Origin of the sequence: Flexivirga endophytica (assembly GCF_014640635.1) — a bacterium.
Lineage (GTDB): Bacteria > Actinomycetota > Actinomycetes > Actinomycetales > Dermatophilaceae > Flexivirga > Flexivirga endophytica.
In genome coordinates this window covers 171,368-286,710 of sequence record NZ_BMHI01000005.1, presented here as the reverse complement: position 1 = coordinate 286,710, position 115,343 = coordinate 171,368, and the positions used below count along the sequence as shown (strand labels likewise).

General features: G+C 68.0%; 106 protein-coding genes, 2 tRNA genes and 1 other RNA gene (2 of these 109 running past the window's edge). 47 read left to right on the top strand and 62 right to left on the bottom strand.

The annotated features are described in order from the left end of the window. Together IEX71_RS16625 and IEX71_RS16620 are read right to left on the bottom strand one after the other, a co-directional pair. Positions 1–244, bottom strand: partial view of an ATP-dependent DNA helicase RecG gene (locus IEX71_RS16625; RefSeq protein WP_229749809.1) — the 5' end (the start) only. 1,961 nt of this gene lie to the left of the window's left edge; the window shows 244 of its 2,205 coding nt (coding positions 1–244); it begins with the start codon at positions 242–244; its stop codon lies beyond the left edge, outside the window. Continuing rightward, on the bottom strand, positions 245–1,798 hold the full coding sequence (locus IEX71_RS16620; protein ID WP_188838159.1) for a DAK2 domain-containing protein: 1,554 nt from the start codon (positions 1,796–1,798) through the stop codon (positions 245–247). 151 nt (positions 1,799–1,949) lie between these two features. On the opposite strand from IEX71_RS16620, the gene rpmB reads away from it, so the two are divergent. Beyond that, the gene (gene rpmB, locus IEX71_RS16615) at positions 1,950–2,144 is read left to right on the top strand and encodes a 50S ribosomal protein L28 (RefSeq protein ID WP_166118878.1); all 195 of its coding nucleotides are present in this window, start codon (positions 1,950–1,952) and stop codon (positions 2,142–2,144) included. 210 nt (positions 2,145–2,354) lie between these two features. On the opposite strand, the gene IEX71_RS16610 is transcribed toward rpmB, so the two are convergent. The 3 genes from IEX71_RS16610 to thiL all read right to left on the bottom strand — a co-directional run bounded on the left by IEX71_RS16610 (position 2,355) and on the right by thiL (position 5,467). After that, a complete protein-coding gene (locus IEX71_RS16610) occupies positions 2,355–2,669 on the bottom strand; it encodes a hypothetical protein (RefSeq protein WP_188838158.1) in 315 nt (104 codons plus the stop codon). Between the two features lie 29 nt (positions 2,670–2,698). After that, positions 2,699–4,366 carry a sodium:solute symporter family protein gene (locus tag IEX71_RS16605; RefSeq protein ID WP_188838496.1) on the bottom strand — a complete coding sequence of 556 codons (1,668 nt, stop codon included), beginning with the start codon at positions 4,364–4,366 and terminating at the stop codon, positions 2,699–2,701. A gap of 126 nt (positions 4,367–4,492) precedes the next feature. Beyond that, positions 4,493–5,467 carry a thiamine-phosphate kinase gene (gene thiL / locus IEX71_RS16600; RefSeq protein ID WP_188838157.1) on the bottom strand — a complete coding sequence of 325 codons (975 nt, stop codon included), beginning with the start codon at positions 5,465–5,467 and terminating at the stop codon, positions 4,493–4,495. A gap of 125 nt (positions 5,468–5,592) precedes the next feature. On the opposite strand from thiL, the gene IEX71_RS16595 reads away from it, so the two are divergent. Continuing rightward, positions 5,593–5,826 (top strand): Lrp/AsnC family transcriptional regulator, encoded by a 234-nt coding sequence (locus tag IEX71_RS16595; RefSeq protein ID WP_188838156.1) that lies wholly within the window; start codon positions 5,593–5,595, stop codon positions 5,824–5,826. Positions 5,827–5,840: 14 nt separating this feature from the next. Next, entirely contained in the window at positions 5,841–6,272 is a 432-nt protein-coding gene (locus IEX71_RS16590; protein WP_229749808.1) for a DUF3515 family protein, read from the top strand. Between the two features lie 31 nt (positions 6,273–6,303). Here IEX71_RS16590 and IEX71_RS16585 read toward each other — a convergent pair whose 3' ends face one another. Then, positions 6,304–7,446 carry a D-alanine--D-alanine ligase family protein gene (locus IEX71_RS16585; protein ID WP_188838155.1) on the bottom strand — a complete coding sequence of 381 codons (1,143 nt, stop codon included), beginning with the start codon at positions 7,444–7,446 and terminating at the stop codon, positions 6,304–6,306. 70 nt (positions 7,447–7,516) lie between these two features. Between IEX71_RS16585 and IEX71_RS16580 the strand changes: the two genes are divergently transcribed. Beyond that, positions 7,517–8,584: a trans-sulfuration enzyme family protein gene (locus IEX71_RS16580; RefSeq protein ID WP_188838154.1), complete on the top strand. Its 1,068-nt coding sequence runs from the start codon at positions 7,517–7,519 to the stop codon at positions 8,582–8,584. Here the strand turns inward: IEX71_RS16580 and IEX71_RS16575 are convergent. Together IEX71_RS16575 and IEX71_RS16570 are read right to left on the bottom strand one after the other, a co-directional pair. Then, positions 8,577–9,578, bottom strand: a complete 1,002-nt coding sequence (locus IEX71_RS16575) for an NAD(P)H-dependent glycerol-3-phosphate dehydrogenase (protein WP_188838153.1) — start codon at positions 9,576–9,578, stop codon at positions 8,577–8,579. The genes IEX71_RS16580 and IEX71_RS16575 overlap by 8 nt on opposite strands. Continuing rightward, positions 9,575–10,360 carry a lysophospholipid acyltransferase family protein gene (locus IEX71_RS16570; RefSeq protein WP_229749807.1) on the bottom strand — a complete coding sequence of 262 codons (786 nt, stop codon included), beginning with the start codon at positions 10,358–10,360 and terminating at the stop codon, positions 9,575–9,577. Before IEX71_RS16570 ends, IEX71_RS16575 begins: the two co-directional genes overlap by 4 nt. 167 nt (positions 10,361–10,527) lie before the next feature. On the opposite strand from IEX71_RS16570, the gene cofC reads away from it, so the two are divergent. Continuing rightward, on the top strand, positions 10,528–11,157 hold the full coding sequence (gene cofC / locus IEX71_RS16565; RefSeq protein WP_188838152.1) for a 2-phospho-L-lactate guanylyltransferase: 630 nt from the start codon (positions 10,528–10,530) through the stop codon (positions 11,155–11,157). Between the two features lie 9 nt (positions 11,158–11,166). Then, positions 11,167–11,379 (top strand): hypothetical protein, encoded by a 213-nt coding sequence (locus IEX71_RS16560; RefSeq protein WP_188838151.1) that lies wholly within the window; start codon positions 11,167–11,169, stop codon positions 11,377–11,379. Positions 11,380–11,467: 88 nt separating this feature from the next. Here IEX71_RS16560 and IEX71_RS16555 read toward each other — a convergent pair whose 3' ends face one another. The 3 genes from IEX71_RS16555 to leuC all read right to left on the bottom strand — a co-directional run bounded on the left by IEX71_RS16555 (position 11,468) and on the right by leuC (position 14,416). After that, a complete protein-coding gene (locus IEX71_RS16555) occupies positions 11,468–12,079 on the bottom strand; it encodes an HU family DNA-binding protein (RefSeq protein ID WP_188838150.1) in 612 nt (203 codons plus the stop codon). Positions 12,080–12,395: 316 nt separating this feature from the next. After that, positions 12,396–12,989 (bottom strand): 3-isopropylmalate dehydratase small subunit, encoded by a 594-nt coding sequence (gene leuD / locus IEX71_RS16550; RefSeq protein ID WP_188838149.1) that lies wholly within the window; start codon positions 12,987–12,989, stop codon positions 12,396–12,398. A 23-nt stretch (positions 12,990–13,012) separates the two neighbouring features. Then, a complete protein-coding gene (leuC, locus tag IEX71_RS16545; RefSeq protein WP_188838148.1) occupies positions 13,013–14,416 on the bottom strand; it encodes a 3-isopropylmalate dehydratase large subunit in 1,404 nt (467 codons plus the stop codon). Positions 14,417–14,548: 132 nt separating this feature from the next. On the opposite strand from leuC, the gene IEX71_RS16540 reads away from it, so the two are divergent. Further along, positions 14,549–15,295: an IclR family transcriptional regulator gene (locus IEX71_RS16540; protein ID WP_188838147.1), complete on the top strand. Its 747-nt coding sequence runs from the start codon at positions 14,549–14,551 to the stop codon at positions 15,293–15,295. Positions 15,296–15,381: 86 nt separating this feature from the next. On the opposite strand, the gene IEX71_RS16535 is transcribed toward IEX71_RS16540, so the two are convergent. Genes IEX71_RS16535 through IEX71_RS16525 form a run of 3 tightly spaced genes read right to left on the bottom strand, consistent with a single transcriptional unit; the run spans position 15,382 to position 17,186 of the window. Next, positions 15,382–15,651: a hypothetical protein gene (locus tag IEX71_RS16535; protein ID WP_188838146.1), complete on the bottom strand. Its 270-nt coding sequence runs from the start codon at positions 15,649–15,651 to the stop codon at positions 15,382–15,384. Positions 15,652–15,672: 21 nt separating this feature from the next. After that, a complete protein-coding gene (locus IEX71_RS16530) occupies positions 15,673–16,254 on the bottom strand; it encodes a histone deacetylase (RefSeq protein WP_188838145.1) in 582 nt (193 codons plus the stop codon). A gap of 14 nt (positions 16,255–16,268) precedes the next feature. Continuing rightward, positions 16,269–17,186: a DMT family transporter gene (locus tag IEX71_RS16525; RefSeq protein ID WP_229749806.1), complete on the bottom strand. Its 918-nt coding sequence runs from the start codon at positions 17,184–17,186 to the stop codon at positions 16,269–16,271. A gap of 90 nt (positions 17,187–17,276) precedes the next feature. On the opposite strand from IEX71_RS16525, the gene IEX71_RS16520 reads away from it, so the two are divergent. Then, positions 17,277–18,119 carry a LysR family transcriptional regulator gene (locus IEX71_RS16520; RefSeq protein ID WP_188838143.1) on the top strand — a complete coding sequence of 281 codons (843 nt, stop codon included), beginning with the start codon at positions 17,277–17,279 and terminating at the stop codon, positions 18,117–18,119. A 62-nt stretch (positions 18,120–18,181) separates the two neighbouring features. On the opposite strand, the gene IEX71_RS16515 is transcribed toward IEX71_RS16520, so the two are convergent. The 6 genes from IEX71_RS16515 to clpS all read right to left on the bottom strand — a co-directional run bounded on the left by IEX71_RS16515 (position 18,182) and on the right by clpS (position 21,746). Further along, positions 18,182–18,254 (bottom strand) — tRNA-Glu (locus IEX71_RS16515). A 61-nt stretch (positions 18,255–18,315) separates the two neighbouring features. After that, positions 18,316–18,390, bottom strand: a tRNA-Gln gene (locus tag IEX71_RS16510). 60 nt (positions 18,391–18,450) lie between these two features. After that, a complete protein-coding gene (locus IEX71_RS16505) occupies positions 18,451–19,212 on the bottom strand; it encodes an HAD family hydrolase (RefSeq protein ID WP_188838142.1) in 762 nt (253 codons plus the stop codon). 27 nt (positions 19,213–19,239) lie between these two features. Beyond that, positions 19,240–20,772 carry a glutamate--tRNA ligase gene (gene gltX / locus IEX71_RS16500; RefSeq protein WP_188838141.1) on the bottom strand — a complete coding sequence of 511 codons (1,533 nt, stop codon included), beginning with the start codon at positions 20,770–20,772 and terminating at the stop codon, positions 19,240–19,242. A 90-nt stretch (positions 20,773–20,862) separates the two neighbouring features. After that, positions 20,863–21,444, bottom strand: a complete 582-nt coding sequence (locus tag IEX71_RS16495) for a DUF2017 domain-containing protein (RefSeq protein WP_188838140.1) — start codon at positions 21,442–21,444, stop codon at positions 20,863–20,865. After that, positions 21,444–21,746, bottom strand: a complete 303-nt coding sequence (gene clpS / locus IEX71_RS16490) for an ATP-dependent Clp protease adapter ClpS (RefSeq protein ID WP_188838139.1) — start codon at positions 21,744–21,746, stop codon at positions 21,444–21,446. Before clpS ends, IEX71_RS16495 begins: the two co-directional genes overlap by 1 nt. Positions 21,747–21,804: 58 nt before the next feature. Between clpS and IEX71_RS16485 the strand changes: the two genes are divergently transcribed. From IEX71_RS16485 to IEX71_RS16460, 6 genes are all read left to right on the top strand, one after another. Further along, entirely contained in the window at positions 21,805–23,109 is a 1,305-nt protein-coding gene (locus tag IEX71_RS16485) for a nicotinate phosphoribosyltransferase (protein WP_188838138.1), read from the top strand. A 19-nt stretch (positions 23,110–23,128) separates the two neighbouring features. Next, on the top strand, positions 23,129–23,659 hold the full coding sequence (locus IEX71_RS16480) for a GNAT family N-acetyltransferase (protein WP_188838137.1): 531 nt from the start codon (positions 23,129–23,131) through the stop codon (positions 23,657–23,659). Between the two features lie 19 nt (positions 23,660–23,678). Further along, positions 23,679–24,182, top strand: coding sequence for a GNAT family N-acetyltransferase (locus IEX71_RS16475; protein ID WP_188838136.1), 504 nt, complete (start codon positions 23,679–23,681; stop codon positions 24,180–24,182). A gap of 72 nt (positions 24,183–24,254) precedes the next feature. Continuing rightward, positions 24,255–24,860 carry a GNAT family N-acetyltransferase gene (locus IEX71_RS16470; protein ID WP_188838135.1) on the top strand — a complete coding sequence of 202 codons (606 nt, stop codon included), beginning with the start codon at positions 24,255–24,257 and terminating at the stop codon, positions 24,858–24,860. Between the two features lie 51 nt (positions 24,861–24,911). After that, the gene (locus IEX71_RS16465; RefSeq protein WP_188838134.1) at positions 24,912–25,478 is read left to right on the top strand and encodes an isochorismatase family protein; all 567 of its coding nucleotides are present in this window, start codon (positions 24,912–24,914) and stop codon (positions 25,476–25,478) included. A gap of 340 nt (positions 25,479–25,818) precedes the next feature. Next, on the top strand, positions 25,819–27,936 hold the full coding sequence (locus tag IEX71_RS16460; protein ID WP_229749805.1) for a HelD family protein: 2,118 nt from the start codon (positions 25,819–25,821) through the stop codon (positions 27,934–27,936). Here IEX71_RS16460 and IEX71_RS16455 read toward each other — a convergent pair. Then, on the bottom strand, positions 27,926–29,758 hold the full coding sequence (locus IEX71_RS16455; RefSeq protein WP_188838132.1) for a bifunctional metallophosphatase/5'-nucleotidase: 1,833 nt from the start codon (positions 29,756–29,758) through the stop codon (positions 27,926–27,928). The two genes, IEX71_RS16460 and IEX71_RS16455, sit on opposite strands and share 11 nt — an antisense overlap. 139 nt (positions 29,759–29,897) lie before the next feature. Then, positions 29,898–31,133 (bottom strand): homogentisate 1,2-dioxygenase, encoded by a 1,236-nt coding sequence (locus IEX71_RS16450; protein WP_188838131.1) that lies wholly within the window; start codon positions 31,131–31,133, stop codon positions 29,898–29,900. Positions 31,134–31,218: 85 nt separating this feature from the next. Between IEX71_RS16450 and IEX71_RS16445 the strand changes: the two genes are divergently transcribed. Continuing rightward, a complete protein-coding gene (locus IEX71_RS16445) occupies positions 31,219–32,016 on the top strand; it encodes a hypothetical protein (protein ID WP_188838130.1) in 798 nt (265 codons plus the stop codon). An 11-nt stretch (positions 32,017–32,027) separates the two neighbouring features. Further along, on the top strand, positions 32,028–33,221 hold the full coding sequence (fahA, locus tag IEX71_RS16440) for a fumarylacetoacetase (protein ID WP_188838129.1): 1,194 nt from the start codon (positions 32,028–32,030) through the stop codon (positions 33,219–33,221). A 40-nt stretch (positions 33,222–33,261) separates the two neighbouring features. Here the strand turns inward: fahA and IEX71_RS16435 are convergent, their stop codons facing one another. Then, positions 33,262–34,173, bottom strand: a complete 912-nt coding sequence (locus tag IEX71_RS16435) for an RDD family protein (protein ID WP_188838128.1) — start codon at positions 34,171–34,173, stop codon at positions 33,262–33,264. 115 nt (positions 34,174–34,288) lie between these two features. After that, complete coding sequence (locus IEX71_RS16430; RefSeq protein WP_188838127.1) at positions 34,289–35,992, bottom strand: APC family permease; 1,704 nt, start codon at positions 35,990–35,992, stop codon at positions 34,289–34,291. 191 nt (positions 35,993–36,183) lie between these two features. On the opposite strand from IEX71_RS16430, the gene IEX71_RS16425 reads away from it, so the two are divergent. The 3 genes from IEX71_RS16425 to IEX71_RS16415 all read left to right on the top strand — a co-directional run bounded on the left by IEX71_RS16425 (position 36,184) and on the right by IEX71_RS16415 (position 37,910). Further along, positions 36,184–36,657 (top strand): DUF2269 family protein, encoded by a 474-nt coding sequence (locus IEX71_RS16425; protein ID WP_188838126.1) that lies wholly within the window; start codon positions 36,184–36,186, stop codon positions 36,655–36,657. 6 nt (positions 36,658–36,663) lie between these two features. Then, the gene (locus IEX71_RS16420; protein ID WP_188838125.1) at positions 36,664–36,966 is read left to right on the top strand and encodes a hypothetical protein; all 303 of its coding nucleotides are present in this window, start codon (positions 36,664–36,666) and stop codon (positions 36,964–36,966) included. An 80-nt stretch (positions 36,967–37,046) separates the two neighbouring features. Beyond that, positions 37,047–37,910 carry a class I SAM-dependent methyltransferase gene (locus tag IEX71_RS16415; RefSeq protein WP_188838124.1) on the top strand — a complete coding sequence of 288 codons (864 nt, stop codon included), beginning with the start codon at positions 37,047–37,049 and terminating at the stop codon, positions 37,908–37,910. A gap of 132 nt (positions 37,911–38,042) precedes the next feature. Here IEX71_RS16415 and hppD read toward each other — a convergent pair whose 3' ends face one another. Further along, a complete protein-coding gene (hppD, locus tag IEX71_RS16410; protein ID WP_188838123.1) occupies positions 38,043–39,248 on the bottom strand; it encodes a 4-hydroxyphenylpyruvate dioxygenase in 1,206 nt (401 codons plus the stop codon). Positions 39,249–39,349: 101 nt separating this feature from the next. Between hppD and IEX71_RS16405 the strand changes: the two genes are divergently transcribed. Further along, positions 39,350–39,826 (top strand): Lrp/AsnC family transcriptional regulator, encoded by a 477-nt coding sequence (locus tag IEX71_RS16405; RefSeq protein ID WP_188838122.1) that lies wholly within the window; start codon positions 39,350–39,352, stop codon positions 39,824–39,826. Between the two features lie 28 nt (positions 39,827–39,854). On the opposite strand, the gene IEX71_RS16400 is transcribed toward IEX71_RS16405, so the two are convergent. From IEX71_RS16400 to IEX71_RS22750, 4 genes are read right to left on the bottom strand one after another with little or no spacing between them, the layout of a single operon-like run. Further along, positions 39,855–41,609, bottom strand: coding sequence for a DEAD/DEAH box helicase (locus IEX71_RS16400; protein ID WP_188838121.1), 1,755 nt, complete (start codon positions 41,607–41,609; stop codon positions 39,855–39,857). A 55-nt stretch (positions 41,610–41,664) separates the two neighbouring features. Beyond that, positions 41,665–41,988, bottom strand: coding sequence for a DUF3039 domain-containing protein (locus tag IEX71_RS16395; protein WP_188838120.1), 324 nt, complete (start codon positions 41,986–41,988; stop codon positions 41,665–41,667). Between the two features lie 22 nt (positions 41,989–42,010). Further along, positions 42,011–42,580, bottom strand: a complete 570-nt coding sequence (locus IEX71_RS16390) for a YqgE/AlgH family protein (RefSeq protein ID WP_188838119.1) — start codon at positions 42,578–42,580, stop codon at positions 42,011–42,013. 48 nt (positions 42,581–42,628) lie between these two features. Continuing rightward, entirely contained in the window at positions 42,629–43,987 is a 1,359-nt protein-coding gene (locus tag IEX71_RS22750) for a DEAD/DEAH box helicase (protein WP_308420993.1), read from the bottom strand. 42 nt (positions 43,988–44,029) lie between these two features. On the opposite strand from IEX71_RS22750, the gene IEX71_RS22745 reads away from it, so the two are divergent. Next, positions 44,030–44,944 carry a hypothetical protein gene (locus tag IEX71_RS22745; RefSeq protein WP_308420992.1) on the top strand — a complete coding sequence of 305 codons (915 nt, stop codon included), beginning with the start codon at positions 44,030–44,032 and terminating at the stop codon, positions 44,942–44,944. Positions 44,945–45,067: 123 nt separating this feature from the next. Here the strand turns inward: IEX71_RS22745 and IEX71_RS16380 are convergent, their stop codons facing one another. The 7 genes from IEX71_RS16380 to IEX71_RS16350 all read right to left on the bottom strand — a co-directional run bounded on the left by IEX71_RS16380 (position 45,068) and on the right by IEX71_RS16350 (position 54,442). Beyond that, positions 45,068–46,486 carry an NAD-dependent malic enzyme gene (locus IEX71_RS16380; protein ID WP_188838117.1) on the bottom strand — a complete coding sequence of 473 codons (1,419 nt, stop codon included), beginning with the start codon at positions 46,484–46,486 and terminating at the stop codon, positions 45,068–45,070. Positions 46,487–46,550: 64 nt separating this feature from the next. Then, entirely contained in the window at positions 46,551–47,975 is a 1,425-nt protein-coding gene (pntB, locus tag IEX71_RS16375; RefSeq protein ID WP_188838116.1) for a Re/Si-specific NAD(P)(+) transhydrogenase subunit beta, read from the bottom strand. Further along, entirely contained in the window at positions 47,972–49,498 is a 1,527-nt protein-coding gene (locus IEX71_RS16370) for a Re/Si-specific NAD(P)(+) transhydrogenase subunit alpha (RefSeq protein ID WP_188838115.1), read from the bottom strand. The genes pntB and IEX71_RS16370 overlap by 4 nt, the downstream gene beginning before the upstream one ends. A gap of 100 nt (positions 49,499–49,598) precedes the next feature. Beyond that, positions 49,599–50,984 carry an FAD-binding oxidoreductase gene (locus IEX71_RS16365; RefSeq protein ID WP_188838114.1) on the bottom strand — a complete coding sequence of 462 codons (1,386 nt, stop codon included), beginning with the start codon at positions 50,982–50,984 and terminating at the stop codon, positions 49,599–49,601. Positions 50,985–51,167: 183 nt separating this feature from the next. Next, positions 51,168–51,534, bottom strand: a transfer-messenger RNA (tmRNA) gene (gene ssrA, locus IEX71_RS16360). A gap of 239 nt (positions 51,535–51,773) precedes the next feature. After that, entirely contained in the window at positions 51,774–53,051 is a 1,278-nt protein-coding gene (locus IEX71_RS16355) for an SAM-dependent methyltransferase (RefSeq protein ID WP_229749804.1), read from the bottom strand. Further along, positions 53,048–54,442: an FAD-binding oxidoreductase gene (locus IEX71_RS16350; RefSeq protein WP_229749803.1), complete on the bottom strand. Its 1,395-nt coding sequence runs from the start codon at positions 54,440–54,442 to the stop codon at positions 53,048–53,050. Before IEX71_RS16350 ends, IEX71_RS16355 begins: the two co-directional genes overlap by 4 nt. A gap of 242 nt (positions 54,443–54,684) precedes the next feature. Here IEX71_RS16350 and IEX71_RS16345 point away from each other — a divergent pair, with 242 nt between their 5' ends. From IEX71_RS16345 to IEX71_RS16320, 6 genes are all read left to right on the top strand, one after another. Beyond that, positions 54,685–55,317 (top strand): TetR/AcrR family transcriptional regulator, encoded by a 633-nt coding sequence (locus IEX71_RS16345; RefSeq protein ID WP_188838113.1) that lies wholly within the window; start codon positions 54,685–54,687, stop codon positions 55,315–55,317. 175 nt (positions 55,318–55,492) lie between these two features. Next, on the top strand, positions 55,493–57,046 hold the full coding sequence (locus IEX71_RS16340) for a DHA2 family efflux MFS transporter permease subunit (RefSeq protein ID WP_188838112.1): 1,554 nt from the start codon (positions 55,493–55,495) through the stop codon (positions 57,044–57,046). 49 nt (positions 57,047–57,095) lie between these two features. Beyond that, the gene (locus IEX71_RS16335) at positions 57,096–57,380 is read left to right on the top strand and encodes a biotin/lipoyl-containing protein (RefSeq protein ID WP_188838111.1); all 285 of its coding nucleotides are present in this window, start codon (positions 57,096–57,098) and stop codon (positions 57,378–57,380) included. A gap of 110 nt (positions 57,381–57,490) precedes the next feature. Continuing rightward, positions 57,491–58,231: a hypothetical protein gene (locus tag IEX71_RS16330; RefSeq protein ID WP_188838110.1), complete on the top strand. Its 741-nt coding sequence runs from the start codon at positions 57,491–57,493 to the stop codon at positions 58,229–58,231. After that, entirely contained in the window at positions 58,228–59,049 is an 822-nt protein-coding gene (locus IEX71_RS16325; protein ID WP_188838109.1) for a hypothetical protein, read from the top strand. Before IEX71_RS16330 ends, IEX71_RS16325 begins: the two co-directional genes overlap by 4 nt. 14 nt (positions 59,050–59,063) lie before the next feature. After that, positions 59,064–59,807, top strand: a complete 744-nt coding sequence (locus IEX71_RS16320; protein ID WP_188838108.1) for a hypothetical protein — start codon at positions 59,064–59,066, stop codon at positions 59,805–59,807. Between the two features lies 1 nt (position 59,808). Here the strand turns inward: IEX71_RS16320 and IEX71_RS16315 are convergent, their stop codons facing one another. Next, the gene (locus IEX71_RS16315) at positions 59,809–60,210 is read right to left on the bottom strand and encodes a hypothetical protein (RefSeq protein WP_188838107.1); all 402 of its coding nucleotides are present in this window, start codon (positions 60,208–60,210) and stop codon (positions 59,809–59,811) included. A 314-nt stretch (positions 60,211–60,524) separates the two neighbouring features. Here IEX71_RS16315 and IEX71_RS16310 point away from each other — a divergent pair, with 314 nt between their 5' ends. Further along, positions 60,525–60,773, top strand: coding sequence for a WhiB family transcriptional regulator (locus IEX71_RS16310; RefSeq protein ID WP_123270792.1), 249 nt, complete (start codon positions 60,525–60,527; stop codon positions 60,771–60,773). A 2-nt stretch (positions 60,774–60,775) separates the two neighbouring features. Here IEX71_RS16310 and IEX71_RS16305 read toward each other — a convergent pair whose 3' ends face one another. Together IEX71_RS16305 and IEX71_RS16300 are read right to left on the bottom strand one after the other, a co-directional pair. Then, on the bottom strand, positions 60,776–62,245 hold the full coding sequence (locus IEX71_RS16305; RefSeq protein ID WP_229749852.1) for a sensor histidine kinase: 1,470 nt from the start codon (positions 62,243–62,245) through the stop codon (positions 60,776–60,778). Between the two features lie 84 nt (positions 62,246–62,329). After that, positions 62,330–67,156, bottom strand: a complete 4,827-nt coding sequence (locus IEX71_RS16300; protein WP_229749802.1) for an NAD-glutamate dehydrogenase — start codon at positions 67,154–67,156, stop codon at positions 62,330–62,332. Positions 67,157–67,354: 198 nt separating this feature from the next. On the opposite strand from IEX71_RS16300, the gene IEX71_RS16295 reads away from it, so the two are divergent. The 3 genes from IEX71_RS16295 to IEX71_RS16285 all read left to right on the top strand — a co-directional run bounded on the left by IEX71_RS16295 (position 67,355) and on the right by IEX71_RS16285 (position 69,083). Then, positions 67,355–67,927: a hypothetical protein gene (locus IEX71_RS16295; RefSeq protein ID WP_188838104.1), complete on the top strand. Its 573-nt coding sequence runs from the start codon at positions 67,355–67,357 to the stop codon at positions 67,925–67,927. Positions 67,928–68,210: 283 nt separating this feature from the next. Next, the gene (locus IEX71_RS16290) at positions 68,211–68,702 is read left to right on the top strand and encodes a DUF2505 domain-containing protein (RefSeq protein WP_188838103.1); all 492 of its coding nucleotides are present in this window, start codon (positions 68,211–68,213) and stop codon (positions 68,700–68,702) included. A gap of 153 nt (positions 68,703–68,855) precedes the next feature. After that, the gene (locus IEX71_RS16285; protein ID WP_188838102.1) at positions 68,856–69,083 is read left to right on the top strand and encodes a hypothetical protein; all 228 of its coding nucleotides are present in this window, start codon (positions 68,856–68,858) and stop codon (positions 69,081–69,083) included. Positions 69,084–70,050: 967 nt separating this feature from the next. On the opposite strand, the gene IEX71_RS16280 is transcribed toward IEX71_RS16285, so the two are convergent. From IEX71_RS16280 to IEX71_RS16260, 5 genes are all read right to left on the bottom strand, one after another. Further along, entirely contained in the window at positions 70,051–75,555 is a 5,505-nt protein-coding gene (locus IEX71_RS16280) for an ATP-binding protein (protein ID WP_268235969.1), read from the bottom strand. Between the two features lie 78 nt (positions 75,556–75,633). After that, a complete protein-coding gene (locus tag IEX71_RS16275; protein ID WP_188838101.1) occupies positions 75,634–76,071 on the bottom strand; it encodes a DUF6912 family protein in 438 nt (145 codons plus the stop codon). Then, positions 76,068–77,522, bottom strand: a complete 1,455-nt coding sequence (locus tag IEX71_RS16270) for a WS/DGAT/MGAT family O-acyltransferase (protein WP_188838100.1) — start codon at positions 77,520–77,522, stop codon at positions 76,068–76,070. Before IEX71_RS16270 ends, IEX71_RS16275 begins: the two co-directional genes overlap by 4 nt. A 12-nt stretch (positions 77,523–77,534) precedes the next feature. Continuing rightward, complete coding sequence (locus IEX71_RS16265; protein WP_188838099.1) at positions 77,535–78,896, bottom strand: CpaE/TadZ family protein; 1,362 nt, start codon at positions 78,894–78,896, stop codon at positions 77,535–77,537. After that, positions 78,896–79,582, bottom strand: coding sequence for a CpaB family protein (locus tag IEX71_RS16260; RefSeq protein ID WP_188838098.1), 687 nt, complete (start codon positions 79,580–79,582; stop codon positions 78,896–78,898). Before IEX71_RS16260 ends, IEX71_RS16265 begins: the two co-directional genes overlap by 1 nt. Positions 79,583–79,787: 205 nt before the next feature. Between IEX71_RS16260 and IEX71_RS16255 the strand changes: the two genes are divergently transcribed. Beyond that, entirely contained in the window at positions 79,788–80,009 is a 222-nt protein-coding gene (locus IEX71_RS16255) for a helix-turn-helix domain-containing protein (RefSeq protein WP_188838097.1), read from the top strand. 59 nt (positions 80,010–80,068) lie between these two features. On the opposite strand, the gene IEX71_RS16250 is transcribed toward IEX71_RS16255, so the two are convergent. Beyond that, complete coding sequence (locus tag IEX71_RS16250) at positions 80,069–80,611, bottom strand: hypothetical protein (protein ID WP_188838096.1); 543 nt, start codon at positions 80,609–80,611, stop codon at positions 80,069–80,071. A gap of 142 nt (positions 80,612–80,753) precedes the next feature. Here IEX71_RS16250 and IEX71_RS16245 point away from each other — a divergent pair, with 142 nt between their 5' ends. Next, a complete protein-coding gene (locus tag IEX71_RS16245) occupies positions 80,754–81,602 on the top strand; it encodes a LysM peptidoglycan-binding domain-containing protein (RefSeq protein ID WP_188838095.1) in 849 nt (282 codons plus the stop codon). Further along, entirely contained in the window at positions 81,599–82,138 is a 540-nt protein-coding gene (locus tag IEX71_RS16240) for an Rv3235 family protein (protein WP_188838094.1), read from the top strand. Before IEX71_RS16245 ends, IEX71_RS16240 begins: the two co-directional genes overlap by 4 nt. A gap of 73 nt (positions 82,139–82,211) precedes the next feature. Here IEX71_RS16240 and secA read toward each other — a convergent pair whose 3' ends face one another. Beyond that, a complete protein-coding gene (gene secA, locus IEX71_RS16235; protein ID WP_188838093.1) occupies positions 82,212–84,941 on the bottom strand; it encodes a preprotein translocase subunit SecA in 2,730 nt (909 codons plus the stop codon). Positions 84,942–85,125: 184 nt separating this feature from the next. Between secA and IEX71_RS16230 the strand changes: the two genes are divergently transcribed. Next, entirely contained in the window at positions 85,126–86,826 is a 1,701-nt protein-coding gene (locus tag IEX71_RS16230; protein ID WP_188838092.1) for a GNAT family N-acetyltransferase, read from the top strand. A 42-nt stretch (positions 86,827–86,868) separates the two neighbouring features. Beyond that, positions 86,869–89,133 carry a GNAT family N-acetyltransferase gene (locus IEX71_RS16225; RefSeq protein WP_188838091.1) on the top strand — a complete coding sequence of 755 codons (2,265 nt, stop codon included), beginning with the start codon at positions 86,869–86,871 and terminating at the stop codon, positions 89,131–89,133. 10 nt (positions 89,134–89,143) lie between these two features. Here the strand turns inward: IEX71_RS16225 and IEX71_RS16220 are convergent, their stop codons facing one another. The 6 genes from IEX71_RS16220 to mtrA form a co-directional block, all read right to left on the bottom strand. Next, positions 89,144–89,875: a response regulator gene (locus IEX71_RS16220; protein WP_188838090.1), complete on the bottom strand. Its 732-nt coding sequence runs from the start codon at positions 89,873–89,875 to the stop codon at positions 89,144–89,146. Between the two features lie 27 nt (positions 89,876–89,902). Beyond that, the gene (gene hpf / locus IEX71_RS16215) at positions 89,903–90,544 is read right to left on the bottom strand and encodes a ribosome hibernation-promoting factor, HPF/YfiA family (protein WP_188838089.1); all 642 of its coding nucleotides are present in this window, start codon (positions 90,542–90,544) and stop codon (positions 89,903–89,905) included. A gap of 203 nt (positions 90,545–90,747) precedes the next feature. After that, complete coding sequence (locus tag IEX71_RS16210) at positions 90,748–91,461, bottom strand: ComF family protein (RefSeq protein WP_188838088.1); 714 nt, start codon at positions 91,459–91,461, stop codon at positions 90,748–90,750. A 106-nt stretch (positions 91,462–91,567) separates the two neighbouring features. Next, the gene (locus IEX71_RS16205) at positions 91,568–93,379 is read right to left on the bottom strand and encodes an LpqB family beta-propeller domain-containing protein (RefSeq protein WP_188838087.1); all 1,812 of its coding nucleotides are present in this window, start codon (positions 93,377–93,379) and stop codon (positions 91,568–91,570) included. Beyond that, a complete protein-coding gene (gene mtrB / locus IEX71_RS16200) occupies positions 93,376–95,106 on the bottom strand; it encodes an MtrAB system histidine kinase MtrB (protein WP_229749801.1) in 1,731 nt (576 codons plus the stop codon). The genes IEX71_RS16205 and mtrB overlap by 4 nt, the downstream gene beginning before the upstream one ends. Positions 95,107–95,117: 11 nt before the next feature. Next, positions 95,118–95,798: an MtrAB system response regulator MtrA gene (gene mtrA, locus IEX71_RS16195; protein ID WP_268235967.1), complete on the bottom strand. Its 681-nt coding sequence runs from the start codon at positions 95,796–95,798 to the stop codon at positions 95,118–95,120. A gap of 164 nt (positions 95,799–95,962) precedes the next feature. On the opposite strand from mtrA, the gene IEX71_RS16190 reads away from it, so the two are divergent. Next, positions 95,963–96,328 (top strand): pyridoxamine 5'-phosphate oxidase, encoded by a 366-nt coding sequence (locus tag IEX71_RS16190; RefSeq protein ID WP_188838086.1) that lies wholly within the window; start codon positions 95,963–95,965, stop codon positions 96,326–96,328. A 4-nt stretch (positions 96,329–96,332) separates the two neighbouring features. Here IEX71_RS16190 and IEX71_RS16185 read toward each other — a convergent pair whose 3' ends face one another. Together IEX71_RS16185 and IEX71_RS16180 are read right to left on the bottom strand one after the other, a co-directional pair. Continuing rightward, positions 96,333–96,995, bottom strand: coding sequence for a response regulator (locus IEX71_RS16185; RefSeq protein ID WP_188838085.1), 663 nt, complete (start codon positions 96,993–96,995; stop codon positions 96,333–96,335). Continuing rightward, a complete protein-coding gene (locus tag IEX71_RS16180) occupies positions 96,992–97,768 on the bottom strand; it encodes a sensor histidine kinase (protein ID WP_188838084.1) in 777 nt (258 codons plus the stop codon). Before IEX71_RS16180 ends, IEX71_RS16185 begins: the two co-directional genes overlap by 4 nt. Before the next feature lie 215 nt (positions 97,769–97,983). Between IEX71_RS16180 and IEX71_RS16175 the strand changes: the two genes are divergently transcribed. Then, a complete protein-coding gene (locus IEX71_RS16175) occupies positions 97,984–99,342 on the top strand; it encodes an FAD-binding oxidoreductase (protein ID WP_188838083.1) in 1,359 nt (452 codons plus the stop codon). Positions 99,343–99,523: 181 nt separating this feature from the next. Here the strand turns inward: IEX71_RS16175 and ahcY are convergent, their stop codons facing one another. The 3 genes from ahcY to IEX71_RS16160 form a co-directional block, all read right to left on the bottom strand. Further along, positions 99,524–100,960, bottom strand: coding sequence for an adenosylhomocysteinase (gene ahcY / locus IEX71_RS16170; RefSeq protein WP_188838082.1), 1,437 nt, complete (start codon positions 100,958–100,960; stop codon positions 99,524–99,526). Between the two features lie 105 nt (positions 100,961–101,065). After that, positions 101,066–101,605 carry a DinB family protein gene (locus IEX71_RS16165; RefSeq protein WP_188838081.1) on the bottom strand — a complete coding sequence of 180 codons (540 nt, stop codon included), beginning with the start codon at positions 101,603–101,605 and terminating at the stop codon, positions 101,066–101,068. Further along, a complete protein-coding gene (locus IEX71_RS16160; RefSeq protein WP_188838080.1) occupies positions 101,595–102,149 on the bottom strand; it encodes a TetR family transcriptional regulator in 555 nt (184 codons plus the stop codon). The genes IEX71_RS16165 and IEX71_RS16160 overlap by 11 nt, the downstream gene beginning before the upstream one ends. 64 nt (positions 102,150–102,213) lie before the next feature. On the opposite strand from IEX71_RS16160, the gene bioB reads away from it, so the two are divergent. Genes bioB through bioD form a run of 4 tightly spaced genes read left to right on the top strand, consistent with a single transcriptional unit; the run spans position 102,214 to position 106,484 of the window. Beyond that, entirely contained in the window at positions 102,214–103,350 is a 1,137-nt protein-coding gene (bioB, locus tag IEX71_RS16155; RefSeq protein ID WP_188838488.1) for a biotin synthase BioB, read from the top strand. Next, positions 103,343–104,689, top strand: coding sequence for an adenosylmethionine--8-amino-7-oxononanoate transaminase (locus IEX71_RS16150; protein ID WP_188838079.1), 1,347 nt, complete (start codon positions 103,343–103,345; stop codon positions 104,687–104,689). The genes bioB and IEX71_RS16150 overlap by 8 nt, the downstream gene beginning before the upstream one ends. Beyond that, the gene (locus IEX71_RS16145; protein WP_188838078.1) at positions 104,686–105,819 is read left to right on the top strand and encodes an 8-amino-7-oxononanoate synthase; all 1,134 of its coding nucleotides are present in this window, start codon (positions 104,686–104,688) and stop codon (positions 105,817–105,819) included. Before IEX71_RS16150 ends, IEX71_RS16145 begins: the two co-directional genes overlap by 4 nt. Next, positions 105,816–106,484 (top strand): dethiobiotin synthase, encoded by a 669-nt coding sequence (gene bioD, locus IEX71_RS16140; protein WP_188838077.1) that lies wholly within the window; start codon positions 105,816–105,818, stop codon positions 106,482–106,484. The genes IEX71_RS16145 and bioD overlap by 4 nt, the downstream gene beginning before the upstream one ends. On the opposite strand, the gene IEX71_RS16135 is transcribed toward bioD, so the two are convergent. After that, positions 106,485–107,102, bottom strand: a complete 618-nt coding sequence (locus IEX71_RS16135; protein ID WP_268235964.1) for an alpha/beta hydrolase-fold protein — start codon at positions 107,100–107,102, stop codon at positions 106,485–106,487. Positions 107,103–107,395: 293 nt separating this feature from the next. On the opposite strand from IEX71_RS16135, the gene IEX71_RS16130 reads away from it, so the two are divergent. From IEX71_RS16130 to IEX71_RS16115, 4 genes are all read left to right on the top strand, one after another. Further along, on the top strand, positions 107,396–107,767 hold the full coding sequence (locus IEX71_RS16130; protein ID WP_188838076.1) for a nuclear transport factor 2 family protein: 372 nt from the start codon (positions 107,396–107,398) through the stop codon (positions 107,765–107,767). Between the two features lie 10 nt (positions 107,768–107,777). Then, positions 107,778–108,752, top strand: coding sequence for a phosphotransferase (locus tag IEX71_RS16125; protein WP_188838075.1), 975 nt, complete (start codon positions 107,778–107,780; stop codon positions 108,750–108,752). Between the two features lie 44 nt (positions 108,753–108,796). Continuing rightward, a complete protein-coding gene (locus tag IEX71_RS16120; RefSeq protein ID WP_188838074.1) occupies positions 108,797–109,246 on the top strand; it encodes a GNAT family N-acetyltransferase in 450 nt (149 codons plus the stop codon). 149 nt (positions 109,247–109,395) lie between these two features. Further along, complete coding sequence (locus IEX71_RS16115) at positions 109,396–110,295, top strand: NUDIX domain-containing protein (RefSeq protein WP_188838073.1); 900 nt, start codon at positions 109,396–109,398, stop codon at positions 110,293–110,295. Here the strand turns inward: IEX71_RS16115 and IEX71_RS16110 are convergent. Continuing rightward, positions 110,234–111,190 (bottom strand): DUF808 domain-containing protein, encoded by a 957-nt coding sequence (locus tag IEX71_RS16110; RefSeq protein WP_188838072.1) that lies wholly within the window; start codon positions 111,188–111,190, stop codon positions 110,234–110,236. The genes IEX71_RS16115 and IEX71_RS16110 overlap by 62 nt on opposite strands. Positions 111,191–111,242: 52 nt before the next feature. Further along, positions 111,243–112,613 carry a mycothione reductase gene (locus tag IEX71_RS16105; protein WP_188838071.1) on the bottom strand — a complete coding sequence of 457 codons (1,371 nt, stop codon included), beginning with the start codon at positions 112,611–112,613 and terminating at the stop codon, positions 111,243–111,245. 219 nt (positions 112,614–112,832) lie between these two features. Here IEX71_RS16105 and IEX71_RS16100 point away from each other — a divergent pair, with 219 nt between their 5' ends. Then, positions 112,833–114,068: an MFS transporter gene (locus IEX71_RS16100; protein ID WP_188838070.1), complete on the top strand. Its 1,236-nt coding sequence runs from the start codon at positions 112,833–112,835 to the stop codon at positions 114,066–114,068. Here IEX71_RS16100 and IEX71_RS16095 read toward each other — a convergent pair. After that, entirely contained in the window at positions 114,062–115,243 is a 1,182-nt protein-coding gene (locus IEX71_RS16095) for an SIS domain-containing protein (protein WP_188838069.1), read from the bottom strand. The two genes, IEX71_RS16100 and IEX71_RS16095, sit on opposite strands and share 7 nt — an antisense overlap. Before the next feature lie 13 nt (positions 115,244–115,256). Further along, positions 115,257–115,343 carry the end of a Trm112 family protein gene (locus IEX71_RS16090; RefSeq protein WP_188838068.1) on the bottom strand. 120 nt of this gene lie beyond the right edge of the window, so the window shows 87 of its 207 coding nt (coding positions 121–207); its start codon lies beyond the right edge, outside the window; its stop codon occupies positions 115,257–115,259.

Genomic DNA, 115,343 nt, shown 5'->3' with positions numbered 1-115,343 from the left:
CGGTCAGCATCTTGCCCCTGCGGCCACGCATCGGCCGGGTGCTCGCCGACACGATCGTCGCGACCAGCACAGCATCCTGACCCAGCTGGAAATCGGCCAGCCGGCCGCTCTTGCTGGCGTCGAGGTAGCGCCGCGGCAGGAAGTCGAGCAGATCGCCGACCCTGCGCAGGTCGCGCGCCTTCTCGAGCTTGGTGGCCGCCTTGCCGACGACCGGTTTGAGGGAACTGCTGCGGGTGATCGCCAACTACTCGACCCCGATCGTGAGCAGCGGCTCGCCGACCCCGCCGGCGACATGTGTCACGTCCAACGTCGGGTGCTCCGTGGCGACGGCGAGCAGCAGTGCGTCGATACGGTCGGCGGTCAGGCCGTCTCCGGTCACGAGCGTCATCAGCTCCGCTCCGCGCACGGCCTCGGCGGCACCTCGGATCTGCTGCATGAGGGCATCATCCCCCGGGTCACCGACAACCCGGACGCTGGCGACATCGGCGGCGGCCTCCCGCGCCGCCGCGCACATCTGGTCGAACCCCGCGTCGATGTCCAGCACCGCCGCGGCGGCGAGCGCCTGCGCGGCATCCCGGCCGACAGCCACCACCATGGCGTCCGTGGTCAGCCCCCGTGCCGCGTCAAACGTTTCGGGCGAGGTGCACAGCAACAGCGTTCCGACGCGGCCGAGTTGCGAGCGCAGCACCTCCTCGTCATACCAATCGGTCAGCGCCGTGAGTCCGACGCGCTTGAATTCGTGCGCGACGCCTTGCCCATGGGCGAGTGCCAGCACCACGAATTCCGGTGTCTGCACCGACGGCTGGTCCGCGAAGCGGGTGATCCGGAACCGATGCGCCCGGCCCGCGTCCACACCGGCGTTGACGGCTGCAGCCACATCGTCGACGTGCACGTGCACGGAGAAGCGGTCCGGACCACCGGCGACGACGAGCGAGTCACCCAGATCGTGCAACGTTGCCTTCAGCTCGCCCACCGCGTCATCGCTGGTCTTCTCCAGCAGGAACATCACTTCGTATGACGGGCCGTCGGCCGGCGCGTGATCACCACAGTCGACCGGCAGCTCAGCCACTCCGGATCCGGCGGCGTCCCGGCTGATCCGCAGCCATTCCGGCTCGGTGCCGCCGGTGACCGCGAGGCCTCCCTCGCCATGCACGACCCGTTGCAGAGCCTCGAGGACCAACAGGTAGCCGGCGCCGCCGGCATCGACGACCCCGGCACGGCAGAGCACGGGGTTGTCGATGCGGGTGCGCAACAGCGCCTCGCCGGCGCCGGCGACAGCGGCGTCGATGACACCGACCAGATCGGCGCCGGCCCCGTCGGCTCGCTCAGCGGTGGACGCAGCAGCAGCGGCGACGGTGAGGATAGTGCCGGGCACCGGCACCGAGACGCCGTCCTGGGCCAGTTGTGCCGCACGGGTCAGCACCCGCGCGAGTTGATGTGCGGCGAGCGTCTCGCCGCCGTCGGCCTCGACCACTTCACTCACGCCGCAGGACAGCTGGCTGAGGATGACCCCGGAGTTGCCGCGCGCCGCGGTGAGCGTGGCCTGCGCCATGTCCCGGGTCGCGCTGACGAGGGTCTCCGGTGCTCGCCGGTCGATCTCGTCAACCGCGTCGCTCATGGTCATCAGCAGGTTGCTCCCGGTGTCACCGTCGGGCACCGGGAAGACGTTGAGGCTGTTGAGCGCCTCGGCGTATGCCGCGAGGTCGGCGCGCGCCGTGATGACCCATCGGCGCAGCGCTGCCAGGTCGAGGTGGGCGAGCGGCATGAGACGCTTGGGGACCTTTCCGGGGGCCGGCACGGACACCCCGAGCCTAGCCTGGTCCACTCCCCCGTTTTGGAGACCGGGCACCGCCTCGGCTACGATCGTGCAGTTCCCGTACGCGACATGCCCCTGTGGTGTGCCCACGGAGCAACACGTTCTTCAAACCATTTATCCAAGGAGATTCACCGTGGCTGCCACCTGCGACGTCTGCGGCAAGGGACCCGGCTTCGGTCACAACATCTCGCACTCGCACCGCCGCACCAAGCGTCGTTGGAACCCCAACATCCAGCGCGTCAAGGCGCTCGTGGGCGAGGCCGGTGTGACCCCGAAGCGTCTGAACGTCTGCACTTCCTGCCTGAAGGCGGGCAAGGTCAAGCGTTAGTCGGCGTCCTACGTCACGAGCGGGCTGTCCCTTTCGGGACGGCCCGTTTTCGTATGCCGTCACGCAACCCCACCGAGCGAACACAAGCGCACCGGGGGTGACACATACACGTCCGAGTGGACACGCACGTCCGAGTGGACGCGAAAAAGCACCGGCGGAACACGCCGTTGCGTGTTCCGCCGGTGCTGTTCGTGTCCTGTCGGCGAAGGGTCAGTCGTCCTTCGGCAGGTTGGGGTTGCTCATCTCTGCGGCCGCCTTGTCACGCTCGAGCTCGACCTCGTCGACCACGATCGGCCGCAGGTAGCACCACAGCGCCATACACACGGCGAAGATGAACATCCCCAGGCCGCACCAGAGGTTGAGGTTGATGTCGTCGGCCCGGCGCTTGTCCTCCTCGGTGAAGTTGACCAGGCCCATGATGAACAGCACCACGCCGTAGATGCCCATCAACGCGGCGATGATGTTGCGCACGTCGAACAAGCCGGCGGTGTGCTTACGCGGAGTGGATGTCGTTTCAGCATTCATGGCTCTTCAGCTCCTTTCAGTGAGACCGGTCAGTGGAAGATGACGTTGAGGGCGATGACCAACACCAGCGACACCGACGCCAGCTTGACCGGTGACAGCCACCAGTGGGCGACGGCCGCCTCGGCGTGGTCCTCCTTGGGAGTCAGCGACTTGACCAGGCCGCGCAGCTCCGACTCCGGTTTCGAGACCGTGAACCCGGTGACGATCACGCTCACCAGTATGTCGACCACGAACGCCGCACCCGCACATACGAAGCTCGCGCCCTGACCGGACAAGCCCACCCAGCCCTGGGACAGTCCGCCGAGAGCGTCCTGGGACGCGATGCCGACGATGATCGCGCCGAGGGTTCCGGCGACCAGACCCGTCCAACCGGCGGCCGGAGTCATCTTCTTCCAGAACATGCCGAGGATGAAGGTCGCGAACAACGGTGCGTTGAAGAAGCCGAACAGGGTCTGCAGATACCCCATGACGTTGTTGTACTGACTGGCGAACGCCGAGGTGCCGATCGCGATGACCGTTGCGCCGACGGTCGCGATGCGACCGAAGTCCAGGTAGTACTTGTCGTCCCGGTTCTTCACGACGTACGTCTGCCAGATGTCGTAGGACATGACGGTGTTGAACGCCGAGATGTTGGCCGCCATACCGGCCATGAACGCGGCCAGCATTCCGGCGATCGCGACGCCGAGCAGGCCGTTGGGCAGCAGGTCGCGCATCAGGAAGAGCAACGCGTTGTTGTAGTCGTGCTTGCCCGAGCCGGAGAAGGCGCCGAGGCCGGCCGCCGCCATACCGGGGATGATGATGATGAAGGGGATGAACATCTTGGGGAAGGTGCCGATGATCGGCGCCCGGCGTGCCGAGTTCATGTCCTTGCTGACCATCGCACGCTGGACCTCGACGAAGTTCGTGGTCCAGTAGCCGAAGGACAACACGAAGCCCAGACCGAAGACGATGCCGATCACCGACAACGTCGCGCTGCCGAAACCGGTCAACCCCTGGCCGGGCCAGGACTGCATCGGGTCGTGGGCGAAGTTCTGCGCGCGCAACTTGTCCTGCAGGCCGCCCCAGCCACCGATCTTGTGCATCGCGATCAGCGTCAGCGGCAGCAGCGCGGCCACGATCACGAAGAACTGCAGCACCTCGTTGTAGATCGCTGCGGACAGGCCACCGAGCGTGATGTACGAGAGCACGATGATGGCGGCGATGATCGTGGAGATCCAGATGTTCCAGCCGAAGAGCGTGTTGACGATCGTCGCCAGCAGGTAGAGGTTGATGCCGGCGATCAGCACCTGCGCCACCGCGAAACTGATCGCGTTGACCAGGTGCGCCTCGGGTCCGAAGCGCCGCCGCATGAATTCCGGCACACTGCGCACGCCGGAGCCGTAGTAGAAGGGCATCATCACCACGGCGAGGAAGAGCATCGCCGGGATCGCGCCGATCCAGTAGTAGTGGAACGTCGCCATACCGATCTGCGCACCACTGGCCGACATACCCATGATCTCGGTGGCGCCGAGGTTCGCGGAGATGAACGCCAGGCCGGTGATCCACGCCGGCAGCGAGCGACCGGACAGGAAGAAGTCGACACTGCTGGAAACTTGGCGTCGTGCCACCAGGCCGATGCCGATGACGAAGACGAAGTAGAGCGCGATGAGGATGTAGTCGACCGGTCCGGCATCGAGTCTCAACGCGGACGAATCCATGGGCATGGGGTCACCTGCGACTTTCTGTGTGGCCACCGATTCGACTCGATGGGACGCAGCGATGTTGCGCGACTGCGCAGAGACTACTCCGTACCTGACACAATCCAACGTTCGGTGTTGAGCGTTTCAGTCGGTCTTTGCCGAACCGAAATGATCCCAGCCGACGCGAACGTGCTCCTGACCACCGACGGTGATCCCGGATCCAGCAGTGACCACGCCGATCACCCGCCAGCCCGACGGGAGTGTGCCACTCGGGAAGGTGGCGAGCAGGCTGTGTTCCTCTCCCCCGGTGAGCACACACGTCTCGGCGTCCGCCGCTCCGACAGCGGCGGTCAGTGCCTGTATGTCGCCGGCGAGCGCTGCCGGGTCGATGTCGAGCCGCACCCCGCTCGCGCGGGCAATTCGTCCGCCGTCGCGCAACAAACCGTCGGAGATGTCCAGCATCGCCGTCGCACCGGCGCGCGCGGCTGCCGGACCCTGCTCGTATGCCGTGCTCGGGCGGCGTTGTGCCTGCACGAGATTCGTGTTCGTCTCAACCGTGCCGCGTTGCAGAAGCAACAGACCAGCGGCAGCCCGTCCCAGCGTTCCGTGCACTGCGAGCACGTCACCCGGCCGCGCACCGGACCGCAGCACCGGCTCGACGTGGTCGAGTTCGCCGAAGGCGGTGATGCTGACCATGCGGGTGCCGGCGGGTGCCGAGGACAGGTCGCCGCCGACGACGACCGTTCCCGCATCGCGCGCAGCCGCTGCGACACCCGTCGTGAAGTCCGCGACCCACTGCAAGCGTGTTCCCTCATCGGCCACCAGTGTCACCAGCAGACCGGTGCAGCGCCCGCCCATGGCCGCGATGTCGGCGACGTTCTGGACCACGAGCTTGTGGCCGACGTCCGCGCCGTCGGACCACTCATCGAGCCAGTCGCGGCCCAGCACCATCGTGTCGGTCGTCGCGAGGGAGGCGCCGGACCGCACACGGAGCAGGGCGGTGTCGTCGCCGGGTCCGATCAGGACGTCGTCACTGGCCGCGAAGCGCGGCAGCACGGTGTCGAGGAGTTCCTGCTCGTCCACGTCGGCCAACGTGCGTGTGTCCGGTGCTTGCGTCATACCTGCTCTGTCCGCCCTTCGTCACCGCCCTGACCGCACAGCACGGTAGCGTTCCGTGAGCGCGGCGACTGTGCCCGCACCCCGTGTCCGCACGGGCTTCGCAACACCTTCTCGGGAGACTACGCATGGTTCAGGCCTACATCCTCATCCAGGCGGACCTCGGTCAGGCGACCGCGGTCGCGGCTGCGGTGCGCGAGATCCCCGGTGTGCTGTCCTCCGAGGACGTCACCGGACCGTATGACGTCATCGCTCGTGCCGAGGCCGAGACGCTCGACAAACTGGGCTCGCTGGTGGTCGCGAAGATCCAGGAGGCTCCCGGCATCATGCGCACGCTCACCTGCACCGTCGTTCACCCTTGAGGTCCGCGTTCCCGGTGACCGTCTGTGCACTGGCGCTGATGGCCACGCTCGCAGCGTGCGGCGACGACACTGTGAAGGCGACCCCAGCGGACAGCGCCGCTAATCCGTTGTGTGCCAAGGCATCCCGTCACTGGCCGTCGACCGTGTCCGGGCAGAAGTCACGCAAGGTCAGCACGGACTCGGCCACCGTGCACGCCTGGGGCGACCCGGCGATCATCGCCCGCTGCGGTGTGACGCCGCCCAAGCCCACTGCGAGCGGTTGCGTTTCGGTCGACGGCATCGACTGGGTCGGCAGCAAGCTGTCCGACGGCGACCGCTATGTCACCTACGGCCGCGTGCCCGCGATCGAGGTCCTGGTCCCGACGAAGTACAACGAACTGCCACCGCTCGGCGCGTTCACCGCGGCGGCCGACGAAATCCCGCAGGGTACGCACAAGTGCAGCTGAATCCTCGGGCGCGACTACTCGCGGCACGTCGTCACCGCAGGCCGGTACGCCGCTCCAGAGCGAGCTCGATCAGCTCAGTGATCAGCGACGGATAGTCCAATCCGGACTCCGCCCAGACCCGCGGGAACATCGACGACGGTGTGAAACCGGGCATGGTGTTGATCTCGTTGAGCGTCAGTCCGCGGCCTGGCTCGTAGAACCAGTCGACCCGCGAAAGCCCCTCACATCCGGCGGCATCGAACGCCTTGATCGATAGCCGGCGGATCTCGTCAGCCACTTCACCGGGTAGGTCCGCCGGGCAGCTGAGCTGCGCGTCGGTGTCGAGATACTTCGCCTCGAAGTCATAGAACGTATGGCGATCGCCCGTCACGGTGATCTCGCCGACCTGGCTCGCACGCGCCGGGTCCGCCCCGTGTCCTTCCAGCACCCCGCACTCGACCTCGCGGCCGGCGATCGCGGCCTCCACGAGCACCTTGGGGTCCGACTCGCGGGCGCTCTCGATCGCTGCTTCCAACCCGGCGGCGTCGTCCACCTTGACCACACCGACGCTGGATCCGGCACGCGCCGGTTTCACGAAGACCGGCAGACCGAGGCTGTGCACACTGTCAAGGCACGCGGCCCTGTCCCGCCGCCACTCCTTGTCGGTGATGACCGCGTGCGGGCCGACCGGCAGTCCTGCCGCGGCGAACACGACCTTCATCAGTGCCTTGTCCATCATCACCGCCGACGCGGAGACACCGGAACCGACGTAGCGCGTGTCGGACAGTTCGAGCAGTCCCTGCAGCGTGCCGTCCTCGCCGAACGGTCCGTGCAGCAGCGGCAGCACCACGTCGACCGTGGTCAACCGTCGGGGCGGCTCGTTCGGTGCGAAGACCATCAGCTCGCGCGCACCGGGGTCGGCCGACAGCAGCGCGGTCGTCTCACCCTGCACGCTCGGCGTGTGGGCGGCGGTGAGCTGCAACGGCTCCGGATCGTCGGCTACGAGGACCCACCGGCCGTCCTGCGCGATGCCGATCGGCACCACGTCGAATCGGTCGCGGTCGATCGCGCGCAGCACGCTCGCGGCCGTCGAGCACGACACAGCATGCTCGCTGGACCGGCCGCCGAAAACGATTGCGACGACGGGCTTTCGGTTGGTTTCGTCGGCGCCTGCGGCCGGGCTGTGCTCACTCATCGCCTTGAGCCTAACGCGAAGGACGCGGACGGCTGCGACGCGCGACGCCCCGGCGTGCCAAGGTGTGCCCATGTCTGAAGATGTCAGCTACTCCCCTGCCACCCGACTGGTCGGACTCGGACGTCCGGCCCGCACACCCGGGGCACCGGCAGGCCCTGGCATCGAGCTCAGCTCCACGTACGTCGCGGGCGACGGCCCGGCATACGGCCGCTTCACCAACCGCACGTGGGAGGCGCTCGAGGAGGTCCTCGGCGACCTCGAGGGCGGGTCGGCACTCGCCTTCGGCAGCGGTATGGCGGCCATCAGCGCGTGCCTCGAGCTGACTCCGCAGGGCGGCACGGTGGTGCTCCCTCAACACGTCTACAACGGCTGCAGTTCTCTGGTCGACGAGTTGGACCGGACGGATCGGCTGACCGCACGCCGCGTCGACCCGACCGACACCGCGGCCGTCGTCGCAGCGCTCGCCGACGCCGACCTGGTCTGGCTGGAGTCTCCGACGAACCCGATGCTCGAGGTCGCCGACCTGCCGGCGATCCTCGCCGCGGCCCGCGGGCGCGGCGTCCTCTCGGTGGTCGACAACACCTTCAACACACCATTGTTGGCCCGGCCACTGGAGCTGGGTGCCGACGTCGTGGTGCACTCGGTGACCAAGTTCCTGGCCGGTCACTCCGACGTGGTCCTCGGCGCGCTCGTGACACAGGACAGTGCGCTGCACGCGCGTCTGCACAGCCACCGGACGTTGCACGGCGCCATACCCGGACCTCACGAGGCGTGGCTGGCGTTGCGTGGCCTGCGGACGCTGCACCTGCGGCTGGAACGCGCGTGCGCGAACGCCGCGCAGCTCGCCGAGCGGCTGGCCGGCCACGACGCTGTTGCGCAGGTGCGCTACCCGGGGTTCGGCGCCATCATCTGCATCGAACCGGTCGGTGGACGCGCCACGGCGGAGCAGGTCGAACGCACGGTGCGGTTGTGGCTGCCCGCCACGAGCCTCGGTGGCGTCGAGTCGATGCTCGAGCGTCGGCGCAGGCATGCGGCCGAACCGGAGAGCGTCCCGGACGAGCTGCTGCGACTGTCGGTCGGGATCGAGGACGTCGAGGACCTGTGGCAGGACCTGGACACCGCCCTGAGAACTAGTTGACCTCGTGCTTGCGGGCGCGTGACATCAGGGCGCCGACGACGTCCTTCGGATCGCGGCCCTCGTGCACGACTGCCGCGACGTTCTCCACGATCGGCACGTCGACGTCGACACTCTGAGCCAGCTGCAGGATCGACTCGCACGACTTGACGCCCTCGGCGGTCTGCTTGGTGCTGTCAATGACCTCCTGCAGCGACATGCCCTGCCCGAGGCGGAAGCCGAACGTGCGGTTGCGGGACAGCGGCGATGCGCAGGTCGCGACCAGGTCGCCGACGCCGGCGAGCCCGAGGAACGTCTGCGGGTCGGCGCCCAATGCCGTTCCGAGCCGGGCGGTCTCGGCCAACCCGCGGGTCAGCAGACTCGCCATCGTGTTGTCGCCCATGCCCATACCGGACGCCATACCGACTGCGAGCGCGATGACGTTCTTGGTCGCGCCGGCGATCTCGGTGCCGACGACGTCGGTGCCCAGGTAGGGCCGGAAGTATGCCGTCGCGCTCGCCTCCGCGACCTTGGCGCGCACGCGCGGACTGGCTGCTGCCACGACGGCGGCAGCCGGCTGCCGGGCCGCGATCTCGGGGGCGAGGTTGGGGCCGGACACCACGACGATGCGGTCGGCGTCGACGCCACCGGCCTCCGCGATCACCTGGCTCATGCGTTCGCCGGTGCCGAGCTCGATCCCCTTCATCAGGGAGACGACCGGCGCGTCCGACGGCAGCAGGTCACGCCAGTCGGCGAGGTTGTCGCGCAGTGTCTGGGACGGCACCGCCACCACGACGATCTCCGCGTCGTCCAACGCCTCGGCATACGAGCTGGTCGCCGCGATCGTGTCCGGCAGAACCCGATCGGGCAGATAGCCGGAGTTGACGTGATCGGTGTTGATCTCGTCAACCACCTTCTGACGCCGCGCCCACAGACGCACGGTGCATCCTGCGTCCGCCATGATCGCGGCGTATGCCGTGCCCCAGTTGCCGCCGCCGAGCACTGCCACTCGAGTCATCGGTCGCCCTTCGTGTCCGACGGACCGGTATTGCCCGACCGCCTGTCACCGCCGCGCGCAGCCGGTTGCGTGCGCGGGTCGAATCGTTGCTCCGGTGCCTGCTCGTCGCGGATACCTTCGAGCAGCCGGGTGATCTCATCCATCAACCGCACGGTCGCGACCCGTAGTCGCTGTCCGTCGATCGGCCCGTCGCGCAGATCGTCGAGGTTGATCGGTGGACCGGCGGAGACGTGGATCAGCTTGCGCGGCAACAGCTTCGGCAGCTTGTCCCGGTAGGGCCACATCATTTCCCGGGTCCCCCAGATTGCCATCGGGACCAGGGGCACACCGCTCTCCAGGGCCAGCCGCGCAGCGCCGGACTTGCCCACCATCGGCCAGAAGTCCGGCTCGCGGGTGATCGTGCCCTCCGGGTAGACGCACACGCACGCGCCACGCTCCAGCGCAGTGGTGGCCGCCGACAACGCCGTGGTCGCACGCGAGGTGCCGCGGTAGACGGGTATTTGACCGGTCCCGTGCAGTATCTGACGCACGCCCGGGGGCTTGAACAGCGACGACTTGGCCAGATAGTGCGGCGCCCGACCGTTAGCGACCAAGAAGTGCGCCAGCGGGAAATGGTCCATGTTGGAGATGTGGTTGGCCGCCGCGACGAACCCGCCGTCACGCGGGATGTTCTCCATCCCGGTCCAGTCACGCAGCGTGATCCGCTGCAACACCGGGTAGAGCGTCGTGATCACCTTGGAGTACATCGGCTCGATGTTCTCGGTCATCGGGGGACGCGACACGAGTGCTGGCTCCTTTGCTTTCAGTCCGCTCACGCGAGCAACGCGGTGCTGCGCGCACCTCCTGCGCGACACTACCTGTGATCCTAAGTGCCCGGTCCCATCGTGTGGCCGCGTCGGAAGTGAACCGCCGCGACACGCATCCCGGGCCGTCTGAGAACATCGTGCACGTGAAGTCCGCAGTCACCTCGACCTGGCAGGTCATCGTTCCGGTGAAACACAGCGCTCGAGGCAAGTCTCGGCTGCGTCCACCGGACGGCGTGCACCGCCGGGACCTCGCCCTCGCGTTCGCGCTCGACACGCTGGACACCGTCCTCGAGGTGGTCCCCGCCGGGCAGGTCTTCGTGGTGACGGCCGACCCGGAGATCCGGTTGCAGCTACGCGGATCGGGTGCCGCCCTGGTGGACGATCCTGGCCGCGGTCTCAATGCCGCTGTCGCAGCAGGGATTGCGGCGGTCACCGCGGGGGCTCCGCACAGCCCGACCGCCGTCCTGCTCGGCGACCTGCCCGCACTCACAGCGGCCGAACTCACCGACGGCCTGGCGGCATGCGCGGCGACCGAAGCGGCCGTCGTTCCGGACCACGAGGGCACCGGCACCGTCCTCGTCACCCATCACGACGCCGGCAGGCTGGTGCCTCGGTTCGGGACTGGCTCAGCCGCCCGCCACGCACGGTCGGCCACGACGCTGCACCTCGACCTGCCACGGCTGCGCACCGACGTCGACAACGACGAATCGCTCGGACTCGCCCGCGAACTCGGCGTGGGGCCGTGGACCCGCCGGCTGCTGGAGCAGCCTTAGGCTGGAGCAATGCAAGCCACGATCCACACTTTCGACGAAGACGCCGGCGCCGGCACGGTCCTGACCGACAACGGCCGGGTCCTCGAGGTCGACCACGCGACGTTCGCGAAGTCCAGCTTGCGCCACCTGCGGGTGGGACAACGCGTCAGCATCGAGGTCGACGGCGACGGCGTGAGCCGCCTGTGGATCGAGGGCATCGGGCCGGGGCAGCGCATTCGCTGAACGAGCCCGTCCCACAACGCGATCGGCGGCCCTTCCCGTGATGCACGGGAAGGGCCGCCGATCTGTGCGAAGTCGTGCCGCGGTCGCCTCAGCGACGCGCTGCGCGCTTGGCAGTGCTCTTCTTGGCGGTGGTCTTCTTGGCCGCCGCCTTGGCCGGAGTGGCCTTCTTGGCGGTGGTCTTCTTCGCCGCCGCCTTGGCCGGATTGGCCTTCTTGGCGGTGGTCTTCTTCGCCGCTGCCTTGGCCGGAGTGGCCTTCTTGGCGGTGGTCTTCTTCGCCGCCGCCTTGGCCGGAGTGGCCTTCTTGGCGGTGGTCTTCTTGGCCGTAGTCGCCTTCTTCGCGGTGGACTTCTTGGCCGCGGTCTTGGCCGGTGCGGCGTCAGCGCTCGATGCACGACCACCGGCGTTGCCGGTCTTGGGCAGCGAGCGCGGGTTGGCCACGACCGTCTTGAAAGCGGTGCCGGGCTTGAACTTCGGCACGGCGGTCTTCTTGATGCGCACCGTTGTGCCGGTGCGCGGGTTACGGCCAGTCCGGGCCGCGCGCGAGATCTTCTCGAAGGTGCCGAAGCCGGTGATGCCGACCTTGTTGCCCTTGGCGACCTCGCGGATGATGGCATCCACCACAGCCTCCAGAGCGTCACTGGCTGCCTTCTTACTGCCGAGACGGGTTTCCAGGCTCTGGATGAGCTCTGCCTTGTTCATGGGTCGTATCCCCTTCGATGGTGCCGGCGTTCGACCGGGCGTCCTGTTGCAGTTCCTCAAGCTGACGCTCGATTGAGACAGACGGTATGCCCACCGCGTCAAGTCGGCAACCTGCAACGCCGCTCTATTTGCCTAGGGCACAACAGCTTTGGGCACTCCAGGACCGCTGCGGATGGTGCCTTCGAGAGGTGTGCGACGACGGTGCGGCGCCCTCGCTATACACCATCGACCCGTGTCAACTTCTTTTGTTGACAACGCAATTCGCGCGGGGCCCCCATGTGGGGACACCCGCGCGAAGTGGTATGACGAGGACCGGTCAGACCGGCTGGGCCGAGGGTTTCCAGCTCGGTCGAGCAGATTCGAAATTTGTGATCTGATCCGCGTGTCGCAACGTCAGACTGATGTCATCGAGGCCCTCGAGCAGGCGCCAGCGGATGTAGTCGTCGACCTCGAAACCGAAGACGTGCTCGCCCGCGACGACGGTCCGCTGCTCGAGGTCGACCGTCACCTGGGTCCCCGGCTCGTTCTCCAAGAGCTTCCAAAGCAATTCGATGTCCTCCTGGCGAAGCTGAGCAGCCAAGAGCCCTGCCTTGCCGGCATTGCCACGGAAGATGTCGGCGAAGCGCGACGACAGGACGACCCGGAAGCCGTAGTCCATCAATGCCCAGACCGCGTGCTCACGTGATGACCCCGTGCCGAAGTCCTGCCCTGCGACGAGCACCGAACCATCAGCGAACTGTGGGTTGTTCAGGACGAACGTCTCGTCACCCCGCCAGGCAGCGAAGAGACCGTCCTCGAAGCCGGTGCGGCTGACCCGCTTCAAGTAGACCGCGGGGATGATCTGGTCGGTGTCAACGTTGCTGCGCCGCAACGGAACTCCGACGCCGGTGTGCTGAGTGAATTTCTCCATGCTCTGTCGCTCCTCTTCGCGGCTCAGTTGCTCGTGACAAGATCGGACGGACTCGACAAGGTGCCGCGCACCGCGGTCGCGGCGGCGACCAACGGGCTGACCAAGTGCGTGCGACCGCCCTTGCCCTGGCGGCCTTCGAAGTTGCGGTTGGAGGTGGAGGCGCTGCGCTCCCCCACTGCGAGTTGATCGGGGTTCATACCCAGGCACATCGAGCACCCGGCCAGCCGCCACTCGGCGCCCGCATCGGAGAAGACCTTGTCCAGTCCCTCGCCTTCGGCCTGCAGTCGAACCTTCGCCGACCCCGGCACGACCAGCATCCGCACCCCGTCGGCGACCTTGCGGCCCTTGATGACGTCGGCAGCTGCCCGCAGGTCCTCGATGCGACCGTTGGTGCACGATCCGAGAAACACTGTGTCCACGTGGATTTCGCGCAGCGGCATACCCGGCGTCAGGCCCATGTAGTCAATGGCGCGCTGCGCGGCGGCCTTGTCGTTCTCGCCGGCGAAGCTCTCCGGATCGGGCACCACGGCCGAGAGCGGCAGCCCCTGCCCGGGGTTGGTGCCCCACGTGACGAAGGGTGTCAGGGCGCTGGCGTCGATGTTGATCTCGGCGTCGAAGACGGCGTCCTCGTCACTGACCAGTTGCGACCACGACTCGACGGCGGCGTCCCAGTCGGCACCCGTCGGAGCGTGATCGCGTCCCTTCAGGTAGGCGAAGGTCGTCTCGTCCGGCGCGACCATTCCGGCACGTGCGCCGGCCTCGATCGACATGTTGCACATGGTCATTCGGGCCTCCATGGACATCTCACGCACCGCCGAGCCGCGGTACTCGAGCACGTAGCCCTGCCCGCCGCCGGTCCCGATCTTGGCGATCACGGCCAGGATGATGTCCTTCGACGTGACGCCATCGGGCAGCGTGCCGTCGATGTTGATCGCCATGGTCCTGAAGGGATTCAGCGGCAGCGTCTGGGTGGCCAGTACATGCTCGACCTCGCTGGTGCCGATGCCGAACGACAGCGCGCCGAAGGCACCGTGGGTCGAGGTGTGGCTGTCGCCGCACACGATCGTCATACCCGGCTGGGTCAACCCGAGCTGTGGTCCGATGATGTGCACGATGCCCTGCTCCGCGTCACCCATCGGATAGAGCCGGACACCGAACTCCTTGCAGTTGGTGCGCAGCGTCTCGACCTGGGTCCTGCTCACCACATCGGTGATCGGGCCGGGGGTCGTGGGGACGTTGTGGTCCTCGGTCGCGACGGTGAGGTCCGGCCGGCGCACCTCCCGGCCGGCCAGTCGGAGTCCCTCGAACGCCTGCGGACTGGTCACCTCGTGGATGAGGTGGAGGTCGATGTAGAGCAGATCCGGCTCGCCGTCCGCCTGACGTACGACGTGCTGCTCCCAAACCTTTTCTGCCAACGTGTTTCCCACGTCGGACCCTCCTTCATCGAGCCTGATCCGTAGGCGGAAGTCGCCCAGGATTTGCGTGTTGCCGACCGAGCCTGACCGCGAAACTCACCCCAAGGACTTGCGTCTCGCGGACTGAGACGTCAGTATCAGTGCATGGACAACTCTAGCGGAGTCGGCGTTCTGGACAAGGCCGCCGTTGTGCTTTCTGCCCTCGAAGCCGGCCCGTCAACCCTCGCCCAACTGGTCGCACACACCGGACTCGCCCGCCCCACGGCCCATCGACTGGCCGTCGCGCTCGAGCACCACCGCCTGGTCGCTCGGGACGTACAGGGCCGGTTCATCCTCGGTCCGCGGCTGGCCGAACTCGCCTCCGCGGCCGGCGAGGACCGGCTGCTGGCTGCCGCCGGTCCGGTGCTCGGCGCCCTGCGCGATCACTGCGGAGAGAGTGCACAGCTCTACCGCCGCCAGGGCGACCAGCGCATCTGCGTCGCAGCCGCGGACCGCCCGATGGGGCTGCGCGACTCGATCCCGGTCGGCGCGACGCTGACCATGCAGGCCGGATCCGCCGCGCAGATCCTGCTCGCCTGGGAGGAGCCGGACCGGCTGCACCGCGGGCTGCACGGCGCGAAGTTCACCGCCACCATGTTGTCGGCCGTCCGGCGTCGCGGTTGGGCCCAGAGCGTCAGCGAGCGCGAGCAGGGCGTCGCATCCGTCTCGGCACCTGTGCGCGGACCCTCGGGTCGCGTCATCGCGGCTGTCTCCATCTCCGGCCCGATCGAGCGGGTCTCGCGTCAGCCCGGCCGCCTGCACGCGGGCACCGTCGTCGCTGGCGCGAACAAGCTCACCGAGGTGCTCGCGCGGGCGCATGCTGCCACCGCGCGGCGCGGCGAGTCCGCCTGATCACGACTCAGCACGAGACTGCGCGGCGCGTTCGGAAAAGTCCGAGCGTGCTGCGCAGCGCCGCATCCACCACGCGATCGCCGACGCTATCCGTGAATCCCCTTGTACCACTTGTCGACGGCCGCTCGGCTCGTCGCGAGGTCGGCACCCGTGCTGTCGCGGTAGAGCTTGATGGCGAGGACCTTCTTGCCCCTCACGATGGCGCCGCCGACCGCCACGCGCGCTTCGTGCGTCAACCGCAGGTCGGACTCCTCGATCTGTTCGGCCGTCACCTCGGTAGCACCGGCGCGCCGTGCACGTGCCAGCCAGACGACGACGGCCACCACGACCAGCAACAGCACAACCCAGATCCACACGCGCCGAGACTACCTACCGGCTCAGCCCGGCATCCGTCCACTCACCAGTCGGGCGATGTATGCCGCCGCCTCCTCACGCTCCAGCCCGTGCGTCGCGATGAGTCCGCGCTCGATGGTCGCGGCATACGCCGGTGATGGCGGTTGCTCCTGCACGTGCACGGTCGCCGGGAACGTGAAGGTCAGCACCGGTTCGTCCTCGATCGCGCCGGCGACCAGGACCCGGTCGTAGAGGTCCTCGCCGGCGACCCATTCACCGGCCCCGATCAACTCGGCCAGCGGCAGCTCGCCGCCGACGGGCAGGTGGCGTTCCTGGAACCACACGTCCGCGAACTGCTCCACCGTCAGGCGATACGCCGTGGCCAGCGACGGGCCCGCATCCTGCGGATCGTAGAAGGCCGTGCCACCGCCCCAGACACTCGACTCCCCGCCGAACAGAACTCGTCCGGGCAACGACGTCGGGCGGCAGCCGGTGGGCATCGCGGTGTCACGGCATCCTGTGTAGGTCCGCCGTGCGCCCTCGGGCCGGCCACCACTGACGTAGCAGTCGAACCGCTGCGGCGAGAGATTGGATCCGTACGACGCATACCAGACGTGTGTGGCCATGCTTCGATCATCACTCACCGCACCGATTCCAAACGGCCGGGGCACGGCCGCTCAGGAGCATGCGTCACCGGTCGCGTAGCGCCCCTGGCCCGGCCGAGCACACAGGCTGCAGCGCCGAGCACGAGACCGCCCAGCACGCCGGCATCCGGTCGGTCACCGACCAGCACCCAGCTGAGCACCGCCGACACCGATGGTATGACGGCGAAGAGCATCGCCACCTGACCGGCACCGCCGCGACGCAACGCTGCGAGATAGAACGTCATCCCCAGCAACGAGCTGAAGATGATCATCGCGGCCATCGACCACACGGCCTGCGCCGGTCGGTCGACCTGCATCGGACGGGTCGCTGCGAAGACGATCGCCGCCGGCACGGACGCGAGGATCCCGACCCCGGCGCTCATGATCGGATCGACCCCGCGCACATAGCGCTGCTGGTAGACCCCGCCGAGCGACAGCCCCAACACCGCGATCAGCACGCCGACCACGCCCACGCCGACGGACCCGGCCGACCCCAGCCGGCCGGCGAAGGCGACCAGGACGGCTGCGACGGCGAGGACGAGAGCCAGCACCCGCCGGCGATCCAGCTGCTCCCCCAGCATCGGCCGGGAAAGTGCCGCGGTGACAACGGGATTCATCGAGATGATCAATGCAACGAGCACCGGCGACATACCCAGGCTGAGAGCTTCGTAGCAGCCGATGAACTGCACCGCCTGGATGAGCAACCCGACGACCGCCACATGGCCCAACTGAGCACCACGCGGCCACGGCACCCCGCGCCGCGCGGCGAGCAACAGCAGGATCGGCGCCGACACCGCGAAGCGCACGAGCAGCACCAACCCCGGCGACATCGCCTGAACGGCGAGCGCTCCGACGGGATAGCCGAGGGCGTAGAGGACGACGACGACGGTCGACAGACGCAGTGAGAGCTTCACGTGTCCATCGTCGATCGCCAGGCACGCCCACGTCCAACAATGATCAGTGATCATTATCGATCAGCATTGCTGTTCAGTTATGGTGACTGCATGACGGCAACGCTCGACATCACCCCGCTGCGCTCCCTCGTGGCCATCGCCGGCGCCGGCGGCTTCCACCGGGCTGCCATGACCCTGCACCTGACGCAATCCGCGGTCAGCCAGCACGTGCGCAGGCTCGAGCAGGCGACCGGTCGGCAGCTGGTCGAACGCAGCGGGCGCCAGACCCGGTTCACGCCCGACGGCGACCAACTGCTCCGCAGCGCCCGGCGCATCCTGGCCGCGCACGACGACGCCGTACGGCTCTTCGAGAGCCCGGACTCGCGCACCCTCACGATCGGTGCCTCCGAGCACGCCGCCGAGATGCTGCTGCCGGAGATCTCCGGCGCCCTGCGTGAGGCACTCCCGAGCACCGGATTCCGCTTCCGGCTCGACCGCACCGCACACGTCGAGCGCGCCCTCGAGGACGGCGTCGCGGATCTGATCGTCCTCGCCGAGCTCGCGACCCCGGCGCCGGCCGAGCGCAGTCGCCTGCGGCTGCGTTGGTTCGCCGCGCAGGACTTCCGGGCACCGACCGACGGACCGCTCCCGGTGATCGCCTTCGACGAGCCGTGCATGCTGCGGCGACCGACATTCGACACGCTGTCAGCGGCCGGCAGGGAGCACGAACTCGTGGTGGAGGTGTCGAACCTCTCCGGCGGTTACTCGGCCGCTCGCGCCGGCCTCGGCGTCATCCTGCTCCCCCACATCGGCCGTGCACCCGAGGGTCTCGTCGAGCGCACCGAGTTGCCCCAGCCGCCCGAGGTTCGTATGTCGGTGCGCACCGCCCCAGCGACTCCTGCCTCAGCCGTCCGCGCGGTCACGAGGGCCGTACGGCAGGCGATGCAAGGCTGAGATACCGGTGGCAATTACGAAAGCGCCCGAGTCCTGGAGGACTCGGGCGCTTCGTCTCTACGTGACCCCAGCGGGATTCGAACCCGCGTTACCGCCGTGAGAGGGCGACGTACTAGGCCGCTATACGATGGGGCCGCGACCGGTGAAACCATACCCGCAACCGGGTGATTTCGCCGAATCGGCGATCTCTCGCCGATGGCTGGGGTACCAGGACTCGAACCTAGACTAACTGAACCAGAATCAGTCGTGCTGCCGATTACACCATACCCCATGGGGGTATCACTTCATCGTTGGCCTGACGCCGTCCGACGAGGTGAACCGAGGCGAAACACTACCCGGTGGAAGGCGTTGCGCCCAAATCGGGGACCTCGAGTCCGTCGACGACCGGCGACACCTCCGCCAGCGACGTGATGAACGGCACATCCAGCGGAGCCCCCGGCGTGTTGTCGCCGCGTCGTCGCAACCAGATCGGGTGCAGTCCGGCGTCCCTTGCGCCCACGATGTCCGCCTCCCACTCGTCACCGATGTATGCCGTCCGGCTCGGCTCGCTGCCCAGGCGCTCACAGGCCGCCCGGAAGACCCGCGCATCGGGCTTGCCGAAGCCGAGGGTGTCCCGCGTGACGAGCGCGCCGAAGCGATCAGCCAGGCAGGTTGCCTCGAGCTTCGGCAGCGTCGCGTCCTCCGACGAGTTGGTGAGTGCGCCGACCGCGATGCCGACTTCGTCGCACGCGCGCAGGAAGGGCAGCACGTCGTCATACCGGTGCTGACGCGCCAGGAAGGCGGGGCGGAACGCCTCCTCGTACATCTCGAGGGCACGCGACGGCACCGGCAGCCCGTGTGCCGCCCCGACCTCGGCCAGCCGGTGCGCACGCATCGTCTCGAAGTCGAGCTCGCCGGCGGTGTAACGACGGAAGAAGCCACCCGGGTCGGTCCGGAAACGCACCGAGGCGTGCTCGTGCCACTGCGGGTCCTGCTCGGGCCATACCGCCGCCATACCGACGACGCCCGCGCCGATCATGGCCGATGTGGTGTCGACCAGCGTGTCGTCGATGTCGAGCAGGACCGCCTTCGTCGGCAGCCGAAGAGGCTTCATTCGCAGTGCTTTCCGATCGGGAGCGGCTCAGACGGTCGCGCGCAACGCCTTCAGCCGGCGTAGCGTCGACTCCTTGCCCAGGATCTCCATGGACTCGAAGAGCGGCGGTGAGATGCGCTGCCCGGACACCGCGGTGCGGATCGGACCGAACGCCAGCCGCGGCTTGATACCGAGCCCGTCGACGATGGCGGCCCGCAACGCCTCCTCGAGGCGCGCAGCGGTCCACTCGCGTCCGCTGCCGTCCGGGTTGCCGATGGCGCCGCTGATCGGCTCCAGTGCGGCGATGGCCGCATCGAGCACCTCCGGGGCGCTCTCCTTCAGCTGCTTGCGCGCGTCCTCGGCGATCTCCAGCGCATCGTCGGCGACATAGAAGGGCGCGACCAGCGGGGTCGCCTCGGAGAGCAGATTGATGCGCGTCTGGATGAGCGGCACGATTTCGTTCAACCGACCGAGCTCCGGCAGGGACGCCGGCTGCGGCAGGGCGCCATCACGCTGCAGGAACGGCAGCAGCCGTTGCGCGAGGTCCTGCTCGGTCAACTCGCGCAGGTAGTGCCCGTTGAGCCACAGCAGCTTGTCGAGGTTGAAGACCGCGCCCGCGGGGTTGATCTTGCCCCAGGCGAAGTGCTCGCTGAACTCCTCGAAACTGAAGGTCTCGCGCTCGGTCCCATCCCCCTCGATGATCGGCGGATGCCCTTGCAGTGCAAGGAAGTTGACCAACGCCTCGGGCAGGTAACCCTGCTCCTGGAACCAGGTGAGCTTGGCCCACGGACTCTTGCGCTTGGAGATCTTCGCCTTCTTCTCGTCACGCAACAGCGGGATGTGCGCGAACTGCGGCGCCTCCCAGCCCAGCCACTGATAGAGCAGGATGTGCTTGGGCGTGGAGGAGATCCATTCCTGGCCGCGGACCACGTGGGTGATCTTCATCAGGTGGTCGTCGACCACGACCGCCAGGTGGTATGTCGGGAAGCCGTCCGCCTTAAGGATGACCTGGTCGTCCGGGCGTGGTGCCTTCGTCGGGCCCATGATCAGGTCGTCGAACTGCAGCGGCGCGTCGTCGGGGATGTGCATCCGCACGACCGGTGTCTCGTTGAAACCGGGCAGCTTCGCCCGCTCCTCCTTGGTCTTGCCCAGGCACATCCGGTCGTAACCGGTCGGCTGCTTGGTCTTCTGCTGGACCTCGCGCATCTCCTTCAACCGCTCGCTGGAGCACCAGCAGTGGTAGGCGTGGCCATCGGCGATGAGCTGCTCGACATACGGGCGGTAGGTGTCCAGGCGCTCCGACTGCTTGTACGGCGCGAAGGGGCCGCCCTTGTCCGGACCCTCGTCCCAGCCGAGCCCCAGCCAGTGCAGCGTGTCGTAGAGCTGCTGCTCGCTGTCCTCCTGGAAGCGTGCGCGGTCGGTGTCCTCGATGCGCAGGATGAAGCTGCCACCCTGCTGGCGCGCGAACGCGAGATCGAAGATCGAGACGTATGCCGTGCCGACGTGCGGGTCGCCGGTCGGTGACGGCGCGACGCGCAGGCGTGGCTTGCGGACGGATTCAGCTGCAGGCGAGGTGCTCATGATGCCCGAATCCTATTGCCTGGCGAGATCACGCCGGGCAAGGCGTCGGGGTCCCGGCTAGAGCGCAGGGGAGGAACTTCGTGGGGTGACCTACAGCAATACTCCGGCCAGCGACTCCTGCATCCAGGTGAGGAAGTCGTAGTAGAGGCCGATGGCCAGGCGTGGGTCCTCCGCGGCGTCCGCCCCCGCGTCGGACAGGTCGTCCTGCAGCCGTTCGCTGTCCTCGTCGGTGCGCAGCCGCAGCCGCTCGCCCAGGGCGAGCCGCACGTCCGCCAGCCCGACGAGCAGCGCCTGCGCCTGACCGAGATCGAGCTCCAGCTTGTCGCGTGCGCTCGGCTGGTCGAGCGCCTCGATCGCGGTGGTCAGTGTGGCGACCTTCCGCTGACGCAGGCTGTGCTCGGTCAGCGCGCGGAACTCCGCCGCCATCTCGGGGTCGTCACGGTGCCCGTCGGGCAGCAGTCTGGCCAGCGCCGGATCACGGCGCGCCAGTTCCTCCGGATCCGGTGCGGTGCCGAGACCGGCGAACATGTCCTCGACCGGGTCGCCGCTCAGGCCCCCGCTCGGTGTGAGCAACTCGCGGGTCTGGTCCAACAGTTCACGCACGATGGTGCGTTCGTTCTCGTCAAAGCGCGCGACGACCCGAGAACCCTTCCGCTTGAACGCGGTTGCCATCAGGAGTCCTTCTCGAAGGTGGCCCACAGGCCGTATCCCTGCATCGCCTCGGTGTCGGTCTCCATCCGCTCCCGTGGTCCGCTGGAGACCACCGCACGGCCTTCTCGGTGGACCGTCATCATCAGCTTCTCGGCCTTCGCCTGCGAGTACCCGAAGTAGTTCTGGAACACCCAGGAGACATAGGACATGAGGTTGACCGGATCGTTCCAGACGATCGTCACCCAGGGCTGATCGGTCTGCTCGATCGCCTCGACGTCGAGGTCGACGTCGGGCGAGGCATGCTCCGGGGGTGCAACAGACACGCTCCCAACGATAGGCAAGACCCGCACCAAGAACGAAGGCTGCCCTAGAGTGACGCAGGTGACCACACCCGCGGGCGCGTCCACCGCGCTGCTGACCGACCACTACGAGCTGACGATGCTGAGTGCGGCGCTGCGTGACGGAACCGCCGAACGCCGCAGTGTCTTCGAGGCTTTCGGGCGAAGACTGCCCGACGGACGACGGTATGGCGTGGTCGCCGGCACCGGTCGGCTCCTCGACGCGTTGCAGCAGTTCCGCTTCGCCGACGCCGAGCTGAACTTCCTGCGCGAGCACAAGGTCGTCGACGACCCGACGCTCGCCTGGCTCGCGTCATACGAGTTCACCGGCGACATCTGGGGCTACGCCGAGGGGGAGGTCTACTTCCCCGGCTCGCCAATGCTGGTCGTCGAGTCGACCTTCGCCGAGGCGGTCGTGCTGGAGACGCTGGTGCTGTCGATCCTCAATCACGACACCGCGATCGCGTCCGCCGCCAGCCGGATGACCGCTGCTGCCGAGGATCGCCCGTGCATCGAGATGGGTTCGCGCCGCACGCACGAGGAGGCCGCCGTCGCCGCGGCCCGAGCGGCATACATCGCCGGGTTCAGCACGACGTCCAACCTCGAGGCCGGCCGTCGGTATGGCGTCCCCACGACCGGCACGGCAGCGCACGCGTTCACCCTGCTGCACGATGACGAGCGCACGGCGTTCCAGTCGCAGGTGGACACCTTTGGGCCGAGCACCACGTTGCTGGTCGACACCTACGACGTGCCCAACGCCGTGAAGCTGGCCGTCGAGATCGCGGGCACCGAGCTCGGCGGGGTGCGCCTGGACTCCGGCGACCTCCTGCAGCAGGCCCGTGAGGTCCGCGAGCAACTGGACTCCCTGGGGGCTACCGCCACCAAGATCGTGGTCACTTCGGACCTGGATGAGTTCGCCATCGCTGCACTGCAGGCCGGACCGGTCGACGGATACGGCGTCGGGACTCAGTTGGTCACCGGATCCGGTGCTCCCACAGCGGGATTGGTCTACAAGCTCGTCTCGCGCGAGGACTCTGCCGGCGAGCTGCAGGGTGTCGCGAAGAAGAGTAAGGACAAGACGTCGATCGGCGGCCGCAAGTTCGCGCTGCGGCGACGCGACCCACAGGGCATCGCAGAGGCCGAGGTCATCGGCATCGGCACCCCACCGACCGACGACGGCGACGACCGGTCCCTGCTGGTCCCGCTGGTCGAGCACGGCGAGCGCGTCTTCACCGCGAGCCTGGATGATGCCCGCAAACACCACGGCACCTCTCGGGGAGAATTGCCGCCGACCGCCCGACAGATGTCAAGGGGCGAGCCGGTCATTCCGACGATCTATGAGCAATGACACGAACGAGAAGGAAGTCATGACCAGCATCGAGCTGATTGACGGCGAAGGCGCCGCTCCCTACGCCGATCGCATCTTCGCCCTGTACGACACGGTTTTCGGCCGGTTCCCCGACAAAGCCGTATGGCGCGAGCAGCTCTTCGACCGCGACCGGACGCGCGACGGCTACCGGCTGGCGCTGGCCCTCGACGGCGAAAAGGTGCTCGGCTTCGCGTGGGGCTACCGCGGCGAGCGTGGTCAGCACTGGCCGGACCTGGTGGCGCGCACATTGCCCGAGCTGCCGGCGGAGTGGGTACGCGACCACTTCGAGCTGGTCGAGCTCGCGGTCGATCCCGGTGCGCGTCGACAGGGCCTGGGTGTCGGTCTGCACGATGCGTTGCTCGACGGTCTCACCGGGCGTGCGCTACTGGGCACCACCCTCGCGGTCGACGACCCGGCGCTGCGCCTCTACAAGTCCCGCGGCTGGAGCACGTTGGGTCACCTGCAGGACAACCGCCAGGTCATGGGCGCATACCTACCCCTTCCTGTCCCGTCTCGAACTGCTGGTTGAGGCCTGCAGGAACCGAAGCATGACCCGCATCGACATCGTCGACGGCGAGGCCGCCACTGCGTATGCCGCACCCGTATTCGCCTTGTACGACACGGTTTTCGGCGACTTCCCCGACGAAGACGCGTGGCGGCAACAGATGTACGACCGGCACCGCGCGCGTGACGGCTACCGCCTCGCGGTCGCGCTCGACGACGACCAGTTGGTCGGTTGCGCCTGGGGCTATCACGGCGACCACGGGCAATTCTGGCCGAACCTGGTCGTCCGGACACTGCCGGACGTCGCAGCGGAGTGGATCGGCGGTCACTTCGAGTTCGTCGAGCTGGCCGTGGCCCCTGCGGCGCGGCGCCGCGGCGTCGGCCATCGCCTGCACGATGCGTTGCTCGAAGGGCTCACCGGCCGTGCGCTGCTGGGCACCAGCTCGGGCGACGACGACCCAGCCGTCCGGCTCTACCGTTCGCGAGGCTGGCGGACCCTCGGCCTGCTGGACGCCGAGCGTCAGGTGATGGGTCTCGTTCGGCCCTGATGCGTCCGCCCTGGGCCCTCACGTCGTCCAAAGGGCAGGACACCGGTCACGATCCGGTCCTACGGTGGGTCGGTGGGCACTGACACGACATTCGACGTCCGGCCTCTCACGCCCGAGACCTGGCCGCTGTTCGACGCGCTGGTGGAGCGACACAACGGGATCTTCAGCGGGTGCTGGTGCGTGAAGTTCCTTCCCGAGCGAGAGGGTCACGAGCCGGGCTACGACGGCAACCGGGCATACAAGAAGTGCGTGGTCGAGGAGGGCACCAACCACGCGGCGCTCGTCATACACGACGGCGGGGACGGGCCGGAGGCGATCGCTTGGGCGGAGTACGGCCCGCCGGCCGAGCTGCCCGATATACACCACCGCAAGCAGTACGACGCCGAGAAGGACGGCGACCCGGACTACCGGATCACCTGCGTATTCGTCGATCGGAGATTCCGCCGACGCGGGATCACCGAGATGGCGATCCGGGGTGCTCTGGACCTCATCGCGCAGGACGGTGGCGGCGTGGTGGAGTCCTATCCGCACGACCTGACGCATCAGACCAAGAAGGTGTCGTCGTCGTTCCTCTACAACGGCACCCGCCGGCTCTACGAGCGACTCGGTTTCACCTACGTCCGCCCGAAGGGCCTGAAGAACTGCGTGATGGCGCTCGAGGTGCCGGGTCGACCGTGACGATCGGCGACGCCGTGTTGCTGCGACAAGGACGGCCGTACGATGTGCCGTATGGCACGCGCGCTGGTGATGGTCGACGTCCAGAACGACTTCTGCGAGGGCGGGTCGCTCGCGGTGGACGGCGGGATCGCCGTCGCCGAGCGCATCGCGTCGTACGTCGACGAGCACGGCGACACCTACACGCAACTCGTTGCGACTGCAGACTGGCACATCGACCCGGGCAGTCACTGGTCGAAAACACCTGACTTCGTGGACAGTTGGCCGGTGCACTGCGAGGTCGGCACTCCCGGCGCGGACTTCCGGACCGAAGTACAGCCGGTCATCGCGCAGGTGGCGGCGATCTTCCGCAAGGGCCAGTACGAAGCGGCATACAGCGGCTTCGAGGGCGCGACTGAGCAAGGTGTCGGCCTGACCGGCTGGCTGCGCGAGCACGACATCGACGAGGTGGACGTCGTCGGCATCGCCACGGACCACTGCGTCCGGGCGACCGCCCTGGACGCCGCCAAGGGCGACTTCACGACGCGGGTCCTCATCGGACTCACCGCGGGAGTCGCGCCCGAGTCGACAGCGCGAGCGCTCGAGGAGTTCCACGCCGCGGGAATCACCGTCGTCGACTGAGCCGGCGATCCGGTCGACCATGAGCTCGATCAACTCGGTCGTCCCGGAAACGTATCCGTAGAGGGTCATGACCCCCCACGCCGATCTCCGCCGCCTGAGATCCCCCGCGCCCCCTTCGCCGAGAGGACAGCCGATCGTCGAAAGGACAGCCGATTCCGGGCACAATCCGTCCCAACGCCTGTCCTCCCGGTACAACGCCTGTCCTCTCGGTACAACACCTGTCCTCTCGGCGCAGTGGAAGGCCACGATTCGTGGCATCAGTCAAAGGTGCATTCACGGGAACATCCGTTCACGATCGGTAGTTGCGACAGGATCGCCGTACATGTACCGAGGGAGTGCTGTGCCCGGAACAACCACCCGACAAGCGGACGCGCTGCACCAGGAACAGGAGACTGTCGACGACGCCTACCTGCGCAGGGAGGAGCTGCTGCAGGAGGTGGAGCAGGATCTCGAGGCAGCCCCACGCGACGCGGTCGAGGCCGCCCGCATCACCAGTCTGCGGCGGCGCAGGTCCGACCTCCGGCATGCCGAGTCCGGTCTGGTCTTCGGTCGGCTCGACGCGACCGACGGCACCAGTCGGCACCTCGGCCGCGTGGGCCTGCCGCGCGCCGACGACGACTCCGAGCCGCTCGTGCTCGACTGGCGAGCGCCGGCAGCTCGCCCCTTCTACACGGCGACCCCTCTGGACCCGCAGGGTCAGCGGCGCCGCCGGCACATCCGCACCGAGGGCCGCCGAGTCGTCGGTGTTGACGACGAACCCCTCGACGCGGGCGGATCCGAGGGCGAGGAGTTGGTCGGCGAGGGCGCACTGCTCAACGCCCTCTCCGCACGCCGCACCGGCAAGATGGGCACCGCCGTCGCGACGCTGCAACGCGAGCAGGACGCGATCGTGCGCGCCGACAGCGACGGGCCGCTGGTCGTGCAGGGCGGCCCGGGCACCGGAAAGACGGTGGTCGCGCTGCACCGCGTCGCCTATCTGCTCTTCAGCAACCCGGACCTGGCGAGCCAGGGTGTGCTCGTCCTCGGGCCGTCCCGACGCTTCCTCGACTACATCGCCCAGGTGCTCCCCGCCCTCGGTGAGACCGCGGTGGTGCCCGCCACCTGCGACACCCTCGTGCCAGGGGTCGCCGTGGAGCGCGACGAGTCCCGCGCCCTCGCGGAGCTGAAGGGGCGAGTGTCCTGGCAGGACACGCTCACGGCATACGCCCACTCCCTCGTGCCCGCGCCGGAAGCACTGCACTTCCTCCTCGACGGTGAGCCACACACGTTGCCACTGCGGCAGATTCGTCGTGCGGTGGACGCGGCCGTCAGCGGGCGGGACCTGCATGCCGCACGGCGCTGGTTCGTCGAGAACGTGCACGATCTCCTCACCGATGCCGTGGTCGAGCACCACGACGAATTGCTCGCCCGCGTGGAGGAGGGACTCGAGGACATCCTCGAGCGGGTGGATGCCAGCCAGGCGAAGTCCGACGATCGTGGCGTCCACACCGGCGCCACCGGCGGGCACGTCGACGGGACGCTGAGCGATCACGACATCGAGCAGTTACGGATACGAATCGCGAACGACCGCAGTGTTGCCGGCGTGCTCGACGACTTCTGGCCGTTGTATGACGCCCGGCTGACCCTGCGGGATCTCCTCGGCGACGACGCGGCGCTCAGCGAGTTCGCCGACTGGCTCGACCCGGACCAGCGGGCACTGATCGCGGGCGAGCCAGCGCCCCTCGCGTCCAGCGACATCGCCCTGTTGGACGCGGTCTCGGAGCTGCTCGGCCCGATCGCGGAGATCGACGACCAGGGCGAGTTCCTGGCGGATCGCGCTGCGGCCAGAAGGGATTGGGCCTATGGCCACGTGGTCGTCGACGAAGCGCAGGAGCTGTCCGCGATGCAGTGGCAGATGATTGCGCGCCGTGTCCCATCCCGGTCGATCACTGCGGTGGGCGACATCGACCAGACGGAGGCGGCGCATCGGCACACCTCCTGGGAGGGGGCGATCGCACCCGTCTTCGGTGAGCGCTGGAGGCGCAGCGATCTGACAATCTGCTACCGGACACCGCGCGAAGTCATGGTCCTCACCGGCGCCGTGCTCGCGAAGGCCGGTAGCCACAACGAGCCGCCCCGCGCAGTCCGTGACTCCGGTTTCGAGCCGTGGACGGTGCAGGTGCGCGACGCCGAACTCGCAGCCACCGTAAGGGAGTCGGTGGACGCGATGGCCGCCCGCTGGCAGGGCGGCAGCGTGGGCGTGGTCGCGCCGCAGGCACGGGTCACAGCGCTGCGCGAGCAGCTGCCGGATGTCGTCGTGCTCGCGGCCACCGAAGCCAAGGGGCTGGAGTGGGATGCCGCCCTGGTCGTCGACCCGGACGGCATCACCACTGAACCCCGCGGCTGGAACGGCCTGTATGTCGCCCTGACCCGCTGCACGCAGGAGCTGGGCCAGGTCGTTTTGCCGGCTAGGAGATGACGATCGGCGTGCTGCCCGAGACCAGCCGCCAGTCGACGGTGTGGAACGACGACGGGTCGATGGTCTTGTTGGCCGTCACCCAGTCGATGATCAACTGCCGAATCTCGTTCTGCCGGTTGTAAACAACCTCGGCGGTGGTCACGCCCGGGAAGCCGCCGCCACCGGACTGCCGGTAGTTGTTGATCGCGATCACGTAGCTGTCACCGTCGGCCACTGGCTTGCCGTCATACGCCAGGTTGCGGATGCGGTTGCCGGCCGGGACGCTCAGGTCGATGTCGTAGGTCAGCGCGGCGTCCAGACCGCCCATGACGTCGTAGTTGTAGTCCGGCGTGCCGTTGGGCGCAGTCGGGGTGACGGCGTTGGTCACGTCGTCCATGGCGAACGGGCCGGTGCCGCTGATCTGCTTGAAGTAGGTCACAGACGTCTCGAGATAGGCCTTGACCTGCTTGCCGGTGAACTTGATGCCCAACAGCGTGTTGTCGTAGATGTAGAGGCCGGCGACGTCGCGGACGGTCACGTCTCCCTCGGGAATGACCGCGGTCCGGCTGAACGGTGCCGCGATCGAGAGCACCGGGGTGTTCTCGTCGGCGGTGCCGGCCAGGCCTGCCTTGACCGCCTGCGCCTGCACGAGATTGATGAAGTCGACCGCCGCTGCGTCCTCGACGCAGGCCCGCGCACCGCTCATCGTCTCCGCGCAGGTGCCGATCACGCCGTTGACGTAGGTGCGCACCTTCTCGTGCGGGGTGCGCAGGATCTTGGCGATCGTGGGGTCCTCCGGCGCGGTGTTGGAGTTCAGCAGCGTGGCCGCCGAGCTGGCGACCTCCCACTGGCCGCGGTTCTTGCGCAGGTTGAGGTCCATCACCGTCACGCGCTCGCCGAAGCACAGCGGCTCGGACAGCAGGACCTGCTTGCCGGTCTGCTCGTTGGTCACGAATCGCTGCGGGATCTCCACGTGTGCGTGGCCGACGAGGATCGCGTCGATGTCCGGGACCTGTTGTGCGAGAAGCGTGCTCGCGTTCTCCGGGTAGGGCAACGCATCACCGTATGACGAGGACGTGTCCGCACCGGAGTGGCACGACACGACGACGATGTCGGCGCCCTGGCGCTTGACCTCGGGGATGACCAGCTTGGCCTGCTCGACGATACCGTTGAACTTGACCTTGCCCTCGACGTTGGCCTTGTCCCAGATCGCGACGCCGGGCGTCACCAGCCCGACGATGCCGACGGTCACCGGCTTGTGGCCGGGCACCTGCACCCGCTTCAGCGTGTATGACGGAAAGACTGCCTTCCCGGTGTTCCAGTCCAGCGCGTTCGCGCCCAGCAACGGGTGATGCAGCTGGCTCTGGAAGGTCCGCAGCAGGTCCATGCCGTAGTTGAACTCGTGATTGCCGAGGGCCGCGGCGTCATACCCGATCTGGTTCATTGCCAGCGCCATCGGGTGGATGACGTCCTTGCCGATCGGCTCGATCTTGGCGTAGTAGTACGCCAGTGGCGTGCCCTGGATCGTGTCGCCGGCATCCAACGTGATGCAGGTGCCCGCGCCACGCTCCTCACGAACCGCCTGGATCAGCGTGGCGCACTTCGCGGCTCCTACGTCGTTGTGCTTGGCGTCGTCGTACTCGGTGTCCTTGAAGTAGTCCCAGTTGTAGACGTGCCCGTGCAGGTCCGTCGTGCCCAACACGGTCAGGCGCAGTTCGTGCGCCGAGTTCGGCGCAGCGGCCGCCGACGGTGCCTTTGCGACTCCCACGATCCCCGCACCTCCGATCATCGTCATGGCAAGCAACTGGCGGCGACTGGCGGTGTTTCTGACGACGGGGTGCATGGAATCTCCTTCAAGGATCGGGCACCGGGCGGATCGCGCTCGGCAACTGGACCACGCTAGCGGCGTTCGACGGCGAAATCCCGGTAAACGCCACAGGTCTGCCCCACGGACACCTTCGGCATAGCCAGAGCTGCTGAGCTCAGCTGTGCTTGCCGCCGACCCAGCTCCAGGCGTACTTGCCGTCGTCGGTCGCGCTACCGGCCTCACCCAGCTCCATCGGCCGGAAGGTGTCGACCATGACCGCGAGCTCGTCGAACTCGTGCACGCCGATCGACTTCTCGTAGGCGCCCGGCTGCGGTCCGTGCGCGTGACCGCCGGGGTGCAGCGAGATCGAGCCCTTGCCGATGCCGGATCCTTTGCGCGCCTCGTAGTCGCCGTCGACGTAGAACATGATCTCGTCGCTGTCGACGTTGGAGTGGTAGTAGGGCACCGGGATCGACGCCTCGTGGTAGTCGACCTTGCGCGGCACGAAGTTGCACACCACGAAGTTGGTGCCTTCGAAGACCTGGTGCACAGGCGGTGGCTGGTGCACCTTGCCGGTGATCGGCATGAAGTCGGCGACGTTGAACGCGTAGGGGTAGAGGCAGCCGTCCCAACCGACGACGTCCAGCGGGTGGTAGGGGTAGGTGTAGATCGTGCCGACGATCTGGCCACCGACGCCACGATGCTTCACGTAAACCTCTGTGGGAGCTGAGGATTCGGCGCCGATGTCGTCCGCGAGAAGCGGCCCGTCGGGGCCGCGCAGGTCACGTTCGCAGTATGGCGCGTGCTCCAGCAACTGGCCGTAGCGCGACAGGTAACGCTTCGGCGGCGCGATGTGCGAGTTGCCCTCGATCGCGTAGACCCGCAGCGGCTCGGTGAATCCTTCGTCCCCCGAGGCGACCGGCAGCCAGCGGTGCGTCGTCGCGCGCGGCACGATCAGATAGTCACCCTCGGCCACGTCGAACGCGCCGAAGACCGTCTCGACGCGCGCGGCACCGCGCTCGACATACACGCACTCGTCACCGATCCCGTTGCGATACCAGGGACTTGGCGCGTCGGCGACGACATACGAGATGCGCACGTCGCCGTTGCCCAACACCAACCGGCGTCCGGTGACGGCGTCGACGCCGGTGTCGTCGTCACCGAAGAGGTCATGCAACTTGAGGTGCCGGGGCAACAGCGGATGATTGGGCTGGGTGTCCAGGGACCAGGTGAAGTCCCACGCCTTCGCGTCGGAGATCGCTGACGGCAGGCCGCGGTGGTAGAGCAGCGACGAGTCGCTGGAGAATCCCTCCTCCCCCATCAGCTCCTCGTAGAAGACGCTGCCGTCCGGCCGCCGCAGTGCGGTGTGTCGTTGCCGTGGCAGCTGTCCCATCGATCGGTAGAACGCCATTGTTCTCCTTCTTTCCCCGTCAGTTCCTCGTTGCGGGCTTGTGGCCCGTCGCAAGCGCGGCCGGGTCGCTGGCTACGGTGGCAACATGCCCAGTCTGCCCACCCGAACGCTGTTCACTCAGTTGGTCGACGACGCGGCCGTCTTCCCACCGGGAAACTTCTCGCTCTCCGAGGCTATCGAGCGCCGCTCCGCGCGTCGCGGCACCCCGGCATCCGATTTCGTCGGCCCGCTGCTGTTGCCGCCTCCGTTGATCGACGAGGCGCTCGAGGACCACAGCGGCCTGGTCATCGGTGTCATCGGCCGCAGGGAGACGCCGATCGCGGAGGTTGTCGCCGCCGCCGGAGACGTGGCTGATGCCGCCGGTCATGCACTGGCCGGCGTCGAGGTCGCCGCGGTCGACGGCTGGGAGCAGGTGCTCGACCTGTCGGTGCCGGTCGCCGTCGAGGTGTCGGCCGGTGCCGCAGGCCGCGTTCTGCTGCCGGACCTCGCCGAGCACGACGGTCAGGTCGTCGCGAAGCTCCGCACCGGTTCGACCCCGACCAACGCCGTTCCGTCCACAGCCGACACCGCCGCATTCATCACCGAGTGCGTGCAACTCGGCCTCGCCTTCAAGCTGACCGGCGGACTGCACCGCGCGATCGCGCACACCGCCGATGACGAGGAGCAGTTCGGCTTCCTGGGCATATTGCTGGCCGTCCACTCGGCACTGCTCGGCGACGACGTCGCCGCGGCGCTCACCGACCGCGACGAGGCATCGATCGGCAGCGCCGTCCGGGCACTCTCCGAGGCTGATGCCGTCAACGTGCGCAATGTCTTCACCAGCTTCGGCTGCTGCGACGTGCTCGACCCGATTCGCGACCTGGCCGCCCTCGGCCTGATCTGAGGAAGGATCACATGAACGGCACCGAACTCTGGGGCATCGACAATCTCCCGTATGGCGTGGCCAGCACCGCCGACGGCGGTGCTCAGGTCGTCACGCGGCTGGGCGACGACGTCATCGAGCTGGCGACCCTGGCCAAGGCGGACAGCGTCCGCAAGTGGGCCCGAATCTTCGACAACAGTTCGCTGAATCCCTTCCTGACACAAGGTCGTTCGTCCTGGTCCGCGGCGCGCGAGTGGTTGCAGGCCATCCTGCGGGACGACGAGCGCAAAGGACTCGTCGCGGCAGCTACCAAGCCCCTCGCCGACGTGACATTGCATCTGCCGGTGCAGATCGCGGACTACGTCGATTTCTACGCCAGCGAGCAACACGCCACCAACGTCGGATCGATCTTCCGTCCCGACGGTGCCGCGCTCACCCCCAACTGGAAGCACCTGCCGATCGGCTATCACGGACGCTCCGGCACCGTCGTGGTCTCCGGCACCGACGTCGTGCGACCGGTCGGTCAGCGCAAGGGCAAGGACGACCCCGAGCCGCTCTTCGGCCCGAGCGTGCGCCTCGACATCGAGGCGGAGGTCGGCTTCATCGTCGGCGGCGAGACCGAGGTGGGCACGCGCGTATCGGTCGACGAGGCCGGCGAGCACCTCTTCGGCGTCGCGCTGTTCAACGACTGGTCGGCACGTGACATCCAGGCCTGGGAATACGTGCCCCTCGGTCCGTTCCTCGGCAAGTCGTTCGCCTCGACACTGAGCCCGTGGATCACCCCGATGGAAGCGCTGAAGGCGGCGAAACTCCCGCTGCCGGCACAGGATCCGAAGCCGTTGGACTACTTACGCGGTGACGATCTCTTCGGTCTCGACCTCGAGCTCGAGGTGCGCCTCAACGACACCGTCGTGTCGCGTCCGCCATACAAGAAGATGTACTGGAGCCCGACCCAGATGCTGGCGCACCTGACGGTCAACGGCGCGAGTCTGCGCGACGGCGACCTCTTCGCGTCCGGCACGGTTTCCGGGGACGCGCGAGACCAGCGTGGCAGTCTGCTGGAGCTGGCGTGGAGCGGCAAGGAGCCGGTCCGGCTGGACGACGGCACCGAGCGCAGCTTCCTGGAGGACGGCGACATCGTGACGATCACCGCGACCGCGCCCGCTCCCGACGGTGGCCGGCTCGCCCTCGGTGAGGTCAGCGGCCGGATCATCCCGAGCGTCTAGGTCACCCGGCGTCTCTTCCGCCGCCGATATTCGCGGGCGTCTATCGTCCGACGTATGGCGGCGGCAGCTGGGCCGTCTGCGGCGTCTTGGGCGCCCGTGCGCTGACGACGTATGTCTTGGCGGCCTTGTCGTGCAACGACTGCGCGTTGCCGTCGCCGAGCGGCACGAGGCCGTCGACAAGGCTGAAGACGGTGCCCAATGACGCGACGAACGGCACCAGTGAGGTGATGTTGCTGACGCCCTTGACCACCGCACGCAACGCGGACGCACTCAGGTCGGGCTTCGCGGTCGAGGCCGCGCCACGCACGCGCACCCCGCAGATCAGGTGCCCGAGCGTCTGACCGCGCCAGGCGACGAGGCCGATCTCGTAGACCAGGTAGAGCAGCAGCGCGGCCACCGGGAACTGCCACGGCACGTCGTAGATCGCGTCGGGCACCGGCGGCTGCGATCCGCCGTTCTCGGCTGCGGTGATCAGATCGCCGTACCAGTCGGTGATGGTGGTGACCCACGGCTCCAGCCAGGTCCAGGAGATCGCCACGGCGACGATCGACAGCAGGATGTTGTCGATGACGTAGGCGAACAGTCGCCGCCACCAGGACGCCGTCGGCTCGCCGTCCGGGGTCGTCTTGACCGGCTTCGGGGCGTAGCCCTGCTGATGTGCGTATGGCGACTGCGGCCCGCCCGGGTACTGCCGCGAGTGCGGCTGATCGGTGGGCTGGTAGCGACGCAACTGCGGTCGCTGTCCGTACCCGCCGGAGACCTGTGCCTCTTCCGCTGCGCGCTTGCGCTCCTGCTCGTCTTCGTACTGTCGCCGCGCGTCACCGATGCGGGACCGGTCCAGACCCGGCTTCACCTTCGGCATCGTCCGGCCGCTCCACAGGATGCCGTCCCAGTAGCGAAGCTGGTCCGGATCCTGGGGGTCGTCATACCAACCCGACGCGCGTTCGCTCATGATTCCCCATCCTCTCATTGCGTCCGGTGGCCTCGCGCGGGGAGGCGGGCGACCGAACGACCACGCGCCTCCTCCCCCAAGTAGGGAAGGAGGCGCGTGTCGCGATGACGGTGACTCAGACCCCAGGGGCCAGCTTCTCCTCGTCCTCGTCGATGATCTCCTCGGTTTCGTTGAGGATCGCCTCGACCCGCTCCTTCGGCAGCTGGCAGTACCAGGCGAGAGCCAGGACAACTGCCGTCAGAACGATGTTGGCGACGATGCCGCCGTTGAAGCCGTAGACGTCGGCCTGGCCGGCTTCCTTCGTGTCGGAACCGGAGTAGCTACCGAGGTAGCTGACCAGGGTGATCCCGGCGAACCACACCAGCACCCACCAGCCGTATTTGAACTCCAACTTGGGAGCCCGGCCCTTGTCCATCGCCTGGAAGATGCCCAGGAAGATGTAACCGATGGCGACTGCCGCCATCATCTTCCAGACCTGGTCCCAACCGGCCCAGTACATGATCAGGTTGGTGGCCAGCAGAGCCAGCGGAGCGATGACCCACGGCATCCGACTGCGGTAGGGACGCTCCATGTCCGGCAGCTGCTTGCGGAAGGTCAGCAGCGCGATCGAACCACTACCGAAGGACAGCACGGTGAGCGAGGTGACGATGGAGACCAACTGCTGCCAACTCGGGAACGGCAGGAAGAAGATCGAGCCGGCGATCCACGCGAGGATGAGGCTGACCCACGGCACGCCGTTGTTGTTGACCTTCGCCAGCTCCGCGGGTGCGTTGCGGTTACGACCCATCGCGTAGGACATGCGCGCGGTGACGCTGGTGTAGATCAGGCCGGTGTCACCGGGGCTGATGAATGCGTCTGCGTAGAGCAGTCCGGCCAGCCAGCCCATGCCGAGGAAAGTGGCCAGCGCGGCGAGTGGGCTGAAGTTACCGGCAGAGGTGCCGGTCTCGATGGCGTTACCGACACCGGACCAGCCGTTCTCGGCCAGCGCGGACGGGTCGAGGGCTCCGATGAAGGCGACCTGCAGCAGGATGTAGAGAACACCGCAGATCAGGATCGAGCCGATCAGCGTCAGCGGGACGTTCTTCTTCGGGTTGTCGGTCTCACCGGCCAACTCGATGCCCTGGCGCCAGCCGAGGAAGGAGAAGGCGATACCGGCCGCCGGGATGGCTTCCATCGCCCCCTTGATGCCGTTCGGCGCGAAACCGCTGCCGTCCTTGACGGTCGCGGAGAAGTTACCGCTGTGGAACGCAGCGATCATGATCGCGACGATCACCAGGACGATCATGATGAGCTTCCACCAGACCAGCACGTTGTTGATCCGGGCGAACCACTTCACGCCCAGGAAGTTGATCAGCACGAAGAGGCCGAGCATAAGGATGGCGACGACCAGACCGGCCGGCTTCAGCGTGCCGTTCGGGTTCTCCAGCCAGTGGATGTATGACGACGCGTAGGTCAGCACTGCCGAGACCTCGACCGCGGCGACCGAGGCACACGCCAGCCAGGTGATCCAGCCGAAGGAGTAGCTGGCGAACGAGCCCCACGCGTAGTGCGGGTAGCGCGCGACGCCGCCGCTTCGCGGCATCATCACGCCGAGCTCGGCGTAACTGAGTCCGATGAACAGGAACATGATTGTGCCGACGACCCATGACAGGATCGCGGCCGGTCCGGCCAGGCTGGAGGCGTGCAGCGAGCTGAACAGCCACCCCGACCCGATGATCGAGCCGATGGCGGTGAAGAGGAGTCCGATTGTGCCGAACTCCTTCTTGAGATGCGGATCATCTCCAGCGATGTTGTCTACCTTGTCGGTGTCAACACTCATAGTTGTGCATCATCCCTTTCGGCTCCCATGCACGGTGCAAATTTCATGTCATGCTCCGCCGAGCACCACAACCTGTGAACTGTGACACACTCCGAGAGCGATAGCACGCTAGTCCCCCAAACTCTTGAAACGTCAAGCGGCACACCGAAGCTCTCCCAAATTGAGACCAACCGACGAGTAGGCGCACCCGCATGCTGAAGCTGCTGCTGCTGCTACACCTGCTGACGGCGATCTTCGCGATCGGGCCGCTGGTTCATGCGGTGACCACCGCTTCGCGCGGTCTGCGGCAGGCGGACGCGCTCGCGATCGGCTCCTCGGCGCGGATGGCGAAGATCTACTCGATGGCGTCGGTGTTGGTCGTCATCTTCGGCCTCGGGCTGATGTCGCAGAAGCGTCGCGGGAAGGAGCTCGGCTCGTTCGGCGACACCTGGATCTGGCTCTCGTTGCTGCTGTGGGTGATTGCGGTCGTAGTGACCTTCGTGGTCGTCGTGCCGGCCCTGGAGCGCGCCGCCGACACCATCCGGAGCGGCGCCGAAGACGCAGCCGGCGGCGATCTGCAGACCGCAGTGAAATCACAGACCGCGCTGGTCGCCGCCTCCGGTGGCGTCGTCGGCATCATCTTTGCGGTCATCGTGGTGCTGATGGTCTACCGACCGGGCAGCTGACCCAACATGACGCCCGACGAGGTCGCCGAGTTCCTCGTGACACTGCCCGGCTGCAAGCGCAAGGGCACCAGTGCGGTCCCCGCCTGGTACGTCGACAATCGGATCGTCGCACGCCTGATCGCCTCCGACGAGTTGATGATCCGCTGTGCGTTCGACGTGCGCGAGCGGCTCGTGACCGATCATCCGGACACCTTCGGCGTACCGCCGAGCTACGACGCGCACATGAAGGTGCAAGCGATGTTGTATGGCGACAGCGGCGCCATACAACACGCGTTGCGGCAGGCGTGGGAGATGCAGCGCAGCTCGTGACGTGCGGCCGCACAGCACCTTCGGTCAGCTGCAAATAGGGCCGCCGGTCAGCGAACCGGTGCTAGCGTCGACTGATTCGTATGACGGGCAGGACCATGACGACAGACGACACCCCGATGGGGTTCGATGCAGAAGGCATGTGGGACTCCGTCGCGGCCGAGTGGGACGCCAGGGGTGAGTGGCACGCCGGCGTCACCCGCCCGCTGACCGACGCGATGGTCGAGGCTCTCGCACCACGGGACACCGACACGGTGGTCGAGCTCGCGTGCGGACCGACGGCAGACATAGCGACAGCAGTGGCTGAGCGGCCAGGATTCGCCGGCACCGTCCGCGCCGGAGACCTCTCGCTGCAGATGGTCGCGGCGGCCGAACGGCGTTCCTACGGCAAGAGATTGGACATCTCGTTCGAGCAGTTGGACGTCACCGCCCTCACGCTCGCGGACGACAGTGTCGATCGGGTGGCGGCCCGATGGATCTACATGCTGTTGCCCGACCCGTTGCAGGGCCTGCGGGAGGCCGACCGTGTGCTGCGACCCGGCGGACGCCTCGTCTTCGCGGTGTTCGCAGCGGCCGCGGCGAATCCGTTCTTCATGCTTCCCGGGTCCGTCCTGGCCGAGCACGGCTTGTTCCAGCCGCCCGCACCTGGGCAGCCCAACATGTTCGCACTCGCCGACGAGGACGGCACCCATCAACTGGCGCGCGATGCCGGCTTCACCGCGACCTCGGTCCAAGACGTCCCACTGACCTACCGGTTCACCGACCCGGATGACCTGTGGTCGTGGGTGAGCGACTTCGCAGGCCCGATCTCGATGGCTCTGCGCGCGCAGAGCCAGGGCACTCGGGCACAGCTGCGCGGCGAGATCGAGAAGCGTGCGGAGCGCTTTCGTGACGGCGCCGGATATGCCCTGCCCGGCCTCGCGCGGGTGTTCACGGCAGCGCGCTGATCGCCGACACCGACCGCCGCAGCATGACATCGGCCACGACTGCCAGAAGCAGTCGTGGCCGATGCTCTTACGAACCGCACCGCACGCCGTACAGGGGGCGTACGACGACGTCCGGCGCGATCCGAAGCCTATTTAGAGGTTGCCGCGCTTGTCCTGCTCGCGCTCGATCGCCTCGAAGAGCGCCTTGAAGTTGCCCTTGCCGAAGCCGAGCGAGCCGTGCCGCTCGATCAGCTCGAAGAACACCGTCGGACGGTCGCCCAGTGGCTTGGTGAAGATCTGCAGCAGGTAGCCGTCCTCGTCCCGGTCGACCAGGATGCCGCGCTTCTGCAGCTCCTCGACGGGCACGCGCACCTCACCGATGCGGGCGCGCAACTCCTCGTCCTCGTAGTAGCTGTCCGGGGTGTTCAGGAACTCAACACCGTTGGCGCGCAACGCATCCACCGACTTGATGATGTCGCCGGTCGCCACCGCGAGGTGCTGGGCACCGGCGCCGCGGTAGAACTCCAGGTATTCGTCGATCTGCGACTTCTTCTTGGCGATCGCTGGTTCGTTGAGCGGGAACTTCACCCGGTGGTTGCCGTTGGCGACGACCTTGCTCATCAGCGCCGAGTAGTCGGTGGCGATGTCGTCGCCGATGAACTCGGCCATGTTCACGAACCCCATGACCCGGTTGTAGAACTCGACCCACTCGTCCATGTGGCCCAGCTCGACGTTGCCGACGATGTGGTCGAGTGCCTGGAACAGCCGCTTCGGCTGGCCGTCGCGGGGGGTGTGTGACGACTTCTGCTCGACATACCCGGGAAGGTAGGGGCCGTCGTACTTCGACCGGTCGACGAGCGTGTGGATCGTCTCGCCATACGTGGCGATCGCGGCGATCCGGATCGTGCCGTGCTCGTCGCTGACGTCCTCCGGCTCGCGGACCACGGTCGCGCCGGCCGAACGGGCCTGTGCGATGCACTTGTCGACGTCGGGGACCTCGAGGGCGATGTCGACCACACCGTCGCCGTGCTTGCGGTGGTGCTCGACCAGCGGGCTGTCCGGGTCGACGGCTCCGTTGATGACGAAGCGGATCGAACCGCTCTTGAGCACGAACGACTTGTGGTCACGGTTGCCGGTCTCGGGGCCGCTGTAGGCGACCAGCTCCATCCCCCATGCGCTCTGGTAGTAGAGCGCGGACTGTGTGGCGTTGCCGGACACGAAGACGATCGCGTCCCACCCGGTCACCGGGAACGGATCCTTGTCGGCGTCGTAGTCGACCAGACCGACCAATTGCTTCAGCTGCTCCATGTCCTGGCCGGCAGCGAGTTCATCGGGTGTGAGGTTCACAGTCGTTGTCATGTGTTTACTGTGCGCGCGGTCACACCATCGCGCAATCCGACACCACATAGCTGATCATGATGCACACTTTGCGTGGCCCACGCGGGTCTAATCTATGCAATATGTCCTCCATCGATGACCTCGACGCGCGCCTGATCACCCTGCTCACCGACAACCCGCAGATCGGCGTGCTCGGAGCGTCCCGCGCGCTCGGCGTGGCCCGTGGCACTGTGCAGGCCCGCCTCGATCGGCTGGTCGAGGGCGGCGTGATCGCGTCGCTCGCGCCGACGGTGTCAGCGGCCGCGCTCGGCTACCCGGTGATGGCGTTCTGCACGTTGCAGATCCAGCAGCGCAAGGGACGCCAGGCCGTCGTCGACCACCTGGACGGCATACCCGAGGTGCTCGAGGTGCACACCATCACCGGAAGCGGTGACCTGCTCGCCCGCGTGGTCGCCCGGCACAACGCGGACCTGCAGCGCGTCATCGACCAGATCGTCGAGACCGGTCTGGTCGTGCACGCGTCGACCACGATCGCGCTGGCCGAGCTGATCGGTCACCGCACCTTGCCGTTGGTGCAGCAGATCGGCGGAGCGCGGTGAGCCAAGCGGAGGAGAAACGTCGTGGGGTTCAGCGTTTGCGGCCGACGAACCAGTTACGGATCATCGTGATCCGCTCGGTGACCTCTTCGGACGAGGCACGGTCCAACGCCGGGCCGCCGCACTTCACGCGCAACTCGTGATGCACGTGCGCATGGGGCTTGCCGGACTTCGTTGAGTATGCCGCGACGAGCGAGTTGAGCTCCTTGCGCTGCGCCGCGAGGGCACGGTGTGCCGCCATCGGCTGGTCGTCCTTGGGGCGCTTGCGACCGGTTCGCAGCTGCTTGTCCTGCCGCTGGCGCAACAGGTTGGTGACCTGGTCGGGTTCCAAAAGGCCTGGCAAGCCTAGGTATTCCTCTTCCTCGTCGCTGCCGGCCACAGCGCCGAGACCGAACTGCTGCGCGTCGAACATGACATGGTCGAACTCCGCCTCGGACTCCAGAGCCTCGAACTTGCCCTCCTGCTCACCGAGGGCCTTCTCCTCGCGGTTGGCAGCCTCGAGCAGACCTTCTTCCTCGTCCCAGATCGACTCCTCGGCCTTCTCCGGCCGATCGAGCGCATGGTCGCGCTGCTTCTCCATGGTGGCCGCGAGCTCCATGATGGTGGGCACCGTGGGAAGGAACACCGTCGCCGTCTCACCACGGCGCCGGGCCCGCACGAACCGGCCGACGGCCTGGGCGAAGTAGAGCGGTGTCGAGGTGGACGTCGCGAAGACCCCCACGGCCAGTCGCGGCACGTCGACACCCTCGGACACCATCCGCACAGCCACCATCCAGCGGTCTTCGGACTGCGCGAACTCCTCAATCCGCGACGACGCACCGCTGTCGTCGGAGAGCACCACTGTCGGGCGAACCCCGGTGACCTCGTGCAGGATTCGCGCATAGGCACGAGCCGCCGTCTGGTTGGAGGCGATCACCAGGCCACCCGCGTCCGGCACGTGCCGGCGCACTTCGGTCAGTCGCTTGTCGGCGGCGCGCAACACCGCCGGGATCCACGCCCCCATCGGATCCAACGCGGTGCGCCACGCCGCCGCCGTCGCGTCCTTGGTCAGCGGCTCCCCCAGCCGTGCCGAGATCTCGTCACCGGCCGAGGTGCGCCAGCGCATCGCTCCGCCATACGCCATGAAGAGCACCGGGCGCACGACACCGTCGCGCAACGCGTCGGCGTAACCGTAGGTGAAGTCACTGGCCGACCGCCGTATGCCGTCCGGGCCCTCCTCGTAACGCACGAACGGGATGGGAGCGGTGTCGGACCGAAAAGGTGTGCCGGTCAACGAGATCCGACGCGTGGCCGGTTCGAACGCTTCCCGCATCGCGTCACCCCACGACTTGGCGTCGCCGCCGTGGTGGACCTCGTCGAGGATGACCAGCGTGCGCTTGGCCAGGGTGCGCTTGCGGTGCAGCGCGGGCCGGCTCGCGACTCCGGCATAGGTCACCGCGACGCCGTCGAAGTCAGCCGAGTGCTGCTCCTGCGCGTTGGTGAAACGCGGATCGATGTGGATGCCGACCCGGGAAGCGGCATCAGCCCACTGCGTCTTCAGATGCTCCGTCGGGGCGACGATGGTGATCTGCTGGATGATCCCGCGCTGCAGCAGCTCGGTCGCCAGCCGCAAGGCGTAGGTGGTCTTGCCGGCGCCCGGAGTCGCCACCGCCAGGAAGTCACGCGGCTGGTCGGTGAGGTAACGCTCGAGTGCCGTGGCCTGCCAAGCACGCAGTTTGCCCGCGGTCCCCCACGCCGCCTTCCCTGGGAACGCCGGTGACAGATGCGAGGCGGCCGAGGTACTCATAGACCGCCAAGGCTAACCTCCGGCACCGTCGGTCCGACGAGCCGGGGAGGGCGCGTCAGCCCTTGTCGTCGCCACCGTCCTGCGGAGCCTTGAATCCTTCGTAGATCTCTTTGCAGGTCGGGCAGGTCGGGAACTTCTCCGGGTCGCGGCCGGGCACCCAGATCTTGCCGCAGAGCGCTGTCACGGGCTCGCCGGACAGCGCGCTCTCCATGATCTTCTCCTTGCGCACGTAGTGCGCGAAGCGCTCGTGATCGCCGGGCTCCTGCAACTGCTCCTGGCTGTCGGTGCGCTCGCGCTCCAGGGTCGCCGTCGTCGTCTTCGGAGTGCTCGGGGCGGCCTCCGGGGAGGACAGCCGATCCGGTTCGTCAAGGGTGCTCATACCGGCAATTGTAGTTCGGCCGTCAGTTGAGGTCAGGATCCGCGGGGAACGTCGCCGCGAAGGAGACCGCACTGCGTTGCCGCCGCAGCACCTTGGCCCACAGCTCGTCCGGATTGCCGCTGAAGGCGTCACCGGTCTGCGCGTCGACGACGAACCACATGCCTGCGTCGATCTCGCCCTCGAGCTGTCCCTCGCCCCAGCCGGCATACCCGGCGTAGATCCGCAGGGCGCCGACGACCGGCACGATGATCGGCGGCGGTGCATCGAGGTCGACCAGGCAGATCTCGCCGAAAAGCGCTCGTATGCCGAGGGACTCGTCCTCACCGGCCTCGGCGGACGCCAGTGCCAGCGCGGTGTCCAGTGACACCGGACCGCCCTGGAAGATGCAGTCCGGCGACGACACGTGCTCCTGCCAACCCGGCAGGACGGTGTCGACGTCGGCACTCAGCGGACGGTTGAGGATCAGACCGTGCGCGCCCTCCTCGTCGTGATGCAGAACGAGCACGACACTGCGGTTGAAGACGTCCTCGTCGCTGAGGTCCGACTCCTCCCTCGGCACTGCAACGAGGAGCTGTCCGGTCAGGTCGGTCACCCGGCCATTATGGGCGACCGACCCGAGCGGTGTGGTTCCCGGCGTCAATCAGCGCGCGGAGTGACCGCGCTGGAAACGGTCCCGACCACCGCGCTGGTCGTCACGACCGCCGCGGTAACCACCGCGGTCGCCGGACCGGCTGCGACCCTGACGACCGCCGCGGTCGCCGTACGAACGCCCGCCACGAGAGGCCCGGGGCGGACTGATCAGACGCTGCAGGTCGGATTCGGAGATGGGAGCGCCCTCCGGAGTGCTGCCACCGGTCGCCCGGATGACGTCGTCGCCCGGACGAGCAGTCTGCACCTCGACCTCGAGTCCGGCGGCATCCAGCAGTCGCTGCATGGTCCGCCGCTGGTGCGGCAGCGCCAGCGTGACGACCGTGCCCTTCTCGCCCGCACGTGCGGTGCGGCCGGCGCGGTGCTGGTAGTCCTTGTGGTCAGCAGGCGGGTCGACCTGGAGCACGACGCCCACGTCGTCGACGTGGATGCCTCGAGCAGCGACATCGGTGGCCACGAGGACCGGCACCTTGCCGTCCTTGAACGCGGACAGCACCCTGTTGCGCTGACTCTGGTTCAGACCGCCGTGCAGCGACGCAGCCAGGACACCCTGGTCGCGCAGCTCACCTGCGACGCGATCCGCACCGAGCTTCGTGCGGACGAAGACGACCGTCCGCCCGGCGCGGTTGGCGACCTCCGCGGTCACCAGCTTCTTGTGCCGCGGCTCGATGAGCAGCGCGTGGTGGTCCATGCCGGCGATCGAGGATGTGCCGTCGTCGGTCGCGTGCTCCACCGGGTCGGTGAGGTAGCGCTCGACGACGGTGTCGATGCCTCGGTCGAGGGTCGCGGAGAACAGCAGCCGCTGGCCGTCCGTCGGGACCTGGTCGAGGATCTGCTCGATGGCCTCGAGGAAGCCCATCTCGGCCATGTGGTCGGCCTCGTCCAGGACCGCGATCTCCACACGGGACAGGTCGGCCGCGCCGCGCTCCATCAGGTCGATCAGCCGTCCGGGGGTGGCGATCAGCAGGTCGACGCCACGCTCGAGTGCGGACAGCTGCGGCTCGTAAGGCATACCGCCGGCGACCAGCTTGTGGCGCAGACCGATGACGTGCACGAGCGGCTGGAGTGCGTCGCTGACCTGCATGGCCAGCTCACGCGTCGGCACGAGCACGACAGCACGCGGCTGTCCCGAACGTGCCTTGCCGCCCTGCGCCAGACGCGTCAGCAGCGGAAGTCCGAAGGACAATGTCTTACCGGAGCCGGTGCGGCCACGGCCGAGGACGTCGCGGCCGGCGAGTGCGTCCGGGATGGTCGCGACCTGGATCGGGAACGGCGCGGTGATGCCGTCCCGGGCGAGACGCTCGACCAGTGCCTCCGGGAGACCGAGGTCGGCGAATCCGTTGCCGTCCAAGGAGACCGGCTCGACCGGACGCTTCTCGCGTGCCGGAACGGCATGCGACTCGATAGGACGGTCGTCGCGACGCGGGCGATCGAACTCGCGGCGGGCGGGGCGCTCACGGCGGTCCTCGCGCGAGGAGTCCCGGCGGTCGTCGCGGCCCTGGTAACCACCAGTGCGACGGTCATCCCGACCCTGGTAACCACCAGTCCGGCGGTCATCCCGACGATCATCCCGACCCTGGTAACCACCAGTCCGGCGGTCATCCCGACGATCATCCCGACCCTGGTAACCACCAGTCCGGCGGTCATCCCGACGATCATCCCGACCCTGGTAACCACCAGTGCGGCGGTCATCCCGACGGTCATCCCGACCCTGGTAACCACCAGTGCGGCGGTCATCCCGACGATCGTCCCGACCCTGGTAACCACCAGTGCGGCGGTCATCCCGACGATCATCCCGACCCTGGTAACCACCACGGCGGTCGTCCCGGCCCTGGTAACCACCACGACGGTCATCGCCACCGCGCTCATCGCGTCGGCCGTAGCCGCGGTTGTCACCCTCGCGCCGCTCGTCGGTGCGACGCTGCGGGCGGTCCTCGGACCGTCGCGGTGCGCGGTCGCCCTCGCGACGGTCGCGGTCGGGCCGTCCGGTGAATTCGCTGCGGTCCTTACGGGGCGGGCGGTCGCTGCCGCCGGTCTCGCCTCGCTGCTTGCGGACGCCGGAGCGCTTGACCTCGAGCTTCTGGGCGCGGGTCCAGCGGGCCTTCTTACCGTCCATGGCTTTCTTCGTCATCTGAAGTTCTTTCCGTGTAGGTGTGCGTCGGTGCTCCGCAACAGCAGAAATCAGGGCACACGAACAAGGCCTGCACTTTCGGCAGGCACGGCCGTGTCACTTTGGGGAACCCTCGGCGCCGGGGATCTCGGCGCTCACCACACAGGGAAGTTCACAAATGAACGCAAGATCGCGTAATAACCACTCCAAGGTAGCGGACACCTGTCATGGTCACCAAAACGAAACGGGCACCCGGGAGCGTGAGCTTGGTCGCACCCGGGTGGCCCGTCCGATGTCACGGAGCGTGAAAAGTGGGGCTTGTCAGGCCTTCTCGTCGCCCTCGTCCGCACGCACGGCCTGGGCCACGGCGCTCGCGACCACCTTGGAGACGTCCGGCTGGAACACGCTCGGGATGATGTATGCCGGGTTGAGCTCCTCCGGCTTCACGACGTCGGCGAGTGCCTTCGCGGCAGCCAGCATCACGTCCATCGTGACCCGGCTCGCGGCCGCGTCGAGCAGCCCACGGAAGACACCAGGGAAGACCAACACATTGTTGATCTGGTTGGCGAAGTCGCTGCGGCCGGTCGCGACCACCGTCGCGTGCTCGGCCGCCGCGGTGGGGTCGACCTCGGGCTCGGGGTTGGCCAGTGCGAAGACGATCGCGTCGTCCGCCATACCGGCGATGTCGTCGCCATTGAGCAGGTTGGGTGCCGAGACGCCGATGAAGACATCGGCGCCTCGCACCGCGTCCTTCAGCGTGCCGGTCACGTGATTGGGGTTGGTCGTGGCGGCCAGCTTGCACAGGTCGCTGTCCGGCGCGCCCTTGATGTCGGCGCGGTCCGGCTCGACCACACCGTTGATGTCGGACAGCACGATGTCCTTGGCGCCGGCGGCGGACAACAGCAGGGCGATCGCGGTGCCGGCTGCACCGGCGCCCGACTGCACGATGCGAACCTCGGACAGCTCCTTGCCGACAACTCGCAACGCGTTGCGCAGCGCGGCGAGCACCACGATGGCGGTGCCGTGCTGGTCGTCGTGGAAGACCGGGATGTCCAGCTCGTCGCGCAGCCGCCGCTCGATCTCGAAACAGCGCGGTGCCGAGATGTCCTCCAGATTGATGCCGGCGAACTCCGGAGCCACGATCTTGACCGTGCGGATGATCTCCTCGGTGTCCTTGGTGTCCAGGCACAGCGGGAAGGCGTCGATGTCGGCGAAACGCTTGAAGAGCGCCGCCTTGCCCTCCATCACCGGCAACGCGGCGAGCGGGCCGATGTCGCCCAGCCCGAGCACCGCGGTGCCGTCGGTCACCACGGCCACAGTGTTGCGCTTGATGGTCAAACGCCTTGCGTCCTCGGGGTTCTCGGCGATGTCGAGACACACGCGCGCAACACCGGGCGTGTAGACCATCGACAGGTCGTCACGGTTGCGGATCGGCACCTTCGACTCGATCTTCAACTTCCCACCCAAGTGGGCCAGGAAGGTGCGGTCGCTGACCTTGTGGATCTCCACGCCTTCGACGGCGCGCATCGCGGCCACGAGCTCGGCCGCATGGTCCGCGTCGCGCGCGGCGGCGGTGACGTCGATGGTCATCCGGGCGTTGTCGGAGTGGTTGATGTCGAGCGCGGTGACCAGTCCCCCGTTGCGCTCCACCGCCCCGGTGAGCTCACTCACGGCGGTCGCCCGGCCGGGCAGATCGACGCGGACGGTGATCGAATTGGACACAGAAGGCAGGGCGGTCATGGCGGCCATTCTTGTGTGTCCGCGCGACGTCGCGCCACCGGGGGTGCACCGATTTCGGAATCGGTCATCGCAGCCCACCGATGACGGCCGCCACCTGGTCCTTCGCGTCACCGAAGAGCATGCCGGTGTTGTCCCGGTAGAACAGCGGATTGGGCACTCCGGCATACCCCGACGCCATCGACCGTTTGAGCACCACGACGTCTGCGGCTTCCCACACGCGCAACACCGGCATCCCGGCGATCGGCGAGCCGGGATCCTCCGCCGCCGCAGGGTTCACGGTGTCGTTCGCGCCGATCACCAGCACCACGTCGGTGGCCGCGAACTCGTCGTTGATCTCGTCCATCTCGAGCACGATGTCGTAGGGCACCTTCGCCTCGGCGAGCAGCACGTTCATGTGGCCGGGCAATCGCCCGGCGACAGGATGTATGGCGAACCGCACCTCGACGCCCTTGTCGCGCAGGGCCCGGGTGAGGTCGGCGACGCCATACTGCGCCTGCGCGACCGCCATCCCGTAACCGGGCGCGATGACCACCGAGCTCGCCGCGGACAGCAGGTCCGCCACCTCCGCCACCGTCGTCTCGCGGTGGCTACCGAGATCGCTCTCGGCCGACGGCCCGGCCTCGATCCCGAAGCCACCCGCGATCACCGACAGGAACGACCGGTTCATCGCCTGGCACATGATGTAGGACAGGTAGGCACCGGAGGACCCGACCAGCGCACCGGTCACGATCAGCAGGTCGTTCTCCAGCAGGAAACCCGACGCGGCGGCCGCCCACCCGGAGTAGCTGTTCAACATCGACACCACGACCGGCATGTCACCGCCGCCGATGGACGCCACCAGATGCAGCCCGAGCGCAAGGGCCAGCAACGTCACCACGACCAGCAGCCACAGCTGCGGTTGGATGACGAACCACACAGTCAGCCCGACGAAGACGACCAGCGCCCCGAGGTTGAGGAGGTTCTTGCCCGGCAGCACCAGCGGCTTGGACTTCATCCGCGCCGACAGCTTGAGGAACGCGATGATCGACCCGGTGAAGGTGACCGCGCCGACGAACACCCCGATGAAGACCTCGGCGTGGTGGATCCCCAACGTGCTCAACGAATCCAGGTGCGCGGCCTCCGCCCCGTGCGGATCGTCCTCGACGGACAGGTAGCCGTTCCAGCCGACCAGGACCGCCGCCAGTCCCACGAACGAGTGCAACAACGCGATCAGCTCGGGCATCCCGGTCATCTCGACCACCCGTGCACGCCACAGTCCGATCGCAGCGCCGATGACCATGGCGACGACCAGCAGCGCGAGGCCGGATCCCTCGATGTCGCGGTCGATCGCGAGCGCGATCGTGGCGCCGAGCGCGAGGGTCATACCGGCGATGCCGTAGGTGTTGCCGACCTTGGCGGTCTCGTGCTTGGAAAGGCCGTCGAGGGCGAGGATGAACAGCAGTGCAGCGACGATGTATGCCGCGGAAGCGGCCGAGGCGACTGTGATCATGACCTTGCGAACATTCCGAGCATGCGGCGGGTGACCGCGAAACCACCGAAGACGTTGATCGACGCCAGCAGGATCGCCGCGAACGAGACGACGGTGATGGCGGTGTTCCGTTGCCCGATCTGCAGCAGCGCTCCGACGACGATGATCCCGGAGATGGCGTTGGTGACCGACATCAGCGGCGTGTGGAGGGCGTGGTGCACGTTGCGGATGACGTAGTAGCCGATCACGATCGCCAGGGCGAAGACCGTCAGGTGCACGGTCAGCGCCTCCGGGGACAACGCCAGCAACACGAAGAGCACGACCGCGACGCCGAGCGCACCCACCAGTCGCCGCGTCGGGGTCAGTGGCTGTTTCTCCGGTCTCGGCTCGGGCAGTGGCTTGTCCGCCGTCGGCGCGGGCGCTGCCGACACCTGCACCGGTGGGGGCGGCCAACGCGACTCACCGTCCCGCACGACCAGGATCGAGCGTTGCACTACGTCGTCCTCGTCGATGACCAACTGCCCGTCCTTCCCGGGAGTGAGCAGCGTCATCAGATTGACGAGGTTGGTGCCGTAGAGCTGGGACGCCTGGGCCGGCAAGCGGCCGGCCAGATCGGTGTAGCCGATGATCGTCACGCCGCCGTCCGTGACGACGACCTCACCGGCAACGGACCCCTCGACATTGCCGCCGTTGGCCGCTGCCATGTCGACGATCACGCTCCCGCGACGCATCGTGGCGACCATGTCTCCGGTGATCAGCCGCGGCGCCGGCCGGCCGGGGATCAGCGCGGTGGTGATGATGATGTCGACGTCCTGGGTCTGCTCGGCATACAGCTGGACCTCGCGGGCCTTGTAGTCCTCGCCCATCTCCTTGGCGTAGCCCGTGGCCGAGACCTCCGCTTCCGGGTCCTCGATCGAAAGGTATTCGCCACCAAGGGATCTGACCTGATCGGCGACTTCGGGTCGGGGATCGGTGGCCCGGACGATCGCGCCCAGCGAGACGGCCGTGCCGATGGCCGCCAGCCCGGCGACCCCGGCCCCGCACACCAGCACCTTGGCCGGCGGCACCTTGCCCGCCGCCGTCACCTGCCCGGTGAAGAACCGGCCGAACGCGTGCGCCGCCTCGACGACCGCGCGGTAGCCGGCGATGTTGGCCATCGACGACAGCACGTCCAGTGACTGCGCCCGCGAGATCCGTGGCGCCGCGTCGAGCGCGAGCGCGGTGATCGGTCGCTGCGCCAGGTCCTCGACGAGTTCGGGGTGGATGCGCGGCGCGAGTATGCCGACCATCGTCGCTCCCGCGTGCAGCCGGTCGAGCTGGTCGGCGGCGAGCGCATCGACGCCGAGAACGATGTCGGCCTCCAGCGCGTCGCCGAGCTCGGCTCCTGCCTCGGCATACGTCTCGTCGGCGAAGCCGGCACGTTCGCCCGCTCCCGGGTCGATGACCACGTCATACCCCAGCTTGCGCAACTGGCCGACCGTGGCCGGTGTCGCCGCGACACGCGCCTCCCCCACTGCGGCTTCCTTGACCACTCCGACCCGCATGGGGATCCTCTCGCTCGGCTGTCGCCATCGTAGGGTCCGGGACCGGCCGGCGTGCGGAAGAAGTGAACGGCTCCGGAAAGTTTCGGAGCCCGGGCAATGGTCAGCGCTCGCGAGCGTATGGCTGGGCGAAGCGGAAGAGCTGACTGGGGTCGTGGTGATCGTGCAGGGCGTCGAGCCGCGCGCGGGCATCGTCGGACCACGCCTTGACCGGGCGGCTCGCGTCGCTGCCGTGGAAGTTGATCTGGGTGCCGCCGGTGGACCACGGTTGGAGCGCGCCGACGACGGCTCGTCCGGCGGCCGGCGTGATGTCGGCGAGCGGCGGCGGCAACGCTCCGACGCAGTAGACGCTGAAGGCGGCGTCCCGTCCGCCGACCGCGTTGGCAGTCGTGCGCGCGGTGGCCACCGCGCCACCCAGCCGCCGGACCTCGGTGACGATCAGCGGGACCTCGTTGCCCGGCCCGGCGACCGCGAGCAACGCGTCCACGGCATCCGTCGGGAACTCCGTCAGCAGGCAGCTGGTGTCCCATACCGGCAGTGGGTCGGCCGGATCGCAGTGCACGGACGCGATCGCCGAATACGGTGTGACCGCAACGGTGTCGATCAGCGCGGGCGCGGCCGCGCGGAGCGGGGCGAGCACTCGTTGACCGGGCTCGGCCGCACCGACATACAGGTATCTGACGTGCACGGTGAGCCGACCGCGCAACGGCTCGGGAACCTCGGGCAGGTCCGGCAGCCGGAGCAGTGCGATCGAGCTGTTCGCCTCATCGGGGAGATCAGTGACCCACTCGCTCCACGCGTGCAGGACCGCGCTTGCGTGCTCAGCGTCGAAGAAGAGCCCGCCACCGAAATAGTGCGACACCGGCATCAGCTCGAAGTCGAGTTCGGTCACGATGCCGAGCTGACACTTCCCGCCGCGCAGCCCCCAGAAGAGCTCTGGCTCGGACTCGGCGGTGACCTCGTGCACGACACCGTCTGCCGTGACGAGTTGCAGCCGTCGCACATGATCCGCGGCGAACCCGAAGGTGCGAGCCATCGGGCCGAGTCCACCGCCGAGTGTGTACCCCACCACGCCGACCGTCACCGACGAACCGTTCAACGGCGCGAGCCCGTATGGCGCCGCCGCGTCGATGGCCGGCTGCCACCGGACCCCCGCGGCCACCCGAGCGGTGCGGCCGTCGGGATCGACCTGGAGGGCAGTCATCGCAGCGGTGTTGATCAGCAGGCCGCCGTCGAATGCGACGGCCGCGCCGTGGCCCGTCGCTTGCACACCGACCCGCAGGCCTTCGTCACTCGCGAACCGAACCGCCTGCGCGACGTCGTCGGTGCAGGTCGCTTCGACCACGATGTCCGGGCGCTGGGTGACCGCCAGATTGAAGCCGCACGTCGTCTCGGCCCAGCCGGGGTCCCCCGGCACGAGCACCCGTCCGGAGATCGACTCTCGGAGCGAATCCGCAGGCACGGCAGGCACGAGTGAGATGTTCGCCATGGCTGTGAACCCTTCGCGCGGACTGCCGGACCTACCTGATCGGTGTGGCGAACGTAGTGCCGAAGGTCGGGTTGGAGCCGGTTAATTGCACCGCCGGACAGCCCGCGCGGCGGGCTCGTGACAAGGGAACGCCGTGGCCCGAACGAACGGGCCACGGCGTCGCCGAGGTGATGATGGTCTCTCGCGTGGAGGTGGCGGGAATCGAACCCGCGTCCGCTGGTGTCGAGGCAAGGCTTCTCCGGGCGCAGTGCGCTGTGGATTTTCTCGGCCCCAGGGCTCGCACGCACGCGTTCCCTGACAGGCCCAGTCGAGTAAGAGTCCCGTGCCGCCCCTCGACGTGGCGACACAGCAAGTCCTCTAACTGACGCCAGACACTGAGTCGAGAACTAGCCCAGGCTGACGGACTTCAGGCTCGCTTAGGCAGCGAGGGCGAAGTCGGTGCGCTTTGAGTCGGCACCTATTGGTTTTGCACGGAGCGTTAACGAGATAACCGTGCATCCTCGGCCCGCTTCCCCTACGACGGCGATCAGCGTCGAAACCGATCACCCCCATTCGGATGTCTTCTGATGCGCCTCCTCCTCGTCGTCCGACCTCGTTCCTCGGTCGTCCACCGCATCGTCGGCACATCGTCATGACTGCAATCCGTGTTCTACGCGCCAGTGCGACCTCGATCTCGAGGTCCCTGAACGCATCGTTCACGGGTTACTGCGAACCATCATCACTGTTCAGTTGTGTGGATGAGCATATGGTCCAACGCCCGCTGACGCGAACTGATTCCTGCGGGGCGGCCTAGACGCCGAAGTCGGGGCGCAGCGGGTATGCCGCTTGTCCGTTGCTCGCGATCTTCTCGCCCAGCACCTGGTGCAGCTGGATGTGATTGCGTTCGAAGCCGATCGACGATCCGGCGAGGTAGAGACCCCAGACGCGCGAAACCTGCTCTCCGGCGTCCCGCACGCACTCGTCCCAGTTGGCCGAGAGGTTCTTGCACCACTTACGCGTCGTGCGTGCGTAGTGCTCGCGCAGGTCCTCGCTGTGCCGGATCTCGAAGCCCTGGTCCTGCATCCTGGAAACGATCGTGCCGACACCGGTGATCTCGCCGTCCGGGAAGACGTAGCGGTTGATGAACCCACCGCGGGTCAGTGCCGGCGCCTTGTTGTCCGGTCGGGTGATGCTGTGGTTGAGCATCCGGCCGCCGACCTTGAGCTTGTCGTAGCTGAACTTGAAGTAGCTCGGGTAGTTCTTGACACCGATGTGCTCGGTCAAGCCGATCGAGCTCACGGCGTCGAAGCCGGTCTCGGTGATGTCGCGGTAGTCGCCGTGCCGCACCTCGGCGCGGTCGTCGAGACCGTGCACCTTGAGGTTCTGCTGTGCCCACGACGCCTGCTCGGCCGAGAGCGTCACCCCCAACGCGGTGACGCCGTAGTGCTCCACCGCGTGCTTGACCATCCCACCCCAGCCGCAGCCGATGTCGAGCAGCCGCATGCCCGGCTGCAGGCCCAGCTTCTTGCAGACCAGGTCGAACTTGTGCTCCTGCGCGTGCTCGAGAGTCGCGTCACCGCTGGGGTAGCACGCGCACGTGTAGGCCATCGACGGCCCGAGCACCAGCTCGTAGAACTCATTGCTCACGTCGTAGTGGTGATGGATCGCCTCGGCGTCGCGTTTGCGGGAATGGCGCAGGCCCTCCACAGCGCGTCGCCACTGCGGCACGGTCTCCTGGTCCGGCAACTCCGGGACTCGGAAACTCTTGAACCCCAGGGACTTCAGCACCTCGACCAGTTCGGTGGCCGGCGGGCGTTTCGCCGAGAAGTCATCCAGGAAGAGCGAGAGGAAGTCGTAGGGGTCACCGGGGTCGATGCCCTCCACGATCAGATCGCCCATGATGTATGCCCGCGCCAGGCCCAGCTCGCCCGGCGCGGTGACGAGATAGCGCAGTGCCTTCTCGCTCGCGATGTCGATCGTCACCACCGCGTTCGGGTTCCCACCCCGGGAGCCGTCGAACGCCTTGACCGCGAACGGCACATCGGTGCCGAAGATCCGGTCGGCAATCTCCCCAATATTCAGCGTCACCGCCGCTTCACCGCCTTCGTGTAGAGATCGGGCAACCGCCCGTCGGGGTCGTACGTGTTCTTCACTGCCTTGAGCGTCTCTCCGCCGTAGAGACCCCAGAAGGTGTCCTCGTCGTAGTAGACGTCGCTGTAGAGCGACTTGTGCCCACCCATTTCGTGGACTACCCGCTCGATGTCTCGGTTGACGTCACCGTCGGACCGGCCGGGGGTGATCTCGACCGTCGACCAGAATCCGACATTGACGTAGTCCTCGCCGCGCTTCAGCGGGTACAACGGCCATGGCTGTTCCCCGTGCTCGTGATCGCGAACAGCCAACGGGCACAACCAGATCGGCTCGATCGGGACGTTGCCGAGGAACCAGTCGAGGAACTCCTCGGTGCGGTCGAGGGCGACCTCGACGTCCTGCACGACTCGTTCCCGGGGCAGCTTGCCCTTCTTGGCGTCGAGCTTGGCGAAGTAGCCGTGGGTGTTCTCCCAACGGATCACCTTGCTGTAGACGTCGCTGCGCAGGTAGCGACGCGGCACCAGGCGCCGCAGCATCGGGTTCTGCAGCCCGAGCGCGCGGTTGCACCAGAACCAGTCGGTGTCCCAGCGCCAGAGGTAGTCCAGAACCGTCAGGTAGTCCTCGCTGCGCTGCTGGATCGACCGGTAGTAGATCTGCTGGCCGGTGTAGTCCGAGGTGTATGGCGCCGAGCTCGCCCAGCCACCGAGCACCAGGTAGCTCTCCTCGCGCGAGAACACCACGCCGTCCACGAAGTCCACCGACTCGCCCTCGTAGGTGCGGTCCCGCAGGACCTGCCGCAGGGTGTCCATCAATTCGCCGATCGCGCCGAAGCGCACGTGCCGCAGGTGGACGTATGGCGCGACCCGCTCCAGCTTGATCTTCAGCCGCACCGAGTAACCCAGCGAGCCGTAGGAGTTGGGGAACGACCGGAACAGGTCGGCGTTCTGCTCGTCACTCGCGGTCACGATCTCGCCGGCGCCGGTCAGCACGTCCATCTCGATGAGGGACTCGTGCGGCAACCCGTTGCGGAACGAGGAGGACTCGATGCCCAGACCGGTGACCGCGCCGCCGAGCGTGATCGTGCGCAGCTGTGGCACGACATACGGCATCAGTCCGTAGCGCAACGTCGCGTCGACCAGGTCCTCGTAGGTCGTCATCCCCTGCACGTCCGCAGTGCCCGCTCGGGGGTCGACCTCGACGACTCCGTGCAGACGCGAAACATCAAGTCCCGGAACGGGATTGGCTTCACGTGGACGAAACAGATTGGACGTTTTCTTGGCCAGCCGTACCGGCGCGCCGGGCGGCATCGCGGCGAGCTGACGCTGCAGGTCCTCGACCGCCGCCCGGTGCTGGGCCCAACCGACGATCTCCCCGCGTGCGCGCGCCACAAAATCCTCCGACACTCAGTTCTCAGTTCGCGCCCAGCAACTTACTCCTTCGATGTAGTTCGCGTGCCGCCAGCCCGGTTCGTCACGTCCGTGCGACCGACGTCACACAACAGCCACGACAAGGGACTTGCGCTCGGGCCTGACGGAGGTCTACCTTTTTAATAGAACGAAACAGTTTCGTTTCATCGACGGTCTGGGACACTGACCCGAGATGCACTACTCCACCAAGGAAGGACACCGCCATGAACGCCTCAGCGACCACCACCGATACCGGCACGAAGCCGCGCGTCGAAGGTGACCGTGAGGCGGAGATCCTGGAAGGCGTCATCGCCACGCTCATCGAGGTCGGTTACGACCGGATGACCTTCGATGCAGTCGCCGGCAAGGTGCGCGCCAGCAAGGCGACGCTCTACCGGAAATGGCCGACCAAGGCCGATCTGGTGGTCAGTGCGCTGGAGCACCTCAAGGCACAGGGCGGGGAGGACCCGCACGGGCTCCCGGACACCGGCAGCCTCGCCGGCGATCTGACGTTCCACTTCTGCGAGGACCAGGAGTTCAACGAGAAGTCGATGCTCCTGTTCGGCGCGGTCGTCTCGGCGATCCACCGTGACGCGGAGCTCACCGCGGTCTTCAACGAACGCTTCATGAAGCCGCGTATGGCGCAGCTGCGCGAGGTCATCGTGCGCGCTCAGCGACGGGGTGAGATCGGCCCAACGGCTGATGTCGACCAACTCGCCGGGATCCTGCCGTCGGCCATCGCCTACCGGGTGATGACCACGGGTCAGTGTCCGGACGAACCCTTCATCACTTCGACCATCGACCAGGTTCTGCTCCCGGCCTGCCGGGCCAGCGTGACCGACAGCGGACAGCGATAGTCCGCAAGACCCGCTTTCCTAGTTCTGTAGCCAGCCTCTCGTAGGCAACCGACCGCCGTGACCCGGCGGCACAGCACCACACGCCCTCACACCATCCGACGACCCTTCTCGGTCGCCGGCCGAATACACCTGTGCCTGCAGCGAATGCGGCACCGATATTGGAAGGAACACCTCGATGACCGCACTCGTCGACGTGGTGTCCGAGGAGAAGGCCACACCGAGGAAGACAAACCTCACCGTGGCGCTCATCGTGATCGCCATGGCGCAGCTCATGATCGTGCTCGACGGCACGATCGTGAACATTGCTACGCCGCACATCCTGACCGACCTGGACTTCACGCAGTCGAGCGTGCAGTGGGTCGTCACGGCATACGCCCTGTCCTTCGGCAGCCTGTTGCTGCTCGGCGGCAGGCTCGGCGACCTCTTCGGTCGTCGCCGCATGTTCGTCCTGGGCGTCGCGATCTTCGCGATCGCCTCACTGATCGGTGGCATCGCGCCGAGCGGCCCGCTGCTGCTCGCCGCTCGCGCCCTGCAGGGTGCCGGCGCTGCGCTGGCCTCCCCCGCCGCACTGGCACTGATCAACACCACCTTCCCGGCCGGCAAGGAGCGCAACCGCGCGATGGCCGTGTATGCCGCGATGTCCGGGGCCGGCGCTGCTGTCGGCCTGATCCTCGGCGGACTGCTCACCGAGGCGGACTGGCGCTGGACCTTCTTCATCAACGTGCCGATCGGCCTGGTCGTGGCGGCCTTGGCTCCGCGCGTGCTGATCGAGTCCGAAGGAAGTGACGGGACCCTCGACGTCTGGGGCGCCGTCACCGGCACCGTCGGCCTGTTCGGCATCGTCTACGGCCTGTCGCACGCAGGACAGCAGGGCTCCTCGTGGGGCGACTTCGAGACGCTCTTCCCGCTCATCGGTGGGCTGGTCGTCGTGGGGATCTTCGTCTTCGTCGAGAGCCGGGTGAAGCACCCGCTGCTGCCGCTGCGCATCCTGGGCGACCGCACCCGTGCGGTGTCCCTCTTCTCGATGCTGCTGATCGGCGCCGGAATGTTCTCGATGTTCTTCTTCCTCGGCCTGTTCATCCAGCAGGTGCTGGGCTACTCGCCGGTGAAGTCGGGCTTCTCCTTCCTGCCGTTCAGCGTCGGCATCGTCGCCGCGGCGGGCATCGCATCCAACCTGGCCGGTCGGGTCGACCCCCGCTGGCTGGCCGGCTTCGGTGGCGTGCTGACGACGGCCGCGATGTGGGGCTTCACGCAGCTGTCGACCGACAGCGGCTACGCCTCCCACCTGCTGCCGTGGGTGCTCGTCATGGGCTTCGGCATGGGCTTCCTGTTCATCCCGCTGACCATCACCGCGACCGCGGGTGTCAAGAAGGACGACTCGGGTGCCGCCGCCTCAGCGCTCAACACCGCACAGCAAATCGGAGGAGCTGTCGGTATCGCCGCGTTGACCACGGTGTTCACCCACTTCGCCACCCAGAAGGGCAACGAACTGGCCGTCGCCGGTCAGGCCGCGATGGAGAAGGCCACGGCCGCCGGTCAGACACCGACCAAGGGCCAGATCGCCGAGGCGACCCATCAGGCCGCGCTGCAGGCGCAGACTTTCGGATCGACGCACGCGTTCTGGTACGCCGCGGGCATGCTGCTCGTCGGCACCCTGCTGGTGATCGGACTGCTCAACATCAAGCACACCGACCTGGCCGAAGAGGAGGCCGCGGTGCACGTCGGCTGACGTTCTCCGCAGCGGAACGGCCCATGTCTCGACCCGTTAGGGTTCGGGCATGGGCCGTTCCCTGTATGCCGTCCCACGGGCGCTGACCGCCCCGCACATCAGCGGTGAGGTGGACCCGTCGACCACCGGCGGGATCACCGCGCCGTTCGGCGGAGTGGTGACGTTCGGCGTGGCCGAGGGCGACCGGGTGCAGCAGGGCGACGTGCTGGCCACGATCGAGGCGATGAAGCTCGAGGCTGCGCTCACGGCCCCCAGGAGTGGTCGGATCCGGCGGCTCGCCGTGGCGGACCTGGCCACGGTCGAGGGCGGCGACATACTGCTGGAGATCGAATGAGCGGCCGGGGCGTCGGAACCGATCGGGGCCCGCTCAGGTCATAATGAGCGTCACCGTGAGGTGACCGACCGGGTCGATCGACCGAGCAGAACATCAAGGGGAGTGCATTCATGGCAAGGGCACGCGCGGCGTCCGTCGCAGCCTCCGTGGTGGTCGCGGTCGGTCTGCTGGCCGGGTGCAGCGGAAGCAGCGGTGGCGGCACCGCATCCGCACCACCGTGGACCGAGGGCTCCAAACAGGACGGTTTGGTCAACGGCTCGCTGCCCGGCAACTCCGACCGCAAGGTCGTATCCGGCGGCAGCGCGTGGTCGTTCACGCTGGCCAAGCCCGACGACCCCAATGTGCCCTCCTCGCAGTGGCCCAGCGCCGACAGCGTGCTGACCGCCGATCAGCTCAAGGGCGCGATCCCCGAGGCGTCGGCGGTCACGCTGGGCGACTGTGTCAAGGGCGTGAGCGGCCCGGACTCGACTGCCAAGAACGCCTCGTGCAACTGGTCGGTCTCGTTGAAGGACAGCGGCGACTACACCAACTCGGTCGCCGTCACGATCGTCACCATCGGCGCCGACGAGAAGGTCACCGAGTCCTGGACCTCCGAACGCAACAAGAACTACTCCAGCCGCAAGTCCGGCGAGCGCTTCTTCTCCAGCGGCTCGTTCAGCGCCAAGGGCAGCTACTACCTCGACAACAACCGCGCCTCGGTGCTGATCTCCGACGGCAACATGGCCGCCTGGATCGACCTGACCTTCAAGGGTTTCGGCTCCCTCAACGATTCGCGCAACACGATGCTCACCGGGATCTTCCCGGTGATAGCCAAGGACCTCGCCGACCGTATGCCGAGAAAGTACGCATGAACTCTCGAACGACCCGTCGAAACGTCGCCCTCGCCGCCGGCGTCGCCGTCGCGATCGCGGTGACCGTGCCGGCCTACACGGCGTACGCCGCAGGAGGCTCGGCCAAGGCCAAGCCCAGCGCGAGCAGTTCGTCGAAGACCTCGCGCGCCACCAAGCCGAAGCCTGTCCCGCCATACACTCCCCCGGCGGCGCCCGGCGGCGACACTGCACCCACGGCGAAACAGATCACCCCGTCCGGGCACTTCGCGGTGAAGGTGGATCGCACCGGCAAGAAGCCCATGGACAACACCTGGCCGTCCGCCACAGAGGTCTTCACCGAGGCCGAGTTGCGGCAGGTGCTGCCCGGCCTGACCGCGGTGAAGGCCGACCAGTGTCACACCGGCAACCTGCCCGACGGTGGCGCGACCGCGAAGTCCACCACCTGCACGCTGGAGCTCACCATTTCCGGTGAACCGACCGACGACCGCAGCAAGCTGATGATCAACATCCGCGGGTTCGGCCTACCGCAGCAGGTCGGCACACAGTGGACCAAGGAGCTGACGCAGGCGCGGTCCCGCTCGGCGAAGCGGCCGGGGCTCTACACGTTCTACCCCAACAAGTCGCTCGGGACGTCCGCCGCGTTCACCGACGGCACCACCACCAAGGTGCTGGTGCAGCACGGCAACGTCGCCGGCGAGATCTGGTTCAGCGGCATCGGCTTCACCAAGTTGACCAACGACTACCTGAAATCCCGGCAGCTCTACCGCACGGCTGTCGTGCCGTCGCTGGTCCAGCTGCTGGGGGCAAAGTTCACCACCACCGAAAAGGCAGCCGCATGAAACGCCTCGCTCTCATGACCACGAGTGTCATCGCCGTGACCGTGCTCGCCGGTTGTGGCAGCAGCGGCGGCGGCTCATCGGCGCCGACCAGCACGACGGACGGCCCGCGGGCGCACGAGCCCTACAAGAAGGGGAAACCCGGGCAGTGGGACTCACCTGGCGTCGTCGTCGCGAACAGTGCCGGGCGCAAGGTCGTGCTCGACAAGAAGCTGCCGGTCTTCGACCCGCCGATCACCGACGGCGGGGTGGCACAGTCCGACTGGCCCGCTGCCGGGCGGCTGCTGTCCATCAAGGAGTTGATCGGCGTCTTCCCCGATGCCACCAAGATCGGCTTCACCCCACAAGGCCCGACCAAGCTGGTCATCACACCGTCCCTGAAGGGCGACTCCAACTCCAAGAACGTCGACCCGAACAAGATCAGCCTCACCGTTGACTCGGTCGGCACGGAGGACTCGATCCTGGCGACATACGACGGCAAGCGCGCCAGTGACCGCACCGTTTACACCGGTGCCGGCGGACAGCCGAACAGCGGGCACGTCTACTACAAGGACGGATCCTTCAACACCCACCGCCTCAGCATCGAGCCCGACGATGGTGACAAATACCTGGTGGTCATCGGCAACGGCCGCACGGCCATGCAACTGAGCATCAAGTGCGATGGTTTCTACTCACTGGACGGGGACGGCTTCGACTCCGACAAGGTGCTGCAACAGCAGGTCATGCCGCTGATCTTCCAGCTGCTCGCCGCGCGCATGTGACCTACTCGTCGTCGTCCAGCTCGTAGCTCGGCACCCGCAAGGACGCCACGAACGTCACCACCCCGAGCACGATCACCAGCGCACCGACGAGCGGGGCGCCAGACGTCGCGACGGTGAAGCCGACGATCACGCCGAGCACGTTCCACAACAGCGACGGCGTGCGCGCCAGGCTGCGCTCCCGCCAGAAGCCCCAGGCCAGGAGACCGCTGCACGCACCCAGCGCCAGCACGGTCCCCGCCTCGGTCGTGGCGCGGCCGGCATCGTCGCTGCTGCCGGTGATCGCCACGACGACCAGCGCCACCGCGAAGATGACCAGCACGAGGGTCTGCAGCGCCAGCAACAACGCGGGCAGTCGCCAGGTCGAAAGGGGCCGCGAAGGGGGCCCTGGATGAGGCTTCGTCACGGCATGCACCGTATGCCGTGACCCCCGCTGCAGTGTGTTCACCCCCTGTCAACCCAATCGTGGTGTGACTGACAACTCACCCTTCGAAAGGAAAATCTTCGTCAAACCGCTTGTGGATTGTTGTTGGTATCTGTGAAAGTTGGGAACAACGTATGGCGCACAGGCGTTGCCGAAGACAAGTACCGGCGAAGTCAGTACCCGCCATCTGAGCGTTCGGATGCGGGTGAACCCCGCCACGGACAATCAACCCCACCGATCGATTCATTGATGCATGCGCCTTCGGCACGTGTGTCTGGAGCAAGGAGCGGAACCACATGGATTGGCGCGATCGCGCTGCATGCCTGGACGAGGACCCGGAGCTGTTCTTCCCCATCGGCAACACGGGACCCGCCTTGCAGCAGATCGAGGACGCCAAACAGGTGTGTCGTCGCTGCGAGGTCATCGACACCTGCCTGAAGTGGGCGCTGGAGTCCGGCCAGGACGCCGGTGTCTGGGGCGGCTTGTCCGAGGACGAGCGCCGTGCTCTCAAGCGTCGCAACGCCCGCGCCCGCCGCGCCGGCTGAGTTCAACCCTCCTCCCGCAGCCGTGCCACGAAGCGCACTTGCGTGCCGTGCGGCTCCACCCGTGACCAACTGATCTCCCCGCGCAGGTCCTGCACGAAGGACCGCACGATCTGGATGCCCAGTCCCGAACGCGCCGGGTCGAAGCCCTCGGGCAGACCCGCGCCGTCGTCGGTGACTGTCACCCGCAGCAGTTCCTCGCCGTCCTCGCTGGTGCTGCGCTCGGCGTCGAGGGTCACATGTCCGCCGTACCGGGCGAAGCCGTGCTCGATGGCGTTCTGCACCAGCTCGGCGATGATCATCGCGACCGCCGTGGCGTCCTCGGCGTGCAGTGACCCGAAGGTGCCGGTGAGAGCCGCGCTGACCCGCTCCTGCGACCGGTTGCTGATCTCCACCGCGGAGCGCAGCGAGCTCTCGGCGATCTCGTCGAAGGGCGTCGTGTCGTCCCAGTCACCACTGAGCGTCTCGTGCACCGCCGCGATCGTGCCCACCCGGCGCACTGCGCCGGCGAGCGCTGCCCGCGCCTGCGGGTCGTCCAGCCGGCGGGCCTGCAACCGCAGCACCGCCGCGACCGTCTGCAGGTTGTTCTTGACCCGGTGATGGATCTCGCGGATGGTCGCGTCCTTGCTCAGCAGCTCGCGCTCGCGCCGTCGGACCTCGCTGACGTCGCGCACCAGCAACACCGCACCGGTCCGGCGCCCGCCCTCGGACAACGGAATGGACCGGGCACTGACATACGCGCTGCGCGACTCGATCTCGGTGCTCCACGGCACCCGACCGGTGAGCACCATCATCAGCTCCTCGTCGACCGGCCCGCGTTCGGGCAGCACCTGGCCCAGCGCCGAAGCGAGTCGGGCGCCGACCAATTGCTCGTCATGGCCCAGACGATGCAGGGCGGACACGGCGTTGGGGCTGGCGTAGGTGACGTTGCCCTCGGCGTCGAGCCGGAGCACGCCGTCGCCCACCCGCGGCGCACCGCGCCGACTGGCCGGTGCCGCCGCCGCGTTGGGGAAGTCACCGGACGCGATCATCCGGGACAGCGCATCGGCAGTCGCCAGGTAGGTGACCTCGAGCCGGCTGGGCGTGCGCATCGACGCGAGGTTGGTATGGCGGGTCAGCACCGCCACCGGACTGCGGCGCTGCACCACCGGGATCGCCTCCTCGCGCACCGGGAGATCGTCCCGCCACATGGTGGAGTGCGACCGGACGATCTCCGGCCCGGCATACGCCTGGGCGACCGTGCGCTGGCGGGTGTGGTCGATCCGGCTGCCGACGACGTCGTTGACGAAGACGCCGACACCGGTGGTCGGCCGCACGTGCGCCGCCGCGACCCAACTGCGGTCGCGCGTCGGCACCCACAGGACCAGGTCCGCGAAGGACAGGTCCGCCAGCAGCTGCCAGTCAGAGACCAGCAGGTGCAGCCATTCCCACGCGGACTGGTCCAGGTCGGTGTGCTCGCTCAGCACGTCGTTCATCGAGGGCACGTGCCGAGCCTAGTCAGCACCTCGGTATGGCGAAGGAGGCGCCCGGCCGGTGCCGGGCGCCTCCTTCGGTCGTCATTACCGCGCCGAACCCGACCGCACCACCGAACGCAGCGTGCGCAGTGCCACCGACAGCGGCGCCAGGCCGGCCTCGTCGAGCTCCGCGACACCGACCAGCGCTTGCTGAGCGCGATTGATCGAGTCGGAGTTCTCGGTGACCCAGCGGTCCAGTCGCTGCTCCGCGGACTCCCCCGACGGTGTGTCGGCGATGACCGCCGCCGTGAACGAGTCGAGCACGGCATACAGGTCGTCACGCACCGCACCACGGGCCAGCGCGTCCCACCGGTCGTCCCGCGGCAACCGCGAGACAGCCTGCAGGATGCGGTCGATGCCGAGGCGCTCGGACAGCATGAAGTAGACCGCCGCGACGTCCGCGACGGGCGTCTTGGTGCTGATGGCCTGCTCGGTGATGTCCAACAGCGAGTAGGAGTCCAGCAGTGCCGCCGCCCAGCCGGTCAGCTGCGGCGGCACGCCGCCCTCGCTCATCTCCTCGCATCGGGTCCGCCAGCGCTCGCGCTCCGAACCCTGCAGCATCTCGGGCAGCTTCGAGGTCAGCTCGCGCACGACCGGCTCGAACCGCTCGATCTCGGCGGCGATGTCGAGGCGCGCCGGCCGGCTGTGCACCAGCCAGCGGGTCGCCCGGTCCAGCAACCGCCGGAACTCCAGGTAGAGCGTCGTCTGCGAGTCGGTCGGCACCTTGTTGTCCAACGCCTCAACCTGCGTGACGAACTCGGTCAGCCCGAAGACCTCCCGCGCGACCACGAAGGCACGCGCGATCTGCTCCGGTCCGGCGCCGGTCTCCTCGGCGACCCGGTAGGCGAAGGTGATGCCACCGCGGTTGATCATCGAGTTGACGACCTGGTTGATGACGATCTCCCGGCGCAACGGATGCTCTGCCAGCTCCGCGGTGTAGTGCTCGCGGATCTGCTTCGGGAAGTATGCCGCCAGGCGCTCCTGGAACCACGGGTCGTCGGTGAGCTCCGACTTGCTCAGGTCGGCCTTCAGCGCCAGTTTCGAATAGGCGACCAAGACCGAGAACTCCGGTGAGGTCAGTCCGTCGTCATTGCTCGCCCGCTGGTCGATCTGTGCGTCGTCCGGCAGGAACTCCAACTCGCGGTCGAGCTCTCCGCGCTGCTCCAACCAGTGGATGAGCCGCTGGTGCACCGGCAACATCGCGTGCTTCTGCGCGCGGGCGTTGCCGAGCAGGACGTTCTGCTCGTAGTTGTCCCGCAGCACCTGCACGGCGATCTCGTCGGTCATCGAGTGCAGCAGCGTGTTGCGCTGCTCGAGATCGAAGCGCCCCTTGCGCATCAGGTCGGTGACCAGGATCTTGATGTTGACCTCGTGGTCGGAGGTGTCGACACCGGCGGAGTTGTCGATCGCGTCGGTGTTGACCCGGATGCCATGATGCGCCGCCTCGATGCGGCCCATCTGACTGGCACCGAGGTTGCCGCCCTCGCCGATCACCTTCACCTGCATCTCCGCGCCGTTGACCCGGATCTGGTCGTTTGCCCGGTCGCCGATGTCAGCCGAAGTCTCGGTGGACGCCTTGATGTAGGTGCCGATACCGCCGTTCCAGAACAGGTCGACCGGGGCCAGCAGAACGGCCCGCATGAGCTCGTTCGGCGTCAGCTTGGTGACGTCGTCGGTCAGGCCGAGAGCGGCGCGGACCTGCGATGTGATGGGGATGGACTTGGCGGTCCGAGGGTGGACGCCACCACCCTCGGAGATCAGCGACGTGTCGTAGTCGGCCCAGGATGACCGCGGCAGGTCGAACAGGCGGCGGCGCTCGGCATACGACGTCGCAGCGACCGGGTCGGGGTCCAGGAAGATGTGCCGGTGGTCGAACGCGGCGACCAGCCGGATGTGCTCCGACAACAGCATGCCGTTGCCGAAGACGTCCCCGCTCATGTCGCCGACGCCGACGACGGTGAACTCCTGCGTCTGGGTGTCGGTGCCCATCTCGCGGAAGTGTCGCTTGACCGACTCCCACGCGCCGCGGGCGGTGATGCCCATCGCCTTGTGGTCGTAGCCGGCAGAGCCGCCGGAAGCGAACGCATCGTCCAGCCAGTAGCCGTAGTCCTGCGCGACACCGTTGGCGATGTCGCTGAAGCTCGCTGTGCCCTTGTCGGCAGCCACGACCAGGTAGGTGTCGTCCGCGTCGTGGCGCACGACGTCCTGCGGCGGGACGACATCGCCGGAGACGAGGTTGTCGGTCACGTCGAGCAGGCCGGAGATGAACAACTTGTATGACGCGATGCCCTCGGCCAGCCACGCCTCTCGATCGCTGGGGTCCGGCAGCCGCTTGGCGACGAAGCCGCCCTTGGACCCGGTGGGCACGATGACGGCGTTCTTGACCATCTGCGCCTTGACCAGACCCAGGATCTCGGTCCGGAAGTCCTCCGGACGGTCGCTCCAGCGCAAGCCGCCGCGAGCCACCATGCCGAACCGCAGGTGCACACCCTCGACCCGTGCGCCGTAGACCCAGATCTCGAACTTCGGCTTCGGGCTGGGCAGTCCGGGCACCGACGCACAGTCGATCTTGAAGCTCAGCACCGGGCTCGGAGCGCCGTGCTCGTCCCGCTGATAGGCGTTGGTGCGCAGCGTTGCGCGGATGACGCCCATCATGGTGCGCACGATGCGGTCGTGGTCGAGGCTGCTGACCTCCTCGAGCGCGGCCTCGATGCGCTGCACGACCTTCTCCTCGGCGGCATCGCGCCCCTCGGCCGGCTGCGCCGGGTCGAACCGCGCCTCGAAGAGCTGGATGAGGTCACGGGCGAGGTCGGCGTTGGCCCGCAACGCCTGCTCGATGTAGGCCTGGCTGAAGGTGAAGCCGATCTGGCGGAGGTACTTGCTGATCGCGCGCAGCACCGTGACCTGGCGCGAGGTGAGCCCGGCATGCAGCACCAGTGCGCCCAGCCCGTCGCTCTCGGCGTCGCCCTCCCACGCATCGCTGAACGCCGTCTGGAACCGGTCGCGGACCTCGGCGGTCGACGCGTCGTCGGTGCCCCAGTCGGACGCGCCTTCCGCGCGCAGGCCGAAGTCGTAGACGTGTACGACGACGCCGTCGGCGCGCTTCATCGAGTAGGGACGCTCGTCGGTGACCTTCACCCCGAGGTTGGTGAAGACCGGCAGCACATCGGTCAGCACCACCGGGTCACGACGGAAGAGCTTGAACCGACGGTCTCGCGCGTCCGCGTTGGGGTCGCGGTAGAGCGTCAGCAGCGTGTCGTCGTCGGACTTCAGTGCCTCGATGCGGCGCAGGTCGGCGACGCCCTGGCGCGGAGTGAAGTCCTCCTTGTATGCCTCCGGGAAGGCGCGGGAGTAGAGGCTCATCACGCGGGCGGCGGCATCCTCGCCGTCCTCCTGGTGGGCGACCGCGCCGAGGCGCTCGCCCCAGGTCCGGCTGCTCTCCAGCAGCTGCTCCTGCAACTCGTTCTCGTCGACGTCGGGGACCTCTGCCCCCTGGCGCAGGCGCACGACGAAGTGGATCCGCGCGAGCGGCGAGTCGGCGATGCGCGTGGTGTAGTCGACGGCCTCGGCGTCATACGCCTCACGCAGGATCCGCTCGATGCGCAGCCGGACGCCGGTGTTGTAGCGATCGCGCGGGAGGTAGACCAGCACGGACACGAACCGGCCGAATTCGTCGACCCGCCGGAACATCTGCGACTGGCGTCGCTCCTGCAGGCGCAGCACCGTCGTGGAGATCTCGTAGAGATCCTTGCTGGAGGTCTGGAAGAGCTCGTCGCGCGGGTAGGTCTCCAGGACCTCCAACAGGTCCTTGCCGGAGTGACTGTCCGGTGAGAAGCCAGTGCGCGCAAGGACTTTCGCGACGCGCTCGCGGACGACGGGGACGCGGCGCACCGACTCGGTGTAGGCGCTGGAGGTGAACAGGCCGAGGAAGCGCTTCTCCCCCACCACGTTGCCCTGCTCGTCGAACGTGCGGATGCCGATGTAGTCCAGGAACGAGGGCCGGTGCACGGTGGCGCGCGAGTTGGCCTTGGTGATCGTCAGCAGCTGGGGTGCGCGTGCGATCGCGCGGCCGCGCGGGCTGAGCCGGCCGAACGACTGCGAGGACGGCTTGTCGTAGCGCAGGATGCCGAGGCCCGAGCCCGGCTCGGTGCGCAGGACGTCCTCGCCGTCGACGGTGTCGAGGGTGTATTCGCGATATCCGAGGAACGTGAAGTGGTTGTCGGCCAGCCAGCGCAGGAAGCCCTGCGCCTGCTCGACCGCCTTGGCGGGCACCGGCTCCGGGCGGCGGCCGTCGAGGTCGGCGATGACCTTCTCGCACTCGCTGTGCATCTTGGACCAGTCGTCGACGGCGACCCGCACGTCGCCGAGCACGCGCTCGACGTCGGCCACGAGTGCCTGGTCGGCGGCCTCGTCGAGCCCGAGGTCGATCTCGAAGTGCATCCACGACTCGCTGGTCGGGGCGAGTTCGTCGACGCCCGTCTCCGGCAGCGTGTCGGCGTCATGGACCTTCTGCAACCGGCCGGCGGCGTCCCGCTGAACGAACAGCTGCGGGTGGATCAGCGCGTGCACGCTGCGGTCGTGCCGGGAGAGTTCGGCGATCACCGAGTCGACCAGGAACGGCACGTCATCGGTGACGATCTGCAGTATGGCGAAGGGGCACGACCATCCGTCCGACTCGACCGTCGGGTGGGAGATGCGCAGCTTCGTGGTGCCCGGGGCGCGGTCGGCGGCGAGCCGCTTGTGGGACTCCAATGTCCCGACCAGCCGGTCCGGGCCGTAGCCGACGATGTCCTCGTCGGCCACGTGGCGGTAGTAGCGCTCGAGCAGCCACGGCGGGGTTTCCGCCTTGTGCTCCGAAGCGCATTCACGCAAGATTTCTGAACGGGAATTACTGTCCACGGACATAGATGTTCTTCGGCCCTCGTCGTCACTGTCGGAGCGACGTCGTTGTCGCCCCACGGCTCACAGTAGACCCGGACGTGGCGAAGAACACACCCGGGAGTGAGGGCCCCGAGCCGACCTGTAGGCAGTCTTTCGCAGATCGGCCCGTACGGCGTTACTCTGCCGAGGATGCAGACCAGCGACCGGACCCGAGGAGTCGCGTTGCTGGTGCCCCGTCTGCTCAGCATCCAGACCGATCCGGCCGAGTTCGAGACCGCCGACGCGGTGGCCGAGGCGATCGAGCGGTCCGCCGAGGCACTGCTGCGTTGGCATGACGAGCTGGCCGAGATCCAGCAGAAGCGCCCGCCGTCCCCGGGGCTGCCCGACCCGGTGCTCGTCGAGCCTCCCGCCGACGGACCGGCGCACGCCAGCCCACGACTCGCTCAGCAGGTGTATGCCGGCAACATCCCCGCCGATCCTGCGGGTCTGGAGTATGCCGCGGGCGAGTTGCACGTCATCGCGCACACCGTCACCCGGGTCGCCAGGTCCTGCACTTACGAGTCGACCGCCGCCCAGGGTCACGAGATCGCGCAGGCCCTCACCGGCCTGTCGGAGGCGCTGCGCGAACTTGCCGACACGCTGCGCACCGAGGCGGCGCGGCTCGGCGACGGCAGCGGTGGCGGCACCGATCAGGTGCTGGGCCGCGTCGTCCGCGCCGAACATGCCGCACGGCTCGCTGCGGCTACGACGCTGCGCGGGTAGCTCCTCCACCCACGGACGCGCCGCTGACCGACCAGGTCCCATTACGCTGCGCGATATGAAGTACGGCCGTCACATCGCCACACACCCACGGACGCGCCGCTGACCGACCAGGTCCTATTACGCTGCGCGATATGAAGTACGGCCGTCACATCACCACACACCCACGGACGCGCCGCTGACCGACCAGGTCCTATTACGCTGCGCGATATGAAGTACGGCCGTCACATCGCCACACACCCACGGACGCGCCGCTGACCGACCAGGTCCTATTACGCTGCGCGATATGAAAATCGAGGAGACCTGGAGCTACGACGCTCCTGCCGACCGCGTGTTCGAGATGCTGCTGGATCCGGCGTTCCAGGAAGCCAAGTGCGCCGCGACCGGCGCACTGAGCCACTCGGTGTCGATCAAGGAGCAGCCGCCGCGGCAGGTCATCGAGACGCACCGAGAGATGGCCACGGAGGGTCTGCCCGAGAACGTCGCCCGGCTCGTCGGCAAGACGCTGAAGGTCATCGAGGTCCAGTCCTGGGGGGAGCAGGGCGAGGACGGCTCCCGCGTCGCAGACATCGACGTCTCGATCGGCGGCCTGCCGATCAACTACGTCGGCACGATCCGGATGACCTCCGACGGCGACTCGACCGACATGCGTGTCAGCGGCGACCTGCGCGCGAAGATCCCGCTCGTCGGCGGCAAGGTCGAAAGCGCCTCTGCACCGGCCATTTCGAGCGGCGTGCAGATCGAGGCGCAGACCGGCAAGGAGTACCTCGCCGGCTGACCGAGTTGTCGACCCTCGGAGGGCGAGGCGGTCCCACGACAAGACCGCTACTGTCGTCACTTCCTCGCCGCTCCGCCCGGCTCCACACAAAGACCTCGCCACTGTCGTCACTTCCTCGCCACGTCGGTCTCGCAATGTGCATCAAGCGGCGAAATGACGTTGCCAACCAAGATCCGGATCAGGGACTCGGCAGCCAGCAGCGCGCAAGGCCATGACGATGCGGTGTATGACCCTCGCCGGATCCCTGAAGAGGTCTACGGCCGTGACGACAACGAAGTGCCACCCCTGGCGCTCGAGTTCCTCTCGCCGCACCAGATCGGCACGCCACTGACCCTCGCGATCGATGTGATGTCTCCCCGTCATACTCGATCGCCACCTTGACATCCGGATACGCGAGATCCACCCGACGGACCACGAAACCGCGCTCGTTGCTGACCTCGAAGTTCACGACCGGCTCGGGCAGCGATGCTGACACCAGGAGCAGCCTCAGTCGACTCTCGTTTGGCGACTCGACTCCTTGCCTGACAAGCCCCGCGGCCTCACGTGCGCGACCTACTCCGTCGGCTGATCGCTCGGCGCAGAACTGACGCAGTGCCCCGGGTGTGACACGTCCCTTGTTCACCAGCGAGTCTCCCAACACCAGAAGGTCGATGAGTTCAAGCGGTCGCGCGAGATTGAGGAACGTCTGGGCTGCACTGGTCATCGGCACACCGCCGAACTGGACAAGTTCGACACGCTGCGCGAAGAAATGGAGCCGCAGACCCGGGGCGCTGGTCTTCCGCCGCTGGTGCGTGCCGAGGTGCACGTCCGAACTCTCTGGCACCGTCACACCCAGCACCTTCGCCGCTGACTGGTGAGAGCCGAATCGGGAGGCCGGGACTACCCGTAGCGCCAGAGCGAGCCGATCGCGTTCGGTGACCACTGCATCTGCGCGCGCATACCCGCCGCGGAACAATCGCTGGAACCTCGGTCCGCTGAGCTCATACGGCTGAATCCCGGCGGCTCTCGCCTCGGCGGCGGTGAAGGTGTGGCCCAAATTCGTCATACCCGAAGCGTCGGTGCGGACGACCCGCCGCCGCACCGGTCATGCGATCGCCTGTGGATACCGCGAGGAACTGACGACAGTTGTGGATCCGTCGCCCTCATGCGGAGGTGGGGCGACAAGGTGACGACAGTAGCGATCTCCTCACCGGACCTAGGTCGGTATGACGAACAAACGGCGACGGTCGCGATCTCCTCGGCGCACTCACGCGAGTCCTGGAAGCCGGTAACCGTCGAAAAGCTCTCTCGAACAATGCGTTCGGCGGCATCGGTGTCGTTCCACGCTGAAGCGGGAACAGCGCCGAGGTCAGCCCGCCAATCCGCGCCGGAGCGACTCGATGATCTTCGGACGCAGCTCACCAGCAGCGATGACCTCATCGACCGAGCCGACTTCCACGGCCCGGCGTATGTCGTGGACGCTGTCGAACTCCGCGGCGACCTCGGCGATCTTGGCCGCCCGCAGGTTGGCCTGCAACTCGTCGAGTTCGACTCGTAGCGCTGCGCGTTCGGTCACGTCAGCACTGTCGATGCGCTGCTGCAACTCGGCGAGCGCCGGGTCGGCGGCGGCACGCTTGGCCACCTCGGACGCGAACACCACGGCAGCAGCCGGAGCGCCGCCGAGCACCGACGCGAACGATCCGTCGACCGCCAGCACCGTCATCCGCGGGTTGAGCCGCTTGGAGAACACCACGAAGGCGCCACCGTGGTAGCGGGAGATCACGCAGAAGACGATCGGACCCTCGAAATTGACGATCGCACGACCGATCTCGGCGCCGTACTCCAGCTGCAGGTTACGCATCGACTCCGGTGAACCGTCGAAGCCGGACAGGTTGGCCAACACGACGACCGGCCGGTTGCCGGACGCCGCGTTGATCGCCCGTGCGACCTTCTTCGACGAGCGCGGGAAGAGCGTGCCCGCCGTGTAGGTGTCCGGACCATCCGTGGGCGGAAACCCTTGCCGCGCAACGGGTTTGGACTCGATACCGATCAGCGAGACAGGGAATCCACCGATGCGGGTGTCGACCGTGACGGCGGTCTCGGCGTCCGCCATACTTCCCCAGCGCTCCAGCATGTAGTGGTCCTGGTCGGTCACCGCTCGCATCACGCTGCGGATGTCGAACGCACGCTTGCGGTCCGGGTTGAACTCGCGCGAGAAGATGTCGCCGACGCACGCGAAGTCGCCGTCGTGCGGGCTGTCGGAGATGTCCCGATCGACCGGGTCCGTGGACGGCGCCCGCCGCGGACCGGGCTCGCCCGGCACGACATACGTGTGGTCGTAGTGCTGCATCAGCACCATCAGCGCACGTGCCAGGTCGGGCACCCAGTACTGGGCCTGGCCGTTGGGGCCCATCACCCGGTCGTAACCGCCGATGCCGTAGTTGTCCTCGGCGGAGACACTGCCGGCGAAGTCGAGCGTCTGCTTGCCGGTGAGCACCATCGCGCTGTCCGGCGTCATGATCAGGATGCCTTTGGTGTGCATCAGCATCGTGGCTTCGGCGTTCCAGTAGGGCTGGCCGCCGACGTTGATGCCCGCGACGACGATGTTGATCTCGCCACCGGCCTGGGTGAACTCCACGATCCGCTTGAGCCCGACCGCCACCCAGTCGAGGTTCTCGCTGCCGCTGGTCATCGACACGCGAGCGCCCGCGGACACGGCGAACCACTCGACCGGCACCTGCATCCGCTCGGCCAGGTCGATGGCGGCCACGACGCGGCTGCACTCCGGCTCGGCCAGTGCGCCGAGCGACTTCAGCGGATCACCGGCCAGCACCACGCGAGTGACACCCTCCGGGTAGAGCTCGGTCGGGGTGCTGACGACACCGACGATGATGCCCGCGGTGTTCTGGCCGCGCGGCCGGTCGACGGGCGCCAGCGTGCCGCCGTCGTCGAAGTCGTATTCGACGAACGACCCGGAGCCGGCGAGCGTCGGCTCGAGCTCGTAGGGGTAGACCAGCCCACGACGGCGTGCTCGCAGCACCTTCGCGGCGTAGTCGTCCAACGGAGCCAGCGGTTCCCGCGGCGGCTCGATGACGTCAGCGGCAACACCGGCGCCCGGCGTCGCGTGGAAACGTATGGCGATCTGGTTAAGTGTGCCGTCCGGTCCTTCGACCCGGCCCTGGGCGAGCACCTCCTCGATGCCGGCGCCCTCGGTCAGCGGCGTGATCTTCCCCTGCAGGGCGGCCAGGTGCGCGATGTCGGCCTCGACCGGCGGCCAGACCGTGACCCAGACGTGGTTGACGTCCAGCGGGGTTCGGCCGCCACCGTGCGAGGCACGCACCCGGCGGATCGCCTCCAGGCAGTTCTCGACCGCGCGCTCAGCGTGCGGCAGTGCCACCACGTCACCCGACTCGTCACGGACGACCGCCAGCTGGCGCACCTGGGCGAGTGCGACCAGGCGCCGGTCGGCGGGGTTGCTGCGCGCGACGCAGTCCAGCAGCAGGACGTCCTCGGGCGCCTCCAGCCGGGTGACGTCGAACTCGCGCAACCGCCAGAGGTTGAGGCGGCGCCCGACCATCGGGTGCATGCCGCGGACCAGATCGTCCTCGACCCAGCCGTGCTCGGAGGGCCGGAAGGTGAAGTAGTCGACCGCCCATGCGGCGCGCGGGCACACCGCGAACGACACCCGACGCACGGTCCGGGTGAAGGATCGCTGTGCCAGCAGATCGAGCAACTGGTCCCGTGCCGCGTCAGGGTGCTCGGGCAGCGCCTCCCACCGCAGGTAGACCTCGACCACGTTGTCGTGGTCGGCGGCCAGCTGATCCTCGACCGCGTCCCAGAGCGACCCGTCGCGGACCTGGTCGAAATCCCCGACCGTCGTGACGACGCGGGTCTGCCCGTGTGTCTCGGAGAGGTATTCGGCCCGGGCCGTGGGACGCCCGTGCACCTGGGCGGCCTGCAGGTCGTGCAGCGCGTATTCGAGGTAGTGACGGCGGATCAGCACTTCCAGCAGCGGCTCGTAGTCGCTGACGATCGTGCTGGGCTCGGCATACAGCCGATCGCGCAGGAACCCGACGAGCTGCTCCGGTATGGCGGTCAGCGCCGCGATGCGGGCGTCGCGGTCGGCGGCGTCGGGGTCGGTCAGCGCGGCCACCTCGTCGGCGACGCCGCCCAGCACGCTGGACCGCTCATCGTCGACGATCGGCTGGTCGAACCAACGGAACCGCACCGAGCGGGCCAGATCGCCGACCACGGAGAACCGCCGTTGCGTGGCGCGCACCACGCCCTCGAGCAGAGCGCGGGCGCCGGGCGCGTCACTCGGCGCGGGCACGGACAGCCAGCTGCGCAGCAGTTGTACGGCGATGTCGACGTCGCCGACCTCCTGCTGGGCCAGGAAGATCCGGAAGAGCGCCTCCTCCAGCTCCGGGGTGCGGTCCAGCTCGGTGATGCCGTAGTGCCGCAGCACCCGCAGCAGCTTGTCCCGGAACGACTGCGGCAGGTCGCCGCGCTCCAGATCCAGCGACCGCAGGTAGGTCTGGAAGTGCTCGCGGGAGCTGTGCACCCGCAACTCCGAGTGGGCCTCCTCTCTTGCGGGGCGGTTGCGGCTCAGTTCGGCGAAGTCGGCGAACATCTCCAGCAGCGCGAGCTCGTCGGCGCTCGGCGCGGCATTGGTGCCCCGCTCGTCGAGGTAGGCGTGCAAGGTCTCGAGGCGGTCGTGCGAGCTGACGTCATACCCCATGAGCGCGGAGCGCAGCGTGCTCATCGCAGCGGCGTCGCGCTGCTCGCGGGAGCGCACCCGCTCGTCGGTCGGCAGGCCCAGGTCGGTGCCGGAGACCTGCTCCTCCACCTCGGCCTCGTCCCCGGTCGGCTCCAACCGGACCAGGGGGGCCCCGGTCTCGACCTGGGTGCCCGAACGCACCAGCAGCTCCTTGACCCGCCCGCTGAACGGAGCCGGGACGATCGTCTCCATCTTCATCGACTCCAACACCAGGACCGGCTCCCCGGCGGCAACCTCGTCGCCGACCGCGACCGGAGTCGCGACCACGAGCGCCGGAGCCGGGGCACGCATCACGCCACCCTCGTCGCGGCTGACCCGGTGGGTGACGCCGTTGATCTCGATCAGCTGGGTCGGACCGTGTGAGGCGCTGACGACCCGGAAGGACTCACCGTCGACCACCAGCCGGCTGTGCACCTCATCGAGGCGGTCCAACGCCGCCGACACGGTCTGTGTGATGCCCGCCCCGGTGACGCTGACGGCATAGTCGGTCGGGCTGACCCGCCGCACCGCCACCGCGAAGGTCTCGCCGCGCAGCTTCAGCTCGGTCGTGCCATCGGGGTCGTGGTGCAGCTGCGGTCGGCCGCCGTATGCCGTGTCCAGGAAGCCCGCGATCTCGGCACGTTCCTGCTCGACATACCCCTCGATGGCGGCGGCGACCAGGGCGACACCGGCGTGGGGGTGATCGGCGAGCTGCCCGGCGGCGCGCATCCGGTCGATCCAGCCCGTGTCTGCCCATTCGGGCTCACCGCGGGTGACCTGCGGTTGCCCGAGCAACTCGAGCACGAAGCTCTTGTTGGTGACGCCCCCCTCGATGATGACGGTCGTCTCCTCCATCGCGCGCCGCAGCCGCGCGAGCGCCTCGCCGCGACTGGAGCCGTGGGCGATGATCTTGGCGATCATCGAGTCGAAGTCCGCGGGGATCGTGTCGCCCTCGTTGACGCCGGTGTCGACGCGGATGCCCGGACCGGCCGGCAGCTCGAGCCGCGAGATGCGTCCCGGCGCCGGTGCGAAATCACGGTCGGGGTCCTCGGCGTTGAGACGGGCCTCCACGGCGTGCCCCCGCTCCAGCGGACGTTCGCCGGTGAGCGGCTCTCCCGCGGCAACCTGCAACTGCAGTGCGACCAGGTCCAGCCCGGTCACCGTCTCGGTGATCGGGTGCTCCACCTGCAGGCGAGTGTTGACCTCCAGGAACGCGAAGGTGCGGTCCTGCGGGTGGTAGAGGAACTCCACCGTCCCGGCGCCGCGGTAGTCGACCGCGAGCGCCAAACGCTCTGCGGCTGCTTTGAGTTCGTCGGTCTGCTGCTCGTCCAGCAGCGGTGACGCGGACTCCTCGATGATCTTCTGGTTGCGGCGCTGCACCGAGCAGTCACGCACTCCGACCGCCCAGGCGGTGCCCTGGCCGTCGGCGATGACCTGCACCTCGACGTGACGGGCTCCGGTGACCAGCTTCTCGAGGAAGACGACGCCGCTGCCGAAGGCACGCTCGGCCTCGTCACGAGTGCGTTGGTAGGCGTCCTCCAGCTCGGCCGCGCCGGTGACCTTGCGGATGCCGCGCCCACCGCCACCGGCGGTGGCCTTGAGCATCAACGGGTAGCCGATGCGGTCCGCGGCCTCGAGCGCGTCCTGCAGCGTGTCGACGCCGCCACGGCTCCACGGCGCCACCGGCACCCCGACCTCTTCGGCGATCAGCTTGGAGCCGATCTTGTCGCCGAGTCGGCGCATCGCCTCGGCGGAGGGGCCGATGAAGGTGATGCCGAGTCGGTCGCACAGCTCGGCGAAGGCGGGGTCCTCGGCGACGAAACCCCAGCCGACCCAGCAGGCGTCCGCGTGGGTCCGGGTGAGCGCATCTTCCAACGCCGCGAGATCGAGGTAGGGCCGGTCGGCAGCTGCGCCGATCAGGTGCGCTTCGTCTGCCTCACGAACGAACGCCGCGGCGGCGTCGACGTCGGTGTGCAGCGCGATCGTGCGCAGCGGCGCGGCGGCACCGTCCAGTGCCCGTCGGGCGTTGACGTCGCGAACAGCGTGGATCAAGCGCATCGCGGCCTCGCCGCGGTTGACGATGGCGATGCGGGTCAGGTTTCGAGCGACGGATTGCACAGGGTGACTCTGCCACTTCGAAGGGGTTACTCCACAGTCTCCACACCGACGACCTTTGTTCGACGGGCGTTTTCTCGGTCAGCCGAGTGCTTGACGCACCAGCGCGAGCTCGGTGGCGTCATACCAGGACAGCTCGAGGTCGACGTCGACATCGCGCTCGCCGGCCGGGTCGAGCACGTGGAAGCTGGCGATGTGCCGCTTCGGCGGTGCGCCGGTGATCTGCACCGCCGAGGCCGCGTGGGCATCGGGCAGGTCCGCATCCGGCAGGTCGGTGAGCCTGTCGGCGTCGACGTCGACCGAGGCGACCACCCGCAGCCCGCGGGTCGCCGCGTCAGTGGCGGCGTCCTGCGTTGCCAGATATTCCAGACCCTCGTCGTCCTCGGTCGGTGCCACGGTCCGCAACCGGTCCGTCACCGCGAACGCCTGCCGGATCCGCTCCGGCAGCGACCCGGTCTCGTCGAGCGTGCGCAACTCGTCGTCATCCAGCGGCAGGTAGGTCCTGATCAGATGGCTCATACCCGGGTCTCCGTCTCCTCCAGTAGTTCGGCGAGCGCGTCGACTAGGCACTGGCCGAACAGGTCGAGGTCGGACATCGCGTCCCGGTCCGCGTTGAGCCCGAAGTCGACGCGGCCGTTGTATGACGTGAGCCCGATCGACAGCGTCTGGCCCTTCGGCAGCGGGATCACGGGGTAGGTCTCCACCATGGGCGCGTCTCCGGCATACAGCTCCCGCTGTGGCCCCGGCACGTTGGTGACCACCAGGTTGAACATCCGACGCGACATGGCGCTGCCGAGCCGGGCACCCAGCGAGTGCAGGGTCGGCGGCGCGAAGCCGGCGAGCCCGGTGAGCGACGCCGCGTCGATGGCCGAGCCACCGCCGTCGAGTTGTTGGCTGGTCGCGTAGGCGATCTGGTGCAGCCGCATCATCGGTCGCGCCTCACCGACCGGCAGGTCGACGAACATCGGCGAAACCTCTTCTCCCAGTTGGGCGTCGGTGTCGTCGCCCAGCACGCTGAGTGGCACCAGGGCACGGACGTTCTCGGTGCCGGCGACGGCCTCCCCTCGGGCGAGCAGCCAACCACGCAGTGCGCCGGTGATGGTGGCGAGCACCACGTCGTGCACTGTCACACTCTGCGCGCTCTGGGCACGGATACGGCGATAGTCGTCGAGCTCGGTGGAGACCATCACGAACCGGCGGTGCACGCTCGCCGAGCGGTTCAACGGACTTGCCGGGGCGGGCCGGGTGGCGACCCGGGCCAGGACCCCGGCCGCCGACACGGCACCGACGGTGCCGAATCGGGCGAACCGTTGGGCTCCGGCCGCGGCGCCGCGCACGCTGTTGGCCGCCAGCTGCGCGACACTCAGCGGGTTGCGTACGACGTCACCGATCGCACCGACCAGCAGGTCGAGGCCGCTGGGGGTCCGGGACGCTCGCCAGGTGTGCGGGATCGGCTGCTCACGGGCCGCTTCGGGGTCCACGATGATCTGGCCGATGTCGATGGCGTGGATGCCGTCGACCAGGGCTATGTGGGTCTTGGTCACGATCGCGAACCGGCCGCCCTCCAGACCTTCGACGAGGTAGAGCTCCCACAACGGTCGGTGCGGGTCCAGAGCGCGTGCCTGGATCCGGCCGACGAATTCCTCCAGCTGTGCTGCCGTGCCCGGCTTGGGCAACGCCGACCGACGCACGTGGTAGCTGACGTCGAAGTGCTCGTCGTCGGTCCAGACGGGCGGCATCACTCGCCCGGGCACCTGACGGACCTTCTGCCGGTAGCGCGGCACGAATGCGATGCGGTTGCTCACCAGGCTGACCAACTGCTCGTATTCGGACTCGCCGTCGACCGGCCCACGTTTGCTGCCGCGGCCCGGTCGACGCTCGAAGATCATCACCGAACCCACGTGCATGGGCGTCGAGCGGTCCTGCAGATAGAGGAAGGACGCGTCGAGAGCACTCAGTCGATCAGCCACGGCCTCATGTTTTCACGTCTGTGGGCTGGACTCACGATGTCGGCCCCACCGGCCGCGGCGGGTGAGCGCGGAGGCGCCGGTCAGGTCCGATGCCAGGCTCGCGATCGCCTTCCGGGCAGTCGATCCCGCGGCGTGCTCGGCGAGCACGCGCCCGGCCAGCAACGCACCGTCGAAAGCGGCGCGGTCATCAGGAACGATCGCCGGCGACGACACCCCGGCGAACCGTTGCAGCGCCTCGCTGACGCGTTGCTCGGGGGGCGAACCGACGGCGGAAGCGCGCACCATGTTGGCGACCACCCAGGGCGGTTGGCCGATGACCGAGCGCAGTTCGTCGAGACCTCGCACCAGTCGCTGCAGGCCGACCGGATCCGCCGAACCGACGGCGATCACCGTGTCCGCGGCGGCGAGCGCGGTGAGAGTCGCCGCGTTGCGCCGCGGGGCGGTCGTGTCGTAACTGAGTTCCTCATCCTGCTCCAACGGCGCCGCGACATCGACGACGATCAGCCGCCCGAGTTGCCGGCACTGCTCGAGCACCGCTTCGAGTGCGTCGTCGCGGATCTCGGGCCAGCGGTCGGCACGAGGCAGCCCGGTCAGCACGCGCAGTCCGGGGCTGGCCTCCGGGGCGACCGCGGCCAGCGAACGCAGATCCAGGTGGCCGGAGTCGGCCAGTCGGGTGGCCGCCGCGATCCCCGGCGCCTCGTCGAGCAATGCGAGGTGCTGGGCGATCGAGGCCGCATAGGTGTCGGCGTCGACGAGCACGGTCGGGACACCCATCCGGGCCGCCTCCGCGGCGAGGTTGACCGCGAGCACGGTGCGCCCGGGCGCGCCGACCGGTCCCCAGACGGTCACGATCTTGGCGGTCTGCTCCGGAACCACCGGGCCGGGCTCTGCGGTGGGCGCCTCCAGCCACGGATTGACCGGCACGTATGGCGCGGCCCTGTCGGACATTGCCGCGAGCTCGGCCTCCAGCGACACCGTCGGGTCCTCGGACGCGTCGGGCGGAGTATGCCGGGAGGTGGCTCCCTCGGTGACGCTCTGAACGGCCGCCGCGAACTCGGTCGGAGTGGCGCCGATCGGCAGCTGCGAGCGCACCCCCCACTGCTGCAGGACGCGTTGCTCGTCCTCGACACCCGGCTGATGGACGCCCAGGATCCCCACGCCCGCTGCACGGAGCGCGCCGATCGTGCTGCGGTCCAGGCCGGTGAAATCGGCCGACAGGACCGCGACGTCGGCCCGGCCGGCGGTGCAGATCGCCACCAGGTCGGCGACGTCCGCGCACCGACGCACCAGGCGCACGCCGGACGTCCTGCCCAGCGTCGCGGCGACCGTCGCCTCCTGCGCCGCGCTGATCGCGGTCACCGCAGCGGTCGCCATCAGTCGCCCTTCAGCGGTGATCCGGCGGCCGGAACGAGGTCGACCTTCGCCCCCTGGTTGACCGCTTCCAGGACCGCGGCGACCTTGTCGTCGGGGACGAGCACGTGCACAGCCCCGCTGTCGGACGACACGGAGAAACCACTGCTGCCGCTCGGCACCCGCGCGACGGTGGCCCGCCCGATGATGCGGGTCGGGGCGGCATACGAGTCCTGACCGACCTTGCTCTGGGTCTTGGTGGAGACCCAGACGTCGACGACCGAACCCTTGACGAGGTTGCTCGACTGCGAGGCCTCGACCGGCAGCGCGACCGCCTTGACCTGCACCTTGCCGCTCCTGCCGACCGCGGAGCGCGGGACGAGCTCACCGCTGCGCACCTCGCGGAGCACCTCACCCTTGGGCATCGGGTCGTCGGCGCGCAGATAAGTGCCGCCGGCCTTGTCGATGCGCACCTTGACCGCGTGTACGTCCGAGGCGGTGATCTGCTGGCCGGGCACCAGCGGGTGGGATGCCTGGAGCACCTCGACGGAGTTGTCGTAATGCCGCATCGCCGCTGCTCCGCCGATAGTGGCGACCAGCACCAGCAACACCCCGACGACCAGCCGGCTGTCCCGCCAGGACGGTCGTTGCAACCGATGGGCCGCCGGTTTGGGCAGCTCCTCCGCTGCATTCTGACGTCGACTCTCCACGTGGTCCTCCCCTTGAGACTCGTTCGTGCCCGCACATCATGGCCAATGGCTCAGGCAGCGGGACAGGAAGAACTGTAAAGAGTTCGACGCCGCCCGTGGGGTGTTGTCCACAGGCAGTCCGCGCCGAGGGGTTGATGCGACACAATGAGACCACTGCCAATCACAATGAGGTCACTGCCAACCGCGAGCCCAAGGAGGGCACTTCGTGCCAGCGCGCTTCGTCTCCATCGCCGACGTCGCCGAGACACTCAGCATCTCCTCGCGCCAGGCCTACGGCCTGGTGACCAGCGGCGAGTTGCCCGCGATCAAGGTCGGCAAGTCCTGGCGGATCGAGCTCACCGAGCTCGAGGCCTACATCCAGCGGCAGTATGCCGACTCGCAGGCGCGGGTCGCCGCCGGCGACTTCGGCGACGAAGACGAGCGCTGACGGGCGAGCGCTGACGGACGAGCGCTGACGGACGGGCGCTGACGGACGGGCGCTGAGGGTCAGGCACGCCTGACGATGCCGATGGCCGCGAACGGCACCACCCGGTGCCCGGTGAGCGCGCGCGCCCGGCGTACCGCATCGGCAGGATGCTCGGCCAGGTCGAGGTGATCGGCTCCGACCTTGTCGATCGTGCCGGTCGCCAGGCCACCGACGACGTCGTGGATGGCGACGGGCGCGCGATCCCGCGCGACCGCGCGTAGCGCCACGCCGAGACCGAACCGGCGTCCCATCCCGCGGTCGTCGTCGCTGCGGGTCCCGAGTCCGACGAGCGCGGTGACCGCCGGCATCGGCACGAGTGCGGCGTGCCGCCCCTCCTCCTGGACGAGCAGCCAGTCCTTGCCCAGGTCGTCCAACGTGCCGCGGACCGAGCCGGCCCCCGTGACGACGGTGATCACGGTGCCGACCGATCGCGCCGCCCGGTCCAGCACCGACACCTCGGCGCGCTCGCGCCGCGTGCGGTCGGCGACCTCGGCCTGCAACTCCCGCCGTTGTTCGGCGAGTAGTTGGGCCTCCAGGTCTGCGAACAAGTCCTGCCAACGCACGCGGCCACCGTAGCGGGCCGTGCCCACGCCATGGACAACCGCACTTGCATGTGATTGAGTTCACTTGTTGTCGATTGATGTCGTTTGGCACCTTTTGCATCTGGTTGATGCACATCAGCGCCGACGGGGAGAGAAGGCGGACATGCAGGACACAGGGATCACCGGTCGATGGCACCGGGCACGCGCCGCGGCGCTCGGGGCGACCGCCGCCGTCGGTGCGCTCATCGCGACCTACGCCGCATGGGGCGGGATGCTTGGTGAGTTGCACCGCCTCGAGCGACGTAGCGCGGTTCGCACTCCCGACGCGCTCCCGGTCCTGCTGTGGGCCGCGCTGGTGCTGGCCCTGCTGTGGGCGGCTGCGCTGATCGTGCTGGCGACCGCGACCGTGCTGCGCACGACGTCCGCCGGAGGGAGTGCCGGGTCCGCCCATGACGGCGGTCGCACCGGCTCCGGCCCGCGACCATCCGGGATGATCGGCCGCCTGGCCGGCGTACTGCTCGCGCTGACGGCGTTGTCCAGCCTGAGCACGGCGGCGCCGGCATTCGCTGCGAGCAACCCGACGGTCGCGTCGGCGTCTGCCGCCTCGAGTGCGGCCACATCGACGATCACAGGTGTCGTGAGCGGCAGCGAGCACGGCTCGAAACACGCTGTGAGACCTTCGGATTCGTGCACCGACGAGGCACCGCCGGCGCCCGGCTGGGTGCCGGACAAACCGGCCCGCACCGACCAGGTGGCGCGCGAGTGCGCACCGCTGGTGACCGGCAAACCGGTCGCCGACGACTCAGGCGAGATTGTCGTCCATCGTGGCGACACCCTGTGGTCCATCGCGGCAGCTCACCTGGGACCGCACGCCGACGCGCAGGCGATCGCGGCGGAGTGGCCGCGGTGGTATGCCGCAAACCGGCACGTCATCGGCGACGACCCCGATCAGCTCAGCATCGGCACCCGGCTGCAGACGCCGGACCACGCCCTGGAAGGAAGCAACCGATGAGCACCGCCACGGCCCAACCGCTGCACCTGTCACCGGCCTCCGGCTGGCAGCCGCCTGCCCTCGACGAGTGCGCCGTCGACACGTTGTACGACGACGTCGTCGCCGCCTCGCGGGACCGCCGACGGGGCTACTCCCAGCCGACGCTGCGCGTGGTCCTCGGCGCCGGTGAGGTCGACCCGCACTTCGGGCCGCAGGCGACCCGGACCAGTCTGCTGCCGGAGCCGCGCGCCTGGCTGCAGCGCACGGCCGGCGCCATCCTGGAATGTATGACGGGAGTGCGCCCCGTGACCCAGATCGCCCGCTCGGTCAGCCCCTTGGTCTACGAGCGGGTCCACGCGAGGTCGGTCATCGCCAAGCGCCGTGGCGCACGTCCGTTGCACCGGTCACTGGTGCGCCGCGTGCACGTGTGCGAACCCGACGACGGCGTCATCGAGGCCAGTGTCGTGGTGCAGCACGACGGCCGCGTCCGGGCCATGGCACTGCGCATCGTCGGCGTCGACGGTCGCTGGATGGTGACCGCGATGGAGCTCGGCTGAACCCCACGAAGTTCTCCGCTCGTAACTCGCTCCGATACTTCGCGGGGACCCCGAGTCCCAGGACCGATCTTCCTCAGTTCTTGGAGTTGGCCTTCGCCTTGCCGGACTTCTTCTTCGCGCGCTTCTTGGCACGGCGCTGGGCACGCGGCAGGTTGGAGTCGTCCTCCCCGACCACGCGACCCTCGTCGTCCACCTCGTGCGCGGTGGCGGTGCCGTCCTCACTCGGCGCGGAGAAGGTCATCTTCTCCTGCGGTGCGGGCAACGACGAGGCGACCTCCTCGGGGTCGACCTGGACGTGGAAGAGGTGCTGGACCGACTCCTCCTTGATGGCGTCGTTCATGGCGCCGAAGAGCTGGAAGCCCTCGCGCTGATATTCCACCAACGGGTCGCGCTGGGCGTACTGCCGCAGGTGGATGCCTTCCTTCAGGTAGTCCATCTCGTAGAGGTGCTCGCGCCACTTGCGGTCTAGGACGGTCAGCACGACGCGGCGCTCGACCTCGCGGCTGATGCGGTCCCCGAGTTCCTTCTCACGCGCGTCATACGCGTGCTGGGCGTCGGACCGGACCTCCTCGGCCAGCAGGTCCGCCTGCACACCGGCGCGGCCGCCGACCTCCTCCTCGATCTCGTCGAGGCCGATCGAGACCGGGTAGAGCTCGCGCAACGCCTCCCACAGCTTGTCGAGGTCCCAGTCGTCGGAGAAGCCCTCGGCGGTGGCGCCCTCGACATACGCGTCGACGGTGTCGTTGATGAAGTGCCGCACCTGCGTCTCCAGGTCGGCGCCCTCGAGCACCTTGCGACGCTCGGAGTAGATGACCTCGCGCTGCCGGTTGAGTACGTCGTCGTACTTCAGGACGTTCTTGCGGATCTCGAAGTTCTGGGCCTCGACCTGGCTCTGCGCGCTCTGGATGGAGCGGCTGACCATCTTGGACTCGATCGGGACCTCGTCCTCGATCTTGGCGGTCTGCATGAACCGGTCGACCATCGCGGCGTTGAACAACCGCATCAGGTCGTCCTGCAGGGACAGGTAGAAACGGCTCTCACCGGGGTCGCCCTGACGGCCGGATCGTCCACGCAGCTGGTTGTCGATGCGCCGTGACTCGTGCCGCTCGGTGCCCAGCACATAGAGACCGCCGAGCTCGACGACCTCCTCGTGCTGCTTGGCGACGGCCTTCTCGGCCTTGGCGAGCGCCTCGTCCCAGGCGTCCTCGTATTCGTCCGGCGTCTCCTCCGGAGACAGGCCCTTGCGCTTCAGCGCCGTCATGGCGATGAACTCCGGGTTGCCGCCGAGCATGATGTCGGTGCCTCGGCCGGCCATGTTCGTCGAGACAGTGACCGCGCCCTTGCGACCGGCCTGGGCGACGATCGCCGCCTCGCTCTCGTTGTGCTTGGCGTTGAGCACCTCGTGCGGAACACCCTTGCGGCGCAACTGCTCCGAGAGGTATTCGCTCTTCTCGACGCTCGTCGTGCCGACCAGCACCGGCTGGCCCTCCTTGTGCCGATCGACGATGTCGTCGACGACCGCCTTGAACTTCGCCTTCTCGGTGCGGTAGATCAGGTCCGACTGGTCCTTGCGGATCATCGGCTTGTTGGTCGGGATCGTCACGACGCCGAGCTTGTAGATCTGGTAGAGCTCCGCGGCCTCGGTCTGGGCGGTGCCCGTCATACCCGAGAGCTTGTCGTACATGCGGAAGTAGTTCTGCAGCGTCACCGTCGCGAGCGTCTGGTTCTCGTTCTGGATCTCGACGCCTTCCTTGGCCTCGATCGCCTGGTGCATGCCCTCGTTGTAGCGGCGGCCGGACAACATGCGGCCGGTGTGCTCGTCGACGATCAGGATCTCGCCGTTCATGACGACGTAGTCCTTGTCGTTCTTGAACAGCTCCTTGGCCTTGATGGCGTTGTTGAGATAGCCGATCAGCGGGGTGTTGGCCGCCTCGTAGAGGTTGTCGATGCCCAGCAGGTCCTCGACGATCTCGATGCCCGACTCCAGCAGGCCGACGGTCTTCTTCTTCTCGTCGACCTCGTAGTCGCCGTCGCCGGGCAGGGAGTTCTCCTTCTTCGGCGAGCGCTTGAGGTGCTGCACGATCTTGGCAAACTCGACGTACCAGCGGGTCGCCTCGTCGGCCGGCCCGCTGATGATCAGCGGCGTGCGGGCCTCGTCGATGAGGATCGAGTCGACCTCGTCGACGATGGCGTAGTTGTGGCCGCGCTGCACCAGCTCCGCGTCGGACCAGGCCATGTTGTCGCGCAGGTAGTCGAAGCCGAACTCGTTGTTGGTGCCGTAGGTGATGTCCTTGGCGTATTCGACCCGACGCTCGTCCGGCGTCATCGACGCCAGGATGCAGCCGGTGTCCAGGCCCAGGGCGCGGTGCACGCGGCCCATCTGCTCCGCCTGCGTCTCGGCGAGGTAGTCGTTGGTGGTGATGACGTGAACGCCCTTGCCGCTCAACGCATTGAGGTATGCCGGCAGCGTCGCGACGAGGGTCTTGCCCTCACCGGTCTTCATCTCCGCGACGTTGCCCAGGTGCAACGCTGCGCCGCCCGCGAGCTGCACGTCGAAGTGCCGCTTGCCGATGGTGCGCTTGCTGGCCTCCCGGACCGCGGCGAAGGCCTCGGGCAGCAGGTCGTCCAGCGACTCACCGCCGGCGATCCGCTTGCGGAACTTGTCGGTCTCCTCCCGCAACTCCGCGTCGGACAGTCCCGCGAAGTCATCCTCGAGCAGATTGACCTGCGCGGCATACGCCTGCAGCTTCTTGAGGGTGCGGCCCTCGCCGGCACGCAGGACCTTCTCGACAACCTTGGGCACGGACTCTCCCCGCTAATGGACGAACATTTCGCCGTCACGACTTGTAGACAGACTCACCCATGCTAATGGTCGGGACCGGGTGTTGGGTTCCCGGCGCGCTTCTCGGGGTCCCCGCGAAGTATTCGGAGGAGCGCAGCGGGGGAGAAACTTCGTGGGGTGAGTCACATGTGGTTTGCTGCCGGGCATGCCGGTCTTCCCCGATGCCGTTCCAGAACTCACCGACGGTGCCGTGACCCTGCGCGCCCACCAGGATTCGGACCTGCCGCGCATCGTGGAGTTCGCGAACGACCCGCGCACCCGCGCGAGTGTGCCGCTCCCGTCGCCATACGGGATGGAGCAGGCGCGCGAGTTCTTCGACCAGGTGCGCACCACCTGGGAGTCCGGCACACGGCAGGGAGCCTGGGCGGTCGAGGTCGACGGGCGTTGGGCCGGCTCGATCAATCTGCACTCGCGGGCCGGTGGCACCTCGGAGATCGGTTACGGCGTGCACCCGGACGTGCGAGGTCGGGGCGTCACCACGGCGGCGGCCCGTCTGCTGGTCGCGCACGCCTTCGACGACCTCGGCCTGCAGACGCTGGTATGGCGCGCCGCCCGCGGCAACTGGGCTTCCCGCCGGGTGGCGTGGGCGCTCGGCTTCACCCACGACGGCACCTGGCCGGCCACGCATCCCGGGCCCGACGGGACGATCGTCGGCACCTGGTTCGGGCACCTGCACGCATCCGACCCCCGTGCGCCGCAGCTGCCCTGGCGGGAGGCGGCAGCGCTGGAGTCGGGCCGGATCCGCTTGCGGCCGTGGCGCGACACGGACGTCCCGGACACGACGCCGGACCGCTCCCTGACGCACTTTATGCTCGGCTCGGCGCCCGCCCCGGACGGGTTCGACGAGTGGTTGCTAACCCGCCTGGAACGTATGGCGGGCGGCGAAGCCGTCGTCTGGTGCATCGCAGACATCGCAACGGACCACCCGCTCGGCGGCATACAGCTCTTCCGGATGAACGTCCCGATGCTGCGTGACACGGCGAGGCTGGCCTACTGGCTGCAGCCGTCCGCACGCGGTCGAGGTGTGATGCGCGATGCGATGGAACTCGTGGTGCGGCACTCCTTCTCCCCCACGACCGACGGTGGGCTCGGCCTGCGGAGGCTGGCGGCCCACGTCGATGGGACGAACCTGGCCTCGCACCGCGTCCTGCGCTGGGCGGGGTTCCGGCACATCGGCTCCGAACACGCGAACATCGCCCTCCCCGACGGCACGGTCGGCGACGAGGAGTCCTTCGAGTTGCTCGCCTCCGACGACCGTGAGGCGCAGCGGTCGGCCGCCGTGCCGGTGCCCGTGCTGCGCACCGAGCGGCTGACGCTGCGCGCGTGGAGCGAGCAAGACCGGCCCGAGCGCGAGCCCGCACCGGATCCCCAGGCCGCCGGCGCGATGGGCATCGAGCCGCGTCCACCGGCCGCGGGTTATGCCGACTGGCTGGCGCGCGAGAGCTGCGACGAGCTGGACGGCACGTCTGTCGGCTGGTGCATCGCCGACGCGGTCACCGACCGGCCACTGGGTTCGATCGGCGTCCGCGGTCTCGGCACTCCCCTGCGCAGCGGCACCACCGGCTACTGGCTGTATGACGAGGCGCGGGGCCGCGGGCTGGCCGGCGAGGCACTGCGGGCCGTCGTGGACCACGCCTTCTCACCCGACGGCCTGGGCCTGCGACGGCTGGACGCGGCGACCGTCGACGGCAACCACGCGTCGATGCTGACGCTGGCGTCGGCCGGTTTCCGGCAGTACGGCCAGGACCACGACTCGTTCGTCGCCGCCGACGGCACGATCACCGACACCGCCTATTTCGAGCTGCTGTCGGTGGAGCACACGCACCGGCCCGGCGACCCGGACTGAAAATCCATGGCCGGTCCCAACGACCCGTGATTGGCTGCCGGTATGCCGACCTTCCCGGACGACGTGCCCGAGCTGACCGACGGCCGGGTGACGCTGCGCGCGCACCGCGACTCCGACGTGCCACGGATCGTCGAGAACTGCCGGGACGGGGAGACCCGGCGCTGGCTGACACTCCCGCAGCCGTATGACGAAGCCGACGCCCGCGAGTTCCTGGCGAAGATCCGCAGCCGGTGGGAGGACGACGCGGCGCACTACTGGGCGATCGAGTTCGGCGGCGTGTACGTCGGCACGATCAACCTGCACCGGCGCTCCCCCGCCTCCCGTGAGCTCGGTTACAACCTGCACCCCGACGCCCGCGGCAAGGGCGTGATGACCGGAGCGACCCGGCTGGTGTTGCGGCATGCCTTCGACGATCTGGGCCTGCGCACGGTCACCTGGCAGGCGGCTCGTGGCAACTGGGGATCTCGCCGCATCGCGTGGGCGACCGGATTCACCGTCGACGGGACGTGGCCGGACCAGGGCATCGACGGGCCGGGACTGCCCGAGGACCGGTGGATCGGGCACGCGAGTGCGCGCGGCTGGACCGGCAGGCCCGGTCACCCGTGGTGGGAGCCCGCGGTGCTCGAAGGCTCCGGGCTCCGGCTGCGCCCATGGCGCGACGATGACATCGTCTACGAGCGCGACGAGCTGAGCCGGTCGATGGTCACTGACATGCAGCCGGCGCCGGCCGACTACTCCGAATGGCTGTTGCGCCGTCGTGAGCGGATGGCTGACGGCGAGGGCGTCTTCTGGTGCATCGCCGAGAAGGCGACCGACAAGCCGCTCGGGTACGTGCAGGTCCGGCATCTCGACATCGACTTCACGCTTGGCAACGGTGAGCTCGGCTACTGGCTCTACCCGCACGCGCGCGGACGTGGCGTAATGTCCACCGCCGTCGATCTCGTCCGGCAGCATGCCTTCGCCCCTCGCGCCGACCTCGCCGGCACGCACGGATTGGGTTTGCACCGGCTGCAGGCAGGCAGCGACCTCGCCAACACGGCGTCGGCACGAGTGTTGCGCCGGTCAGGTTTCCAGTGCTGGGGCACGGAGCGGTCGGTCATCGCGCGCGACGACCGAGAGCCGAGCGACGCACTCAACTGGGAACTGCTCGCCACGGATGACGTTGACGCACAGCGGGTTTCACCGAACATCGTGCCGATTATCGATCGCGATGGCATTCGCCTGCGACCCTGGCGCGACGACGACGTCTCGTACTTGCCGGACGAAGTGGACGAAGTCGCCAAGCGTTACATGCCACTTGCCGCACAGGTCACCAAGACGTCGTTCGCCGGCTGGATTGCCCGGCAGCGAGGCTTCATCGATCAGGGCTACGTGGTCTCGTGGTGCGTCGCCGACGCGACCACCGATGCACCGCTCGGCAATATCGCAATTTTCAATATCGGTGACCGCACTGCCACCTCGGGCGAGGTCGGCTATTGGCTGCTGCCGGCCGCACGGGGTCAGGGCGTCTTGGCGAGCGCGCTGGAAGCTGTTGTGACGCATGCATTCTCGCCTGCGGAGGCCGGTGGCCTCGGGCTCACCAGATTGTTTGCCGAGACCGACCTGGACAATCACGCTTCGCGGTCGTTGTTACGCGGCGCCGGCTTCCGGCAATGGGGGCAGGACCGGCAGGCCTACACGGCCGCCGACGGCAGGATCACCGACGGCGCCTACTTCGAGCTCTTGGTCACTGACGCCCGCGAGACCCAACGTTCGGTCCTGCCACCGGTGCTGGATTTTCCCGACGTACGGCTACGCCCGCTGCGCCGCGGCGACGCTGCGGCCGTGGCGCGCACCTGGGCCGAGCCACAGGTACGCCGTTGGCTGTCGATCCCCCAGGACGACCTCGAGCAACGCGCCGAGGACCACGTCGCGCGCAACCGCCACGTCGACATCACGGCGCACGGCAGCTGGTGGGTGATCTGCGGCTCCGGCGAAGGAGACTTCGCCGGCATGATCGGGCTGCAGAATTTTGCCGACGGCAATGCCGAGGCCGGCTACTGGCTGTCGGCCGGGGCCCGCGGTCAGGGCCTGGCGACACATGCACTGGACGCGGTCTGCTCCTACGCGTTCATGCCCGCGGCCAAGGGCGGGTTGGGGCTGCGCCGATTGCGACTGGGCGTCGCCGTCGGGAACGACGCCTCGGTGGCAGTGGCGAAACGCTGTGACTTCGAGCAGATCGGGCGGGCGCGATCGGCCGAACTGCTCGGTGACGGCAGCGTGGTCGACCTGTTGCTCTTCGATCGGCTCGCACCGGGCGTGCACTAGCAGCCCGGTCTCACTCCGCCTGGTCGTCGACCAGCCCGCCGCGGACGGCATACAGCGCGGCTTGCATGCGACTGCGCAACTGCAGCTTGTCGAGGATGTTGCGCACGTGGTTCTTGACGGTGTTCTCGGCGATGAACAGCTCTTCGGCGATCTTGCGGTTGGACCAGCCGCGCGCGACCAGGCCCAGAACCTCCAACTCGCGGTCGGTCAGCTCTCCGGTCGGCTCGTCGTCGCGCGCCGGCGCGCCGCGCACCAACGCGGAGTACTCCGACAACAGGGTCGAGCCGAGTTCCGGTGACAGCAGTGCCTTTCCGCTCGCGACGGCGCGGATCGACATCGGCAGCTGGTCCGGCGCGATGTCCTTGAGGAGATAGCCGGTCGCACCTGCCTTCACCGACTCGACCAGGTCGGAGTCCTCGTCGGAAGCGGTCAGCATCAGGACCTTGGTATCGGGCAGTCGTGCGCAGATCTTCCGGCATACCTGCAGACCGCTGCCATCGGGCAGCAGGATGTCCAGGACGACGACATCGGGCGCCGTCGCTTCCGCCATCTCGAGCGCCTCGACGGCACTGCCGGTCTCGCCGACGACGGCGATGTCGTCCTCGAGATCAAGGATCATCCGCAACCCGTGCCGGTAGATCTTGTAGTCCTCGACCAGCAGGGTGCGGACCACCTCCGGGCGCGCAGGAAGCGGGGCCGGTGCGGCACCGGCCCCGCCTTTGGTCCGTGGAATGTCAGTCACGTGTCCTTGTCGTGTAGCGCAGTGCTGTCACGCGGTGTTCGCTGCGGGTGGTTCTTCCACGACGTCCAGTTGTATGACGCCGTAGGACCAGCCCCGCCGACGATAGACCACGCACGGCCTGCCGGTTTCGGCGTCCTGGTAGAGGTAGAAGTCGTGTCCGACCAGCTCCATCGCGTTGAGTGCCTGGTCGACACCCATCGGGGTGCCGGTGTGGACCTTCTCCCGGATATGGATCGGGCAGTCCTCGTCGCCGCCGACCTTGGCGATGTGCGCGGGCAACGGAGTGTCGTCCGCCGTCTGGTCCATGTCCGGCAGCGCGATGGCCGATGTCGCGTCGTGGACCGACGTGGGTTGTTTCCTACCGCGGTGGACACGGCGCTTGTCGCTCGTGCGACGCAGCCTCTCTCCGAGTCGGGTCATCGCGATGTCGAGTGCGCCGTAGACGTCGTCCGCGCTCGCTTCGGCACGAATCACGGACCTCTTGGCGTGACACGTGATCTCTATGCGTTCCGCTTCCTTGGCCTGCCGTGGGTTGGCCTCGTGCGTGATGACCACATCGCAGCGATTGACCCGCGGGTCCAGCTGAGGCACTTTGGTCAGCTTCTCTTCGATGTGCCGACGAAAACGCTCGGGGACCGTGACATGACGTCCGGTAACGGTGATCTCCATGGTGCACTCCTGGTTTCGACTGCATGGCGTCAGGCGGGTCGGCATCCCTTGTCTACCGGTGCACCACCTCCATCGGGAGGACACACGGAGCGGATCGTCGTACGGGAATCGATCGCACGAGGTGCTCCATGCATCGACGTTAAACCACCGGACCCACAGACGTAAACGGTTGACGACCGAACCGTGTCCGGCGGGCGTCGGGTTCACCCGCCGTAGCGCTGGGTCGCCGCGACCGTCGCCGCGGCAACACCCGCTGCGCCGGCGTCGAGCAACGTCGCGTGAGCCTCCGCCAGGGACGATCCGGTCGTCACGATGTCGTCGACCACGACACAGAACCGGCCGGGCACCCGAGCCCGACCGATGGCGGTCAGGCGCATCGCACCATGCATGTTCCGCGCCCGTTCCTGGGCGGTGAGCCCGGCCTGGTCGCGACCGGCGGCTGACGTGCGCAGGGCACGGCACAGCACCAGCGGGCGTGCCCCGCGCACGGCGAGTCGGGCCAGCTCGACCGTCGGCTCCCGCCCGCGTGCCCGTGTCGATGTCGACCGGCTCGGCATCGGCACCACGAGCATCTGCCGGCCGGATCGCAACGCTGCGAGGCACGACTCGTCGTACTCGGCGAGGCCCGCCACAGCCGACCGCAGCAACTTCGCCAACCGCGGTGCGAGGTCGCTGCGGCCCGAGTCCTTGAAGGCGCGCAGCAGTTGGGCCACCGCCCCGTCATACGGCGTCTGCGACCAGGTCGTCGGGAAACCGACCGGACACGGCGACGGCAGCGCCGCGAAGGCAGGTGTCGCCAGCGCTTCCCGCAGCTCGGCCAGGCAGCGCTCGCACAGCGCGACCCGCTTCTCGTCGCACCCTGCGCAGGCACGCGGTAGCGCGAGATCGCAGAACGCCTGCAGCGCTGCACCGGGCACACCACGACCCTGTATGGCGCCCCTCCGCCGCGCCGGTGCCGGCGCGTCACCTGTGCACGACCGCCGTCCGCTGCACGGGATGTGGACGGCCGGGCGCCGGGAAACCTCAGGTGCCGGACGCGATCATCGCGGTCACACCGGGGACCTCCTGCCAGCTCGCGCCGACCCGGGTCAGCACGGTGTCCGCGTCCGTCTCGACATACAGCGAACTCGCCCCGGACCCGGTCGCCACGAGGTGATCACCACCCGGCGTCTCGCCGAGGCTGCTGCTGAGGCCGCCGATCGGGACGTTGAGCGGTCCGGCGACACCTCCGTCGCTGTCGCGCTGCAACACGGCGAGCGTGACGTAGTCGATCCAGCCGATGTCCAGGACGTTGGTGACACTCGGCGCGACACGCAGTGGCCTGGTCAGTGCCTGCGCGTGGCCCTTCTTACCGCGAACCACCCCGGCCACGTAGACCTGCGAGGCACCTCCCGGGGCGTGCACGGCGACCGCGATGCGTTCGCCGTCGGGCGACAGGCGTACGGCGGTGATGTGCTTGTCCCGCAACCACGCTGCCTCGACCGGCTGCGGTTGCGCGTCGGCGACGGGCAGCTCCGCGTCCACCACCCACAACGTGCCGTTCGCCGACTTGTCGCCGCTGTCCTTGGACACCGACCGACCCGCGACCCAGAGCTCGTCTATCGAGTCACCCGAGGGACCTCGGGTGGAGCTGAAGCTCGGCGCGACCAGGTCCGTGCCGAAGCCACTGATCCGGCTCAGGTGCCCCCCGACCCACCGGCCGAGCACCGCGTTCGCGCCGTCGATGGCCGCGACCTGCTTGCCGTCGCCGGAGACCGCCAGGCGGTACCAGTTGTGGTTGATCGTCGGCAGCGTCGGCAGGTCCTTGCTGTGGCTCGGATTGCGCAGGTCGGTCGCCGAGTCGCCGTTGTCCATCCACTCCAGACGCGTCGGGCCGGTTCGTCCGACCAGTTGCGCCGGATTGCCGCTGACGGCGGTGTAGCCCAGGTCCGACGGCGTGCTGGGGCTGCTGGGCAGTCCCGGAGCCTGCAAGCGGGCGCCGTCCACGAGCACGACCACCCGCCGGACCTCGCTCACCTGCCCCAGGGTCGCGAGCATGCTGGCCCACAGGGCGGTGCGTTGCACCGGTGTCGCCGCCAGCACCTCGCCGCTCACGTTGACCGAGGCGACGCCGTCGTTGTCGATCGAGACCGACGACCCGGTGAGCTCGCTGCCCTTGGGCAACGACGGGAGCGTCATACCGTTCATCCAGCGTGGTGCGCCACGAACCACGGCAGCCGCCAGCGAGCTGACCAGGCCGGTCTGCGTATACCACTGGGTGTCCGGCACAAGTGTGTGCTGGGTGGCGGCCGCGTAGTAGACCTCCTGCGGCTGGTAGATCCGCTTGAACTGGTCGACGTTCATCCACAGGCCGAAGTCCGCGGGCAGTTCGGCGATGCGCCACTGCCCGTCGACCTTCGCCAGCCTGAAGTCCGCGGTCGTCGTCGCTCCCGAGGGTTGCTCGGTCAGGTGCGCGCTGGCGTCGAGATCGGCGATGCTCTCGGCGGTCGCCGTGACGGTGTTCTTACCGCTGGCGATCAGATCCCTGGTGCCCGACGTGACCGCGACCGTGCGCGGCGCCCAGGACCTGCGGGCATTGTCGGTCAGGTATTCGCGGGCGCGCTCGTAGTTCTGGTTGGTGCCCGCCGTGGCGTCCAGGAATCCGCTGACGATGTCCTTCTGGCTGGCGCCGTCCGTCGGCCCGGGGTATTCGATGTTGCCGACGGTCGGCGGCGCATGGTTGTCGACGGCCTTCCCGGCGCGCACGTCGCTCGAGGTCGGCAGCCCACTGCAGCCGGCCAGCGCCAGCGCGACGGCCAGCACCAGCCCCAACAACACCGGGCGCCGGCGGGTCATCGGCCGTCCCTCGATCCGTCCCTGGACCCGTCCCCGGATCCGCCACCAGGGCCGTCACCCGGCCGCGGAGCGCCCGCCACCCGGGTTCCGATCGTCAGGCTGTTGCCGCTCGGCATCGCCAGGCCGACGCTGGAGTCGTCCGGCGCGAGGGTGACCGGCGAGCGTCCGATCGGCTGCCCGGAGCGGACGGGCAGCGTCAGCCGGAAACAGGCGCCGTTCCCCGGCTCGCCCCAGGCCTGCAGCCAGCCGTCGTGCAACCGGGCATCCTCCAGCGCGATCGACAGGCCGAGTCCGGTGCCCCCGGTGGTCCGGGCCCGCGCAGGGTCGGCGCGCCAGAAACGGTTGAACACCTGGTCGGCGTCACCCGGCCGCAGCCCCACGCCGTAGTCGCGGACCGCGACCGCGACTGCGGTCGGGTTTGCCCCCACCGTGATGTCGACCGGCTTGCGCTCCGCGTGCTCGATGGCGTTGGTGACCAGGTTGCGCACGATGCGTTCGATCCGACGGGCGTCCATGGGGGCGATCGCGGCGCGCCGGGAGTGCACCCGCAGCTTCACGCCCTGCGCGGTGGCGATCTGTTCGCAACCGTCGACCACCCTGGTGACGATGTCGCGCAGGTCGACCGGCTCGGTACCCGCCGCGGTGGCGCCGGCGTCGAAGCGACTGATCTCGAGCAGATCGGTCAGCAGGGTCTCGAAGCGGTCGAGCTCGCGACTGAGCAACTCCGCCGAACGGGACACCGGCGCGGCGAAGTCGGCACGGCTCGCGTGGATCATGTCGACCGCCATACGGATCGTCGTCAGCGGTGTGCGCAGCTCGTGGGAGACGTCCGAGGTGAAGCGTTGCTGCAGTTTGGACAGGTCCTCGAGTTGTCGGATCTGGCGCTGCAGACTGTCCGCCATCGCGTTAAAGGACGTTGCCAGCCGAGCGAGGTCGTCCTCGCCACTGACCTGCATGCGTTCGTTGAGCGCGCCGGCCGTCAGCCGCTCCGAGACGTGTGCCGCATCCCGCACCGGCGTGACGACCATCCGGGTGACCAGATAGGCGATGCCGGCGAGCAACAACGTCAGCACCAGGCCACCGAGCAGGAACGACGTGCGCACGATGCCGAGCATCTGCGACTCGGCCGTCATCGGCGCGACGAGGTAGAAGTCGTAGTTGCCGGCGTTGGGTATGGCGATGCGGGCGCCCACGACGACCGAGGGGACCTCCCTGCCGTCGACCTTCATCGTGCTGATCTCCAGCTGCGCGTGGGCCGGGTCCTTGCGCACGGCGCCCCGCACCGAGGACGGGATCAGCTTCTCGTCACCGGGTTTGGTGGAGATGGTGCCCAGCGGCGGGAAGGTGTTGCCGGGCGAGCGGGTGATGACGACCCGGACGTTCTGGTCGCCGACCTTGGTGCCGACACTCACCGCCAGTTGCTGGGCGATCGCCCGCAGCGAGCCGATGTCGGTGCGCGGTGCGTTGTTGAACTGGCTCTGCGCATCACTGCGCTGGTTGAGCGCCTCGTGCTCGGCGATGCTGGTGGCACGCGAGGCGAGACCGCCCGCGATGCGCTGGTACATGTAGGTGCCCAGCCCGAGCGCGACGAAGAGGCCGAGGAACACCGTGATCGTGACGACCCGGAAGTGCAACGACCGACGCCAGAGTTTGGCGATCGCGACGCCGCACCGGACGGCGAGGCGTTCGGTGCGACCCCAGAGCTGCTCGATCAATCCGTGCCTCAACCCGTGCTCCGTCAGGCCGGTCCGGCTTTGTAGCCGACGCCGCGCACGGTCAGCACGATCTCCGGGTTCTCCGGATCCTTCTCGACCTTCGAACGCAGCCGCTGCACGTGCACGTTGACCAGCCGGGTGTCACCCGCGTGCCGGTAGCCCCACACCTGCTCCAGCAGGGTCTCGCGGGAGAACACCTGCCACGGCTTGCGCGCCAGCGCGACCAGCAGGTCGAACTCCAGCGGGGTGAGCAGGATCGGCGCACCGCCGCGCTGCACGACGTGGCCGGACACATCGATGGACAGGTCCCCGAGCGTGATCGACTCGGACTCGACGTCGTCGCCACGACGCAGTCGTGCGCGGACCCGTGCGACGAGCTCCTGTGGTTTGAAGGGCTTGGTGACGTAGTCGTCGGCCCCCGATTCCAGCCCCAGCACCACGTCGACGGTGTCGGTGCGAGCAGTCAGCATGACGATCGGCACGGTGGACTCGGCGCGGATCAGCCGACAGACCTCCACGCCGTCGATGCCGGGCAGCATGACGTCGAGGAGCACGACATCAGGCTTGGAGTCGTGGAACGCCTCCATTGCCCTGTCCCCCGTGGCGCAGAAGGTCACCTCCAGGTCCTCCCCCTGCAGGATGATGCCGAGCATCTCGGCCAGCGATGGGTCGTCGTCGACGACCAGAACGCGTCCGTTGGTCACGTGTGTGGTTCCTTTCACGAGCGAGCCGCACCCCCGTTGTCGGCGGCATACGACCCAGCGTATGTGGTGGGGGCGGTATGCCGCCGTATGACGTCGCGCAGTCGCGCCGTGCCGGGGGCCGCGAGCGCGTACGGGCGCGGTCGGACCTGAGTAGGCTGGCGGAGGTGAGCATCAAAGTGGATCCCGACGGACTGGCGGCCGCGGTCGCGGACTTCGGCAGCGCGCATCTGCTGTCGACCGACGGCACCCAGGTCCGCACCGTCTGTGCCGACGTGTCACTGACCGACGGCGTGTTCCACGCCCCACGCAGCAAGAGCACTGCGCGCAACGTCGGCACCAATCCGACGGTGACGCTGCTCTTCCCGCCCACCGAGCACCACGGCTATTCGCTGATCGTGGACGGCACGGCGCAGGACACCGGCGAGGAACTGCTGGTGACCCCCACCAGTGCGGTCCTGCACCGTCCTGCCGCGCACTCGGACGGTCCGGCCCCGGCCGACGGCTGCTCGGACGACTGCCGGCACCTGTGAGCGGTCAGTCGTTCGCGGTGGCCAGTCCGGTCTGAAAGGCGAAGACCACCAGGCCGGCCCGGTCGCGGGCGCCGATCTTGGTCATCGCCCTGCTCACATGTGTTTTGGCCGTCATCGGGCTGATCACCATCTGCGCGGCTATCTCGTCGTTACTCATGCCGGTCGCGACCAGCGCCACCACTTCCCGCTCGCGGTTGGTCAGCCGCTGCACCGCTTCGGTGTCCGGTCGGGTCGCCTGCGGCCGCGCTACGAACTCACTGATCAGCCGGCGGGTCAGGGCGGGAGACAACAGTGCGTCACCGTCGACCGCGACGTGCAGCGCGTGCAACAGATCGGCGGGCTCGGTGTCCTTCAGCACGAAGCCGCACGCACCGGCCCGCAGCGCGCCCCAGACGTATTCGTCGACGCCGTAGTTGGTGAGCATCACGACCTGCACGTCCGGCAGCAGCGGGTCCGCGACGATCCGGCGGGTCGCCTCGATGCCGTCCAGTCTCGGCATCTGCACGTCCATCAGCACGACATCGGGACGGTGCCGGGTCGCCAGTGCGACCGCTTCGTTCCCGTCGGTGGCCTCGGCGACGACGGTGATGTCGTCCTCGGCGTCCAGCAACGCCCGGATCCCGCTGCGGATGAGCGCCTGGTCGTCCGCGAGCAGCACCCGGATCACGACGCGGTGCTCACCGGGAGCTGCGCCAGCACGCTGAAGCCACGGTCGGCACCCGGCTCCGCGCGCAGCGTCCCGCCGACGCCGGTCACGCGCTCGCGCATCCCGACCAGGCCGTAGCCGGGCACTCCGGAGGGTCGGGCGGGTCCGGTGCCGTCGTCGTCGATGCGCACGGTGACAGCGCCGTCGTCATACACGACCTCGACGGCGACGGAAGCGTCACCGGCATGCCGCACGGCATTGGTGAGCGCCTCCTGCACGACCCGGAAGGCGACCTCGTCGACGTCCGCGGGCAGACGGCGCACCTGGCCGCGGATGCGCAACGTCGTCGGCAGACCCGCGTCGCGGGTGCGCTGCACCAGTGAGGGCAGCCGGTCCACCGCGGGTTGCTCGGGCGCGTCGCAGTCCTCCCGTCGCAGGACGTCGAGCGTGGCCCGCAACTCCCGCACCGCGTCCCCACTTGCCTCCTGTATGGCGAGCAGCGCGTCCGGCGGCTCCTCGCCCTGCTTGCGGGCGAGGTGGGTGGCGACACCGGCCTGGACCTTGATGACGGAGATGCTGTGCGTCAGCGAGTCGTGCAGCTCACGCGCGATCCGTAGCCGCTCCTCCACCGCGCGCCGGCGTGCTTCCTCTTCACGGGACCGCTCGGCCGCCTCGGCGCGTCGCTCCGCCTCGTGCAGGCGGGCCTTCCACTCGTGCGCGGCGACCAGACCGACGGCGCCGAAGAGGAACCAACCGACGCCGGCCGCGGCGCTGACGGTGCGTGCTCTGACCATGTTCTCGAGCTTAGAAGCACCGAGGGCGGCGGCGCGTGGTCCAGCGGGAGTAGTCCGGCGCTACTCCCGGCGCAGTAGTCGGGTCCGAAAGTCGGACCGCAGTGTCGGTCGACGGACCGCGAAGTGACTCCTGTCGGGCGATGTGCGACGGGCCGAATGTCGACAGCCTTGTGTTGCAACGGCTTTCACCCGAAGGTCCACACGAAGGAGAGGTCATGGTGTTCAATCTGACGACACTTCCCGAATCGCTGGTACCCGGTGACGTCGGGTATGACGACGCCGCGCAGGTGCTGTTCGCGACGGGACGACCCGCGGTGATCATGCGACCGGAGACGCGATCGGAAGTGGCCGACGCCGTCCTACACGCACGACGCAACGACCTTCGGATCGCGGTGCGATCGGGCGGCCACGGGCTGCTCGGGCACGGCACCTCGGACGGTGGCGTCGTGATCGACCTGGGACGACTGGATCACGTCGTCGTGCTCGACGCGGATCGGCGGCTGGTGCGCGTCGGCGGCGGCGCGACCTGGGGGCGTGTCGACGAGGTGCTGCGGCGTCGTGGCTGGGCGATCTCCTCCGGTGACACCGCGGGGGTCGGCGTGGGCGGCCTGACGCTGGGTGGTGGCTTCGGGTGGATGGTGCGTCGCTACGGGCTGGCCATCGACAATCTGGTCGCTGCACGGGTGGTGCTCGCGGACGGCTCCGTCGTGACAGCGTCCGAGACACGGAACCCGGATCTCTTCTGGGCCTTGCGCGGCGGCGGGGGGAACTTCGGGGTGGTGGTCGATTTCGACTTCGTGGCCGTCGACGTGCCCAGCGTGCACTTCGGGGAGATCGTCTACGGGCCGGTCGATCCGGAGGTGCTGATCCAGCGCTGGCGAGACGCCATGCGGCAGGCGCCGGTCGAGCTGACGAGCGCTCTCATCCTGCCTCCGGCGGGGGCCGATGGCGCGGCGACCGTCACGTTCTGTGTGACCGGTTGCGGTGTGGCTGCTGCGGATTCGGTGATCGAGCCGCTACTCGGGATCGCTCCGGTGACCAGGGCAGGCATCGAGGAGCGTGCGTATGGCGACGTCCTCGAGCCGGGCCATCCGCTGCCGCCCGGCTTACGGTTGTTCGCGCGCAACGTGCTGATGGACAACCTCCACGAGGACGCGATCGGGGCGGTCGAGCGGTTCCGTCAGGCGTCGGCGTCGACCAGTGTGATCTTCCGTTCGCTCGGTGGCGCGTTCGGTGAAGTCCCATGCGATGCAACGGCTTTCGCACATCGAGACGCTCAAGTGATGGTGCTTGCGATGTCGATGGCTCCGTCGGACATCGCAGCCCGTTCGGAGGCTGCGCTGCAGGCCGCATGGGCCGACGTCGCGTCATACGGCGGTGGTGTCTACCTGAATTTCCAGGGCTCGGGGTCGGGCGAGGACCTGCGTGCGGCATACCCACCGGCGACCTACGACCGGCTGGTCGCGGTGAAGCGGCAGTACGACCCGGAGAACGTCTTCGCCCGCAACCACAACGTCCCCCCATTTACCGAGAGGACACCCGAACGCCCACAGGACAGGCAATCCGGGTCCTAAAGCGCCGATTCGGCTGTCCTCTCGGGATTTGCCTGTCCTCTCGGCGATAGAGGCGACCGGCGAGAGGAGGCAAGCGAACGACAAGCGGACGCCCGACGAACGACGACCACAACGGCACCGGCCCGGCAACGAACTTGTTCGTTGCCGGGCCGGTGCCGTGCGAGGAGCGAGTCCAGAGGACTCAGTAGCGGTAGTGGTCCGGCTTGTAGGGGCCTGCCACGTCGACGCCGATGTACTCGGCCTGCTCCTTGGTCAGCTCGGTGAGCTGGGCGCCGAGCGCACCAAGGTGCAGGCGGGCGACCTTCTCGTCAAGGTGCTTGGGCAGCACGTAGACCTGCTTGTCGTATTCGCCGGGCTTGGTGAACAGCTCGATCTGCGCGATCGTCTGGTTGGCGAACGAGTTGGACATGACGAAGCTCGGGTGGCCGGTGGCGTTGCCGAGGTTCATCAGGCGGCCCTCGGACAGCACGATGATCGAGTTGCCACCGGGGAAGGTCCACTCGTGGACCTGCGGCTTGATCTCGGTCTTGGTGATGCCCTTGATCTTGGCCAGGCCGGCCATGTCGAGTTCGTTGTCGAAGTGCCCGATGTTGGACACGATCGCCTTATTCTTCATCTGCTGCATGTGCTCGGCAGTGATGATGTTGAAGTTGCCGGTGGTGGTGACGAAGATGTCGGCCTCACCGACGACGTCCTCCAGGCGCGCGACCTGGAAGCCCTCCATCGCGGCCTGCAGGGCACAGATCGGGTCGATCTCGGTGACGATCACCCGGGCGCCCTGACCGGCGAGGGCCGACGCGCAGCCCTTGCCGACGTCGCCATACCCACAGACGACGGCGACCTTGCCGCCGACGAGGACGTCGGTGGCGCGGTTGAGGCCATCGAGGACGGAGTGGCGGCAGCCGTACTTGTTGTCGAACTTGCTCTTGGTGACCGAGTCGTTGACGTTGATCGCCGGGAAGAGCAGGTCGCCGGTCTTGGCGAGCTCGTAGAGGCGGTGCACGCCGGTGGTGGTCTCCTCGGTGACGCCCTTGATCTGGGCGGCGGCCTTGGTCCACTTCTGCGGGTCCTGCTCGAGCGTGCGACGCACCAGCGCCTTGAAGACCTGGAACTCCTCGGGGTCCTCGTCGGTCGTGGGCGGCACCTGGCCGGCGGCCTCCCACTCCTTACCGTTGTGGACGAGCATCGTGGCGTCGCCACCGTCGTCCAGGATCATGTTGGGGCCGTCGCCCTCGGGCCAGCTCAGCGCGAGGTCGGTGCAGTCCCAGTACTCCTCGAGCGTCTCGCCCTTCCAGGCGAACACCGGGACACCCTTGGGGTCCTCGGGGGTGCCGTCGGGGCCGACGACGACCGCAGCCGCGGCCTCGTCCTGGGTGGAGAAGATGTTGCAGGAGCACCAGCGCACCTGCGCACCGAGCGCGGTGAGGGTCTCGATGAGCACCGCGGTCTGCACGGTCATATGCAGCGAACCGGTGATCTTGGCGCCCTTGAGCGGCTGGCTCGCGGCGTACTCCTCGCGGATGGCCATCAGGCCGGGCATCTCGTGCTCGGCCAGACGGAGTTGATGACGTCCTGCCTCGTGCAGGCTCAGATCTTTGACCTTGAAGTCGAAGGACATGGGTGTCCGTTCCCCTTAATCGTTGCTGTCAACTGTCCGAGCCGGCGCGCCCCTCTGGGCTGTTGCTGCACAAGGGTCATCACCCACGCCGGTGCCGGCAGTCTACTAGGACTGCAGCGGTGCGCCCACGTCATACGCGTGATGGATCAGGTCGTGCAGGCAGTACTGCCCGAGCGTCAGCACGGTGAAGGTCGACCCGTTGGACCGGCGGCCGGTGCGTGTCCAGGCGTCGTCGGGGACGGTGTCGAACCGCGTCGCGAGCGCGTCGGCCGCCGGCCCGATCTGTGCGGCCACCGTGAGCGGGGACTGCTCGGCATACGCGCCCTCTACCGCAGCGGCGTCCTGGTCCCAGTTGTCGAACGGCGGGTCGTTCTGTTGGAGCATCAGTTGCAGTCGACCCTCGAACACTCCGCAGACGTCCCGCACGTGGGCGCCGTACTCGAGGTCGGACCAGACGCCCGGGCGCTTCCGCTCGCGCACCTCGGGGCGCCGAAGGACGTCCGGCCATGGCTCGACGGCACGCAGGATCTGCGCGCCGAGCGCGTGTCCGGAGATGGCACCCGCTTCGAATCCGCAGTCAGGGCACGGGCGTTCGACGACCCAGGTCCAGTCCTTGCTATCGGGGACGATCTCGTCAGCTGCCATGAGCGCTCCTTCGTTCGGCGGTGGGCGTGATGGAGATCAGCGCGAGGTCGAGTCCTCGTTCGAACGTCGCGGCGGCTCCGCGCAGGGGGAGGTCGGCGGACCGCCGGTCCTGCTCCGTGCCGATCGAGCCGAGCACGTGGTGCACGATCAGGTCGGTGGCCGCGGACGTCTGCGCCGGTGAGTCGCAGAGTGCGCCGACGAGGTGTCGTAGCCGGACGAAGGCGGGCACCGAATCCGCATCGAGCGCGTAGCTGAGGGCGACGACGTCCGCGCCGTCGGGCACCGGGAGGACCGCGTTGCGCATGTCCCCGGCGAGTCGACGGATGTCGGCGACCGGATCGCCGGTGGTCGCGGTCGTGACCTCGGCGAGCATCCGCTCCGACACCCGGACCAGCAGGGTCTGCTTGTTGTCGACGTGCCAGTAGAGGGCTCCCGGCTGCACGTCGAGCTCGCGGGCGAGGCGCCGCATCGTGAGGTCGGCCAGGCCGTGCTTGCGCAGCAGGCCGACCGCAGTATCGATGACCTCGTCGTGGGTCAATGCCACCGATCTCACCTCCCGGATCCCATGGGCGCGGTCGTCGCGGCATACTTGAACGGTGTTCAAGGATATGTCGCTCATCGACCATCGTGTCACCGAGATCCTCGCAGGTGGCAGCGCAACACCCGAGGACGCGCTCGCGGTGCTGCGCGCACCGGACGACGAGGTGCTGGCGCTGACCGCTTCGATCTCCCGGTTGCGGCGGGAGCATTTCGGCAACACGGTCAAGGTCAACTACCTGGTCAACCTGAAGTCCGGGCTGTGCCCCGAGGACTGTCACTACTGCTCGCAGGCGCTGGGCTCGGACGCCGACATCCTGAAGTACAAGTGGCTCAAGACCGAGGAGGCCGTCTCACAGGCGTCCGCCGGTCTGGCCGGCGGTGCCACGCGGGTGTGTCTGGTCAGCAGCGGTCGCGGGCCGACGAACCGGGACGTCGACCGGGTGTCGAACATGGTGACCGCGCTGAAGGACGAGCATCCGGACGTGGAGGTCTGCGCGTGCCTCGGCCTGCTGAAGGACGGGCAGGCGGAGAAGCTGCGCGAGGCGGGTGTGGACGCGTACAACCACAACATCAACACTGCCGAGTCGCATCACGACTCGATCGTCACCACCCACTCGTATGCCGACCGCGTGAACACCGTCGAGCAGGCCAAGTCGGCCGGCCTTTCCCCCTGCTCCGGGCTGATCGCAGGGCTCGGTGAGAGCGACGAACAACTGGTCGAGGCGCTCTTCGCGCTGCGGGACATCGGGTCCGACTCGATCCCGGTGAACTTCCTGATGCCCTTCGACGGCACGCCGTTCGAGGGGACCTGGGAGCTGACCCCGATGCGGTGCGTGAAGATCCTCGCGATGGCCCGGATCGTGTGCCCGGACAGGGAGATCCGCATCGCGGGCGGCCGGGAGATGCACCTGCGGTCGCTGCAGGCGCAGGCGTTGCACCTGGCGAACTCCATCTTCCTGGGCGACTACCTGACCTCCGAGGGGCAGGCGGCCGAGGAGGACCTGGCGCTGATCCGGGACAACGGCTTCGTGGTCCTGGGGGCCGACAGCGGGTCGAGCGATGTCCTGAGTAGTTCCGCGAGGCACGAGCGGGACGTATCGAAGGGTAGCGGTGAGGTACGAGCCGCGTATCGAGACCAGGGCGTTTCTCACGACCCAGTCGCCCGCCGCCGGGGCGCCGGGACCGAGCTCCAGCCGAATGCGTGAGGCGCCGACACTGAACACCCGCGGCAGCGGGAACGTAGCCACGCGTGACCGCGGTTTGGTGTGGCATCCATACGCACCACTGAACGGCCCTGAGCCGTATGCCGTTTCGGGCGCTTCCGGGGTGCGCCTGTCCTTGAGTTGTCCGGACGGATCGTCCGCCGAGGTCGTCGACGCGATGGCGTCGTGGTGGTGCGCGGTGCACGGCTACGGGCACCCGGCGCTCAACGCGGCAGCGCACCGGCAGATCGACGACTTCAGCCATGTGATGTTCGGTGGGTTGACCCACGAGCCGGCCGTGGAGCTCGCGGAGCGACTGGTCGCAATGGCGCCGGGACCAATGGCGCACGTGTTCTACGCCGACTCCGGGTCGGTCTCCGTGGAGGTGGCGCTCAAGCTCGCGCTGCAGTACCAGGCCGCGACGGGTTCCCCGCAGCGGCAACGGTTTCTGACGATCCGGGGCGGCTATCACGGGGACACCTTCGCCGCGATGAGCGTGTGCGACCCGGTCGACGGGATGCACTCGGCCTTCCCAGGGGTGCTCGCCTCGCACCTCTTCGCGCCGCGTCCGCCGCTGGCCCGGGTGGATGCGGACGGGCGCTGGACCACTGACGAGGAGGCGCTGGACCGCTGGACCGCTGACTTCCGGTCCCTTGCCGCCACGCACGCCGGAGAGCTCGCGGCAATCGTGGTGGAGCCGGTGTTGCAGGGTGCCGGCGGCATGCGCCCCTACGACCCACGCTGTGTGCAGGTCATGCGCGAAGTCGCCGATGAGCACGGGCTGCTGCTGATCGCGGACGAGATCGCGACCGGGTTCGGCCGCACCGGAAGGCTATTCGCGTGCGAATGGGCCGGCGTGACTCCGGATGTCATGTGCGTCGGCAAGGCGCTGACCGGTGGTTACCTGTCCCTCGCGGCCGTGCTGATGACATCGCGGGTCGGCGCTGCGATCACCGGATCGTCCTTCGGGGCGCTGTTGCACGGCCCGACCTTCATGGCCAATCCGCTGGCCTGCGCGGTGGCTTCGGCGTCGCTGGACCTGCTCGGCGACTCGTGGGCGGTGAACGTCGCCCGGGTGGCGTCGGGTCTGCGGGCCGGGCTGGCCCCGGCACTCGAGTTGGCGTCCGTCCGGGAGGTCAGGACGGTGGGGGCGGTTGGCGTCATACAGCTCGACCGGGCCGTGGACGTGCCGGCCGTGACTGCGGCTGCGGTGCGAAACGGCGTGTGGGTCAGGCCGTTTCGCGATCTGGTCTACACGATGCCGCCATACGTCACCACTGACGACGACATCGCGACCATCTGTGCAGGGATGGTCGCGGCGGTGCGGGAGGTGCATCAATGACCTGGAGCAGCTGGCTGGCGGACCGCGCTGCGCTACGTCAGGAGCGGGGTGTCGAGCGCACCGATCCGGTCGTGCGCAGCCACACGATGATCGACCTGGCATCCAACGACTACCTCGGACTCTCCCGCGACCCACGGATCATCGCGGCCGCTGTCGCCGCGACGGAGCGGTATGGCGCCGGGGCCGCGGCCTCCCGCCTCGTCACCGGCACGCTGCCGATCCACCGCGAACTCGAATCGGCCCTTGGCGATCTCACCGATTGGCCTGCTGCGCTGGTGTTTTCGACCGGGTATGCCGCCAATCTGGGCGTCGTCTCTTCGCTGGCCGGGCGTGGAGCGCACGTCCTGCTCGATGCACACGCGCATGCGTCGCTGCACGATGCCGCGCGGATGTCGCGGTCGCCATACGTGCTGTTCGCACACAACGACGTTGCGGACCTGGACGCGCGATTGCGCGAGCTCGACGGCGTACGTGTGCTGGTCGCGGTCGAGTCCATCTACTCGGTGCTGGGCGATGCCGCTCCGCTCCCCGAGCTGTATGCCGTCTGCCGCAGTCACGGGGCGCTGCTGCTGGTGGACGAAGCGCACGGGATCGGAGTGGCGGGCGATGGACGCGGTCTCGTGCACGGCCTCGGGCTGGCCGGACAGCCGGACCTCGTGGTGACCGCGACTCTGTCCAAATCGCTTGGTGCGCAAGGCGGTGCCGTGCTCTCGTCCGCCTCTGTACGCAACCACCTCGTCAATACTGCGCGGTCCTTCATCTTCGACACCGGCCTGGCACCGGCTGCGGCGGGAGCGGCACGGGAAGCTGTGCGCCTCATCGGTGAGCAACCCGAGCTGGCCGCCGCGGTGCATCTGCGGGCGAGCGTGATCGCCGAACGGTGCGGCATCTCCCCCGCCGCCGGTGCGGTCCAATCGCTGCCCATGCCCGGACCGCTCGAGGCGGTCGCCGCGCGCGACGAACTGCGGGCCGCGGGGGTGCTGGTGGGCTGCTTCCGGCCACCGAGCGTGCCGGACGAAATCTCACGATTGCGGATCACGGCGCGAGCGGACCTGACGCTCGACGTCGTCGACTCGGCCGCCGAGCGGGTCGGCAAGGTCGCCCGACGCACTGAACGCGTGCCGACGTGACCGCCATCGTGGTCACGGGCACCGACACCGATGTCGGCAAAACCATTGCCACTGCTGCCATTGGGGCTGCGCTCACGGCGACCGGTCAACGTGTCGCCGTCTACAAGCCGACCCAGACCGGTGTCAGTGGAGATGAGCCGGGCGATGTCGCCGAGATCGAGCGGCTCACCGGTGTGCGGGGCGAAGACGGCGTCCGGCTGGTCGCCCCGATGGCGCCCCGGCCCGCGGCTGCACTCGAGGCCACCACTCTCCCAATGCTCGAAGATCACCTCTCACGCGTCGCCCGTCTGGAAGGGTCGTGCGATGTCGTGCTCGTCGAGGGTGCGGGCGGGCTGCTCGTCGAGCTCACCGAGCACGGCGAGACCGTCGCAGACCTGGCGAAGGCGCTCGGCGCCCCGGTCGTGGTGGTGGTTCGGTCCGCGTTGGGAACGCTCAACCACACTGTGCTGACGCTGGAAGCGTTGCGTTCCAGGGAGATTCGGACGCTCGGGCTCGTGCTGGGTTCCTGGCCGGCCGATCCCTCGGTGGTGGAGCTGAGTAACCGGGACGCCTGCGAGACCGGTGCGGTGCCGCTGTTGGGCGCCATACCTGCTGGGGCCGGTCACCTGTCGCGGGACGAGTTCATTGCGGGTGCGCCTGACTGGTTGCCGGGACTGCCCCGCTAGCTAGTCCCGCCAGAGCCACCGGAGCGCGTCGGGCAGGAGCACGCCGCCGTGGTTGCCGGTGTGCGCACCCTCGCCGAGGACCAGCCGGAAGTCGTATGCCGCCTCCGCGAGTGCGGCTGCGGTGCGTAGGTTTTCGGCCAACCAGTTGTACTCGGCTTCGTCCCAGCCGAGGTCACGATGACTCTCCTGCAGGAAGATCCGCAGCGGCTTGCGTGGTGTGGTCGCGAGCAGTCGCGGATAAGGGTTGCCGCCGGGGATCTGCGCGAAGCTGGACACCAACGCGATGACCTTCCGGAACGCGTCGGGTCGGTGCCAGGCCGCGGTGACGCTGCCGTTGCCGCCGCTACTCCCGCCGCACAAGCCACGCGATGCGGGGTCATCGATCGTCGGCGCGATCTCGTCGACCCGTCGCAGCACTTCGTCGAGCAGGAACGTCGCATATCGATCGTCGAAGGCGTCGTACTCGAAGTTCCGGTTCTTGCGTTCCGGCTGTCTTCGACTCCGGTGAACACTCCCGGATCGACGAAGACGCCGATCATCGGCGGTATGGCGCCGTCCTGGATCAGATTGTCGAGCACGATGCCGGCCCGCACGTCGTCCTCGGGATCGAGGTACCACCAGCCGTCCTGAAAGACGATCACCGGCAGCGGTTTACCCGACGCGCCATACGGGCGGTGCACCCAGACCGTGCGGTCGGTGCCCGGATAGATAGCGCTGTCGTCGATCGTGAACTCGGTCGTGATTCCTCGGGGAACGTCGTCGCGACGGATCGAGTCCGGCCCATGTTCGTAGATCACGTCGGCCTGATCGACCGGCAAGGGTGCATACGGGATCCGGACCGACATACGCCCAGGATAGGTCCGTCTCATGGAGGAGAAGCGAGTGTCGGTGCGGCCGCCTAGGGTCGGTTCATGGCAACCGCGGAGACCTTGTTACGAGACTTGTGCAGCCGGATCGGCGCCTGCTCCTGGGACACGCTGGGTGAGCTGCTCCACCCTGATTTCGTATGCCGATACGCGCACACCGCAGAGATACTCAACGGGCCCGAGTGGGTGCGGCTCAATGCCGAATATCCGGGCTTTCAACGCCTCGAGGTCCTCGACGTCGTCGCGTCCGGTGAGCGCGCGGTCGCCCGTGCGCTCATCGTCGGCGGGCCGGACAGCGCAACCCAGGAGTTCCAGGTCGCGAGCTTCGTCACCGAACGCGACGGACTGATCGCCGAGCTGACCGAGGTGTGGACCGATGTCGGTGAGGCACCACCGGAGGGGGCCCGGCCACAGTAGAAAGGAGGGCATGGACCCGCCGCGCACAGTCGACCGGCTACTCGCGACGTTCGGTGTCCCGGCCGACGTGGTGGCCGTTGCCGAGGTTGGGCGTGCCTGGTCCAACCGGGTCTGGTCGGTGCGGACGACACGCGGGCACTACGCCGTCAAGGAACTGCTCAACCCGTGGGGCGATCCGTTGTGGCGTGAGTGGCTCGAAGAGGCGATCCGTTTCGAGCAGTTCGCTGTCGACGCCGGCGTGCGCTCCCCGAACCTGTTGCGGACCGGCACCGGTGACGCCGTCGTCGACCTGGACGGGCGGACTTTCCGGGCACACGAATGGATCGAGGACTCCCGTCCGTGCCCGGACGGGTCTGCCAATGCGTCCATCGTGCGTGCGGTAGCACGGGACCTGGCGACCATGCACGCCCTTGGTGTCGAGCCGACCCGTCAGGACGTCTTCCCCGTCCCAACGACCGCAACCTGCGACGGCTGGCCGGATCTCATCGGAGAGCTACAGCAGGTGGCGTCGCCATACGCACACGACGCGGAGCGGATCGCGCTCGAGGTCGCGACCATCCGGAGTTGGTTCGTTCGACGCCCGGACGGTCGCATGGTCATGTCGCACGGTGACGTCGACCAGAAGAACCTGCTGCTCGCCAACGGCTCCACCTGGCTGGTGGATTGGGACGTCGCAGCACCGTGGTTGCCAGCGGAAGAAGCGATGCGTACTGCGATGTCCCTGGCGAACTGGACCAGCCCCGTGATCGTCGACGACTTCCTGGCCACCTACTTCCGGGAGGGCGGAGAGGCGTTCGAGCCGGACGCGTCCCTGCTCGCTCACGATCTGCGGATCAGTCTCGATTGGCTCGATCGCTGCCTCCGCATCGCCTCGGGACTGTTGCCGGCCGAACGACACCGGGTCGCCGAGGCGCGTCAACAGATCGATGCGGAGATGCATCGATTGCCGAACCACGTCGCCATTGTCGGGGATCTGGCTCGTTGATCAACAAAGCCTCACGAAACGCTCCAGTCCCATACGTTTGGAGCGTGAACGTCAGCTCTCCACGTGGTGTCGAAGTCGTACTCGTCCGTGAGGTAACGCCCGAACTGCATTCGGCCGCAATTCAATTGGTCGCTGAGCTCTCGTCCTCCGCCCCATCGTTGCGGTATGACGCACTTGAGGCTCTGGTGGCGCACGACGCCATCGATGTGTTCATCGCTGCACGCGACGATGACGTCATCGGGATGTTGACGCTGGCCACTTTCCCGATCCCGACCGGGATCCGGGCGTGGATCGAAGATGTCGTGGTCGCCGCGGCGGCGCGTGGGTCGGGCGCGGGTATGGCGCTGGTGGAGGCCGCGGTCGACCGTGCTCGCGAGCTCGGTGCGCGCACCGTCGACCTCACCTCGCGACCCAGCCGGGAAGCAGCGAATCGGCTCTATCAGCGGGCCGGTTTCGAGCAACGCGACACCAACATCTACCGACTGCGACTCTGATCCGAGCCGCCCCCGCGTGCCCCGTCTTCTCGGCCACCGCAGTGCGGGGCCGAACCTCGCGACGGACGCGCTTGGTCTCGATACACCTCCCCCGCTTCGCTCCTCCGGCACTCGACCAGCGTGAGCAGGCAGAGCCGTACGGTGAACACATGAGCCACTGGAGCCCCGAGGACGCGCGCGTCCTGGCATTGCCGTCCGGGCGGCTGGTTCGCGGCCGCGGGCTGAGCGCGCACCCGGAGGTCTCACCCGATCCGGACTTCGGGCTCTACCTGCTGGCCGAGTCGGTGCACGGCGTGCCGTGGCACCACACCTGGATCGAGTGGACGGACTTCGGGCTACCGGTCGATCCAACCGCCGCGCGGGAAGCACTCACCACCGCGTGGCAGCGCGCGGCATACGAACGCGTGGAGATCGCCTGTCTCGGTGGCCTCGGTCGCACGGGCACCGCGTTGGCGTGTCTCGCTGTGCTCGACGGTCTGCCTCCCGACACGGCGATCGATCTGGTGCGCGCCCGCTACGACACCCGCGCGATCGAAACTCCGGAGCAGGTCGAGTTCGTCAGCGAATTCGCGTCGGCACAACCGGCACCTACTGACGCCACGGTGAATTCGACGCAGTCACGCGCGACACGGGTCGGCGCGTATGCCGTGTGCATCCACGACGGCTCGATCCTGCTCTCGCACCAGATCTCCGCCGGCCCAGCGCAGGGAAAGTGGACTCTGCCCGGCGGAGGTGTCGACTTCGGCGAGGAGCCGGCCGGCGCCGCCATACGCGAATGCCGTGAGGAGAGCGGGCTCGTCCCGGAGCTGGGCCAGGTCCTCGGAATCCATTCCAACACCTACGAATCCAGTGATGGCATCGAGCGACACGGCATACGGATCCTCTACCGTGCGGTGTTCGCCGAGGGCCGACCGGAGCCGATGAACCCGAATGACGGCGAGATCGACCAGGTCGGCTGGTTCGCCCTGGACGACCTGCCGAGCCCGATCACTGACTGGGCGAGGCTGGGGTGTCGGCTGGCGACTGCCGTACCTTCCGCTTCGGTATGACGTGCATGACCGCCACCAGGATCCCGCCGACGATCGCACCGAGCACGGCCGAGAAGAACGTGTTGACAACCCAACCCAGCGTCGAGCCGAGCGCACCGGTGGCCTCGTGCACCGCGTGCTCCAGGTGATGCACCGCGCTGTATGGCGCATGCCAACCCAGCTCGTCGAAGCCGCCCAACAGGATGTGCCCGCCGACCCACAGCATCGCCACGATGCCGACGGTCGACAGGACCGCCATGACCTTCGGCATGCCGGTCACCAGGCCACGGCCGAAACGCTCCCGCGCTCCCGTCGCGCCGTCCGCGAGCGCCAGCCCGATGTCGTCCATCTTGACGATCAGCGCCACCACGCCATACACGAGCGCGGTGATGACGACAGCGACGACGATCAGGATCGCCGCTCGTAACAGGAACGGCTCGTGATCGACCTCGTTGAGCGAGATGACCATGATCTCGGCGGACAGGATCAGGTCGGTGCGTATGGCGCCGGCGACGACCTTCTTCTCGTCCTTGGGCCCGTCGTCCGACTCCTCGTGGTGTCCGGACAGTGCTTCCCAGATCTTCTCGGCGCCCTCGAACGACAGGTAGGCGCCGCCCAGCATCAGGATCGGCGTCAGCGCCCACTCTGCGAACTGACTGAGGATCAACGCGACCGGCAGGATGATCAGCAGCTTGTTGCGTAGCGAGCCGATCGCGATCTTCTTGATGATCGGCAGCTCACGCTGGGCCGACAGGCCCTCGACATACCGCGGTGTGACGGCTGTGTCGTCCACGACGACACCCACCGCCTTCGCACTGGCCTTGCCGGTCGCCGCACCGACGTCGTCCAGCGATGCCGCAGCCAGCTTTGCGAGGGCCGCGACGTCGTCGAGCAGCGCTACCAGTCCACCTGCCATGCGCGAAGTCTATGCAGGAAACGTCCAGCGACCCGCCACCCCGACGTGTGCGTCAGTCGAACTCGAGCCCGAGCAGTGCGTTCTCGACGACCTCGGCCAGCGCCGGATGGATCCAGTACTGCCCACGCGCGACCTCAGGAGCGGTCTGCCCGAAGCTCATCGCCTGGATGATCGGCTGGATCAGCGAACTGGCCATCGAGCCCATCACGTGCGCACCCACGATGAGTTTCGTACGGCGGTCGGCGATCACCTTGAAGATGCTGGTCGTGTCCTCCATCGCCCAGCCGTACGCCGTGTCGCCATACTTCTGGACCTTGACGGTGACATCGACGCCGGCCTCGCGGGCGTCGGCTTCCGTCATACCGACCGAGGCGATCTGCGGGTGCGTGAACACCGCGGACGGCACGAATCGGTGATCGAAGGCCTGCAGGTCGTCGGGGTGCACGAGATTGTGCGCGACAATCCGCGCCTCGTGGTTGGCCACGTGCTTGAGTTGGTATGCCGAGCTCGCGTCGCCCAGTGACCAGACGCCCTCCACGTTGGTCCGACCGAACTCGTCGACCCGCACACGGCCATCGGAATGCGTTGCGACCCCTGCCTTTTCGAGACCCAAGCTGAGGGTGTTCGGCTCCCGCCCGGTGGCGACGAGCAGAACCTCGCCGCTGACTACCTCACCGGCCTCGAGCTCGAGCGCGACCTCTTCGTCGGACTCCTTCGCGCCGACGACGGTCGCGTTCAGGTGCACGTCCCACTGCTGGATCGCGAGTTGCGTGAACTCCTCGCTGATCTGCTCGTCCTCCTTGCGCAGCAGTCGCCCGCTGCGGTTGACGATGCGCACCTGGACTCCCAGCGCGCTGAAGACGTGCGCGAACTCCGACGCGATGAAGCCACCGCCGAGAATGACCATGGAGGAGGGGAGTTGGTCGATCCGCATGATCGTGTCGCTCGTGTGGAACGGCACCCCGGACTCCGAAATCACTTCGGGCACCACCGAATGCGCCCCCGTAGCGATGACGATCTGGTCCGCGGTCACCTCCTGGACCTGGCTACCGACCTGCACCCGCAACTCACGCGGCCCGACGAACTCCGCATGCCCTTCGTAGGCCGTCGTATTCGCGCCGTTCTCTCGGTATTCGCGACCACCGGCCTCGATCGGGTCGATCCGCCCGAAGACACGGTCCCGTATGTCGCGCCAGCGCACACCGTCCAGTGTCGCGTCCACGCCATACCGGCCGGACTCGCGAATGGTGTCGGCCACTTCCGCGGCATACACGAACATCTTGGTGGGGATGCACCCGACGTTCAGGCACGTCCCGCCGAAGAGCCCCTCCTCGATGACCGCCACCCGCTTGTCGTCGAAGTCGGGCGTCACGAGTGAATTGCCGGAGCCGGTGCCGATGATGGCCAGGTCGAAATGCGTCACAACACAAGCGTATGCCGAGCCATTTTCGAGCCCATCCCGAGACCAAGGTGAGACCAACGGGGTGCCGAGTTCGTCGTCCGGTCGGGCCTATGCAGCGGAATGGAGCGCTAGCGGAATGGAGCGGAGTGAGACCCGGCCGGGCGGCGGGCTCGGTGCCCGTAACCTGACCAACATGCGTCCATATTGCGATACCACTGTTCAGATTATGGACGCCCCCTGATGCTGAAGGCATACGGGGACAATCATTCAGTAATGACGGAGAGCACCCATTGGCGGCGCAATCTCTTTGTCTGCGTGGGCGGTTCGTTCACGACGATCGTGGCAATGACGATGCTCATCCCCTACCTGCCGATCTTCGTCGAAGAGCTCGGGGTGCACGACCGGGACTCGGTGTTGCGCTGGTCGGGCATCGCGTACAGCGCGACGTTCTTCACCGCCGCGCTGACCGCTCCGCTGTGGGGCACTCTCGGGGATCGTTTCGGGCGCAAGTCGATGCTCATCCGCGCCAGTCTCGGTATGGCGATCGTGATGTCGTGCATCGGTCTCGCCCAGAACGTCTGGCAACTCGTCGGCCTCCGCCTGCTCACCGGTCTGCTCGGCGGCTACGCGTCCGGCTCCACGATCCTCGTCGCAGCGCAGACACCGAAGGAGCGCAGCGCGTGGGCGCTCGGGGTGCTGTCCGGTGGCGTGATGGCGGGCAACATCGTCGGTCCGCTCTTCGGCGGTTTCGCACCGGAGCTGGTGGGTGTGCGCACCACGTTCTTCGTCGCGGGCGGGCTGATCTTCCTGGCGTTCATAGCGACCACGACGCTGCTGCACGAGGACCGGAAACCCACGGCACGCACAGCAACCGAGCACCACGGCACCTGGTCCCAACTACCGCAGCCGGGCGTGGTGGCGATGCTGCTGGTCACGTCCAGTCTGCTGCTCTTCGCGACCATGTCGGTGGAGCCGATCATCACCGTGTTCGTGCAGGAGCTGACGAACGGCTCGGATCGCGCGTCCTTCGGTGCCGGCGTGATCATGGCGCTCGGGGCGGCCGGCAGCATCGCCTCCGCACCGCGGCTCGGCCGGGTGGCCGACCGCATCGGTCACCTCACCGTGATCATCGGCTGCCTCGCGGCGGCAGGCCTCCTGCTGTTCGCCCAGTCCGCTGCTCCGAACGTCCTGGTGCTGGCGATCCTGCGACTGCTGATGGGTGCCGCTCTCGGTGGGCTGATGCCGGCGATCACCGCGGCGATCCGCCACCGGGTGCCCGATCGGATCGTCGGGCGTGTCCTCGGACTGTCGGTCTCCGCGCAGTATGTCGGGCAGGTGACCGGTCCGCTGATGGGCGGGTATGTCGGGGCGCATCTCGGCCTGCGGTCGGTCTTCGTGATCACCGCCGTCGTGCTGCTGGCGGTCGCGGCGGCCGACCTGGTGATGGTGCGCCGCCCACGGACGGCGACCTACTGATCGGATGTGCGGTCGCGCAGATCCGCGACGTGCGGTGACACGGCCGGGTCGAGTCCGAAGCCGAGCGCCAGATAGGTCGCGGCGAAGTCGGTCAGCGCCATCAGCTCGGCCAGCCTGACCACCGAATGTCCTGGCGCAGCAACGGATTCGATCACCTTCGCACCCGCGGATCGTGCGGTGCCGAGGACCGCATCGGTCAGTGCCGCCGCCACGTCACTCTCCTGGGTCTTGGGCTGCAGCGGAGCGTCGCGCAACATCATCAGCCCGAGCTTCGGTTGCGCGGGTGCGTCGAGGAACGGGTCGGCGAAGATGTCCGCCTGACGCGCTGTCGCCGCCCCGGTGCCACCGCCTGCGGTGAACGGGCCGTCGAAGCACGCGACGACCTGTGACGCGGCGTCCGGCAGCTCTCCCCACGTCGCCGGCATCCGCGCCGTCTGTGCGAGCATCGCGGCCGCGCGCCGGGCCGCCACTCCGGCCAAGGCACCGTCACCGAGCACGACCGGCACGGTCTCGGCCAACTGCACCGCGATGAGTTTGGCCGGATTGACGAACGATTCGGACGAGGGTCGACAGGCCTCGGCCTGCTCGTCCAGTCGCGTGGCGACCTCGGGCAGCACCGACTCCGGCACGTCGACGAGACCGAGCACGTGCCCGGCCATCAGCACCGGGGTGAGCAAGGACCACAGCGAGGTACGCGACGAGGCGCGACCGCGACCGACGCCGATGTGCACGCCTCGGGCGCGATGGCTGATCTCCGCCAGCGGCGAGTCCTCGGCGCCCACTGTGAGCAGGGCCGCCCCACGCCGCGCGGCCTCGCGGGCGACCGCAACAGGACCGTCGGCCCGCCCCGACAGCGACACCGCGATGACCAGGTCGAGCGGACCGACCCAGCCCGGCAACGGCAGATTGCGACGGACCGTGACCGGCACCGGTGACGAGGGCTCGGCCAGCATCTCCAGCACGTCCGCGACGACGGCACTGCCACCGAGCGCGGCGACGACCACTGACCTGGGTCGTTCTCCATAGGCGACGCGATCGACGCCGGCCTCGGTGGAGAGGGTCACCGCTTCACGGACCTGTGCTCCGGCGGTTGCGAGTGCACGCAGGGTCGCGCGTGAGTCCCGGCGAGCCAACTCGTCGGGATCGTCGAGTCCGGTCTCATCCAGGTAGGGCATCGCAGGCTACGAATCAGGCTGTGAACACGCGGGACTCGTCGGCCAGCAGGACCGGGACGCCGTCGTCGATGCGGTATCCGCGCCGTTGTCCGGGTGCGCC

Coding starts and splice junctions, on each gene's coding strand:
- IEX71_RS16610 (WP_188838158.1), bottom strand. CDS start 2,669: ATGAATGCTGAAACGACATCCACTCCGCGTAAGCACACCGCCGGCTTG.
- IEX71_RS16605 (WP_188838496.1), bottom strand. CDS start 4,366: ATGGATTCGTCCGCGTTGAGACTCGATGCCGGACCGGTCGACTACATC.
- thiL (WP_188838157.1), bottom strand. CDS start 5,467: ATGACGCAAGCACCGGACACACGCACGTTGGCCGACGTGGACGAGCAG.
- IEX71_RS16595 (WP_188838156.1), top strand. CDS start 5,593: ATGGTTCAGGCCTACATCCTCATCCAGGCGGACCTCGGTCAGGCGACC.
- IEX71_RS16585 (WP_188838155.1), bottom strand. CDS start 7,446: ATGAGTGAGCACAGCCCGGCCGCAGGCGCCGACGAAACCAACCGAAAG.
- IEX71_RS16580 (WP_188838154.1), top strand. CDS start 7,517: ATGTCTGAAGATGTCAGCTACTCCCCTGCCACCCGACTGGTCGGACTC.
- IEX71_RS16575 (WP_188838153.1), bottom strand. CDS start 9,578: ATGACTCGAGTGGCAGTGCTCGGCGGCGGCAACTGGGGCACGGCATAC.
- IEX71_RS16560 (WP_188838151.1), top strand. CDS start 11,167: ATGCAAGCCACGATCCACACTTTCGACGAAGACGCCGGCGCCGGCACG.
- IEX71_RS16555 (WP_188838150.1), bottom strand. CDS start 12,079: ATGAACAAGGCAGAGCTCATCCAGAGCCTGGAAACCCGTCTCGGCAGT.
- leuD (WP_188838149.1), bottom strand. CDS start 12,989: ATGGAGAAATTCACTCAGCACACCGGCGTCGGAGTTCCGTTGCGGCGC.
- IEX71_RS16540 (WP_188838147.1), top strand. CDS start 14,549: ATGGACAACTCTAGCGGAGTCGGCGTTCTGGACAAGGCCGCCGTTGTG.
- IEX71_RS16530 (WP_188838145.1), bottom strand. CDS start 16,254: ATGGCCACACACGTCTGGTATGCGTCGTACGGATCCAATCTCTCGCCG.
- IEX71_RS16520 (WP_188838143.1), top strand. CDS start 17,277: ATGACGGCAACGCTCGACATCACCCCGCTGCGCTCCCTCGTGGCCATC.
- IEX71_RS16505 (WP_188838142.1), bottom strand. CDS start 19,212: ATGAAGCCTCTTCGGCTGCCGACGAAGGCGGTCCTGCTCGACATCGAC.
- gltX (WP_188838141.1), bottom strand. CDS start 20,772: ATGAGCACCTCGCCTGCAGCTGAATCCGTCCGCAAGCCACGCCTGCGC.
- IEX71_RS16495 (WP_188838140.1), bottom strand. CDS start 21,444: ATGGCAACCGCGTTCAAGCGGAAGGGTTCTCGGGTCGTCGCGCGCTTT.
- IEX71_RS16480 (WP_188838137.1), top strand. CDS start 23,129: ATGACCAGCATCGAGCTGATTGACGGCGAAGGCGCCGCTCCCTACGCC.
- IEX71_RS16475 (WP_188838136.1), top strand. CDS start 23,679: ATGACCCGCATCGACATCGTCGACGGCGAGGCCGCCACTGCGTATGCC.
- IEX71_RS16465 (WP_188838134.1), top strand. CDS start 24,912: ATGGCACGCGCGCTGGTGATGGTCGACGTCCAGAACGACTTCTGCGAG.
- IEX71_RS16455 (WP_188838132.1), bottom strand. CDS start 29,758: ATGCACCCCGTCGTCAGAAACACCGCCAGTCGCCGCCAGTTGCTTGCC.
- IEX71_RS16450 (WP_188838131.1), bottom strand. CDS start 31,133: ATGGCGTTCTACCGATCGATGGGACAGCTGCCACGGCAACGACACACC.
- IEX71_RS16445 (WP_188838130.1), top strand. CDS start 31,219: ATGCCCAGTCTGCCCACCCGAACGCTGTTCACTCAGTTGGTCGACGAC.
- fahA (WP_188838129.1), top strand. CDS start 32,028: ATGAACGGCACCGAACTCTGGGGCATCGACAATCTCCCGTATGGCGTG.
- IEX71_RS16435 (WP_188838128.1), bottom strand. CDS start 34,173: ATGAGCGAACGCGCGTCGGGTTGGTATGACGACCCCCAGGATCCGGAC.
- IEX71_RS16430 (WP_188838127.1), bottom strand. CDS start 35,992: ATGAGTGTTGACACCGACAAGGTAGACAACATCGCTGGAGATGATCCG.
- IEX71_RS16425 (WP_188838126.1), top strand. CDS start 36,184: ATGCTGAAGCTGCTGCTGCTGCTACACCTGCTGACGGCGATCTTCGCG.
- IEX71_RS16420 (WP_188838125.1), top strand. CDS start 36,664: ATGACGCCCGACGAGGTCGCCGAGTTCCTCGTGACACTGCCCGGCTGC.
- IEX71_RS16415 (WP_188838124.1), top strand. CDS start 37,047: ATGACGGGCAGGACCATGACGACAGACGACACCCCGATGGGGTTCGAT.
- hppD (WP_188838123.1), bottom strand. CDS start 39,248: ATGACAACGACTGTGAACCTCACACCCGATGAACTCGCTGCCGGCCAG.
- IEX71_RS16405 (WP_188838122.1), top strand. CDS start 39,350: ATGTCCTCCATCGATGACCTCGACGCGCGCCTGATCACCCTGCTCACC.
- IEX71_RS16400 (WP_188838121.1), bottom strand. CDS start 41,609: ATGAGTACCTCGGCCGCCTCGCATCTGTCACCGGCGTTCCCAGGGAAG.
- IEX71_RS16395 (WP_188838120.1), bottom strand. CDS start 41,988: ATGAGCACCCTTGACGAACCGGATCGGCTGTCCTCCCCGGAGGCCGCC.
- IEX71_RS22745 (WP_308420992.1), top strand. CDS start 44,030: ATGCGACTCGATAGGACGGTCGTCGCGACGCGGGCGATCGAACTCGCG.
- IEX71_RS16380 (WP_188838117.1), bottom strand. CDS start 46,486: ATGACCGCCCTGCCTTCTGTGTCCAATTCGATCACCGTCCGCGTCGAT.
- pntB (WP_188838116.1), bottom strand. CDS start 47,975: ATGATCACAGTCGCCTCGGCCGCTTCCGCGGCATACATCGTCGCTGCA.
- IEX71_RS16370 (WP_188838115.1), bottom strand. CDS start 49,498: ATGCGGGTCGGAGTGGTCAAGGAAGCCGCAGTGGGGGAGGCGCGTGTC.
- IEX71_RS16365 (WP_188838114.1), bottom strand. CDS start 50,984: ATGGCGAACATCTCACTCGTGCCTGCCGTGCCTGCGGATTCGCTCCGA.
- IEX71_RS16345 (WP_188838113.1), top strand. CDS start 54,685: ATGAACGCCTCAGCGACCACCACCGATACCGGCACGAAGCCGCGCGTC.
- IEX71_RS16340 (WP_188838112.1), top strand. CDS start 55,493: ATGACCGCACTCGTCGACGTGGTGTCCGAGGAGAAGGCCACACCGAGG.
- IEX71_RS16335 (WP_188838111.1), top strand. CDS start 57,096: ATGGGCCGTTCCCTGTATGCCGTCCCACGGGCGCTGACCGCCCCGCAC.
- IEX71_RS16330 (WP_188838110.1), top strand. CDS start 57,491: ATGGCAAGGGCACGCGCGGCGTCCGTCGCAGCCTCCGTGGTGGTCGCG.
- IEX71_RS16325 (WP_188838109.1), top strand. CDS start 58,228: ATGAACTCTCGAACGACCCGTCGAAACGTCGCCCTCGCCGCCGGCGTC.
- IEX71_RS16320 (WP_188838108.1), top strand. CDS start 59,064: ATGACCACGAGTGTCATCGCCGTGACCGTGCTCGCCGGTTGTGGCAGC.
- IEX71_RS16310 (WP_123270792.1), top strand. CDS start 60,525: ATGGATTGGCGCGATCGCGCTGCATGCCTGGACGAGGACCCGGAGCTG.
- IEX71_RS16305 (WP_229749852.1), bottom strand. CDS start 62,245: ATGAACGACGTGCTGAGCGAGCACACCGACCTGGACCAGTCCGCGTGG.
- IEX71_RS16295 (WP_188838104.1), top strand. CDS start 67,355: ATGCAGACCAGCGACCGGACCCGAGGAGTCGCGTTGCTGGTGCCCCGT.
- IEX71_RS16290 (WP_188838103.1), top strand. CDS start 68,211: ATGAAAATCGAGGAGACCTGGAGCTACGACGCTCCTGCCGACCGCGTG.
- IEX71_RS16285 (WP_188838102.1), top strand. CDS start 68,856: ATGACGTTGCCAACCAAGATCCGGATCAGGGACTCGGCAGCCAGCAGC.
- IEX71_RS16275 (WP_188838101.1), bottom strand. CDS start 76,071: ATGAGCCATCTGATCAGGACCTACCTGCCGCTGGATGACGACGAGTTG.
- IEX71_RS16265 (WP_188838099.1), bottom strand. CDS start 78,896: ATGGCGACCGCTGCGGTGACCGCGATCAGCGCGGCGCAGGAGGCGACG.
- IEX71_RS16245 (WP_188838095.1), top strand. CDS start 80,754: ATGCAGGACACAGGGATCACCGGTCGATGGCACCGGGCACGCGCCGCG.
- IEX71_RS16240 (WP_188838094.1), top strand. CDS start 81,599: ATGAGCACCGCCACGGCCCAACCGCTGCACCTGTCACCGGCCTCCGGC.
- IEX71_RS16230 (WP_188838092.1), top strand. CDS start 85,126: ATGCCGGTCTTCCCCGATGCCGTTCCAGAACTCACCGACGGTGCCGTG.
- IEX71_RS16225 (WP_188838091.1), top strand. CDS start 86,869: ATGCCGACCTTCCCGGACGACGTGCCCGAGCTGACCGACGGCCGGGTG.
- hpf (WP_188838089.1), bottom strand. CDS start 90,544: ATGGAGATCACCGTTACCGGACGTCATGTCACGGTCCCCGAGCGTTTT.
- IEX71_RS16205 (WP_188838087.1), bottom strand. CDS start 93,379: ATGACCCGCCGGCGCCCGGTGTTGTTGGGGCTGGTGCTGGCCGTCGCG.
- IEX71_RS16180 (WP_188838084.1), bottom strand. CDS start 97,768: ATGGTCAGAGCACGCACCGTCAGCGCCGCGGCCGGCGTCGGTTGGTTC.
- IEX71_RS16175 (WP_188838083.1), top strand. CDS start 97,984: ATGGTGTTCAATCTGACGACACTTCCCGAATCGCTGGTACCCGGTGAC.
- ahcY (WP_188838082.1), bottom strand. CDS start 100,960: ATGTCCTTCGACTTCAAGGTCAAAGATCTGAGCCTGCACGAGGCAGGA.
- IEX71_RS16165 (WP_188838081.1), bottom strand. CDS start 101,605: ATGGCAGCTGACGAGATCGTCCCCGATAGCAAGGACTGGACCTGGGTC.
- bioB (WP_188838488.1), top strand. CDS start 102,214: ATGTCGCTCATCGACCATCGTGTCACCGAGATCCTCGCAGGTGGCAGC.
- IEX71_RS16150 (WP_188838079.1), top strand. CDS start 103,343: ATGCGTGAGGCGCCGACACTGAACACCCGCGGCAGCGGGAACGTAGCC.
- IEX71_RS16145 (WP_188838078.1), top strand. CDS start 104,686: ATGACCTGGAGCAGCTGGCTGGCGGACCGCGCTGCGCTACGTCAGGAG.
- IEX71_RS16130 (WP_188838076.1), top strand. CDS start 107,396: ATGGCAACCGCGGAGACCTTGTTACGAGACTTGTGCAGCCGGATCGGC.
- IEX71_RS16125 (WP_188838075.1), top strand. CDS start 107,778: ATGGACCCGCCGCGCACAGTCGACCGGCTACTCGCGACGTTCGGTGTC.
- IEX71_RS16115 (WP_188838073.1), top strand. CDS start 109,396: ATGAGCCACTGGAGCCCCGAGGACGCGCGCGTCCTGGCATTGCCGTCC.
- IEX71_RS16110 (WP_188838072.1), bottom strand. CDS start 111,190: ATGGCAGGTGGACTGGTAGCGCTGCTCGACGACGTCGCGGCCCTCGCA.
- IEX71_RS16100 (WP_188838070.1), top strand. CDS start 112,833: ATGCTGAAGGCATACGGGGACAATCATTCAGTAATGACGGAGAGCACC.
- IEX71_RS16095 (WP_188838069.1), bottom strand. CDS start 115,243: ATGCCCTACCTGGATGAGACCGGACTCGACGATCCCGACGAGTTGGCT.